Genomic DNA, 113,267 nt, shown 5'->3' on the forward strand with positions numbered 1-113,267 from the left:
AAGCCGATCTTCACTTCTTCGGCGGATGCGAGGCTGCTGAGGCTGCTTAAAGCAACGGCGGCGGCAAGGACGCGTAGGGCTTTTTTCATGAACGACACCTCTTGTTGTTGTTTTTGAGTCTTGGGGTTTAACCGGCAAAGCGATGGCACGGTTTGCCAGGGACATCGACTTCGATAGCCAGCACCGCACCATCCAGAGGGTGATCCAACGGGCTGGCGGCACTGGTGATGTACAGCGTGGTGAGGTTGGGCCCACCGAATACACAACTGGTGGGACGGCTGACGGGCAGTTCGATGATGCGATCCACCTCGCCATCATGCGTCAGGCGCAGCAGGCAACTGCCGTCCCAACGGGCATTCCAGATGTAGCCTTCGGCATCCATCGCCGAGCCATCCGGCCCGCCGCGTGCGTGTGGACCGAACCACACCTGTGCCGGTTCGAGCTGACCGTCGGGCTGGATGACATACCGATAGAGCGTGCCATCCATGCTGTCGCCAAAATGCACCTGGCTGCCGTCCTCACTCCACAGCAACGTGTTGGGAATGCCCAGGCCGCTCAGCAGAGGCGCGACCTGCCCATCGACATCAATGCGAAACAAGCCACCTGAACGCCGCGTAATCGGCAGGTCTTCGCCCTGCTCACCGATGTTGTTCTGCATGGTGCCCAGCCACAGCCGGCCTTGGGCATCGCAGCGCGCTTCATTGCCACGGTTGCCCGGTTGCGGGTCGGCCACGCACAGCAGGGTCAAGGCTTCGGTGACCAGGTCCAGGCGGTAGACACCGCTGCTCAAGGTCACCAATGCATCGCCGCTTTCACACGGGATAAAGGCCGAGACATGCTCGGGCAACTGCCAGATCTGCAATTGCCCGCCCATCAGGCGCAAGGCCTGTTTACCGGCGATATTGACCCAATACAGCGCCTGGGTGGGCGCGTCCCAGAATGGGCCTTCGCCCAATTGCGCACGGTGTGCAGTGACGGCCTTACACGACATGAAACCTCCGGATTCCTTACAGCGAATCGCGCGATGGCGTGCCATCGACCAAGCGCTGGATACGCAACGGGTTAGCGTTTTTCAACGCGTCGGGCAGCAGGCTATCAGGGTAGTTCTGGAAGCACACCGGGCGCAGGAAACGGTCGATGGCCAAGGTGCCGACCGACGTGCCACGGGCATCGGACGTGGCCGGGTACGGGCCGCCATGCACCATCGAGTCGCAGACTTCCACGCCGGTCGGGTAGCCGTTGAGCAGGATGCGCCCAACCTTCTGTTCCAGCAGCGGCGTGAGCTCGGCGAACTGTTGAAAATCCGCCGGCTCGCCAATGATCGTGGCCGTCAGTTGACCGTGCAGGCCGTGCAACGCCGCACTGAGTTGGGCTTGATCAGCCACTTCGATAAACACCGTGGTGGGGCCGAAGACTTCTTCTTGCAGCACTTCATCACCATCGAGCAACATGCGCACGTCGGCCTTGAACAGCTGCGGTTGCGCCTGATTACCAGCCTGGGTGCTGCCGGCCAAATGCTGAATGCCAGGGTGTGACAGGAGTTTTTCCAGGCCCTTGCCATAGCTGCTCAAGGTACCGGCGTTGAGCATGGTTTGCGCCGGTTGTTCGCCGATCAATTGCGCCACCTGTTGGGTGAACGCGGTGAATTCCGGCGATGCAATACCGATCACCAGGCCGGGGTTGGTGCAGAACTGGCCGCAGCCTTGTACGACCGACGCGGTGAGGTCACGGGCGACGGTCTCGGCCCGCGCCTGCAAGGCCTGGGGCAAGACAATCACCGGGTTGATGCTCGACATTTCGGCAAACACCGGGATCGGTTGCGGGCGCGCCGCGGCCATATCGCAGAGGGCACGACCGCCCTTGAGCGAGCCGGTAAAGCCCACCGCCTGGATCGCCGGGTGCTTGACCAGCGCCTCACCGACGCCACCGCCGAAGATCATGTTGAACACGCCAGCTGGCATCTCGGTGGCCTCGGCCGCGCGGATGATTGCATTGGCTACCTGTTCAGCCGTCGCCATGTGGCCGCTGTGGGCTTTGAACACCACCGGGCAACCGGCTGCCAGCGCGGCGGCGGTGTCGCCGCCTGCCGTGGAGAATGCCAGGGGGAAATTGCTCGCACCGAACACCGCCACCGGGCCGAGGCCGATGCGGTATTGACGCAGGTCTGGACGCGGCAGTGGTTGGCGATCCGGCAGGGCTTTGTCGATGCGGGCACCGTAGAAATCACCGCGACGCAACACCGTGGCAAACAGGCGCATCTGCCCGCTGGTACGCCCGCGCTCGCCCTTGATACGGGCGGCAGGCAATGCGGTTTCGCGGCAGACCAACTCAACGAAGTTATCGCTCAGCGCATCCAACTCATCGGCGATCGCATCCAGGAACTGCGCGCGACGTGCGGCGCTCAAGGCCCGGTACGCCGGATAAGCCTGCGCGGCGGCCTGGGCGGCGGCGTCGACTTCCTGCGGCGTGGCCTGGTAGAAATCCTGGGGCAAGGCTTCGCCGGTGGTGGCGTCGACGCTTTGCAGCTTCACACTGCCGTTGGCGCTGCGCTGGCCGCCGATAAAGTTGTGGCCGAGAAACTGGGTCATGTGGGTCTCCTTAAAGGGTGATGACATTGCCGGGTTCGAACGCTGCATCGACGCTGCCGACACTGTTGATCAACGGCGCGCCGAACTCAGCCTGGCTAATCTCGAACACATCCCCCGGTTGGGTACGTATACCGTCGGCGAATGACAAGGTGGCGGTGCCGAAGAAATGAATGTGCACATCGCCCGGCTTGAGGAATTGGCTGTATTTGAAGTGGTGGTATTCGAGGTTTTCCAGGCTGTGGCACATATTGGCCTCGCCACTGAGGAATTCGTTCCGCCAGATTTCCTCGCCGTTACGCAGGATGCGGCTGGTGCCGGCCAGGTGCTGGGGCAATTCGCCGACACGCAGTTCCGGGCCGTAGCTGCAACTGCGCAGCTTGGAATGGGCCAGGTACAGGTAGTTCTTGCGCTCCATCACATGGTCGGAAAACTCGTTGCCCACCGCGAAACCCAGGCGGTAGGGTTTACCGTCGTGGCCGATCACGTAGAGGCCGCCGATCTCCGGTTCTTCACCAGCATCTTCGGCAAACGGTGGCACCGGGAAGGCTTGGCCTGGGCGCACCACAATGCTGCCGTCGCCCTTGTAGAACCACTCCGGCTGCACGCCGGCCTCACCGGCGGCGGGCTTGCCGCCCTCCACGCCCCACTTGAAGATGCGCATGGTGTCGGTCAGGGCGCTGTCGTCACCGCCCTGGTGCATTTTGTCCCGCGCCGAGGCGCTGCCCAAGTGGGTCAGGCCGGTGCCGCTGATCAGCATGTGGGCCGGGTCCGGATGATCCAGAGGCGGCAGGATTTTTTGTTCGGCCAGCAAGGCGGCGTAGTCGTGGCTGTCGCCCAGGCCGAGGCTGTCCACCTGCTGCTGCAACTTGACGCCCGCTTCGATGGCGGCCAAGGCCAGCTCACGCACGCTATGGGCGCTGCGCACTTCACGCAGTTGCTTGCCTTCCACTACGCCAACGCGGCGCTCGCCATTATTGAGTTCGAACTGCACTAAACGCATGAAGGTTCTCCTAGATTAAGTACGTGTGGCGCCACGGGCGCTGGCGGCGAACTGGTCGACGGGCAGCACGTGCTTGCGCTCCAGCAGGCGATAAACCACGCCGGTCAGCACCAGCCCGAACACCATCACACCGGACAGGAAGTACAAGCCCGAGGCCAGGTTGCCGGTGTATTCCTTGAGCGCACCAATCACGAACGGGCCGATATAGCCGCCGAGGTTGCCCACGGAGTTGATCAAGGCAATGCCGGCCGCCGCACTGGCGCCGGCGAAGAAGCGGCCCGGCAAGGTCCAGAACACCGCCGTACAAGAGAACATCGCGAACGCAGCCAGGCACAGCGCCGCCATTTGCAGCACCGGCACACTCAGCCAGGCGCTGAAGAACAGGCCGATCGCACCCAGCACATAGAGCACCGCGAGGTGGCCATAACGGTCATTCAGGCGGTCGGAACTGCGCGGGATAATCAGCAAACCGATGATGCCGAAGATATACGGCACCGCCGATATGAAGCCGGTGGTGAGATCGCTGCCGCCGAACTGCTTGATCAACGTGGGCAGCCACAAGCCCAGGCCGTAGATGCTCAGGGTCACCGGCAGGTAGAACAGCGCCAGCAGCAACACGCGCTTGTCTTTGAGCGCATGCAATGGATTGCCGTGGCGGGTCTGGCCGTAGGCTTGCAGGTCTTTGTTCAGTTCGTCGGTCAACCAGGTTTTTTCGGCGTCGGTCATCCACTTGACCTGCTTGGGACCATCCGGCAGATAACGCAGCACCGGCCAGGTCAGCAGGATCGCCGGGGTGCCGATCACGATAAACAGCCACTGCCAGCCGTGCAGGCCGAGGATGCCGTCCATACCCAGCAGGCCGCCGGACACGGGGCCGGTGATCATCATCGCGATGGGCTGCGAGAGGATAAACAGCCCAAGGATCTTGCCGCGATGGCGAACCGGGAACCATTGGGTGATGTAGTACAGCACGCCCGGGAAGAACCCGGCTTCGGCCGCACCGAGCAGAAAGCGCATCACATAGAAGCTGTGAGGCCCCTGCACGAACGCCATGCCGATGGTGATGGTGCCCCAGGTGATCATGATGCGGGCGAACCAGCGCCGCGCGCCGAAGCGGTCGAGCATCAGGTTGCTGGGAATCTCGAACAGGAAGTAGCCAATGAAGAACAACCCAGCACCCAGGCCATAAGCCGCATCACCGATGCCGACGTCGGCGCCCATGTGCAACTTGGCAAAGCCCACGGCGGAACGGTCCACGTAGGCGATCAGGTACAGCAAGATCAGGAAGGGAATCAGTTTCAGCGTGATGCGCCGGATAAGCCGCAATTCCTCGCTCATGGGGTCGATCTCCGATTGTTGTTCTTATAGGAATCGGGGATGCCTCTCGCAGAAAATCCGCCAGGGTCATACCTCAGTTAAGCCAGACTATATAGTAGGACTATTTGCAAAACAACTCTTCCAAAGCGAACATTTTGCGCTTATGTTTAGCCGCAGAGAGAACATATAGTCATACAATAAGAGAATCGATCATGTCTGATAAAAAGCCCGGCCTACGCTCTGCCCAGTGGTTTGGTACCGCCGACAAAAACGGCTTCATGTACCGCAGCTGGATGAAGAATCAGGGCATTGCCGACCATCAGTTCCATGGCAAGCCGATCATCGGTATCTGCAATACCTGGTCGGAGCTGACCCCGTGCAACGCGCATTTCCGCCAGATCGCCGAGCACGTCAAACGCGGCGTGATCGAGGCCGGTGGCTTCCCGGTGGAATTCCCGGTGTTCTCCAATGGCGAATCCAACCTGCGCCCCACTGCCATGCTGACGCGCAACCTGGCGAGCATGGACGTGGAAGAAGCCATTCGCGGCAACCCGATTGATGGTGTGGTGCTGCTGACCGGCTGCGACAAGACCACCCCGGCCCTGCTGATGGGCGCCGCCAGTTGCGACGTGCCGGCCATCGTGGTCACCGGCGGGCCGATGCTCAACGGCAAGCACAAGGGCCAGGACATCGGCTCGGGCACCGTGGTGTGGCAGCTCAGTGAACAGGTCAAGGCCGGCACCATTACCCTGGACGACTTCCTTGCGGCCGAAGGCGGCATGTCGCGCTCGGCGGGTACCTGCAACACCATGGGCACCGCGTCGACCATGGCGTGCATGGCCGAGGCACTGGGCACTTCCCTGCCCCACAACGCGGCGATTCCGGCAGTGGATGCGCGGCGCTATGTGCTGGCGCACATGTCCGGCATGCGCGCGGTGGAGATGGTGCGCGAAGACTTGAAGCTGTCGAAAATCCTTACCAAGGAGGCGTTTGAAAACGCTATTCGCGTGAACGCGGCCATCGGTGGTTCGACCAACGCGGTGATTCACCTCAAAGCCATCGCCGGGCGCATCGGCGTCGAGTTGGACCTGGACGACTGGACCCGCATGGGTCGTGGCATGCCGACCATCGTCGACTTGCAGCCGTCCGGGCGCTTTCTAATGGAAGAGTTCTACTACGCCGGCGGCCTGCCTGCCGTGTTGCGCCGCCTCGGCGAAGCCAACCTGATCCCGCACCCGAACGCCTTGACCGTGAACGGCAAGTCCCTGGGCGAGAACACCAAGGACTCGCCGATCTACGGCCAGGACGAAGTGATCCGTACCCTGGATAACCCGATCCGCGCCGACGGCGGTATCTGCGTGCTGCGCGGCAACCTCGCCCCGCTCGGCGCAGTGCTCAAGCCGTCAGCCGCCAGCCCGGAGCTGATGCAGCATCGCGGTCGTGCGGTGGTGTTCGAGAATTTCGACATGTACAAGGCGCGCATCAACGATCCGGAGCTGGACGTGGACGCCAACTCGATCCTGGTCATGAAAAACTGCGGGCCTAAGGGTTACCCGGGCATGGCCGAGGTCGGCAACATGGGCTTGCCGGCCAAGCTGCTGGCCCAGGGCGTGACCGATATGGTGCGTATTTCCGATGCGCGCATGAGCGGCACGGCGTACGGCACGGTGGTGTTGCACGTCGCGCCGGAAGCAGCAGCGGGCGGGCCGTTGGCCACGGTGAAGGAAGGCGACTGGATCGAACTGGACTGCGCCAACGGCCGCTTGCACCTGGACATCCCCGATGCAGAGCTGGCGGCGCGCATGGCAGACCTGGCGCCACCGGAAAAACTCATCGTCGGCGGCTACCGCCAGCTGTACATCGACCATGTGTTGCAGGCAGACCAAGGCTGCGACTTTGACTTCCTGGTGGGCTGCCGGGGGGCGGAAGTCCCGCGTCATTCCCACTAATTGGGATGCTATGATGCCGCGTCTTTAAGCCAGAGCCTCCCCGTCGTTATGGATCACCAGCCGCCCAAGCCGCGCAAGAGCATGCATGCCCAGATCGTTCAGGACTTGGGCATGCACATCGTTTCCGGTCGCTTCAAGCCGGAAGAAAGACTGCCCATGGAGGCCACGCTCTGCGAGGAGTACAAAGTCAGCCGCTCGGTGCTGCGCGAGGCGACCCGGGTGCTCAGCGCCAAGGGCCTGGTGTATTCCAAACCACGGGTGGGCGCCGTGGTGCGGCCGCGCTTGAAGTGGCACCTGCTCGACCCGGATGTGTTGTCCTGGCTGATGCAATCCACGCCCCACAGCGAATTCTTCAATACCCTGGCCGGCGTGCGGCGCATCCTCGAACCGGAAATCGCCGCCATGGCCGCCACCACGGCGACCGATGACGACATCGCCACCATCGAAAAAGCCTACCAGGGCATGGAAACCGCGAAGACCCACGAAGACCTGTTGCAGGCCGACCTGGACTTCCACCGCGCCATTGCCGACGCCACGCGCAACGACTTGCTCGCCTATATGTGCAACATGCTGTCGTTGCCGTTGCGCGAGTCGATCAACATTACCAACCGTCGCCCGGACATCCAGGGCCTGAGCCTGCCCCGGCACAAGGCGATTCTCACCGCGATCCAGAACCGCGATGCGCTGGGTGCACGGCATGCCTCACTGGTGCAGTTGGATGACACGCGGGTGGCGTTGGATACGGTGATGAATGTGCTGACGCCGCTGTAATGTAAACGCAATCAAATGTGGGAGGGGGCTTGCCCCCGATGGCGGTGGGTCAGCTGCAAATAAGCCAGCTGTTACACCGCTATCGGGGGCAAGCCCCCTCCCACATTGAAGCTGTGCGGGCCTTTAAAGGGTGTAAGCGATACCGACCTGCACTGTGCGGGGTGCGCCTGGGTAGGCGTAGATATTGCCGAATGCGCCCTCTTCATACTCGCGGTTGAACAGGTTCTTTACATCCAGGTTCAGTCGTACCTTGTCATTGACCTTGTAGTAGCTCAGCAGGTCCACAACGGTGTAGGCGTCCATCGAGAACGCCGTATTGGCGGTCTGGCCGGCACGCTGGTCGACATACTTGCCACCCGCGCCCAGGCCCAGGCCTTTGAGGGCGCCGTCCTGGAATTCGTAGACGTTAAGCAGGCTGAAGCTGTTGCGGGGAATGTTCAGCAGGCGCGTGCCGGAGCGAATGGTGTTGTCCTTGGTGACTTCGGCATCCACGTAGGCGTAACCGCCGATCACGCGCCACTCGGGGGTGATATTGCCCGCCACATTCAGGTCGAAACCACGGCTGCGGACTTGGCCAGCGGCGACGCTGAAGGTTGAGTCGATTGGGTCGGTGGTGAGGACGTTTTTCTTCTCGATCTGGTAGATCGCCGCGTCGACGCTCAGTTGACGGTCCAAGGCTTCCCATTTGACGCCCATCTCATAGGACTTGCCCTTTTCCGGCTCAAACCCGCCACCTTGGCGAGCAGCGCCAGTGTTCGGCTTGAACGAACGTGCGGCGTCAGCGTAGACCGCGACGGTATCGGTAAGGTCGTAGATCACGCCCACACGTGGGGTGACGGCGTTATCAGCGGCTTGCCAAGGTTTAACCCCGGTCACGTAGCTTTCGTAGTCATGCTCAAAACGCTCAAAACGCGCACCGGCCAAGACTTTCAGGCGCTCGGTGAGGGCCACTTGGTCCTGCACAAAGGCTGCGTAGGTCTTGAGGTTTTCTTTGTCGTGGGTCGGTGTTCGCGTCAGCGGTGGGCGTGCCTGGCCGTAGACGGGGTCAAAGATATCGATCGGGTAAGTGCCCTCGGTGGCGCTGGAACGCTGGATGATCGACTTGTAGTCGTAATCCTCATACTCGATGCCGGTCAGCAGGGTGTGCTCGAAACCACCGGTGGTGAAATGCCCGGTGAGGTTGAGTTGGTAGTCCTTGTCGGTCCATTCCAGCTTGCGATAGTTGAAGTTGCGTTGCAGCGTGCGGCCATCGGCGCTCAGGCCGTTGGCTTCAATGGCGTTGCCCTGCAAGGTGCCGTCCAGCCACTGGAAACCGCCGCCCAGGGTCCAGTTTTCGTTGAGCAGGTGTTCGAAGCGCAACTGCGCCATGCTGTTGTCGTTGTGCAATTTGCCGACGTCTTTATCGCCCCAGAAGGTATCGCGCGATGCGTTGCCTTTTTGGGTGGGATAGCGCGTCAGGCCACGGTCCAGCGGGTGGTTGTTACGCATGAAGTCGCCTTCGAAGATCACCTTGGTGTCGTCGGTGGCTTGCCAGGTGATGACAGGCGTCACGCCGTAGCGTTCGGTTTCCACATGGTCCCGGAAGGTGTCGCCGCCCTCGCCCACCACGTTCAGGCGATAAGCGAGGCGACCGTCTTCATCCAACGGGCCGGAGGCATCCAGGGTGCCGCGTTTCATGCCTTGATCATTCAACTGGCTGCCCAGGGTCACGGTACGCTCTGCCAGCGGCTGCTTGGACACCACGTTGAACGTGCCGCCTGGATCGCCACGGCCATACAGCATGGTTGCGGGACCGCGCAGTACTTCGAGGCGTTCGATGGTGTTGGCGTCCGGCATGTTCGGGTAGCCGCGGTTGATCGGGAAACCGTTGCGGTAGAACTCGCCAGTGGTAAAGCCGCGCACGGTGAAGGTGGTCAGGCCCTGGCCGCCGAAGTTGTTGGCGCGGCCGACGCCGCCGGCATAGTCGAGGGCATCCTGCAGGCGGGTGGCGCCAATGTCTTCGACCACATCCTTGGACACCACGCTGATGGACTGCGGTGTTTCATGAATCGACGTGTCGGTGCGCGTCGCGCTGGCTGAGCGTGTGGCGTGGTAGCCCTTGACCGGCCCCTGAGCTGTTTCATAGTCCGCCGTGCCCGTCACAGTGGTCGCTTGCAACTCCAGACTGGTTTGCTCGGTGGGCGCCACTTCTGCCCAGGTGAACGGGGAAAACGCCTGCAACACACAGATGGAAATCAGGGTACGACGCATGGATGTTGGACCTAGTGAATGAGCCAGATGGGACGGCAAACCTGCCAAGAATTCGCGGCGCATGGTATATCAACGCATTCTCGTTTGACATCCATTCTCATTCGTTATTTTTTGCGTATCAGCCTTGTATCAATTCTCAGATAAAAAAAGCCACTCGATTGAGTGGCTCCATAAACCGCTTGGCTCGCCTCAGCGATAGCGTTCCAACCAATGCGCATACGGCGCTGGCAAGGTCCAGGAGGACTTATCCACGCCCAGCTCTTTGGCGGCAAAGTACGCCCAATGCGGGTCTGCCAGGTGCGCGCGGCCCACTGAGACCAGGTCCAGATGCCCCGCCTGCAACGCGCCTTCTGCCAATTGTGGCGTACCAAAACCCCACGCCGAGGTCACCGGGATACCGGCTTCGCGGCGCACGCGTTCGGCAATCGGGCCCATAAAGGCCGGGCCCCACGGGATGTTGGTGTCGGGGATGGTGAAACCGACGCTGACGCTCAGCAGGTCCAAGCCACCGGCTTTGAAATTACGCGCCAGTTCGATGGATTCGGTGAGGGTTTGCTCGTCACGACCGTCGTATTCGATCACACCGAAACGCGCGGTCAGCGGCAGGTTTTCCGGCCAGACTTCACGCACGGCGGCCAGGGTTTCCAGGAGGAAACGGCTGCGGTTGTCGAAGCTGCCACCGTAGGCATCGGTACGTTGGTTGGAATGCTCGGAGAAAAAGCTTTGGGCCAGGTAACCGTGGGCGAAGTGCAGTTCGATCCACTCGAAACCGGCGTCACGGGCACGACGGGCGGCGTCGACGAAATCCTGTTTAACGCGAGCGATGTCGTCTAGGGTCATGGCGCGCGGCACATTGGGCAGGTTGGCACCGAAGGCGATGGCCGACGGCGCAATGGTTTCCCAACTGCGTGCGTCGGAAGCCGGAATATGGTCATCCCCTTCCCATGGACGGTTGGCACTGGCTTTACGCCCGGCGTGGGCAATCTGAATGCCGGGCACTGAACCTGCGGCCTTGATCGCCTTGACCATCGGCACGAACGCCTGAGCATGTGCATCGCTCCAGATGCCGGCACAGCCCGGAGTGATGCGGCCTTCAGGCGCAACGGCAGTGGCCTCGACCACTAACAAACCGGCACCGCCACGGGCCATGCCGGCCAGGTGCACGTGGTGCCAGTCGTTGACGATGCCGTCTTCGGCCATGTATTGGCACATTGGCGGGATGGCGATGCGATTGCGCAGGGTTACGTCTTTGAGTTTGAAGGATTCGAACAGAGCGGACATGGGAACTCCAGCAGCGAGTGAGTGATTCGATAGTTCGATGGTAATCGAACTATGGTATTCGGCGATACCCCCCTGTTATCATCCGATCCATGCGAGCCTTCAAACACCCTACCCCTGAAGATCTGACCCTGGAGCGTCTGTTGTACGCCCTGAGCGACCCGGTGCGCCTGGAAATCGTGCGCTGCCTGGCCGGCGTGCCGGAAGCCACTTGCGGCGAACTGGACGGCGGGCGCCCCAAGTCCAGCATGTCCCACCACTTCCGCGTACTGCGCGATGCCGGCCTGGTGCACACCCGCAGCGTGGGCACGACCCATATGAATTCGTTGCGCGGCGATGTGCTTGAGGAACGGTTTCCAGGGTTGTTGCAGAGCATCCTGGCGCAAGCATAAACCCCGATCAGTCCAGCAGCGTGATCAGTTGCGACTCGATCGTCAGCGCCTGCACCTCCAGCACCGCCAACGTCACCGGCAACTTGAAGCGCCGCCGCCCTGCACTGCCGGGGTTCACATACAGCGTTGCGCCCCGCCATTCGATCAGGGGCTTGTGCGAATGACCGGTGATCACCAGCCGCACATGCGTATCGAGTCGTGCGGGGACGTCGGCGATGTCATGCACCACCAACGTCCGCCATCCGTCCACATCCAGCATCAGATGGTCGGGCACCTGCCGTGCCCACGGCGCGTCCTGGTCATTGTTGCCGCGCACCACGTGCAGGGGTGCGGTCTGCGCCAATTGCTGAAGAATTTCAGGGCTACCGATATCGCCGGCATGGATGATCTGTTCGCATCCCTGCAACGCCGCCACGGCTTCAGGCCGCAGCAGGCCGTGAGTATCGGAAATCACGCCAACTTTCATAGGGCCTCCGGGGTGGACGTCGACCCCTGAAACACCGGCGCGCCATCCAAATACACGCGGTCTTTACCGTTGCCCTTGGCAGCGTAGAGGTTGCGGTCGGCACGCTTGAGGACCGCCGACATTTCGGCCCCGGCCGTAAAGCGCGCCATGCCCGCACTGCAAGTGTAGTCATGGGGCGGCGCGACACTGCTGCGGATCGCTTGCAGCAGGCGCAGCGCGTAATCGGTGGCGAGACCAGGGTCATCGCCCACCAGCAGCACCCCGAATTCTTCGCCGCCAATCCTGCCGAAACTGTGGCTGCCTGGGGTGGATTTAAAGCACGCGGCCATGGCGCAGAGAATCCTGTCGCCGACGTCATGGCCGAACTGGTCATTCTTCAATTTGAAACTGTCGATATCCAGCATCATGAAGTAGCCGGTATCACCGGCCGCAATCAGTTTGGCGAAGCTCTCCATAAAGGCCCGCCGGTTCAGGATGGAGGTCAAATAATCGGTCTCGGCCAACTCCCGAAACTCACTCTCCACCAGTAACACGGAACGCAGGTTCTTCAGGTAGTAGACATTCAAGATAAATCCGATGGCCACCGACGCGGCGCAAAAGATGAACACGTAGGTGTCGACGCCTGCGTAAAGGCTCAGCTGAATCTGGGGCCACGTCAGTAACCACACCAATGCGGCGCAGAACAGAAAATCCTGAACCACGATAAACAGGATTGCGCTGCTCATTACCAAGGTCACGGCCAGCGGCAAGGCGAACACCTGCAGGTCGGGGCGGGTGTGAACCACATAGGCAAAACCCGCGGACAGCAGCACCATATAACCCACGCCCAGCGCCCGCCACAGCACATACTGAGTCACCACCCGGTGAACCCCATACACCACGCACAGCCCCATCGTGACCAGCACGACCGGCCAGCCGAACAACCCCCCGCGATCAACCAGCAACACCGCCAGCCAGGCGAAAATCCCGATCAATTCCGCCTGGGCAATTGCGGGCGACAACAGCCTTTGCATCCGTGGCCTGAGCTTCACATTAGCCGGCATCCCGTCACTCCCTATGCATGAGTGGCCGCTTTGGTATCGACATGACTCAGTTGAAGACTGTGCAGGCAGGTCGCAAACGAATACGCCATGAAGCGCCTTACCAACACGATAAAAGGTGGCAGGACTTCAAGCAATGTCTTGGAATGAATCTTGAAATAGCCCCGGTCAGCCCCCTCTTGCACCAAGCGAATAACATGGGTCTTGGACACCGAGAGTTGCTCAGCGATGGAAAGGTAGGACGAAGACCTGAAACTTGCCCCCTGGTTATCCAACGCACACGCATCGTTATAGATCGCCAGCATCAACATATGCCCGGCATCGCGCTTTACCAGCCAATAACAGTCGGGCATCAGCAGGTCGATGGTCACGTTGTGGGAGAGAAGGACCGAAAAACCTTTGAAATAACGTGCCAGATAAGCGCGATCATCCAGCCCGTTCATTGAGCCGCAAACCGCGGTTTCCGGGCACATCACGCCCAGCGGCTCGACCACGGACGTGAGCATCAGCCTGATCTCCTCGCAGGCTAGGGGTGACGGACTGAATACCCGCAGACGGCTGTCATCCGCATGCCTCGACACCGTCATGAACCCCAACGCCCTGAACAGCAGGAAGATCGACTCCAGGCTGTTTCTGGAACAGAACCCGCGCGCCGTACAAAACTCTTTCACCTCGGACAGTAAAGGCACCTGCTTGGAGAAATAGGTGCTCAATAACGTAAAGGACACCATCAAGCGACTGAACTTCAGTGCGGTCTTGTAGAAAAATGGTCTTTTTGAATAGGACTCCAGCAAGATCGAATAATGGGTACGAATACACGCTTCAAAATCCACATGGCGCTCAAACGCACGCGCCGACTGTTCCACCGCCAACTTCAACGAACCACTGCACATGAGAAAGAGCCCTGATCAAACAACTTGGATTCACTGATCTCAATTGCAGCACAGATAATGGCGTTTTGCCTTGAGCGCAATCTATCGTGATTAGCGCAGGGGACACCGTCGCTACCAAAATTGTTCCAAAAAGACCCCGGCGGCTTAACCGTTTCAGTCACCACAGCGAACCTTCCCCGCAAACCAGCGTCCGAGCTAAGGCACAGTTGCCTACCGCTCGCCACGAGGTTGTCGTTTGAAAGCCGCCATCATCAAAAAGTACCGCCTGATCATCAAGACCATGGGCTATGTGGGCTGGTCGCTGTTCTGGCTGTTGCTGTGGGACGTCGCCGTCACCGTGGACTTCATGCTGTTTCTCACCGCCAAGATCAACTTGCCGCTGATGCCCCTCACTCTGCTGGGCTCGGCACTGATTGTGCTCATCAGCTTTCGCAACAGCAGCGCCTACAACCGCTGGTGGGAGGCGCGCACGCTATGGGGCGCGATGGTCAACAATTCGCGCAGCTTTGCGCGCCAGGTGCTGACGCTACTGGACGACCCCGACGGTGAAGTGAACCCGGTCAAGTCCACCCTGCTGCGCCGCCACGTGGCCTACGTGAATTGCCTGGCCGCCCACCTCAAGGGCGAGCCATGCCCGGATGAAATCCGCGCGTTTATCCCCACTGAGGAATTCGCCCGCAACGGTGCCACCAATAACTTTGCCAACGATATCCTCACCGGCTCGGCGGCCATCCTGGCCCGGGAATACAAAGCCGGGCACCTGGACAGCATTCGCCTGGCTCGGCTGGAATCCACCCTGGTGGACTTGTCCAACGCCCAGGGCGGCATGGAGCGTATCGCCAACACCCCACTGCCCTACCCTTACGTGTATTTCCCGCGGCTGTTTATCTCGCTGTTCTGCCTGATCGTACCGGTGGGCCTTGTGGAGTCCCTGGGCTGGTTCACGCCGCTAGCCTCCACGGTGGTGGGCTTTATGCTGCTGGCCATCGAACGCATCGGCACCGATCTGCAAAGCCCGTTCCGCTCCAGCGAACACCAGATCCAGATGGAAGCCATCTGCGAAACCATCGAAAAAAACCTGCAATCGATGCGCCGCGACGCCCTGGCTGATACCCAAATCGGCTGATCACGACTGCGGCCCTAAAGTGCGTGACTCCTCGGTCGATAAACCGGGGGTACGCATGGGCTACACCTCTTCATAACAACACATGCGACGTTCTGCGCTACCCACTGCCTTGCCAAAACTATAAATACTCCGCAGGTGAAGTCATGAATATCAAGCAGAAGCTGACCTGGGCGTTCGCGGCTATCGCGTGCGTCCCCGTCATCCTGGTCGCCGTGTTGGTAGTGTTGAATCTGCGCGAGGGGGCCCTGGCCAACTTCCTCGACAGCAGCGGCCGCGAAATCCGCCAGATCGACAATGGCATGAAGCAGTTCTTCGACGGCATCAGCCAGAACGTCGAATTTGTGGCCAAGGACCCGCGCGTTGTCGCGGCCAAGGACCTCAAGAGCTACGCCGGCGCCGACGCCGCGCAAATACCCCTTACACCCACCAACAAAGAACTGCTGGATATCTTCGACCAGTTCGCCAAGAGCCATCCGAGCACCGCTTACCTGTCCCTGGGCCTGAGCGACGGCGGTTACGCCAGTTGGCCGGACGACACCAAACTGAACAACTACGACCCACGCGTACGCCCTTGGTACCAAGCGGCCATCGCCGCGCCTGGCGCTACCGTGCGCACCGGCGCCTACTACTGGGCACCGGATGATGTGGTGCTGATCGGCACCGTGCACACCGTCGCCGACGCCAGCGGCAAAATCCTCGGCGTGGTCGGCCTCGACGTGTCGCTCAAGCAGCTCACCGAACTGGTGCGCAACATCAAGCTAGGCGACAGCGGCTACCTGATGCTGGTCGAAGCGAATGGCAACGTGCTGGTGGACCCCAGCGACGCCAAGCACAACTTCAAGCCGATGGCAGACCTCGGCCCCAACTACGCCGAACTGTCCAAGCGTGGCGACGGCGTGACCCAAATCGACATCGACGGCGTGGCCTATATGGCTAACGTGGTCAGTTCAAAAGACTTGGGCTGGCGCTTTATCGGGCTGATCAAGCGGGACGAAGTGATGGCGGGTGCGACCAGCCTCACCTGGCTGATCGCCGCGATCGCTGCCGCGTTGGCCTTAGTGTTCGCGATTGTCGGCGCCAGTTTCGCCAGCGTCATTGTCCGCCCGATCCGTGGCGTGGCCGACGGCCTGCAAGAAACCGCCGAAGGTGAAGGCGCCCTGACCCGCCAGCTCAAGGTGCAAGGCAAGGACGAAACCGCCAGCCTCGCCGGCTGGTTCAACCAGTTCCTGAGCATGATCGCGCAGTTGGTGCAGCGCATCGGTAACGCATCATCCGACCTGCAAACCGCCGCCGCCGACACCAGCGAAGTGGCCAATAACATGAACCAGGCCGCCGGCCGCCAGCGTGAAGCCGTGGAACTGGTCAGCACTGCGTTCAACGAAATGGTCGCCACCGCCAACGAAGTCGCACGCTCCTGCAGCGCCGCGGCCACCAGTGCCGACGAAGGCTATCGCGATGTGCACGCCGGTCAGCAGCACATCGGCGAAGCCACGGGCAGCGTGCTCAAGCTTAGCGAAGACCTGCAGAAATCGACTCAGACCATGCAGTTGCTGGAGCAGGACAGCCAGAACATCAACACCATCCTCGATACCATCCGTTCGATTGCCGAGCAAACCAACCTGCTGGCACTCAACGCGGCAATCGAAGCGGCCCGCGCCGGTGACCAAGGCCGAGGCTTCGCCGTGGTTGCAGACGAAGTCCGCGCCTTGGCGCGTCGCACCGCAGACTCCACCGGCGAAATCGACAGCCTACTGGGCAACCTCGCCCGCCGCACCCAGGAAGTCACGCAGCAGATGCAAGGCAGCCTGCTGGTGTCCCACACCAGCGTGGAACGCATCCAGCAGGCTCGCGACAGCTTCGACAAGATCCTTGGCTCCGTGGACTCGATCCGCGACCAGAACACCCAGATCGCGACCGCCGCTGAGGAACAGCACCAAGTGGCGGAAGAGATCAACCGGCACATCGCGCAGATCCATGCCGACGCGCAGTTGGTGGAAGGTTTTGCCCATTCGGCGCAGACCGGCTCAGGTCGTTTGACGGATATTTCCGGTCAGCTCAAAGGGTTGGTGGGACGCTTCAAGTTTTAGGCATTGTCAGACAGAGGGCGTATGCGGACACACACGTCAGTCGCATCGCCCTCAAGGAAGACGTCAACCCATGCATGGCCAGTGACTTGAGCCACGACGGTACCGGGATCGGGATGACGAGGGTCATCTGATCCGCTCCGATATGCTCGAAGAGTTCGAGCAAAGTTGCCTGTAAAGACGGTGGTCGAACGCTACGCCCCATCCACTCAACCGATGGGGCGTTTCGTTGAGGCTCAAAGTGCGCTCATCCTGATACGGCTATCGACACCCCTGAATACGCGCTCCCCGCACCGCTGCCCATCGAGAAAACCCTCCTATCCAACGCGGCATTTGACCGCACTGCATCATCGCAGCAACTGTAATAGTCTATTGCAGGACTCTAATGTACTAACCAGTTACTTATCTTGCTAAAATCGCGTCTTTGCCCTCTCACATTCGAGTCCTTTCGACATGAAACGAGCATCGCGCGCCACTGGCGTCTCTAGATTCTTACTCCTGGGCCTGGGCGTTATCATCGCCCTGCTCGGCATCGCGCTCGCCGTCGGCGGCGCCAAACTGGTTAGCCTGGGAGGTTCCTGGTACTTCCTGATCGGCGGCGTGGCCATGGCGATTGCCGGCCTGTTGATTGCCCGGCGTAACCCGGCGGGTGCGTGGTTGTTTGCCGCGTTCCTGGTGGGCACAGCCATTTGGGCCGTGGCGGATGTGGGCCTGGTGTTCTGGCCGCTGTTCTCGCGGCTATTCATGTTCGCCGCGATTGGCCTGGTGGTCGCGCTGGTGTACCCACTGCTGGTCGGCAAGCCTGCGCGTGGTGCCTATGGCGTTGCCGCCGTACTGGCGGTGGGCGTAGTGGTTGCGGCGGGCAATATGTTTGTCGCCCACCCAAGCGTCGCCCCGACCGGTGCCGGCCCAGGCGTCACGCCAGTGGTCCCGGCCGATGCGCAGAAAGATTGGGCGCACTACGGCAACACTGAAGGCGGCAGCCGCTTCGCCGCGCTGGACCAGATCAACCGCGACACCGTCAACAAGCTCAAAGTAGCCTGGACCTACCACACCGGCGACGTGGCGATCAGCGACGGCAACGGTGCCGAAGACCAACTGACCCCGCTGCAGATCGGCAACAAAGTGTTCATCTGCACCCCGCACAACAATCTGATCGCCCTCGACGCCGACACCGGCAAAGAACTGTGGAAGAACGAAGTCAACGCCAAATCGGCGGTCTGGCAGCGTTGCCGCGGCATGGCCTATTTCGACGCCACCGCGCCGATTGCCCAGCCGACCCAGCCCAACAGCTCGCCGATCATTGCCGCCAGCGTTCCAGCCGGTGCGCAGTGCCAGCGCCGTCTGCTGACCAACACCATTGATGCCCGCCTGATTGCGGTAGACGCCGACACCGGCAAATTCTGTGAAGACTTCGGCACCCACGGCCAGGTGGATTTGAAAGCCGGCCTGGGCAATGTCCCGGACAGCTACTACCAGCTCTCCTCGGCCCCGTTGATCGCTGGCACCACCGTGGTGGTCGGCGGCCGCGTGGCGGATAACGTGCAGACCGACATGCCAGGCGGCGTGATCCGTGGTTTTGACGTGATCAGCGGGCAAATGCGTTGGGCCTTCGACCCCGGCAACCCGGAAGACAAACAAGCCCCAACCGGCGACAGCACCTACGTGCGCAGCACGCCGAACAGCTGGGCGCCGATGTCCTACGACCCGCTGATGAACACGATTTTCCTGCCGATGGGCAGCTCATCCACCGACATCTACGGCGTGGAACGCACCCAGCTCAACCATAAATACGGCGCTTCGGTATTGGCGCTGGATGCCTCCACCGGTGCTGAAAAGTGGGTGTACCAGACCGTCCACAACGACCTGTGGGACTTCGACCTGCCGATGCAGCCAAGCCTGATCGACTTCACCCCGCCGGGCAGCGACAAAGCCGTGCCTGCGGTAGTGATCGGCACCAAGGCCGGCCAGATCTACGTGCTCGACCGCGCCACTGGCAAACCGCTGACTGACGTAAAAGAAGTACCGGTCAAGGCCGCCAACATCCCCAATGAACCGTACTCGCCAACCCAGCCTAAATCGGTGGGCATGCCGCAGATCGGCGCGCAAACCCTGACTGAATCGGACATGTGGGGCGCCACCCCGTACGACCAGTTGCTGTGCCGCATCGACTTCAAAGGCATGCGCTACGACGGCCTGTACACCGCGCCGGGCACCGATAAATCCCTGAGCTTCCCGGGTTCCCTGGGCGGCATGAACTGGGGCAGCATTTCCACCGACCCGGTGCACGGTTTTATCTTCGTCAACGACATGCGCCTGGGCCTGTGGATCCAGATGGTGCCGTCGCAGAACAAAGCCCAGTCTTCGTCCGGTGGCGAAGCGCTGAACACCGGCATGGGCGCGGTCCCGCTCAAGGGCACGCCGTATGCCGTGAACAAAAACCGCTTCCTGTCGGTGGCCGGCATTCCGTGCCAGGCGCCGCCGTTCGGCACCCTGACCGCCATCGATATGAAGACCCAGAAAGTCGCGTGGCAGGTGCCGGTTGGCACCGTTGAAGACACCGGCCCGCTGGGCATCCGTATGCACCTGCCGATCAAGATCGGTCTGCCGACCCTCGGCGGCACGCTGTCGACCCAGGGCGGCCTGATCTTTATCGCCGGCACCCAGGATTTCTACCTGCGCGCCTTCAACAGCGGCAACGGTGACGAAGTGTGGAAAGCCCGCCTGCCGGTCGGCAGCCAAGGCGGCCCGATGACTTACGTATCGCCGAAAACCGGCAAGCAGTACGTAGTCGTCACCGCCGGCGGTGCACGCCAATCCACTGACCGTGGCGACTACGTGATCGCCTACGCCCTGCCATAACCCCCCCCCAAGCGCGGTGCCCCCCCGGCACCGCGCTTTCTGTCTGGAAGACCCGCATGACACCCACTTCTCATCTCTCTTTTGGGCGCCTGTTGCTCGGCCTGGCCCTGGGCGCCGCCCTGCCCGTCCAAGCCGATGACACCACCCTGACCGGCGACTGGGGCGGCCTGCGCCGTGAACTGGAAGACACCGGTGTGCGCTTCACCGGCGACTACAGCGGCGAAACCGCCTACAACGCCCACGGCGGTCAGCACCGCTCAGCGCGCTACTCGCAAAACCTCAAGCTCGGTGTGCAGTTCGACCTGGGCAAGCTCTACGGTTTCACCAACGGCGACCGCATCCAGGTCACCGTCAATGACCGTCGCGGCAACAGCGCGTCCGAGGACCTGGTGGGCAACCGTCTGCCGATCCAGGAAAACTACGGCGGTCTCTACACCCGCCTCACTGAGCTGAGCTACGAGCGCACGCTCTTCACCCCAGCACTCAACGTCAAGCTCGGCTACATGGCCATGGGCAATGACCTCGGCGGCCTGGACAGCGGCATCCTGTGCAACTTCATGAACGCCGGTTTCTGCGGGCATCCGCTGAACATGTCCGGCGGCAGCGGCTGGACCAACTACCCGAACGCGCGTCTGGGCGCACGGGTGAAATACGACCTCTCGCCGGCCTGGCAAGTGCGGGTGGCGGCGTTCAATGTCGACCCGGAAAGCAACGGCGACTCCAGCCGCGCCTGGAAGTTGAGCCCCAAGCACACCACCGGGACCGTGGTGCCGATTGAGCTGGTGTACAAGCACGCAGGTTCCCTGCCCGGGGAATACAAGGTGGGTTACTACTACGACAGCTCCGATGTGAAACGCATCGGCAGCACTGAAAAAGTCAGCGGTCGCGGCGGTCACTACCTGCTGATCGACCAGGCGGTGTGGGCCTCCGAATCGTCGGCCGGCCGTGTGCTGCACGCCTTCGGCCAATACTCCGCCGCCAGCGAAGCGGCCTCGCCGTTCAGCAAGTGGTATGGCGCAGGCGTAGTGCTCTACAAACCGTTCGAAGGCCGCCCGCGGGACACCCTGTCCCTGGGTTATGGCCGCGCCGTGCCAAACCCGCGCAGCCGCGACGTGCAGGAACTGGCAGCGTTCAACGCCGGGTCCAGCTACCCCAACCTCGACAACGCCGAACAACTGATCGAACTCAGTTACGGCTACCAGGCCACGCCATGGCTGAACCTGCGCCCGGATGTGCAATACATCATCGAGCCAGGCGCGTTTTCGGGTGACAACATCGACAATGCGCTGGTGCTGGGGTTGCAGGTCAAGGCAGTGTTCTAAGCGCCTGAACGCGGTCAAAAAATGTGGGAGGGGGCTTGCTCCCGATGGCGGTGTGTCAGTCAATGAATAGCTTGACTGACAAACCGCCATCGGGAGCAAGCCCCCTCCCACAGTGGGTTCAGCAGTGTATGTAAGGCCTTACTCAGGCACAGATAACGCAAACTCCGCGCCCCGCTGGTACTCCCGGGGCGTACAGCCAAACTCGCGACGAAACACGGTGTGCAGGTACTGCGCCGAGGTGAAGCCGCAGGACGACGCGATGTCGGCAATCGCCAGATCACGGTTTTCCAGGCCTCTGGCGGCAGCCGCGAGTTTGAAGCGCAGGATTTCGTCATGCACGCTGCAATTGCGCACCTTACGAAAGTGCGCTTCCAGGGATGAACGCGACACACCGACATACGCCGCCACTTGAGCAGTCTTGATGCCTTGGCAAGCGTATTGGCGGATAAACAGCAGCGCCTGCATCACGTACGGATTGCCCAAGGGTTGATGAAGGCTGGAGGCCTGGACGTTGATTGCGTCCGGCGGCACGAGGATTTGCGTACCGGTGCAAGGCTTGCCGTGCAACATCTGGTGCAACAGCGCAGCGGCAGTGCGGCCCATGGTTTCGGTGCCCTGGATCACCGAACTCAGCGGCACTCGCGTAAGGGTTCGGGTCAGCGGATCGTTGTCGATGCCGATCAGCGCCACTTGTTCCGGCACGGCGATGCCGGCTGTGAGGCAGGCTTGCAGCAATTGCCGGGCACGGGCATCGGTCACGGCAATAATGCCAATGGGCTTTGGCAAGCTGTGCAGCCAGGCGATCTGCTGCTCCACTGCGCTGTCCCACAACGGCGCGCTGGTGCCGAGGCCGCGATACACCTCCACCTGCAAGCCGTCGCGCAGCATCAGGCGGCGAAAGGCTTTTTCGCGCTCCTGGGCCCAGCGGTTGGCCTGCGCTTCGGGCAGGCTGAAGCAGGCAAAGCGCGTCAGCCCTGCCTCGATCAAATGCGCGTAGGCCAACTTCATCAATGCGTAATTATCGGTGGCCACATAGGGGATGCCCTTGGGGTACGCGCGGCCGTCTTCATAGGAGCCGCCCACCGCTACCACCGGCAACTGACTGTCGGCCAATGCCTCGCCAATCAGCGGGTCGTCGAAGTCGGCAATGATACCGTCGCCCTGAAAACGCTCGATGCCTTTGAGGCGGCATAGAAAGTCCTCTTCCAGGAACAAATCCCAGGACACACGCGTACTGCTCAGGTAATTACCGATGCCGGCGATGATGCCGCGGTCGTAGATTTTGCTGCCGTTGAACAGCAGCGCGATTCGGTGCACGGGCGGTAGGGTTTTCATTGTTTTTGTCCTGGGGCCTGTCGCGACAGACTAGCCCTCGCTGCACAAAATCGCACTACGCCTTGGTGATTTTCATAATCGCCAGCCCCATCGCCGTTGCTAGTATCCAGACACCGCCAAGAACAATAAGGAAAACGCCATGCCGTACTTCCCCGGTGTCGAGAAGGTTCGCTTCGAAGGTCCCAGCAGCGATTCCCCCCTCGCCTTTCGCCATTACGACGCCAACAAGTTGATCCTCGGCAAACCCATGCGCGAGCACCTGCGCATGGCTGCGTGTTACTGGCACACCTTCGTGTGGCCCGGTGCCGATATGTTTGGCATGGGCACCTTCAAGCGCCCGTGGCAGCGCAGTGGCGACCCGATGGAGGTGGCCATCGGCAAGGCGGAGGCGGCCTTTGAGTTTTTCTCCAAACTGGGCATCGACTACTACAGCTTTCACGACACCGACGTGGCGCCCGAAGGCAGCTCGCTCAAGGAGTACCGCGAGCACTTCGCACAGATGGTCGACCATCTGGAGCGTCACCAGGAACAAACCGGGATCAAACTGCTGTGGGGCACCGCGAACTGCTTCAGCAACCCGCGCTTTGCCGCCGGCGCTGCCAGTAACCCGGACCCTGAAGTGTTTGCCTACGCCGCCGCCCAGGTGTTCAGCGCGATGAACGCCACCCTGCGGCTCAAAGGCTCAAACTATGTGCTGTGGGGCGGCCGTGAAGGCTATGAAACCCTGCTCAACACCGACCTCAAGCGCGAGCGCGAACAGCTCGGGCGCTTTATGCGCATGGTGGTGGAACACAAGCACAAGATCGGCTTCAAGGGCGACCTGCTGATCGAGCCCAAGCCCCAGGAGCCGACCAAGCACCAGTACGACTACGACAGCGCCACGGTGTTCGGTTTCCTGCATGAGTACGGTCTGGAACACGAGATCAAGGTGAATATCGAGGCCAACCACGCCACTCTGGCCGGGCACAGCTTCCATCACGAGATCGCCACGGCCGTATCCCTCGGTATCTTCGGCAGCATCGACGCCAACCGTGGCGACCCGCAGAACGGCTGGGACACCGACCAATTCCCTAACAGCGTCGAGGAGATGACCCTCGCCACCTATGAAATCCTCAAGGCTGGCGGGTTCAAGAACGGCGGCTATAACTTTGATTCCAAGGTACGGCGTCAGAGCCTGGATGAGGTGGATCTGTTCCACGGGCATGTGGAGGCCATGGACGTATTGGCGCTGGCCCTGGAGCGTGCGGCGGCCATGGTGCAAAACGACCGATTGCAGCAGTTCAAGGACCAGCGTTATGCCGGTTGGCAACAGCCGCTGGGCCAAGCCGTGCTGGCGGGTGAGTTCAGCCTGGAATCGCTGGCAGAACACGCGTTTGCCCATGAACTGAACCCGCAGGCGGTGAGCGGGCGACAGGAGATGCTGGAGGGGGTAGTCAACCGGTTTATTTATCGGTGACATTTGCGCGACAAATCTGTGCACGGAGCTTCGAAGGACGCTCTACAGTTCTACCCGCATCACGCTGTGTCTTTCCAACAACAATAAAAGGACGCACCAACATGAAGTCATTCAAACGTACCCTGCTCGCCACCGCCATGGCCCTGCTCGCACTGCCGGTGATGGCCGATTCCGCCCACCCGAAAATCGGTTTCTCCATCGACGACCTGCGCCTGGAACGCTGGTCCCGCGACCGCGATTACTTCGTCGCCGCTGCGGAAAAACTCGACGCGAAGGTCTTTGTGCAGTCCGCCGATGCCAACGAGCAGAAGCAGATTTCCCAGATCGAAAACCTGATTTCCCGGGGCGTCGATGTGATCGTTATCGTGCCGTTCAACGCCACGGTGCTGACCAACGCGGTGGCCGAAGCCAAGAAAGCCGGGATCAAGGTGGTGTCCTATGACCGCCTGATTCTCAATGCGGACATCGACGCCTACATCTCCTTTGATAACGAAAAGGTCGGCGAAATGCAGGCCAGCGGTGTGCTGCAAGCGGCGCCCAAGGGCAACTACTTCCTGCTCGGCGGCGCGCCTACCGACAACAACGCCAAGGTGCTGCGCGAAGGCCAGATGAAGGTGCTGCAACCGGCTATCGACAAGGGCGATATCAAGGTAGTCGGCCAGCAGTGGGTCAAGGAGTGGAACCCCACCGAAGCCCTGAGCATCGTCGAAAACGCCCTGACCCGGAACAACAACAAAATCGACGCCATCGTCGCCTCCAACGACGCCACCGCCGGCGGTGCGATCCAGGCCCTGGCCGCGCAGAAACTGGCGGGCAAGGTGCCGATCTCCGGGCAGGACGCCGACCTCGCCGCGATCAAACGCGTGATCGACGGCACCCAGACCATGACCGTGTACAAACCGCTCAAGCTGATTGCCACCGAAGCCGCCAAGCTCTCGGTGCAACTGGCACGTAACGAGAAGCCCACCTACAGCTCGCAGTACGATAACGGCAGCAAGAAAGTCGACACCATCCTGCTCACCCCGACTCCGCTGACCAAGGCCAATATCGATCTGTTGGAGAAGGACGGGTTCTATACCAAAGAGCAGATCGGCGGGCAGTGACCGCCATGGCTGACTATCTGCTGCAAATGAACGGCATCGTCAAAAGCTTTGGCGGTGTCAACGCGCTGAACGGCATCGACATCACTGTGCGGCCGGGGGAATGTGTCGGCCTGTGCGGTGAGAACGGCGCGGGTAAATCCACACTGATGAAGGTGCTGTCGGCGGTCTACCCGTACGGCACCTGGGAGGGTGAAATCCTCTGGGATGGGCAACCGCTCAAGGCTCAGTCCATCAGCGAAACCGAGGCCGCCGGTATCGTGATCATTCACCAGGAACTGACCCTGGTACCCGACCTCTCGGTGGCCGAAAACATCTTTATGGGCCACGAACTGACATTGCCCGGCGGGCGCATGAACTACCCGGCGATGATCCACCGCGCCGAAGCGTTGATGCGTGAACTCAAGGTGCCGGACATGAACGTCGCCTTGCCGGTGTCGCAGTACGGCGGCGGCTACCAGCAACTGGTAGAAATCGCCAAGGCGCTCAATAAAAAAGCGCGCCTGCTGATCCTCGACGAGCCCTCTTCGGCCCTGACCCGCTCGGAAATCGAGGTACTGCTCGACATCATCCGTGACCTCAAAGCCAAGGGTGTGGCCTGCGTGTACATCTCCCACAAGCTCGATGAAGTGGCGGCGGTGTGCGACACCATTGCGGTGATCCGCGACGGCAAACACATCGCGACCACGGCCATGGCCGACATGGACATCCCCCGGATCATCACGCAGATGGTCGGCCGTGAGATGAGCAACCTCTACCCCACCGAGCCCCATGCCATCGGCGAGGTGATTTTCGAGGCGCGCAACGTCACCTGCTATGACGTGGACAACCCCAGGCGCAAGCGTGTCGATGATATTTCCTTCGTGCTCAAGCGCGGCGAGATCCTCGGCATTGCCGGGCTGGTGGGCGCCGGACGCACGGAGTTAGTGTCAGCGCTCTTCGGCGCCTACCCCGGCCGCTACAGCGCCGAGGTGTGGCTCGACGGCCAGGTAATCGACACGCGCACGCCGCTCAAATCGATTCGCGCCGGGCTGTGCATGGTGCCCGAGGATCGCAAGCGCCAAGGCATCATTCCCGACCTGGGCGTGGGTCAGAACATCACCCTGGCGGTCCTCGATACCTATGCGCATATGACCCGCATCGACGCCGAAGCTGAACTGGGCAGCATCGACCAGCAGATCGCACGCATGCACCTCAAGACGGCCAGCCCGTTTTTGCCGATCACCAGCCTGTCCGGCGGCAATCAGCAAAAAGCCGTGCTGGCGAAAATGCTGATGGCCAAGCCCAAAGTGCTGATCCTCGACGAACCCACGCGCGGGGTGGACGTGGGCGCCAAGTATGAGATCTACAAACTGATGGGTGCCCTGGCGGCCGAAGGCGTGTCGATCATCATGGTCTCCTCGGAACTGGCCGAAGTGCTCGGCGTGTCCAACCGCGTGCTGGTGATCGGCGACGGCCAGTTGCGCGGCGATTTCATCAATGAAGGGCTCACCCAGGAACAGGTGCTCGCCGCCGCGCTCAGCCAAAACAACAATAATGATCGGAAGACCGCGTAGATGAATCAGGTCAAACAGCTGTTTACCCGCTACAAAATGCTTGCGCTGGTGATCGCCGTGGCGGTGATCTGGCTGTTTTTCAGTTGGCAGACCGAGGGCGGTTTCCTCACACCGCGCAACCTGTCGAACCTGCTGCGGCAGATGGCAATCACCGGGATTCTGGCGTGCGGCATGGTGCTGGTGATTATTAGCGGCGAGATTGATTTGTCGGTGGGTTCGTTGCTGGGGTTGTTGGGCGGGTTGGCGGCGATCCTGGACGTGGTTTATCACATTCCGCTGCTGGCCAATCTCAGCCTGGTGGCGCTGTGTGGGCTGATGATCGGTTTGGCCAACGGTTACATGACGGCCTACCTGCGCATCCCCTCTTTTATCGTTGGCCTGGGCGGCATGCTGGCGTTTCGCGGGATTCTGCTGGGAATCACCGGCGGCACAACCATTGCGCCGGTATCACCGTCGTTGGTGTACGTAGGCCAGGGGTATTTGCCGCATTCGGTGGGGATTGGCCTTGGGCTCTTGCTGTTTGCGCTGACCCTGTTGTTGACCTGGAAACAACGGCGCAACCGTGCGCTGCATGGCTTGGCGCCGCACGCCCTGGTGCGCGACGTGCTGCGCGTGGCGGTGATCGGCGCGGTACTCGCCGGGTTCGTCACCACCCTCAACAGCTACGACGGCATCCCCGTACCAGTGCTGCTGTTGCTGGTGCTGCTCGGCGTGTTCAGCTACGTCACCAGCCAGACCGTGTTCGGCCGCCGCGTGTATGCGGTGGGCAGCAATATGGAAGCCACGCGCCTGTCGGGCATCAACGTGCAGGCGGTGAAACTGTGGATCTTCGGGATCATGGGCGTGATGTGCGCCCTCGCCGGCCTGGTCAACACCGCGCGGCTCGCGGCGGGCTCACCGTCGGCGGGCAATATGGGCGAGTTGGATGCCATCGCTGCGTGCTTTATTGGTGGTACGTCGATGCGCGGCGGCTCGGGCACGGTGTATGGCGCGTTGCTCGGGGCGTTGGTGATTACCAGCCTGGATAACGGCATGTCGATGCTGGACGTGGACAGTTACTGGCAGATGATTGTGAAAGGCAGCATCCTGGTGTTGGCGGTGTGGGTGGATGTGAGTACGCGCACGGGTCGGCGCTGACGCCACCCTCACAAACACCACAAATCCCGTGTGGGAGGGGCGGTGGTCGTCTCACTTTCCGAGCAACACGGCCCCATCCCCCAACTGCCCCAGGCGATCCCCCGGATTGCGCAGCGGGCAATCATCCAGGGACAGGCAACCACAGCCGATACAGCCATCGAGTTGGTCGCGCAGTTGAGTGAGGCTGTTGATGCGCTCACTCAACAGGTCGCGCCAGCGGGTGGAGAGTTGGGTCCAGTCCTTGGCCGTCAACGGCCGTCCTGAAGGCAGTTCGTCCAACGCGTCCTTGATGGTCGCCAACGGAATGCCCGCGCGCTGCGCGACCTTGATCACCGCGATCCGGCGCAGTACGTCACGCTGATAGCGACGCTGATTGCCCGCGCTGCGTTGTGCGTGGATCAACCCCTTGGTTTCGTAGAAATGCACCGTGGCCACGGTCACGCCGCTGCGGCGGGCCAATTCGCCCACGCCGAGGGGGATGCGCACATCGATTTTCGCTTCCATCCAGCTCTTGACCTCATCTAAACATGAGGTTTTATAAAGGGTGTCGGCTTGCCTTGGCAAGCCTTCAGTCCTTTGAATCGGAGCCTACATGAACACACCTCAACCCTCCCCTTCCAACTGGGCCGCGCTGTTGTCCGGTGCCAACGGCGTACGTTCGCTCGCACTGGCAGGCGGCGTGGTGCTGCATGCGATCAACGTGTACATCGCCACCACGATTCTGCCGTCAGTGGTCCAGGACATCGGCGGCATCGACTACTACGCCTGGAACACCACGTTATTTGTCGCCGCCTCGATCCTCGGTTCGGCGTTGTCGGCGCGCCTGCTCGGCAGCCTCGGGCCGCGTGCGGCGTACCTGGTCGCCAGCCTAGTGTTTGCCGGCGGGGCCTTGGCCTGTGCGTTTGCGCCGTCCATGCCGGTGATGCTCGTTGGGCGGTTGGTGCAGGGGCTGGGCGGTGGGTTCTTGTTCGCGCTGTCCTACGCGATGATTCGGTTGGTGTTCGATGAAAGCCTGTGGCCGCGCGCGATGGCGTTGGTGTCGGGGATGTGGGGCGTGGCGACGCTGGTCGGGCCAGCGGTGGGCGGGGTGTTTGCCGAGCTGGGCATATGGCGCGCGGCGTTCTGGTCGTTGATTCCGGTGGCCGGGTTATTCGCGGTGCTGGCGGCGGCGGTCCTGCCCAAGCGCAGCACCGATAGCGTTGAGCCGACACCGCTGCCACTCGCCCAACTGGTGCTGCTGACGGCTGCGGTACTGGCGGTGTCGGCCGGCAGCGTCTCGTCCACCCTGCCCCTGAACCTGCTGGGGCTGGCCGTGGCAGCGGTGTTCACCGCGCTGCTGATCGTCACGGAAAGCCGCGCCCACCATCGACTGTTGCCCGCCGGAGCGTTTCGGATCACCACTGCACTCGGCGCGCTGTACGCGACGATGTCATTGCTGGCGGTGGCCGTGACCAGTGGCGAAATCTTCGTGCCGCTGTTTCTTCAAGTCCTGCACCACCAGTCGCCGTTGGTGGCCGGTTATCTGGCGGCACTGATGGCGGCCGGCTGGACGCTGGGGTCAATCGCCAGCGCGGGTGTGACGGGCGGCAACATTCGACGAGCGATCCTGGCCGGGCCGATCCTGGGCGTGGTGGGCATGGTGGCGCTGGCCATCTTGATGCCCGTCGAAAGCAACGGCAGCGGGCAGACGCTCACACCGATCTGCCTGGCGCTTATCCTGATTGGGTTGGGCGTGGGGCTGGCGTGGCCGCACTTGCTGACCCGGGTGTTCCAGGTGGCGCCAGCCGGTGAGCAGGACCTTGCCAGCGCGTCGATTACCACCGTGCAACTGTTCGCTACCGCGTTTGGCGCGGCACTGGCGGGCATGGTCGCGAACGTCGCCGGCCTCACTGAACCCGGCGGTGTCGAAGGCACCGCGAGCGCTGCGGTGTGGCTGTTTGGGGTGTTTGCGCTGGCGCCGGTGGTGGGTGTTCTGATTGCCAGGCGGGTGGTTCGCATGATCGGTTAGTGGCCATTTCTGGAGATTGCCAAGACCACCGTGGATTATGAACGGCTCAAAAATCACTGCTTGAACGGGGTCAAAGGTGGGAGGGGGCTTGCCCCGATAGCGGTGGACCAGTCGACACCTTCTTGACTGAGGCACCGCCATCGGGGGCAAGCCCCCTCCCACATTGGATCTCCATTTGTCAGGACCGGCCGAGTATGTGGCTCATGGTGGTCTTGAGCTTCAGCGCCGCCAATCTTCCAGACACAACACCGGTCAAAGGTGGGAGGGGGCTTGCTCCCGATAGCTGTGGACCAGTCGACACCTTCTTGACTGAGGCACCGCCATCGGGGGCAAGCCCCCTCCCACATTGGATCTCCATTTGTCAGGACCGGCCGAGTATGTGGCTCATGGTGGTCTTGAGCTTCAGCGCCGCCAATCTTCCAGACACAACACCGGTCAAAGGTGGGAGGGGGCTTGCTCCCGATAGCTGTGGACCAGTCGACACCTTCTTGACTGAGGCACCGCCATCGGGGGCAAGCCCCCTCCCACATTGGATCTCCATTTGTCAGGACCGGCCGAGTATGTGGCTCATGGTGGTCTTGAGCTTCAGCGCCGCCAATCTTCCAGACACAACACCGGTCAAAGGTGGGAGGGGGCTTGCTCCCGATAGCTGTGGACCAGTCGACACCTTCTTGACTGAGGCACCGCCATCGGGGGCAAGCCTCCTCCCACATTGGATCTCCATTTGTCAGGACCGGCCGAGTATGTGGCTCATGGTGGTCTTGAGCTTCAGCGCCGCCAATCTTCCAGACACAACACCAGTCAAAGATGGGAGGGTTGCCCCCTCCCACACTGGATCTCTGCTTGTCAGGGCCGACTGAGTATGTGGCTCATGACAGCCTTGAGCTTGAGCGCCACCAACCTTCCAGGCACAACACCGGTCAACGGTGGGAGGGGGCTTGCCCCCGATAGCGGTGGACCAGTCGCACCTTCTTGACTGAGACACCGCCATCGGGGGCAAGCCCCCTTCCACATTTGGATCGGTTTACACCTGATGAATCAGGCTGGCTTTTGCACTGCGGTCACTGGCTCAACACCACATCCCGCATCGCCGGAATGTAGCCGTAGTCATAAGCCTCCTGCACAAACGAACGAGCGCCCTTCAACACGATCCTGACCGTCGGCGCCTCGGTGCCGCCGATGCGGTAGTCATCGCCGGTGGTGGGCACGCTGTCGATAAACGACGTCACCAGGCCGTTGGGCATCACGCAGTGAGAGTACGTCTGGAACGGCTGCGAAGGCGGGTTGCCCAGTACCAGCCCCGACGCATTCATCAGCGTATAGGGGCCGAACAGGTGATCGCTGACGAACCCATAGACGCCATCCGGCCCCGTCACGCCATCCGCATAGGTGAACTTGTGGCTGATGGTGAACAGGTAGTACTTGTTGTCCTGGAACACATAGTGCGGCCGTTCGGTCTGGTCGTTCACGCCAACGGCCGTGACCAATGGCGGCAGGATTTCCCACTCGTCACCGTTGAGGTCCTTGGCCACGGCAATGCCGATGCATCCCACCTGATAACGCGCACCACCCACATCTTCATGCCCTGGCGGCACCAGACCTATTTCATTCGGGCCCACTTCGTGAGTCCCGCGCTCGCCGGCCACATTGCCTTCGAACACCATGTACAACTTGCCATCGACGGGATCGATAAAGGGGCTGGGATCGCGAAAGTTCCAGGTCGCATTCTGCGCTTCGGTTTGGTAGTAGGTGCCGTCGGCATCGAACAACGACTTGACCTGATCAAAGCCCTGGAGCGTGACACCGGTGTCCGACGTGACAACCTGGCCCCTGACTTTGGCAATCGTGGCACCCGGCGTGACGCAGGTGTAGTACAGGTCGATGTCACCGTTGTTATTCAACAGAATCGGGGTGCCCGCCCATTCACGGGTGGTCGGCGAAACCCCTTCGGCCATGACACGGCCGCCGAAGATCCAGTCTTTGCCGGTGCGCGAATACCAGTAGCAGATCCGCGCATGACCATGGCGGTCTTCCCAATCGCGCTTGATGTCGTAACGGCCATCGGCATTGATGAATTGTGGATCATGGGGGCGACGGTCGGCGGTCAAGGTGAAGATCACCGACCAGCCATTCACCGATACCACCGTGCCATCCAGTTCACGCAATGGCATGGTGTCCCAAATAAAGACCGTGTCACTCATGACAGGAAAGTCAGGACTCACTAACGGCTGTGTCGTCGTCGGGTCATTCTCATTAACTTTCAGCGCATCGGCCCGTGTCCAGCGAGTGGGTGTGTGATTCGCATGTTTCATGATGATGTCCTTTTGCTAACGCTTAAGTGACAAGCGAAGATTAAATAGCACCTGGCAGCCAGTAACTTAATACTGACTGAAAGAGCAAGAGATAGTTGGCCCTGCAAGTGCGCACCAAGGTTTAACATGGGCACTTGCTTATAGCAACATTAAGAATTATTCATATTACAAAGGCCATCACTGTATTTATATCCTTGATATACATACAGTGGCACTTGCAATAAATGACAGCTCAGTAGAAAGCTAGCTACTCAACTACCGAATACTAGCGTCCCAGCCTGGGCGCCGGCATTCTTCTGTGTGAAGTCCTTGGCTTGCGCCGCCGTCTTCAAGGTATAGGCGTAGTTTGAACTTGCCGTCCATTGTGCTTTGGGTGACTTCTGGTTGGTGATCGGCGGCACACTGTTTGTATCAGTGAACGTCCCGGTACCTTTGTCATCCAACATGCCTTTATTTTGACTGCCTTCGCCAAAATAGTTGCTTTCAGAGAGGATATTGGCGTTCTGCGCGAGGGTAAAACCGAGATGGAAGTTATTGACGTAGTTGTTATACACATGGAAATAACCGTAACGCATCAAGCCGGGCGCGCGTACTTCCATGTTGTCGAAGCGGTTGTGGCACAACGTCAGGCGCGGATAACCGTTGAACTCTGCCTTATTATCATCCGCCGGATGCCCGAAAATCAGCCCGTACTTGTGGCTGCCAAAGAAGCAGTTGCTGATGGTGGCATAATCGGCTTTTTCACCGATATACAGCAGCTTGTCTTCACTGCCGTCAGTGGTGGACCAGGTGTGCCCGACAAAAGAACAATGATCGATCCAGTACTTGCTGCCGTAGTTCAAGTACACCTGAATATCGTCATTGGCCTTAATGCTCGCCGAATGTTTGAAGATAATATTCTGCAGAATAATATTCTGGGACTGCGCGGTTGCACGCAGGTGAATATTCTCCAAAGTACGGTTCTGGAATGAACCGATCAGGGTCTTGTTGGCCCCCATGTTGACCTTGGTCAGGCTCGACGCCGAGATATTGCTGTTGATCACCAACACCCGTGGGGTGGTGTCGCCAATGTTGGCCTTGAGTTGATCCAGCGTGGTGATACTGACCACTTGGCCAGACCAGCCGCCGGTGACTTTTGCCGCAAGGGCGAAACCGGTCAGGCCGGTGAGTTTGCTTTCTGGATACGACATGAGTTCCCTCTCTTTCTATAAAAACGGCTCGATGTAACGAGCCTGTGGGGTAAGTTAATCCATTAACTTTCACACAGTGTTTGGCATGGCTGAGCTTGCCAAGGGTTGGTTGGCCAGCGCTTAAACACTGTGTTTATGTACAGTATTCGTCATTCGCCTGGCCGTCAACCCTCAAGTGAAAAACAACCAAAAGTGGGAGGGGGCTTGCCCCCGATGGCGGTGTATCAGGCACATATACAGTGACTGTCATTCCGCCATCGGGGGCAAGCCCCCTCCCACATTTGCCCTGCGGTGTTCTTCCAAGCGTTATTTGGACACCGGCATCGCAAACTCCGCGCCTTGCTCGATGCTCTCCGACCAGCGCTGCATAATCGATTTCTGCTTGGTATAGAACCGAACACCCTCAGTGCCGTACGCATGCATGTCGCCAAACAAACTCTTCTTCCACCCCCCAAAACCGTGCCACGCCATCGGCACCGGGATCGGTACGTTGATGCCCACCATGCCCACCTGAATACGCCGCGCAAATTCGCGGGCGATGTTGCCGTCGCGGGTGAAACAACTGACGCCGTTGCCGAACTCGTGGTCGTTGACCAGCTTGATCGCCTCGCCAAAGTCGTTCACCCGCACACACGCCAGGACCGGGCCGAAGATTTCTTCGCGGTAGATGCTCATCTCTCGGGTCACATGGTCGAACAGGGTCGCGCCGAGCCAGAAGCCGTTTTCCAGGCCCGCTTCGGTGGGCACGTAATCACGCCCGTCCAGCAGCAGTTGCGCGCCGGCCTGCACGCCTTGTTCGATGTAGCCGCTGATGCGTTCCAGTGCAGCGCGGGACACAATCGGGCCCATCTCGGCCTTGAGGTCGCGGCCGTCGGTGATGCGCAGTTGCTTGGCGCGCTCGGTCAAGGCAGCGATGACTTTGTCACCGACGTCACCAACCAGCACGGCGACGGAGATCGCCATGCAGCGCTCGCCGGCACTGCCATAAGCCGCGCCCATCAGGGCGTCGACGGTTTTTTCGATGTCCGCATCAGGCATCACCACCATGTGGTTTTTAGCACCGCCCAGCCCCTGCACACGCTTGCCGTTACGCGCGCCGGTTTCGTAGATGTATTGGGCAATCGGGGTGGAGCCGACGAAGCTCACGGCCTTGACGTCCGGGTGTTCGATCAATGCATCCACCGATTCCTTGTCGCCCTGCACCACGTTGAACACGCCTTTGGGCAGGCCGGCTTCACGCAGCAGCTCGGCCATGAACAACGAGGCGCTCGGATCGGTCGGGCTTGGCTTGAGGATGAAGGTGTTGCCCGCCGCGATGGCGATCGGGTACATCCACATCGGCACCATCACTGGGAAGTTGAACGGCGTGACGCCGGCCACTACGCCCAACGGTTGGCGCAGGGTCCAGTTGTCCATGCCTCGGGAAACTTGGTCAGAGTGTTCGCCTTTGAGCAGGTTGGGTATGCCGCACGCGAATTCCAGAATATCGATGCCACGGTCCACTTCGCCCTGGGCGTCGGTGAAGACCTTGCCGTGCTCGGCGACGATGATGCGCGCCAGGTCGTCCTTGCGCTCACGCAACAGGTGCAGGTACTGGAACAGCACGCGGGCGCGGCGGATGGGCGGGGTATCGGCCCAGCTGTCGAAAGCGGCTTGGGCAGCAGCAACGGCTTCGGATACGGTCTGGCGGCTGGCCAGCGCGACGCGCCCGGTTTTTTCGCCGGTGGCGGGGTTGTAGACGTCCTGATAGCGATCATCGCGGGACACGCGCTGGTCGTTGATGTAGTGCTCGATTGTGGTTGTCATGGCAGTCGATCCAGGTGGGTAGCGTTGGAACACACGATAGGCTTTCGCTTTGTTCCAAACCAGAGCAGAATCCTGAACTTATTGTCCACATACGCGAACAATCCACCCATGGAAAAATCTGAGATCGAAGGCCTATGGACCCATATACACTGGCTTTCCATATTGGAAGAGCAAGGCACTTACACGGCTGCCGCTGCGCGCCTGGGCGTCAGCAAGTCTGCGGTCAGCCAGCGTATTGCCGACCTGGAAAAGGCCACCGGCACTCAGTTGGTCACGCGCACCACGCGCAGTGTGCGGCTGACCGATGCGGGGCTGTCGCTGACCCGTGAAGTGCGCAGCGCCTATGCGCAGATCGCCCGCAGCTTCTCGTCAGTGCGTGATTCTGTGGGGGAGATTCGCGGGCTGGTGCGCCTTACCGCGCCGGTGGCATTTGCCCGACAGCAACTGGTGCCGCATCTGTCGGAATTCCTGCAGCGTTACCCGCAAGTGCGCATCCAGCTGGATGTGTCCGATGCGCTGAGTTCCCTGGCAGCCGAAGGTTACGACCTGGCCGTGCGCCACGGTTTCCAGGTGCCGGAAACCCACGTCGCCTGGAAGCTCTGCGACACCGGGTCGGTGCTGGTAGCCACCCAGGATTACCTGCAACGCCACGGAGAGCCCCGCGAACCCGGCGAGCTGTCGGCACACAACTGCCTGTTCTACCCACGGGGCACCGACCAGCCCGCTTGGACCTTCGAACGCGGCAGTAAAAACGTTGAACGCCTGACCGTGCCCATCGCCGGCAGCTTCGCCACCAATAACAGTGAGGCGCTGCGCGACTCCGCTCTCAACCACCTGGGCATCGCCCTGCTCCCAGACTTCAGCGCCCATGCCGCGCTGACCAGCGGCAAGCTGGTGCAGGTGCTCAAGGACTGGACGCTCAAGGGCGCATTTGCCAATGAGATCTACTTGATTCGACCGTATTCGCCCCATGTGCCGAAGTCGGTGAGTGTGTTGGTGGGTTATCTGAAGGAGAAGCTGTCGGGGGGCTTTCGTTATCTCGGATAAGGTTTGCCTCTTGCTCGACGGAACTAAAAGTCCATAATGGACAAATAAGTTCAACAAAAGAGGCATTCATGTCCAGCACCCCGCATGTGATCAACCAAACCCAGGCCCGCGAACTGCTGGGCCAAGTCGATGTGCTGCAGATCCTACGCGCACTGTTCCGCGACCTGGCGGCCGGGCATGCGGTGCAGCCGCCCCAGCAATGGGTGGAATTCCCCCAGGGCGCCGGTGACTTCATCAACTACCTGGGCGTGCTGGCGCAGGACGGCGTGTATGGCATGAAAACCTCGCCGTATATCGTGCGTGAGCAAGGGCCATTGGTAACCGCCTGGACGCTCTTGATGTCCACGCACACCGGCCAGCCGCTGCTGTTGTGTGATGCCGCAGAACTGACCACCGCACGCACCGCCGCGACCACTGCGTTGGCGGTGGATGCGCTGGCGCCACAGGCGGCTCGGCGACTGGTGATCATCGGCAGCGGCAAGGTGGCCCAGGCTCACCTGCACTACGTGAAAAACCTGCGGGATTGGCAAAGCATCAACTTCTTCTCGCCCAGCCTGGCCGCTACTGACTCCACGCTTCAACGCCTGGACCCACGCGTGAGCATCGCCCCAACCTGCGAAGCCGCCCTGGAAGACGCCGACGTGATCCTACTGTGCACGTCATCAGCCGGCCCGGTGATTGCCCCTTCGCGCCTGAGCAAACCAGCGCTGATCACCTCCATCAGCACCAACGCACCGCGCGCTCACGAAATCCCCCCCCAATCACTGAACGAAATGGACGTGTTCTGCGACTACCGCCAAACCACGCCAGGCTCGGCGGGCGAGATGCTGATCGCCGCCGAACAACATGGCTGGAACCCAAGCGCAGTCATGGGCGACCTGCCCGAACTGCTCAGCGACCAGGTGCAGCGCCCGTCCTACGACCGTCACGTATTCTTCCGCTCCATCGGCCTGGGCCTGGAAGACATCGCACTGGCCAATGCCCTCTGGAGACTCCTATGAACCACGCAGATTTCATCATCATCGGCGGCGGCATTGCCGGTGCGTCCACGGGTTTCTGGTTGTCGCAACACGGCAAAGTGAGAGTGCTGGAACGTGAATCTCACCCGGCCTATCACTCCACCGGGCGTTCGGCTGCGCTCTACACCGCCGCCTACGGCACTCCGCAGGTGCGGGCGTTGACCCTGGCCAGCCGGGAGTTTTTCGACCACCCGCCGGCAGGGTTCTGCGAGCATCCCTTGCTCACACCGCGCGGCGAGATGACGGTGGACTTCACCGGCGATGCGGCCGAGTTGAACGCGCAATACCTCAGCGCCAAGGCCACCGTGCCCCAGGTCGAGCAGCTGAGTGTCGACGAAGCATGTGCGAAGTTGCCGATCCTGCGTCGGGAAAAGGTCCACGGTGCGATCTATGATCCCACTGCCAGCGACATCGACACCGACGCCCTGCACCAAGGCTATTTACGCGGTATTCGTCGCAAGGGCGGCGACGTGCATACCGACAGCCATGTGCTGGGCTTGAGCCGTGACAGCGGTGGTCTTTGGCACGTCACCACCCAACACGAAACCTTCACCGCGCCGATCATTATCAACGCCGCTGGCGCCTGGGCCGACCACATCGGTGGGCTGGCCGGTGCCGCATCCATTGGCCTGCAACCCAAGCGCCGCTCGGCGTTTATCTTCGCCGGCCCCGAAGGCGTGGACAGCCATGCGTGGCCAATGCTGGTGGCGCTCGACGAAGCGTTCTACATGAAGCCAGACGCCGGCATGTTCCTCGGTTCACCGGCCAACGCAGACCCGGTCGAGCCTCAGGACATCCAGCCCGAAGAATTGGACATCGCCATGGGCATCTACCAGATCGAAGAAGCCACCACCCTGACCATCCGCCGCCCCACGCGAACCTGGGCCGGACTGCGCAGCTTTGTGCACGACGGTGACTTGCTTTCGGGCTTCGACCCGCGAGTGCCAGGGCTGTTCTGGGTAGCGGCGCAAGGCGGTTACGGCATCCAAACCTCACCGGCCATGGGCCAGGCCAGTGCGGCACTGGTGCGCGGCGCACCGCTGCCGGAGGCACTGACCCGGTTCGGCCTCGACGCTGGTATGCTCTCCCCCGCCCGCCTGGAGCCCCATTGATGAACACCGTCGAACCCGACAACGTCTTGCAGAATTTTCGCGCGATCGCCGATGCCATCGCCACGCTGTTCTTCCCCCACGCCGAAGCGGTGCTGCATGACCTGCGCACGCAAAAAGTCGATTACATCGCCAATAACCTGTCGAAACGCGCGATTGGCGACGACTCGGCGCTGGAGGACATGCTCAGCGATGACGTCAGCGAAGTGAATATCGGCCCCTACGAAAAACTCAACTGGGACGGTCAGAAAATTCGCAGCCTGAGCACCGTACTGCGCGACGCCAACGGTCGGCCCCTGGCGGTGCTGTGCATCAACCTGAATATTTCACTGTTCGAAAATGCCAAGGCGGCATTGGACCTGTTCCTGTCGCCAAGCAAGCTGATCCCACAGCCGGACGCGCTGTTTCGCGATGACTGGCAGGAACGCATCAACACCTTCCTGCATGCCTGGATGCGTGAGCGCCAGTTAAGCCTGAACCTGCTGACCCGCGACCACAAACGCGAACTGGTGCTGGCACTGCATGCCGAAGGCGCGTTCAAGGGCAAGAGCGCCTCGAACTATGTGGCCAACGTTCTGGGTATGGGGCGGGCAACGGTTTACAAGCACCTGAAGGAATTAAAGGGCTGAACCTTCAACCCTGGATGAATTTTTTGGTGAGCAGGCTTTTTGTCTTGAGCAGGCCTTATGTGGTGAGCAGGATTTTGTAGTGAGCGGGCTTGCCCCGCGCTGGGTGGCGAAGCCGCCCCAAATTCAGACGCCTCAGTTCCAACTGAAGGTATGCACTGTCAATAATGGGGCGGCTGCGCCACCCAGCGCGGGGCAAGCCCGCTCACCACAACAGCAGAACTGCTTACCACAACAGCAAGCCCGCTCATTACAACAGCAGGACTGCTCATCAAAAAAGCAAGGCTACTCACCACAACAGCAGCCCCGCTGCATCAATCACCGTAAATGTCAGCCTTGAAGTACTGCTGCGAAATCTTCTGGTACTCACCACTGGCACGAATGCCGTCTATGGCCGTGTTCAATTCGCTGACCAGCGTGGTGAGCAGGCTCTTTGTCTTGAGCAGGTCTTATGTGGTGAACAGGATTTTGTGGTGAGCGGGCTTGCCCCGCGCTGGGTGGCGGAGCCGCCCCAAATTCAGACGCCTCAGTTCCAACTGAAGGTATGCACTGTCAGTAATGGGGCGGCTTCGCCACCCAGCGCGGGGCAAGCCCGCTCACCACAAAAGCAGAACTGCTCACCACAAAAGCAAGCCCTCTCATTACAACAGCAGGACTGCTCACCACAAAAGCAAGCCCGCTCATTACAACTGCAGGACTGCTCATCAAAAAAGCAAGGCTACTCACCACAACAGCAGCCCCGCTGCATCAATCACCGTAAATGTCAGCCTTGAAGTACTGCTGCGAAATCTTCTGGTACTCACCACTGGCACGAATGGCGTCGATGGCCGTGTTCAATTCGCTGACCAGCGCCTCGTTGCCCTTGCGCACAGCAATCCCCGCGCCTTCGCCGACGTATTTCGGGTCCTTGAGCTCCGGCCCGACAAAAGCGTAGCCCTTGCCCCGTGGCATTTGCAGGAAGTCATTCAAGGGGATGGTGTCGGCAAAAATCGCATCCAGCCGCCCTGCCGCCAGGTCCATGTAGATCTCTTCGTTATTGCTGTAGCGCTTGACGTTAATGCCCTTGGGCTCAAATACCTCGGTGGCGTAACGGTCGGTGGTGGTTGCACGCTGCACACCGACGGTCTTGCCCTTCAGGCTGGCGTACTGGTCATCCACCACCGCGCCGTCTTTCATCACAAGACGCGATGAGGTGAAGTAGTACTTGTGGGTGAAATCTACTGACTTCTTGCGGTCTTCGTTGATGGTCATGGACGACAGGGCCATGTCGATTTTCTTCACCTTGAGGGAAGGAATCAGACCATCGAACTCACCTTCAACCCACACGCACTTGACCTTCATCTGCGCGCACAGCGCGTTGCCGATGTCGTAGTCGAAGCCGACGATGGTGCCTTCCTGGGTCTTGGAGGCAAACGGCGGGTAGGCCGCCTCGATGCCGATGCGCAGTGTTTTCTCGGCGGCCCACACGTGGCTGGAAGCGATCAAGGCCAGGGCGGTGATAAGCAAGCGTTTCTTCATGGGGGATCTCGCAAGTTGTTGTTGGTTTGGCAAGAGAGAAGAAAAAATCCAGCAAGAGCTTTTGTACTTATAATTCCATACTGGACTTTTATGTATTGATCGTCAATCCAGCCCCTGCACCCATGACTTTTTTGCACAACACACCGGTGTTTTTGAGCGTTCATCTCTGGATTTATGCGTGCCTATACTCGGTTCAGCCTCTCGGTTGAACCGTGGGTCACCGCAGCACAGAAATGTCCCTACAACAATAATCAAGGACACCGACCATGACGCATCCCTTCCTGGCCGCGCGGGATTTTCTGCTCGCCCATCGCACCGATTACGCCACCGCCGTTCGCGACTTCCGCTGGCCGCAGCTGGATGCGTTCAACTGGGCCTTGGACTACTTCGATGCCATGGCCGAGGGCAATGCGGCCAACGCGCTGTGGATCGTCGAAGAAGACGGCAGCGAGCAGCGCTACAGCTTCCAGCAACTGGCGACGCGCTCAAACCAGGTGGCCAACCATCTGCGTGCCCTCGGCGTGCGACGCGGCGACCGAGTGCTGTTGATGCTCGGCAACGACGTGGCGTTGTGGGACACCATGCTCGCCGCCTTCAAACTCGGCGCAGTGGTGATCCCGGCCACCGCCCTGCTCAACCCGGATGATCTGCGCGACCGTATCGAGCGTGGCCAGGTTCGCCATCTGGTTGTCGGCGAGGCGCATGTCGGCAAGTTCGACGGCCTGGGCGATGGCTGTAGCCGCATCTGCGTGGGAGCTGCGCCCAGCGGCTGGGTCGCGCACAACGCCGCATTTGAATACCCCGAGCAGTTCGAAGCCGAAGGCCGCACCCTGGCCACCGACCCCATGCTGCTGTACTTCACTTCCGGCACCACCTCCAAACCCAAGATGGTGCTGCACAGCCACCAAAGCTACCCGGTGGGCCACCTGTCGACGATGTACTGGATCGGCCTGCAACCCGGCGACCTGCACCTGAATATCTCGTCTCCAGGCTGGGCCAAGCACGCCTGGAGCTGCCTGTTCGCGCCGTGGAATGCCGGCGCGTGCATCTTCATCCATAACGTCGCGCGGTTCAGCGCGCCGGCCTTGCTGACAGCGCTGGAACAATACCGCGTGACCAGCCTGTGCGCCCCGCCGACCGTGTGGCGCATGCTGATCCAGGAAGACCTGGCCAGTCACAAGGCGCGCCTGAATCTGCGTGAATTGGTGGGTGCGGGCGAACCCCTGAACCCGGAAATTATCGAGCAAATCCAGCAGGCCTGGGGCTTGCCGCTGCGCGATGGTTTCGGCCAATCGGAGACCACCGCCCTGGTCGGCAACACCCCCGGCCAGGTGCTCAAGCCAGGGTCCATGGGCCGTCCACTGCCGGGCTATCGTGTCGTGCTGTTGGACGCCGACGGCCTACCGGGCAACGAAGGGGAAGTCGCGCTGCCGCTGGATGTACGCCCTCTCGGTTTAATGGTGTGCTACGAGGACAGCCCGGAAAAAACCGCCGAAGTGATGCGCGACGGTTACTACCGCACCGGCGATACCGCGCAGATCGACAGCGACGGCTACATCACCTTCGTCGGTCGCGCCGATGACGTGTTCAAGGCCTCCGACTACCGCATCAGCCCGTTCGAACTGGAAAGTGCGCTGATCGAACACCCGGCGGTGATGGAAGTGGCCGTAGTGCCCAGCCCAGACCCACTGCGCCTGGCGGTGCCCAAAGCCTTCCTGATCCTGGCCCACGACGCCCCCGGCAGCGCCGAGCTGGCACGCCACATCCTCGCCTTCGCCCGCGAACACCTCGCCCCGTACAAACGGGTGCGGCGCATCGAATTTGTCAGCGAACTGCCCAAAACCATTTCCGGCAAGATCCGGCGGGTAGAGCTGCGGCAGATGGAGGTGGTGCGTCGCCAAGGGGATGCGCGGGGTGAGCACGAGCATTTCGAGGAGGATTTTTCCTGAACGCAGAACCCGGCGCCGCAGCGCCGGGGCACGCAGGAATACAGCTTACAGGTCGTAACGCAGCGCCATGCCAAAGGTGCGCGGCGCGCCGGCGTCGATGATTTCGTCATCGCGGTTGTTGGTGACGTAGCGCTTGTCGAAGGCGTTTTTCACGAAGCCCGAGACAGCCACGTTCTTGGTGACTTTGAATTCGCTGCTGAAGTTGGCCAACACGTAGTTGTCGCTCCTGCGCTCGCCGTTGACCTTGCCCGCTGAATCGAACTCGTACGCCGAAGGCGCGCTGCTCTGGTACGTCACGTCGGTGTTGAAGGTCAGGCGCTCGTTGAAGCGATAGATGCCGCCCACTGAAGCCTTGTACTTGGGCGAGTAGTAGAACGCTTCGCCGCTGCGGTCCTGGCCGTTGCCGACGATGAAGTCCTTGTACTTGCCATCGGTGATCGCGCCACCAAGGGTCAGGGTCAGTTGCTCGCTCAGGTCTTTCTCGATGAACACTTCCAGGCCCTTGATATCGCTGCGACCGGCGTTGTACACGTTGATGACATTGCTGTTGGCTTGCCGCACGCTGACCTGCTGGTCTTTCCAGTCGGTGTAATACAAGTTGGCGCGTGCACGCAGGGTGTCTTCGAGAAATGAACCGCGGTACGACAGCTCATAGTTGGTGGTGTATTCCGGGTCATATGCCTCGTGACCGCTGCCGGAGCGCACGTTCACGCCACCGCCGCGATAACCTTTCTGCACCATGAAACCCAGGTACTGGCCGGTGGCGAGTTCGTAGTTGATGCCCAGTTTTGGCAGCACGGCCGCGAACGACTTTTTGACCTTCGCCGCGTCGGACAGGTCGTCCTGCTTGATGTCGGTGTCGTTGGTTTCGTGGTCGTAGCGCAGGCCGGTGACCAGAGTCCAGCGCGGTGCGAAGGTCCAGTCGACTTCACCAAACAGCGCCTTGTTTTCGATGACTGTGTCGCCTTTCACCGTGACCGCCAATACGTCATCGAACAGCAGTCGGTCGTGGAAATTGTTGGAGTTGTGGCCGTAATAGGCGCCGACGAAACTTTTCACCGTGTCCGAGCTGTAGTTGAGGCGCAGCTCCTGGCCGAACAGGTTGCCATCCTGCTTGCGTCGGATGACTTCATTGGCGTCGGCAGTCTGGTCGAAGTCCAGGCGGTTGGTGTAGTCGGACCGGGTGTTGGTGGTCAGGCTAGTCAGCGACCATTGGTCATCGAGGCGGTAGTCGACCTTGGCGCTGACGGTGTCCTGGTTGAGGTTGTCGAACGCTTGGGTATCGGAGGACACCTTGTAATAGCGCACCTTGTCCGGGGTGCGGATGACCGAGTTGTCACCCTGGCGGTGCTCGTTGTGGGCGTAGGTCAGCAAGACGTCGAGATCGTCGTTGGGCAGGATCAACAGCTTGCCGCGCGCGTTGCTCGTGCGGTGCGGGTTGGCATCCTTGCCGAGGGCGATGTTGTCGATGTAACCATCGCCATCTTGATAATCCAAGGCGATGCGACCTGCGATCTTGTCATCGACAATGCTGCCGCCACCGGCCACCGCTGCGCCTTTTTCTCCGTAGTTGCCCACGTTGGTTTGCGCCGAAAAAGTCGGTTGGAACGTCGGGTTGCGGGTCTGGATTACTACGGCGCCGGCCAGGGAGTTACGTCCCTGGGTGGTGGATTGCGGGCCGAGGAAGACTTCTACCTGTTCCACATCCCACAAGCCGGTAGGGCTCAGGGTCAGGGTGCGATTGGGTTGCACGGCACCATCGACATACACCGAAACGGCGCCATTGAGGGTCGCGGGGCCCTGGTCATCGAATCCGGACACCGGCACACCGCGAATGCCCCAGTTTTCGTTACCGGCCTGGCTGTACACACCCGGCGTGCGCGCGAACACATCGACCAGGCTGTGATCGGCCTTGTCCCGCAGTTGTTGTTCGGTCACGACCACAACACTGGATTGGGTCTGCTCAAGGGAGCGGTTGATTTTCTCGCCACTCACCGTAATCGGCGCGATTTCCATCGTGTTGGGTTCGGCAGCCCAAGCCCCTGAAGCCAGGCAAACCGACCCGACCGCCAACGCAATTGTGTTCTTTTTGAAATTCACGCCCAGCTCCCCTAGCACCCTTCGTTATTGTTTTTTGTGGCGGGCTGAAGGCAGCCAAACGCCAGCGGGGCTGAGTCTAAGGGATAAAAAAACCAAAGTGAATTTAATTGATAAGAAATCTCATTTGAGATAACTACGCATTCACGTATCAGCTTGAATACATAGCGCGGCACGGCGTCCCGCAAAAAAAAGGCCCGGTGGCGCACCACCGGGCAAAACGAAGCGACCAGCTTCAATAACGCGGTTTGACGGTTTTCCACTCCGGTTGATAGCGCTGCATCTGTTTCACGTCGTCGCGCTGGCGGATGCCACAGGTAAGGTATTGATCATGCAGCTTGCCCAATTGGTCATGGTCCAGCTCCAGGCCCAGCCCCGGTGCGCGGGTGATTTTTACGCAGCCGTCGACAATCGGCAGCTTGCCGCCCTTGATCACCTCCTCATCCGGCTCTTGCCACGGGTAATGGGTGTCGCAGGCGTAGTCGAGGTTGGGCACCGACGCGGCCACGTGGGCCATGGCCATCAGGCTGATGCCCAAGTGCGAATTGGAGTGCATCGACACGCCCAGGCCGAAGGTCTGGCACATCTTCGCCAGCGCCTGGGTGTCGCGCAGGCCGCCCCAGTAATGGTGGTCGGCAAGTATGATCTGCACACTGTTAAGCGCCACGCTGCGGCGAAACTCGTCAAAGTCGGTGACCACCATATTGGTCGCCAGGGGCAAGCCGGTGCGTTTGTGCAGCTCGGCCATGCCGTCCAGGCCGGGGGTCGGGTCTTCGTAATATTGCAGGTCATCGCCGAGCAACTCGGCCATGCGGATCGAGGTTTCCAGGGACCAGTTGCCGTTCGGGTCAATGCGCAGCGGCACGCCGGGGAAGGCCCTTTTCAGGGCCTTGATGCATGACACCTCGTGCTCGGGTTGCAGCGCACCGGCCTTGAGCTTGATGCTTTTGAAGCCGTAGGTGTCGATCATGCGCCGGGCCTGGGCGACGATCTGTTCCTCGTTCAGCGCTTCGCCCCAGCTGTCGGGTTTATACGGCGAATCAATGTGCTTGGCGTATTTGAAAAACAGGTACGCGCTGAACGGGATCTGGTCACGGATCGCGCCGCCGAGCAGGTCCACCAATGGCACGTTCAGTGAGTGCGCCTGCAAATCAAGAAACGCCACTTCGAATGCCGAATAGGCATTGCTCACCGCCTTGCTGGCGTGGGAGCCCGGTGCCAGTTCGGCGCCGGCCAGGCTCGCCGGTTTATGGGCGGCGACGGTGGCCTGCACGATGGCGCGCAATTGGTTGAGGTTGAAGGGGTCGAGCCCGATCAACTGTGACTGTACCTGCTGCTGGATCGCCAACGCCGGGGCATCGCCGTAGCTCTCGCCCAGGCCGATGTAGCCGGTGTCGCTCTCGATCTCGATGATCGAGCGCAGCGCGAAGGGTTCGTGAATACCACTGGCGTTGAGTAATGGCGGGTCACGGAAGGCAATCGGGGTGACGGTAACGCGGACAATTTTCAAGAGGCAGCTCCCTGTGGACCGGAACGCAAGGCGTGAGGATGAGTGGACGATTTGGACGCAGGCGGCACAGTGCCCCGAGGCGCGGTGCGGGCAAAAAACACCACCACCGCCGCCACCAGCGAGGTGGCCGCCAAGCCATACAGGCCGCCCTCGATGGAGCCGGTGGTCTGCTCCAGCAAGCCGAAAGTGGTGGGCGCAACAAAGCCGCCCAGGTTGCCGACCGAATTGATCAAGGCGATCACCGCCGCGGCGATGCGCGCATCCAGGTAACCCTGGGGAATCGGCCAGAACAACGCCGAGGCGGCCTTGAAGCCGATCGCGGCAAAACAGATGGCGACAAAGGCAAACACCGGCCCGCCGGTGGTGGACATGAACATGCCGAATGCGGCGATCACCAGCATCAGTGACACCCACGCCTGTTGGTGCTTCCACTTGCTGGCCAACGACGCAAAACCGTACATCGCGACGATGGAAATCAACCAGGGAATGGAGTTGAACAGACCAACCTGGAAGTCTCCCAGGTTGCCCATTTTCTTGATCATGCTCGGCAGCCAGAACGTGGCGCCGTAGATGGTCAGGGCGATGGAGAAGTAGATGAAACAGAACAGTGCGATCTGTTTGTCGGCAAGCAATTTGAACATCGACGGCCGCACGCTCTGGCTCGCCTCACGGGCTTGCTGCTCCAGCGCACTGGCAGCGGCCAACGCGTGTTTTTCGTCGTCGCTGAGCCACTTGGCCTGATGGGGATGGGACTGCAACCAGAACCACACGAACCCGCAGAGCACGATGGAGGCAAAGCCTTCGATCAGGAACATCCACTGCCAACCATGCAGGCTCAGGCCGCTGACGTTGAGCAGTGCCCCCGACACCGGCCCGGAGATGACCGAGGCGATCGCCGAGCCACTGAGGAAAATCGCCATCGCCTTGCCACGCTCGGCGGCCGGCAGCCATTGAGTGAAGTAGTAGATGATCCCCGGGAAAAACCCGGCTTCGGCGGCGCCGAGGATAAAGCGCAGGATGTAGAAACTGGTTTCGCCCTGAACAAAGGCCATGGCCATCGCCGCCGCGCCCCAGGTGAACATGATGCGCGTCAACCAGGCCCGCGCGCCGTAGCGCTGCAAGAGCAGGTTGGACGGCACCTCGAAGATCGCGTAACCGATGAAAAACAACCCGGCGCCCAAACCATAGGCCGCCGCACCAATGCCCAGGTCGGTCTCCATATGGCTGCGCACAAAGCCGATATTGACCCGGTCGATGTAATTGACGATGAACATCACCACGAACAGCGGCAGTACATGACGCTTGACCTTGGCGGCCGCGCGGGCAAGCACGGTCGGGTCTGGCGGATTCTGGAGGGTTTCCACGGGCAACTCCCATTCATTGTTTTTTTAGGGGCAGAACAATAATGGACGCCGTGAATTGTTCCCGTCTAATCTAACTTGGCATCCGATTGATACCGGGATTAGATCAATGTTCGAGCTGACGCAACTGCGCTGCTTCACCACCGTAGCCACTGAGCTGAATTTCCGCCGCGCTGCGGAACGGCTGAACATGACCCAGCCGCCGCTGAGCCGGCAGATCCAATTGCTCGAACACCACTTGGGCGTAGAGCTGTTTACCCGCACCACTCGCAGCGTCGCGCTCACCGCTGCTGGCCGCGCGTTTTTCATCGAAGCCCAGAACCTGCTGGAGCTTGCCCAGCAAGCGGCCGTGACCGCGCGACGGTTTGCAGAAGGCGATATCGGCACGGTCAATATCAGCTTCGTCGGCAGCGCGGTGTATGAGTTTCTGCCCAAGGTGATCGCCGAGGCGCGTCTCAAGCAGCCTCACGTCAAGATCGACCTGGCCGAGATGAACACCTACCAACAATACGAAGCCCTGCGCGCCCGACGCATCGACCTGGGCATCGTCCGCGCGCCCCTGCTGGAACCGGGCTACGCCACCGAATGCCTGGTGCGCGAGCCCTTCGTGCTGGCGGTGCCGAGCAGCCATCGCCTGGCCAACGCCGAGACGGTCAGCGTGCACGACCTCGACGCCCAACCCTTCCTCATGTACGCCCACGCCGCCTACCCGCCCTTCAACGAACTGCTCACCGGCCTGCTGCGCTCGGCCCGCGTCGCGCCAGATTATGTGCAGTGGCTCGGCTCGTCCCTGACCATCCTCGCGCTGGTCAACGCCGGCATGGGCCTGGCCCTGGTACCTCGTTGCGCCAGCAGCGTAGTGTTCAAGAACGTGGTGTTCCGCGACATCGACCTGGGCGAAGGCGCGCAGAGCGAATTGCACCTGATCTGGCGTGAAAACAACGACAACCCGGCGTTTGCCATGTTGCTGGAAGGGATTCGCAATGCGGTGCGTGAGGGGTGGGCCTGAATAGCGATAGATATGGGGTGCTCTTGCTGTTGGGGTGAGCGGTTTTTTTGTGGTGAGTGGATGTTATGGGGTGAATGGATTTGTTGTGGTGAACGGATGTCCCGTGGTTGGTGGATTGTTGTGGTGAACGGATGTCCTGTGGTGAGTGGATTTGTTGTGGTGAACGGATGTCCTGTGGTGAGCGGGCTTGCCCCGCGCTGGGCTGCGAAGCGGCCCCATCAAGAACACCGCATTTCTTCCGGTAAATCTCAGCGGCAGTTTTGGGGCTGCTCCGCAGCCCAGCGCGGGGCAAGCCCGCTCACCACAAAAAAGACCGTGCACCACAGAAACCCTAACGACCATAAAAAGACCGTGCACCACAGAAAACCTGATCATCACAGAGGTCCTGCCAACCACGGTAAATATGGGTTGTTATAGCGGGTGAACAGGCTGTCCATGGTGAGTGGATTTGTTGTGGTGAACGAGTGTCCTGTGGTGAGCGGGCTTGCCCCGCGCTGGGCTGCGAAGCGGCCCCATCAAGAACACCGCATTTCTTCCGATAAATCTCGGTGGCAGTTTTGGGGCTGCTCCGCAGCCCAGCGCGGGGCAAGCCCGCTCACCACAAAAAGACCGCGCACCACAGAAAACCTCACAACCACAAAAAGACCGCGCACCACAGAAACCCTAACGACCACAAAAAGACTGTGCATCACAGAAACCTGTTCATGACAGAAAGCCTGATCACCACGCAAAGGCCAGACTCCACCACCGGGCTTCACCGCTGTCAGTCACCCAATCCTGTTGAATCCTTGCCTGATCCTCTGAATATGGCGGCCAGCAGATAGATACCCCTTGCGCGGTGGTCTAGAGTTCGACGATGGGCGACTTCTCGTCGCACCACTCCTATAAGAAATCAGCACCACCAACCGATGATCAGCAGGTGAGCCAGCCATGGAATTACGTATCAACCAAAAGGCCTATCAGGTCGAGGCCGAAGCCGACACGCCATTGCTGTGGGTAATCCGCGACAATCTGGGCATGACCGGTACCAAATACGGCTGCGGCCTGGCCCAATGCGGCGCCTGCTCGGTGCTGGTGGACGGCAATGTAGTGCGTTCGTGCGTCACCCCGGTAGCCGGGGTCGTTGGCCGCGAGATCACCACCATCGAAGCCATCGAAGCCGATGACGTGGGCAAACGTGTCGTGAGTGCCTGGGTCGAGCACCAGGTAGCGCAGTGCGGTTACTGCCAGTCCGGACAAGTGATGGCAGCCACCGCGCTGCTCAAGCACACCCCCGCTCCCACCAAAGAGCAGATCGACGCAGCGATGGTCAACCTGTGCCGCTGCGGTACCTACAACGCCATCCATACCGCCATGTACGACCTGGCCGCCGGGAAGGAGACTGCCTGATGAATATGCCAGGACTCATCCCCGGCCTCTCCCTGGACGAGCCGGTCAACCTGTCCCGCCGACGCTTCCTGGCCAGTACGGCCGTGGGGGCGCTGGTCATCGGTTTCGGCCTGCCGCTCGGCTCGGGCCGGGTGCAGGCTGCCACCGGCGCGACGACAGAACGTGGCACCCAAGTGCCGGCCTTTCTGGAGATTCGCCCGGACGGCACTGTTCGCCTGCTCAGCCCCTTTATGGAAGGCGGTCAGGGCACCCACACCGCCATGGCGCAGATTGTCGGCGAAGAACTCGACGCCGACCCGGCCACGTTCATCGTTGAAGCTGCGCCGCCCGGTGAGGCTTATGTGGTGATGGACAACGGTATGCGCATCACCGGCGGCAGCATGTCGGTGCGCATGAGCTATCCGACCATGCGTCGCCTGGGCGCCCTCGCCCGCGCCATGCTGCTGCAGGCCGGCGCCGAGCAGCTCGGTGTGCCAGTGGCCCAATTGACCACTCAACCCGGCCGCGTGGTTCACGCTGCGTCCGGTCGTTCCCTGGGCTATGGCGAGTTGGCCAGCCGCGCCCTGGACATGCCGGTGCCTGATGCCGCGAGCATTACCCTGCGCGACCCGAGTCAATTCCGCTGGATCGGTAAACCGGTCAAGCGTGTGGACGCCTACGACAAATCCACTGGCAAGGCGCTGTACAGCATCGACCTGAAAGTCGACGACATGCTCCACGCCGCCGTGCAACATGCGCCGCGCCTGGGCATGACCGTGGGCAGCCTGCGTAACCAGGCGCAGGTCGAAGCCATGCCAGGCGTGCACTCGGTGCATCAACTGCCTGGCGCAGTGGCGGTCGTCGCCGAACGCTGGTGGCATGCCAAGCGCGCGGTTGAAGCCATCCAGGTCGACTGGTTGGAAGCGGCCGCTGACGCCAAAGTCCGTGCGATGCCCGCCGACTTTTCCAGCGATGGCTTCCGCGATTTCCTCGCCACCCAGCAAGGCCCGGCCCGTGACGATGAAAACGAAGGCGATGTGGCCGGCGCACTGAAAAACGCCAAGACCCAGATCGAGGCCACCTACCACAACCAGTACGTCAATCACGCCCAGTTGGAGCCGCCTTCAGCCCTGGCGCGTTTCAACCCCGACGGTTCCCTGGACATCTGGCTGCCCAACCAGGCGCCGGACATGTTCCGCGCTGACATCGCCAAGCGCACCGGCCTGGCGCCTGAACAAATCAATCTGCACTCACCGCTACTGGGCGGTTTTTTTGGCCGGCATTTCCTCTATGACTCGGCCAGCCCTTACCCGCAGGCCATTGCGCTGGCCAAGGCGGTGGGCCGTCCGGTCAAGCTGATCTGGAGCCGTGAAGAAGAGTTCCTGCGCGATGTACTGCGCCCGGTTGCGGTGGTCAAGTTCCGCGCCGCGCTGGATGCCGACGGCCTGCCCGTTGCCATCGAAGCCGTCAGTGCCACCGAAGGCCCCAGCGAAGCCATCGCCGGCAAACAGGGCGAAAAACTCGACCCCACGGCCCTCGAAGGCCTGACCGGCAAGAGCTACGCCATCCCCAACAAACGCATCGCGCAGATCTATGTCAAAGGCCCGGCCATGCTCGGCTACTGGCGGTCGGTGGGTAACTCGCTCAATGACTTCTTCTACGAAGCGTTCCTCGATGAACTGGCCGACCAAGGCAAACGCGACCCGTATGAGTTGCGCCTGCATTTGCTGCGGGACAACCCTCGGTTGACGACTTTACTCAAAGCGGTGGCCGAGTTGTCCGGCGGCTGGAAGCGTGGCCCTTACACCGCCGAAGACGGCACGCGACGAGCGCGTGGCGTGGCCATGGCCTCGCCGTTTGGTTCTCACGCAGCGGTGATCGCCGAGGTGTCGATTGAACACGGCCAGGTCAAGGTGCACCACATCTGGGAAGCCATCGACCCTGGCAGCATCGTCAACCCGGCGATTGTCGAAGCACAGGTCAACGGCGCGGTAGCCCTGGGCTTATCGCAGACTTTGCTGGAGGAAGCGGTGTACGTGGACGGCAAGCCACGGGCGCGCAATTACGACCTTTACCCGATCCTGCCGCCGTCACGCATGGCGCAGGTGCACGTAAAGATCATCGAGAGTGGTGAAAAGATGGGCGGCATCGGTGAGCCTCCGCTCCCCGCTGTGGCGCCGGCCGTGGTCAACGCGGTGGCGCAATTGACCGGCCAGCGTGTTCGCAGCCTGCCATTAAGCCGACACACCTTCAGCTAACCGAGCGAGACCGCCCATGAACAACCGTCGATTCGCAAGAACCGTAGGCTGGCTCGCGCTGCCCTGCGTCATCGCCGCCGGCCTGATGGCCTGGTATGTCACCCGCCAACCGGCCACACCGTTTGAACCGGCACAGGCCGCCAGTTTCGACCCGGCCCTGGTCAGTCGCGGCGAGTACGTCGCCCGCCTCAGCGACTGCGTGGCCTGCCACAGCCTGCCCGACAAGGCACCGTTCGCCGGTGGCCTGGAAATGGCCACGCCGCTGGGTGCAATTCACGCCACCAACATCACCCCGGACCGTACCCACGGGATCGGCACTTACAGCCTCGCCGACTTCGACCGAGCGGTACGCCACGGTGTGGCACCGGGCGGCCGACGGTTGTACCCGGCCATGCCCTACCCGTCGTATGCCAAGCTCAGCGACGACGATATACAGGCGATGTACGCGTTTTTCATGAAAGGCGTGCAACCGGCCAACCAGCCGAATATCCCCAGCGATATTCCCTGGCCGCTGAATATGCGCTGGCCCATCGCACTGTGGAACGGCCTGTTCGCACCCACGGCCACCTACGCCGCCAACCCCAACCAGGACGCGCTGTGGAATCGCGGCGCCTACATCGTCCAAGGGCCTGGCCACTGCGGCAGTTGTCACACGCCGCGCGGTCTGGCCTTCAACGAAAAAGCCCTGGATGACTCCGGCAAGCCGTTCCTCGCCGGCGCCCTGCTCGATGGCTGGTACGCACCCAGCTTGCGCCAGGACCCCAACAGCGGCTTGGGCCGCTGGAGCGAGCCTGAGATCGTGCAGTTCCTCAAGACCGGCCGCAACCAGCACGCGGTGGTCTACGGCTCGATGACCGAAGCGTTCAACAACTCCACCCAGTTCATGGCCGACGACGACCTGGCGGCCATCGCCCGCTACCTCAAGTCGCTGCCCGGCGACCCGCAGCGCGACGGCACGCCCTGGCAGTACGTGACCGCCGACGCGCGCCCGGACGCACCCGGCGCCCACACCTACGCAACCCGCTGCGCCTCGTGCCACGGCGCTGATGGCAAAGGCCAGCCCGAGTGGATGCCGCCCCTGGCCGGCGCCACCTCGGCGCTGGTCAAGGAGACGGCGTCAGCGATCAACATCACCCTCAATGGCGCACAACGCGTGGTCGCCGCTGGCGTGCCGGATGCGTATCGCATGCCGGCGTTTCGTGAACAGTTGTCTGATCAGGAAATCGCCGACGTGCTGACGTATGTGCGCGGTACTTGGGGTAATCAGGGTGGCGCGGTGGACGCCAAGGCGGTGGGTAAACTGCGTGGGCATACGGACCCTGCGAGCAGCAGTCCGATTATTTTCCATATGCGTTGAGGCGGGCCAACCCTCGGATTTTCAGAGCGCCTCAGGCAGAAAAAACCTGCGCGCGCTCTGTGTTGTTGGTGCGTGCCTGAGGGGTTGCTGACGGGCAAGCTGCGCCTGAACCTGCGCGACGGCCTCCAACACCCGCTGCGCCCAGTGCTCGTCCTGAGGGTCCACCACCACCACGCGAAAACCGTGGTCATGGCCTTCACTGCGCACACCTTCGGAGTCATCCACATGCAGGTCGATGTCGAAGGCCGGTGGGAATTTCGATGGTGAATTCGACAGCCCGTGCGCCGTCAGTGCCTGGTTATGCAGCACGCTGTTGACCACGCCGTCGACGCGGATGCCGTACAGCATCAGCCACCGTCGGATATAGGACGGCGTGCGACCGGACGAGGTATAGACCCAGATGCTGCAGCCCTGGCGGCGTAGTTCGCGGGTCAGGGAGCGCGTGCCGATTCGCAGCGGTTCACCCAGCCAACGGTGCACGCAGGCCGGCAGCCGGCTCGGCTCGACGTCGCAGTGGTGGAGCTGGCAGGCCAGGGTGTCGTCTATGTCGAACGAAATGCGGATGCGCGGGCGCTTAAGCAGTTGCATCGGGAGAAGGCGCTGGAGGGCCTGCCCTGCCCTGGCGAACAGGAGAGAACCGCTCATCAATGGCCCCCTTGATAGACGGGCACGGGCTGGTCCTTAAGAAAAAACTTCATTGGATCCGGTGCCTGTTCTTCGAGGAAGGCTGCGTATTTTTTCTTGATCTTGGGCAATTCGTACAACGCCTTGACGCCATGTTTGGCTGAGTTACGGATGACTGATGAGGGGTTGAAGTAGCCTTCGGCGTTCTCCAGCGACAGCACGAACGGCGGCAACCCTGCACGCATCAGCAAATAGCTGACAATCAGCGAACCGCTGCGGTTGTTGCCTTCGATGAACAACTGCGGCTTGCTGAGGATGCGTACGTACACCCCGGCCGCACGCTTCCAGACCGATTCACTGCGGTACGCGCAGTACCAGTTGTACAAGTCCTTGATGCCGCCCTCGACGTTGTTGAAGAAGTGTTCTTCGGTCGCCGCCAGGTGCTGGGCGTATTCCAGTCGGCGAGTCGGGTCGCTGCCACAGAGTACGGTGGCGTTGATCTCCAGCATCAGGTTCAGTTGCTGAAGGTCAAACAGGTCGACGCCCCGCGCCACGTAGTCGTCAATCAGCGCATAGCCTTCAAGCACGTTATGCAGCACTTCGTCAGTCAACGGATCGCGCGGCTCGGTAAAGTCCCGACTGAGCTCGGCAAAGCGCTGCTGTACCTCACGCAGTGCACGTTCAATCGCGGGCAAATCAAGGCGTCGTGTTGCTGGCATTGGCATTCCTATAAACAGGTGAAAATGCGCGAGCGTCCGAGCTCGCGCAGGGTTCAGCTGAACTTACCGGTGATGTAGTCACCGGTCATTTGCTCGCGCGGGTTCTGGAAAATCTGCTCCGTAGGGCCCATCTCAACCAGATAGCCGGTACGCGTGCCTTGGGAAATATCCACCGAGAAAAACGCCGTGGTGTCAGCCACACGAATGGCTTGCTGCATGTTGTGGGTCACCAGGGCAATGGTGTAGTCCTTCTTCAGCTCAACCATCAACTCCTCGACACGGCGCGTAGCAATCGGGTCGAGTGCCGAGCAGGGCTCATCGAGCAACAGCACTTCTGGCTCGGTGGCGATGGCACGGGCGATACACAGGCGTTGCTGCTGACCACCGGACAGCGACAGGCCGCTGACCTTGAGTTTGTCCTTGACCTCATCCCACAACGCCGCACCTTGCAGGGCGTGTTTGACGCGGTCACCCAGGTCGCCTTTGTAGCGGTTCAGGCGCAGGCCGAAAGCGACGTTGTCGAAGATGCTCATCGAGAACGGGTTCGGCTGCTGGAACACCATGCCGATATAGCGGCGCACGACCACTGGATCCACGCCCTTGCCGTAGACGTCCTGCCCGAGGAAGTGCACGTGGCCCTCAAAGCGGAAACCTTTGACCAGGTCGTTCATGCGGTTGAGGCTACGCAACACGGTACTTTTGCCGCAGCCGGAAGGACCGATGAAGCCAGTGATCTTGTTCTTTTCGATCGGCACATGGCTGTCACGTACGGCCAGGAAGTTGCCGTAGAAGATCTTATCCAGCTTGCAGTCCATGACCACAGGCGCCTGGGTGACAAACGGAGCGGCTATTTGCGCAGTTGAGACGTTCAAGATTCAGATGCTCCCGTTTTCAATACTTTGGCTTGCCGAAAATACGGCTCACGATATTCACGACCAGCACGATCATTACCAGTACCAGCGACGCCGCCCAGGCGAGTTCAAGCTGGTTGTCGAAGGGCATGCCGGAGAAGTTGTAAATCAGCACGGCCAGCGAGGCTGTCGGGTTCATCACCGCCAGGCTGCCGTCGTGGTAAATCCAGTAGTTGCTGAACAGTGCGGTAAACAACAGCGGCGCGGTTTCGCCTGCGGCGCGAGCCACGGCAAGCATCACGCCGGTGAGGATTGCCGGCAGGCCGGTGGGCAAGACGATTTTCCAAATCACCTGGGAGCGGGTGCAGCCCATGCCGTAGGCGGCGTCCTTCATGATCTTGGGCACCATGCGCATCGATTCTTCAGCGGTCAGGACCACGATCGGCAGCATCAGTACCGCCAGTGCCACACCACCGGCCGGAGCCGAGTAGGTGCCGGTGGTCATGACCACCAGGGCGTAGGCGAATACACCGGCCAGGATGGAAGGCAGGCCGGTGAGCATCTTCGCGGCAAAACGCGCGGCGTTCGCCAGCTTGCTGTCTGGGCCCAGTTCGGCGAGGAAGATCGCCGCCATGATGCCGACCGGCACGGCGATGGCAGCGGCGATGCCGACCATCACGAAGGTACCGGCCATCGCGTTGCCGAAACCACCGCCGGTCTCGAAACCAGTCGGCGGCAGCTCAGTGAACACTTCAAGGCTCAGGCGCGCGCCGCCGCGCATGATCAGCATGTACAGCACGGAAATCAGCGGCACGCTGGCCAGTAGCGCGCCGGTCCAGACCAGGGTGGTCAATACCAGGCTGCGCAGGGCGCGGCCTTCAAACCGGCGCTGCAGGCTGGGCATTGCACCGGCGGGGGACGTCAGGTCGGTTGCAGCAGTGAGATCAGTCATCACTTATTACCCCGTTGGGCGTACATCATGATCATGGAGCCGAAGATATTGACGATCAGCGTGATCAACATCAGCACCAGTGCGGCGTACATCAGCACCTCGATCTCGTTCGGCCCGGCTTCCGGGAAGTTCAGCGCCAGCAAGGCCGCCAGGGTATTGGCCGGTGCGAACAGCGACAGAGAGATGTTGTTGGCATTGCCCACCAGCATGGCCAGGGCCATGGTTTCACCGAGTGCGCGGCCCAGGCCCAGCACCAGGGAACCGAAGATGCCGGTAGCGGCGGACGGCACCATCACCTTGAGAATCGCTTCCCAGTGAGTGGTGCCCATACCGTAGGCCGCTTGCTTGGTTTTCATCGGCACGGCGGTGAGGGCGTCCTGGGACACGGCAGCGATGGTCGGCAGAATCATGATCGCCAACACCAGCGCGGCCGGGAGCAGCCCCGGACCGCTCAAGGAGGTGCCGAAAAAAGGGATCCAGCCGAGTTCGGTGTTCAACCAAGCGGTCAAAGGCCGGATCGCCGGAATCACCACGTAAATGCCCCACAGGCCATAAACGACGCTGGGAATGGCCGCGAGCAGTTCGACGATGGTGCGAAACACCGCCGCCAGCTTCGCCGGCAAAAAATCTTGGGTAAGGAAAATCGCCATGCTGACGCCGAAAACACCTGCGATCAGTAACGCGATGAAGGCACTGTAAAGCGTGCCCCAGATGGCCGGCAGAATGCCGTACTTGCCTTGGTTAACGTCCCAGACGCTTCCGAAAATCACGTCAAAACCGTGCTTTTCCATGCCTGGAAGGGCCTTGCGCCCGACTTCAAACACCAGGGCAAACACCAACGCCAGCACCAGAACCACACCTATCCGCGCAAGCGCACGGAAGGTGCGATCAACCAGGAAGTCCTTCGTAGAAGGTGGCTGGCAGGCAGAGTCCGGGTTACCCGGTACGACAAAAGGTGTGTTCATTGGCTAATTCCGGAACAGGGGGGTAACTCTCCCGGCAAGGCTGACAGCACCCGCCGAGAGAGGCCTCACGGGCGTTACTGGATGTTGGCGGATGCTTTGCGAACCTGATCGACTACCGATGGCGGCAGTGGGATATAGCCCATCGAGTCAGCGATTTTCTGGCCTTCGGTCAGGCTGTATTCGACCATTTCACGCATAGCCTTGGCCTTGGCCGGGTTGCCGTTGTCTTTGCGGAAGATCATCCAGGTGTAGGAGGTGATCGGGTAGGACTTGGCACCGTCCGGGTCCGGCAGCCAGGCCACCAGGCTTTCCGGCATCTTCACCGCAGCCAGTGCTTCGGCACCGCTTTCGGCGTTAGGAACCACGTACTTGCCGGCCTTGTTTTGCAGCTGGGCAAAGTCAACCTTGGCCAATTTGGCGAAGCCGTATTCGATGTAGCCAATCGCGCCTGGGGTCTGGCGTACGGTGGCGGTCACGCCATCGTTCTTCGGCGATTTGATGAATTTGTCGCTGGAAGGCCAGTTGACGGTGTTGCCTTCACCCAAGTCCTTCTGGAACTGTGGGTTGATGGCCGCCAAGTGCTTGGTGAAGACGGCAGTGGTACCGCTGGAGTCTGCACGCACGACCACGGTGATCGGCATATCCGGCAGTTTCAAGCCAGGGTTGGCAGCGACGATCTGCGGATCGTTCCACTTGGTGATCTTGCCCAGGAAGATGTTGGAGTACACATCGCGTGGCAACTTCAGCTCTTTAGGATTTCCTGGCAGGTTGAACGCCAGCACGATTTCGCCCGCGGTCATCGGCAGCAACTGCACGCCTTCGGCGACCTTGGCAATGTCTTCATCTTTCATGGCCGAGTCACTGGCGGCGAAGTCCACAGTTTTGTTCAGGAAGTCCTGAACACCCGCCCCGCTCCCCTTGGATTGGTAGTCAACCGTGACGCCATCGGTCTTCTTGCTGAAATCCTTGAACCAGGTGAGATAGATCGGCGCTGGGAAACTGGCGCCAGAACCTGTCAGACGGACGTTTTCGGCGGCAAATACCGAGGTGGCACTTAGAGAAACCGCAACGGCGAGTGCAGCAGACTTCATCAGACGTTTCATTCAGGGAAATCCTTGTGATTACGGGCTCCCGGAACTCTGCATCAGCATTGTTACGCTTTTATGAAAATTGAATGGCAAACCGCTATTTTGTCCCCCTTTTGCGCCACAGCTACGCATTTCGCTGTTGTTTAGTGGCGCCGGTAACTTTTCTGCCCGGAAGGCGTAAGGCAAAACACCCCGCCCCGTGGCCCGGTACAGTACGCACCGCTACCGCAGCTGCAACTCTGCGAGCGACCTTGCAGCGGCTGCACGGCGGGGCGTGCCAGGCGGTTGCCCGTATAGGCGGTGCAACTTTTTTTAGAAGCGCTTATGGAGCCGTCGTTGCACAGGAATACGTCCCCATCACAACCGGCGATACCTCCTTTACGACCTGAACACGGGGTATTGGCCGCCAGGGCGGACAGGCTCGACAGCATCAAAATAAAGCCCAGGACAAGTACGCGGATAAGGCCAGGAGACATTAGGAATACTCGAAATAAGTGGCCCAATGCTATCAATCTTTGAGCACAGCCGCTGGCGATTAACGCAGCTTTCTCATGCATGCAGCCGAGCTTCGTTCTTCGTCTCCCGCGCGCCAAAGCCTGAGCAAAGCGAGGTCTATCTGATCTACGGAAATCAAAATGTGGGAGGGGGCTTGCCCCCGATGAGTGAGTGTCAGCTAATCATCGGTGACTGACACACTGCCATCGGGGGCAAGCCCCCTCCCACATTTGGACGGAGTTCAGTTTAAGAACCCGGTCGGCGCCAAGGCCGCCGAGCTCTTGCTTTTGATCTGGAGTCGCCCCGTTAACCACGTTGCTACGTACGCTTAGGGCGTCGGCTCCACGTCCTTGAACACCAGTCCCTGGCTACCACTCACCTGCCACGGATTGCCACCACCGGTCTGACTGAACACCACACGCTCGAAGCGTGAATCTTTCAGCCCATCAATACGCGCCTTGGCCGCGCCGCTGAAGCGCACACGCTCGAACACCAACCCCTGATGATAGGCATTGTGCGCGGCATCGCCCTTGACCTCGATCGCCGCGCCCTGGGCATTTTCCACGCTGACGTCACTCACACGGATGTCCCTGAACTGCCCGGCAATCGTGGAGCGCTGATAATCGAGTTTGGCGTTCGGGTCGTTGTAGTCGAGGGTGAAGATGAACGCCTGCTTGACCGTGTTGCGAATCGCCGAATCCCGGAAGATAACGTTGCGCGCGCCGCCGCCCATGAAGTTGGTGCTCTTCATACGCAACCCGGCATCAGTGCCGTCGGAGACGTTGTCTTCAGCCAGGATGTTCTGGATCCACGCACCGATATGACTGCCGGCCACCACCATGCCGTGGCCCTTGCGGAAGTAGTTGTTGAAAATCCACGCGTCTTCCTGGGGCGGCTGGTGCACGGCATTCGCACCGGTGCCGGCGGCGAAGTTGACGCAGTCGTCGCCGGTGTCGAAGAAGTTGTTGAAGACCATCGCGCCCTTGCTGTTGGCAAACTCGATGCCGTCGCCGTTGTTGGCGTCGTAGGTCTTGTGGGTGGTGTTGGCCAGCACCACGTTTTCGGTCTCTAGGTTCATGATGCCGTGGAACGCCGGGTTCACCACGGTGAAGCCGCCGTAGAACACGTTCTTGACGTTACGCAGGGTGATCAGCGAGGAGCGCATTTGCCCATACGCGTCCTTCACATTCATGCCGCGAGCGACGGCTTGCTCCACCTGGGCCTTGGCAAGCAGGCCGTCCTGGGCATAGCGGGTGTTGTCGCTGGGCAGGTAAAACGGCAGTGCCTGGCCACGCTCATCGACGACATCGGCGTTGCGCTTCCAGCCATTGCCGTCGAGGGTGCCCTTGCCGACGATGCGGATGTTTTCAAATGACTGATGCTGGCGCGGATCGCGGGGCAACGCGTTGATCAGCGAGGCCGGGCGTACGGTGGTGGAATACGGGTATTGGATGTAACCAGCCAACGGGTAATCTTCGGCGCGCTCTGAGCCGAGCAGGGTCGCCCCTTCGGCGATCTCCAGGGTCATGTTGCTCTTGAGGTAGAGCGCACCGCTTTTGTAGGTGCCTTTGGGCAGCAGGACTTTGCAGCCCGGGGTGCAGGCATCAATGGCGCTCTGGATTGCCAGGGTATCGAGTTGATTGCCATCGCCCTTGGCGCCGTACTTTTTCACGTCAAACAGGGCCGCGACCTTGGTGGTGCGTTGCTGCACGGAGGCACTGTCTGCCGACTCCTTGCCGTTGCCATCCACCGAACGCACGGTGAAACGGTAGGCCGTGTCGGGCTTCAGGCCTTGGGCGGTGTAGCTGTGAATGCCGATGCGATGGTGGAAATTGGCCGTGTCCTGGCGGTAGAACTGGTCGATGTAGGGCTTGGCCGGCGACACCTGATCGTTGTTGGCGTTGGCACTGCCCAGCAAGGTGCCGTTGGCGTACACCCGGTAATCCTTGATGCCGGCATGATCAGCGGGTTTTTCCCAGACCAGAATGATGTGCTGGTCGTCATAGGCCAGGGTCGGTACTTGCACTTTCGACGGTGCCTGCAGCGCCCAGGACAGCGGGCTGCAACCCAGGGCGATGAAGGCCAGTGCGCAACGCGCTGAGGATGTTTGCGAGGGTTGATACGGCATGTTGTTCTCCTTGTTTTTGCCGGTATTAACGTTGAGGGCTACATCGGTCGCCCGGACTCTTCGAGGTATTGGCTGCGGTTGATGAAGGTTTCGCGGGGCATTTCGCGCACGTCCATGGACAGTGCTTCGACCTGTGGCAGCAATTCAATCAGGGCGGCGAGTGTCGCCGAGGCGAGGCTGCGTTGTTGTTCGGCCGTGCGCCCGGCGAACAGATACAGGGCCACGTGCACGAAGTCGTCTTGAGTGGTGCCGCAGCGATAATGGGTGAAGCCGTTGAGGCGCACTTTAATGTCGCCGGGTTTGAACACGCCGAACCCGTCGAGGGCGTCATGCACGGTGGCGAGCAGACGTTGTTCGCCGACGCGCTGGGCCAGGGTCGCGGGGCAGTCGATGATGCAATGGGGCATGGTGGACTCCTTGCAGGCAGACCGGACAGCGGCGCCATCAGGGCGCCGCCGACCAACGTTTTATTGAGCGCCGAGGGACTTGATCAGCACCGCCAGTTGCTCCACTTCATCGGGCAGCAGATCGGTCAGTGGCGCGCGTACCGGGCCGGCGTCGTGGCCAACCAGGCGAGCACCGGCCTTGACGATGCTCACGCCATAGCCTTCACAGCGGTTACGAATCGCCAGGTACGGCAGGAAGAAATCATCGATCAAACGGCCTACGGTGGCGTGGTCGTCGGCGGCCACGGCGCGGTAGAAGTCCATCGCGGTTTTCGGGATGAAGTTGAACACCGCCGAGGAGTACACCGGCACGCCGAGGGCTTTGTAGGCGGCGGCATAGACTTCGGCAGTCGGCAGACCACCGAGGTAGGTCAGGCGGTCGCCCAGGCGACGGCGGATGCTGACCATGGATTCGACTTCACCAATGCCGTCCTTGAAACCAATCAGGTTCGGGCAGCGCTCGGCCAATTGTTCCAGGCTGTCGGCGTTGAGGCGGCACAGGTTGCGGTTGTACACCACCACACCGAAATCCACCGAGTTGCACACCTGCTCAACATGGGCCACCAACCCTTTCTGGCTGGCTTCGGTGAGGTAATGAGGCATCAGCAAGATGCCGGCAGCGCCCAGGCGCTCAGCTTCTTGGGCGTAGGCAATCGCTTGGCGCGTAGGGCCACCGGCACCGGCGAGGATCGGTACCTGGCCTTTGCAGGTGTCCACGGCGGTCTTGATGATCTGCGTGTATTCCTTGGGCTCCAGAGAGAAGAACTCCCCGGTACCCCCTGCCGCGAACAGCGCACTGGCGCCGTAAGGTGCCAGCCATTCCAGGCGGCGTGCGTAGGTGTCGGCGCGGAAGTCGCCAGCGGCATCAAAGTCGGTAACCGGGAAGGAGAGCAAGCCGGAAGACAGGACTGTTTTTAGTTCTTGTGGCGTCATGTTCACAAACCTTTGTTCGAAATTTGGATGGAATACCTTAAGAGGTAAGTCATCGTACAACTACAAAAATAGTAAAGCTACCCTATAAGTGCCTATCTTGAGAAAATTGCCATTTAACCCAATGAAATAGACACTTATCTGAAAAATCACATCAATCGAGAAAAGCCATGTTGTACGACAACTAAGCGTTTATCCCACACGCCGCCGCTCAGACTCCTGACTGAAGTCGCGGCTGGCCTGCACCAGCATGCGCGTGTAATCGTGCGCCGCTTGATCCTGACTCAGGGCCTGGCAGTCGAGCAATTCCACGATCTTGCCGTGCTGCATCACCGCCACCCGATCGCACAAGTGAGTGACTACACCCAGGTCATGGGTGACCAGTAGGTAGGTGAGTTTCTCGCGCTGGCGCAGGTCCGCCAGCAGGTTGAGGATCTCGGCCTGGACCGAGACATCCAGCGCCGAGGTCGGCTCATCCAGCAGCAGTACCCGCGGCTCCAGAATCAAAGCGCGCGCGATCGCCACACGCTGGCGCTGGCCGCCGGAGAGCTGGTGCGGATAGCGAAAGCGAAAACTGTCGTTCAGACCGACCTTGAGCAGGATCTCGTTGATACGGTCGTCCTTGTCCCCTACCCCATGGATAATCAGCGGCTCGCGCAACGCCGTGTCGATGGTGTGCCGGGGATGCAGGGAGCCGTAGGGGTCCTGGAAGACCATCTGCACTTTGCGAAAATGCTCCTTGGGAATCTTGTGCTGCAGCGGCGCGCCGGCAATGCTCAGCTCGCCGCTCCAATGCCGGTATTGCCCGGCCAGGCAGCGCAGCACGGTGGTCTTGCCCGAGCCGGACTCCCCCACCAGACCGAACGATTCACCGTCGGCGACACTCAGGCTCACATCGTGCAGCACTTGGTTGATGGCAGCGCCTGTGCCGAAGCTCAGGTTCAAGGCGTGCGCTTGGATCATGGGCATGGTCAGGTTCCTTATTGAGTCAGCCAGAGAGGATCGCGCTTGAGCACCGGCAGGTGCACGCGGCGGTTGTCCATGCTCGGCAGCGCGGCCAGCAAGCCACGGGTATAGGGATGTTCGGCGTACTGCAGGTCGCAGGCGGCCAGGGATTCGACGACGCGCCCGGCGTACATCACTAGCACGCGGTCGCAGTAGTTGCGCACCAGGTTGAGGTCGTGACTGACGAAGATCAGCCCCATCTGCTGCTGGTCCACCAACTCTTCCAGCACGTTGAGCACTTGCTGGCGCACCGAGACATCCAGCGCCGAGGTGGGCTCGTCGGCGATGATCACTTCCGGACGGGTGATCACCATCATCGCGATCATGATGCGCTGCCCCATGCCGCCGGAGACTTCATGGGGATACAGGTTATAGACGCGCTGCGGATCGCGGATATGCACCTGCTCCAGCATTTGCAACACGCGCTCTCGCGCATCGCTGCGGCTGGCCTTGTGGTGGGCCAGGTAGGCTTCGGCGATCTGATCGCCGACCTTGACCACCGGGTTCAGCGAGTACTTGGGGTCTTGCATGATCATCGAGATGCGCTGGCCGCGGATCTTCTGCATGGCTTTTTCACTGGCCGACAACAGGTCGACCTCGCCAAACGCCATGGCCTTGGCGGTGATTTTGGCGCTGGGCGGATGCAGCTTCAGCAGGCTGCGACCCACGGTGGATTTGCCGGAGCCGGACTCACCGACAATCGCGAGTTTTTCCCGGCCCAAGGTAAAGGACACATCGCGCACGGCGTGGGTTTCTTTCTGGCCACTGACGAAGCGCACGTTAAGCCCTTCGACATTCAGTTTGATGGCGGACATCAGGTGTTCCTCCGATTATTCGCTGCGCGGATCAAGGATGTCCCGCAGGCCATCGCCCAACAGGTTGAAGGCCAGGCTGACCAGCATGATCGCTGCCCCTGGAACCGCCACCAGCCACCAGCATTCGAGCATGTAGCGGCGGCCGGTCGAAATCATGGCGCCCCACTCCGGCAGCGGCGCCTGGGCACCCAGGCCGAGAAAGCCCAAAGCGGCAGCGGTGAGGATGATCCCGGCCATGTTCATGGTCAGGCGGATGATCACCGAGGACAGGCACATCGGCACGATATGGCGCAGGATAATCCGCGCCGGCGACGCACCTTGCAGCTCCACTGCGACGACGAAATCAGCGTTGCGCAGGGACAAGGTTTCGGCCCGCGCCAGCCGCGCAATCGGCGGCCAGGAGGTCAATGCAATCGCCACCACCGCGTGCTCCAGGCCAGGGCCGAGGGCCGCGATAAACGCCAGTGCCAGGACCAGGCTCGGGAAGGAGATGAAGATATCGGTCAGGCGCATGAACACGGTATCGACCGCACCGCCGAAGTAGCCCGACACGGTGCCGATAAACAGCCCGATAGGCCCGACGATCACTGTGACCAGGGCGATGATGTACAGCGTGATCCGCGAGCCGTAGACCAGCCGGCTGAAAATATCCCGGCCATATTCATCGGTGCCGAACCAATGCGCCGAACCCGGTGCCTGCAACGCGCCGGCGAGGTTCTGCACCACCGGATCATGGGTAGCGATCCACGGTGCAAAGGCCGCGACCACCACCAACAGCAGCGCCACCAGCAGGCCCGCCAGGGTCATAGGGTTACGCAGCAGGTGACGCAGCACCCGCAGGCCACTCTTGTAAAAGGCATCAAAGCTGGAGCCTGGCGAGCGGTCCACCGGGCGCTTCGTCGCCGATTCGATGGAAGACAGATTGGCATTCATAAGCATCTTCTCTGTGTGAATTCTGGAAGCACTCAACGCTGCTTGTAGACACCCAGGTAACGGGTGGCCTCGGCATCGTCACCGGTGAAGCCCTTGACGTCGGCAGCGCTGACCACGGTGTCGGTCATCTGCGAAATCATCAGGATCGGCCCCACTTGCTGGTCGTAGAGGGTTTGCGCCTGGTGATACAGGCTGACCCGCTGCGCCGAATCACGCGTCACGCCGGCCTGGTCGATCAGGGTGTTGATCTGCGGGCTGAAGAACGAAGCGCGCCAGCCCTGGAAGTTCGGTAGGCCGGCGTCGTCGCTGTTGTTGGGGTTGTAGGCAAAGGTGCGCAGGCTGAAATACGGGTGCGGGTAACGCTCGGCGCCCCTGGCCACGATGATCTCGAAATTGCGCGCGCGCATCGCGCCGTACACCTGGTTACCCGTGCCGGTGACGATGCTGGCCTTGATCCCGCCTTCGGCCAGGGTCGCTTGCAGGCGCGCAGCGATATCAATGAACGGCGGTTCCGACAGCGTGCGGATGGTGGTGTTGAACCCCTCGGGGTAACCCGCCTCAGTCAGCAGGGCTTTCGCCTTGACCACGTCCATGTGATAGCCCGGATCCGGCAGGCGTGCTTCCAGACCCAGTTGCATCGGCTGCTGGTTGAGCGTTCCGTAATACGGCATCACTTGTTGGTCCAGGCCCTTGTAGTCGATCAGGTTGCGCACGGCTTCACGCACCTTGGGCTTGGCGAATTCCGGTTGTTTCATGCTCATGGCGACGTAGTACATGGTGCCGCGCGGCAGCGACTGCACTTGGATCTTGTCCGAGCCGTCGATGGCGCGAATGTCCGGCGCGGCCATGCCGTAGGCCAGGTCGAGGTCACCGCGTTCTAGCATCAGGCGCAGGGACTGGGATTCGGTCATGTGCCGCACCACCACGCGCTTGAGCTTCGCCGCGCCGCCCCAGTAGCCGTCGAAACGGGTCAGCAACAGGGAATCGTTGGCGCTCCATTTGGTCAGCACGAAGGGGCCACTGCCCGCCTCGTTCGTCACCAACCAACCGGCGCCGAGGTCGCCGTTTTTTTCATGGGCCAGGGCGGTCTTGCGGTCCACTACCACAGCGCTCGGGGAGATCGCCAGAGAGTCCACCAGCAGCAGCGGGTCCATGGTCTGCGGCAGGTCGATGACCAGGGTGTGGGCGTCCGTGGCGCGGATCAGCGATTGGATATTCTCAACGCTGTAGCCATAGGCCTTCCAGGTGGTGGCCAGGCCGAAGTTGAGCTTCATCACGCGGTACAGCGACCACGCCACGTCTTCGGCGGTCAGCGGGTTACCCGAATGGAATTTCACGTCCTGGCGCAGATGAAACGTTACCTGCTTGCCGTCCTCGCTGATGTCCCAACGTTCGGCCAACTGTGGCAGGTGTTTTTCCGGATTGCCCTGGTCACGTTTGATCAGCGCGTCGTAAAGATTGGCGTTGACGCCGGACGCATCCAGGCCGGGCGCGTTGGCCGGGTCGATGGAAAACAGGTTGACCATGCTCATGCCGACGATCAGTTGATCGGCCGGGGTCTTGGCGTTGGCCAGGGTCATCGGGCCAAGCGCGAGCGCAGCGGTCAGCAGGCCAAGGTGCAGTTTCGAAAATGTCATGAAAAATTCCTTCTTCTTATAGTTTTATCGGTACTGCGCGACGCATTAACGGGTGCGCGGATCAAACACCTTGTACAAGGCATCGCTGATCAGGTTGAGCGCGACAAAAATCAAGCCGATCACCAGCACGCAGCCCATCACCGCATTCATGTCGCCAAGCATCAGGCTGCTGGTGAGGTATTGGCCGAATCCCGGCCAGGCGAATACGGTTTCGATCAGCACTGCGCCTTCCAGCAGCGAGCCATAGGCCAGTGCAACCACGGTGAGCAACTGCACGAGGATGTTGCGAAACGCATGCCCCCACACCACTTGGCGACGGGACAAACCCTTGACCCGCGCGGTGATGATGTACTCCTGGGACAACTGCTCAAGCATGAAGCTGCGGGTCATGCGGCTGATGTACGCCACCGAGTTCAGGCCCAAAATCAGCGCCGGCAACACGATATGCCGCAGGGCGCTGGCGAAGGCTTCCCAGTCGCGGGCGAGCGATGTGTCGATCAGCAACAGGCCGGTGACTTCGGGCACCATGCCGTCGTAGGCCAGGTCGATGCGCCCCGCGCCGCCCGCCCAGCCGAGCCAGGCGTAGAACACGAGCAGGCCCATCATGCCCAGCCAGAAAATCGGCGTGGAGTAACCGAACAAGGTGATTACCCGCGCCACATGATCGCCGAGCCGCCCTTGGTTGCTCGCCGCACACACGCCCAGCGGCAAGCCGATCAACACGCCGAACAGAATCGCCAGAGTGGCCAGTTCGATGGTCGCCGGGAACACGCGCAGGATGTCATCCAGCACCGGGTGACCCGTCAGCAACGCGTTGCCGAAATCACCGTGGAGCAGGTCATTGAGGTAAAGGCCGAATTGGGTCCAGATCGGCTTGTCCAGGCCCATCGACCGGTACACCTGGTCGTAGGTGGAGCTGTCGGCATCCGGCCCGACTACCGCCAGCACGGGGTCAAGCGGCATGACCCGGCCGATGATAAAGGTCAGCGCCAACAGGCCGAGCAACGTCACCAACACGGTGCTGGCGCGCCGCAGGGTATTGGAAGCGCGAGCGCCCATGACAGAGGCAGTCATAACAAACATAGTGAGCTCCTGGTAAATCGATCAGCGCTTTTTGTAGACGTCTTTGTAGCGCGTGGTCGCAGCGGTATGGCCCTGGAAGTCGGCCACGTCGGTGTACACCACCACGGTGTCGGTCATCTGCGAGACCGGCAAAATGGCTCCGACCTGTTGATCGACCTGCTCCTGAATCTCGCGGTACTGAGTCAGTTGCTTACCGGCATCCGGCTCGACTTCCGCGCTCTCAATCAACTGGTTCAACTCAGGGCTGTAGAACGATGTGCGCCAGCCCTGGAAGTTGGTGAGCTTGGCTTCATCGCGGTTATCCGGGTTGTACACCAGGGTGCGCAGGCTGGAATGGGGATGCCGCTCCGCCCCGCCACCGCCGCGACCGACGATGATGTCGAACGTGCGCTCGCGCATGGCGCCGTAGATCTGGTTACCGGTGCCGGTGATGATGCTGGCTTCGATGCCGGCCTGGGCCAGGGTCGATTGCAGGTTGGAGGCGATGTTGATAAACGGCGGTTCGGCCAGCACGCGGATGGTGGTCTTGAAGCCGTTCGGGTAACCGGCTTCAGCCAGTAAGGCTTTGGCCTGCTCGACGTTGAGCTTGTAGCCCGGGTCCGGCAGGCGCGCGGCCAGGCCCAATGGCAGCGGCCGCTGGTTGATCACGCCGTAATGGGGCATGACCGTCTGGTTGATGCCCTGGTAATCGATCAGCGAGCGCACGGCCTTGCGCACACGGGCGTCGGCGAACATTGGCTGCTTCACACTCAGGGCCACGTAATACAAGGTGCCGCGTTGCAGGGTCTGGGTGCGTACTTTGTCGCTTTTCTGCAGGGCTTCGATGTCCGGCGCGGACATGCCTTTGGCGATATCCAGGTCACCGCGCTCGATCATCAGTCGCAATGACTGCGACTCGGTCATGTTGCGCATCACGATGCGCTTGAGCTTGGCCGGGCCGCCCCAGTAACCGTCGAAGCGCGTCATCAGGATCACGTCGTTGGCACGCCAGTCATTGAGCACGAATGCGCCACTGCCGGCCGCGTGAGTCACCAGCCAGGCGGCGCCCATGTCGCTGCCCTTCTGGTGTTCAAGGACTTTTTTGCGGTCGAGGATGAACGCACTGGGCGAGGTCGCCAGGGTGTTGAGCACCAGCAGCGGGTCGGTCGGCCGTGGCAGTTCGATCACGAAGGTGGTGGGGTCCGTGGCGCGCATGTAGCGCTCGACGTTTTCGGCGGTGAAGCCGTAGGCCTTCCAGGTGGAAGCGAGTGCGAGGTTGAGCTTGAGCACCCGGTGCAGCGACCAGGCAACGTCTTCGGCGCTCAAGTCATTGCCGGACTGGAACTTCACCCCGGTGCGCAGGTTAAAGGTCAGGGTCTTGCGGTCCTCACTGACCTGCCAGCGCTCGGCCAGCGCTGGCACCAGTCGGTCTGGTTGGGCGACGTCCTGCACCAGCAACATGTCATACAGGTTGGCGTTGATTTCCGACACATCCAGACCCGTGGCGGCAGCTGGGTCGAGGGACAACAGGTTGATCATGCTCATGCCGACGATCAGTTGATCGGCCGGCGTTTTGGCAAAGCTTGCCGGTACGGCGGTAACGGCCAGCGCGGCGACGAACACCCGCGCCCACAGCGAAGGGAAAATGCTCATAACAAGAGTGCCTTTTTTATATTTATAGGGCTCTTGATCAGCCCGACGCATGCCGGACTGACCGTGTAAACGTCAGAAGCTTTTAAGCGTATTGGTCTCGATGTAGTTGAAATCGATGTCTTCGCCCAGGCCCGGCAAGTCGGACAGGTGCACAAAACCGTCGCTGTCCATCGGGTCCACCAAGCGATTGAGGTAGGCCGGTACTTCGTCGTAATCCAGGTACGGGTGGAGCAGGCCACGCTCGTACCAGGTGCAGTTCTTGATCGCACCGACCACCGCCAGGTTGGCGGCGCCGTTGCCGTGAATTTCGCAGTCCATGCCAAACGATTCGGCCAGGTGCGCGACCTTCAGGCACGGCGCAATACCACCGACGCCCGCGACACCGGCACGCAAGATATCGCACACATCGTGCTTGACCCAACTGGCGCGGGCGAGGTGTTTGCCGGACAGGGTTTCCGGGCCGAGCACCGGAATATCCAGTTGCCCCGCGAGCCAGGCATAGGACTCGGCTGACTCTTCCATCATCGGTTCTTCGAACCAGGCGAAGTCGAGTTTCTCCAGCTCGCGACCGATGTACAGCGCCTCGGTGCGGCTGTACCAGTGGTAACCGTCGAGCATCAACGCGATGTCCGGGCCCACCGCCTCACGCACAGCAGCGCAAGCCTTGACGTCGATGCGCGGGCTTGGCGCGAAGGACACCGGCGGCATCCAGGTGTGCAGCTTGATTGCCTTGTAGCCACGCTGCACCAGGGTCTCGGCAAAGCGGCCGTAGTCTTCGGGGGTTGCGAGGCCGCCGGGCAGTTCGTCGCCACACATGGTCGAGCCGTAGGCCGGCACCTTGTCGCGGAAACCACCGATCAACTTGTGCACTGGCACGCCGAGTTTGCGTCCTGCCCAATCCCACAGAGCCTGCTCAACCAGGGCCAAGGCGCGGTCGGTCAGTTGGCTGGCGCTGCCACGCTGCCAATGGGCGAGGTCTTGCCAGATCTTTTCGCGATCAAAGGCGTTCTGCCCCACCAGCACTTTGCGCACAAACCCATCCAACACATAAGGGCGGATCAATTCAGGGGCGCCGAATGCAAAACCCTCCTGGCCGTCTTCAGTCTGGATGCGCAGCAAAGCCATCTGCGCCTGGGTGACATCACCGGGGTGAGCATGGCCGGCGCTGTCCACTGCGCGGCGGGTCGGGTAGGAAAATACCTGGACGTTGACTGCTGTGATTCTCATGGACGTCTTAAGCCTTCTTATTGGATTTGAGACAGGAATGTCGTCTGTTGCGACCGATCATAGGTCATCGTACAACACTTGAAAAGACCCAATAACCTGCCCCGCCATCCACTGCTTTTCACGTGAAACGCCGTAAAACCCCTATTTTTAAAGACAACTAAGGAATAACGAAGATTGCTGTAAAGCCTTATTCGCCGGGGACATATGTTTCAAAGTGTTTCAAAACGATCGATGGGCGGTAGACGAGTCATCTTGTCGTACGATAACGTATATCTGAACCTTAGATGAGAGCCACACGCAACAACGTATTGCCGTAGCAACCGTCAAACGACCCTAACAAAAACAAAAAAGAAGACCGTATGAACACCACCCTACGCACGCTCGTTACTGCCCTGACCTTCAGCCTGCCGCTCTACGTCAGCGCTGACTCTGCCAGCATCAACTACCGCCACCAGTTCACCGAGGAAGACAGCGCCCACGCTGATCGAATCAAGCTCAACTACCGTCTGGACAGTGGCCTGGGATTTGAAGCGGAGATGAAATACCGCACAGCCGGGGACCGTGAAGATGTCGCGTACGACAACATGGTCAACAACGGGCATGAGTTCACCGTCAGCTACAACTACAAGCTCAGCCCGCAATCGACGTTGACCCCCGCGTTCCAGATGGACAGCTCGAAGGACTCGACCACCTACAAGCTGGGCCTCAAGTACAACTACAAGATCAACGACGCCTTCTACGCCGCCACGCGCTATCGCCTGGACACCAAGAAGCTGGACCGCGATCAGGTCAACGAGGATTTGCCCGATCACATCAAGGATGACCAGACCACCCATCGTTTCGAGGGCTGGCTCGGCTACACACCGGCCAGTAAGTGGGCGTACGAATATCAGTTCATCTATTTCAAGACTGACTACATCCGCTACGACAACAAGAAGAGCGATTACGAACAGAACCTGATCGTCAAATACAAGCTCACCAAGGAATGGGCCCCGTTCATGGAGATTGGTGATGTGAAGGTCAACTCCACCTCAGAAGACCGTCAGGCGCGGTGGCGCTTGGGCGTTCAATACAACTTTATGTAAAGCCCCCTCCCCGCGACTTGCCTGGCGAACGCGCATCGCTCGCCAGGCAATCGCTTTGCATTCAGCGCTCAATGGAAGACCTGACCATGACCACACAACCCAAACCCTTCACCCGCATTTTGCTCACCGGCGCCGCCGGCGGCCTGGGGCAGATCCTGCGGGAAACCTTGCAGGCCCATGCCCACATCGTGCGCGCCTCGGACATCAGCGCGATGGCGCCCAGCGCGGGTGAACACGACGAAGTGATCCAGTGCAACCTGGCCGACAAGGCTGCCGTGGCGGCGCTGGTCGATGGCGTTGACGCGATCGTGCATTTGGGCGGGATTTCAGTGGAGCGGCCGTTCGAAGAAATTCTCGACGCCAATATTCGCGGCACCTTCCACATTTACGAGGCGGCGCGACAACAGGGCGTCAAACGGGTTGTGTTCGCCAGCTCCAATCACGTCACCGGTTTTTACCCTCAAGACGTTGAACTGGATGTGCACGCACAGCGCCGCCCGGATGGTTACTACGCGCTTTCCAAGGCGTACGGCGAAGACCTGGCGGCGTTCTACTTTCATCGATACGGGATTGAAACCGTGAGCTTGCGCATCGGCTCGTCGTTCCCCGAACCGCGCAACCGGCGGATGCTGCACACCTGGCTGAGTTACGCGGACCTCGATCACCTGGTGGCCCGCGCCCTGCTGGCCAAGGATGTGGGGCACAGTGTGGTGTATGGCGTTTCGGACAATAAGGAGTGCTGGTGGAGCAATCGGCACGCCGAGCACCTGGGCTTTGCGCCGCAGGACAGCTCGGAACCCTTTCGCGCCAAGGTCGAGCAGCAACCGCAACCGTCGGCGGATGAGCCCGGTGGCCGACTTCAGGGCGGCGCGTTCACCGCAGCGGGGCCGTTCGACAATTCAGCGGCGGCGGCTTCATAGGCCCGGCGCATACGCTCGCGACTGTTGGACAAGTGCAGGCGCATCGCGGCGCGAGCGGCGTCTGCGTCACGGCGCAGGATGGCTTTGTAGATATCCTCGTGCTCGCGGCTCAGGCGCTCCAGGTAAGGTTCCTTGTTGGCGTTGGCCAAGCGTTTTGAGTGCAGGCGCGTACGCGGCAGGATGTTGACCCCCAGGTGCAACATGATGTCGGTGAAGTAGCGATTGCCGGTGGCCAGCGCGATCTGCTGGTGAAACTGGAAGTCCGCCGATACCGCGTAGTCGGCACTCACCGCCCGCGAATTCAGCGCGTCCAGCGAGTCGCGCATCACCTGCAATTGCTGGTCGGTGCGACCCAGGCAGGCCAGACCGGCAGCTTCTACTTCCAGGCAGATGCGCAGCTCCAGCACTGCCAGCACGTCCTGCAAGGTGACGATGGTGTCGGGGTCAATCCGAAATCCGCTGGGGCTGGGAATATCCTTCACAAACGTGCCGACGCCGTGCCGCGTTTCCACCAGGCCAGACGCTTGCAGACGCGAAATGGCCTCGCGCACCACGGTGCGACTCACACCGTGCTCGGCCATCACTTCAGATTCGGTAGGCAGCTTGGTTGCTCGCGGGAGCTCCCCGCTGCAAATGCGCCGGGAAAGCTCGGTGACCAATTCTTCAGCCAGACTGCGGTGCCGGCGGCGAACGGTGGGCTGGACGTTCGGGTTGTCCATCAAGAACAGGTATCTCGGTTGGCGAATGAATGCCCATCATAGCGCATTCAGTTGTACGACAACCTTCCCTTTAGCCCGCCCCGCGTCCCCATAGGCCAAAGCCTGCGCCGTGGACTCAAACACGCACCCGTTACTGTGGGCGATAGCGCTCAGCAGCGCGAGCCTGACGCAGCTCCGACAACAAGCCCTGACGCGCGGACTGAAGACCGTCCCAGCGCGCGGCGTCATGCAGTGGCGGGATGGTTACGAGTTCACGCCGGTCAAAACCGACCAGTGCGGCATCCACCAGTTCACCCACATCCATGACCTCTGGCAGCGTGTTGATGTCGATGCCCGAGCGCTCCCAGATTTCCGTACGGGTGGCTGCCGGCAACACCGCTTGCACATAAACGCCTTTGCCAGAGAGCTCAATGCTCATGCCCTGGGAAAGGAATTGCACGAACGCTTTGGTCGCGCCATACAGCGTCATTCCCAACTCCGGCGCCAGACCAACCACCGAGCCAATATTCACGATTGCCCCCTCGCCGGCCTGCACCAACCTCGGTGCGACTGCGCGGGCGAGTCGCGTCAGCGAGGTGACGTTCAGCGCGATCAGTTGCTCAATGCTCTCGCCCGTCTGCGCCAGGAAGTCTCCCGTCTGGGCCGCGCCGGCGTTGTTGATCAGCACACCGATGCGCGTGTCATCGCGCAGGCGCGCTTCGACCACAGCCAAGTCCGCCTGCTGGGTAAGGTCGGCCTGTAGCACGTCGACATCCACACCGTGTTCCTGGCGCAAGCGCGCCGCCAGCGTTTCCAGCCGCGCCTTGTCGCGGGCGACCAGTACCAGGTTGTGGCCGCGCTGGGCGAAGCGCTCGGCATAGGTGGCGCCAATGCCGCTGGACGCGCCGGTAATCAGGATAGAAGAAGCGTTCGTCATGACTGTGCTCTCTGGATTAACGATGATTGAGTGTGGCGGGGCTTATGATGTCGATCATAATCTTATCCGTCAATGGTTTTGATGTTGATTGACATCAATGTATAGTGAGCACCGAAAACAGTCGTCACCAGCGAGGGTAAAGGTATGAGGGTCAGCAAGGCACAAGTGCAGTTAAACCGCGCGCACATCGTCGAAACGGCCTCAAGATTGTTCCGTGAGCGCGGCTATGACGGTGTCGGCGTGGCAGACCTGATGGCAGAAGCCGGGTTCACCCATGGCGGGTTCTACAAGCATTTCGGGTCCAAAGCCGACTTAATGGCTGAAGCCGCCGCAAACGGGCTGTCCCAATCGCTGACCAACAGCGCCGGGCTGGGCGCCGATGAGTTCTTCAATCGCTACGTATCCAGAGAGCACCGTGATGCCCCCGGCCAGGGTTGCACGATGTCGGCCCTGTGCGGGGACGCGGCGCGTCAATCGCAAACGGTAAAGGCAACGTTCGCCGAAGGCATCGAAAACGCATTGGCCGCCCTTCAGCAGGACGCTGCCGAGCTGGATAAGGACGCTCGGGAACAGATGATCAACCGATTCGCCCATGCGGTCGGCGCCGTGGTGTTATCCCGGGCCTGTCCCGATGACTCGCCATTGGCGGATGAAATTTTGGATGTGTGCCGCAAGGCAATGACCGTGTGAGATGAAAAGCCGCAGAGGGCACTGAAAATTAGCAGAATTGCTCGCCGCCGCCCTTCATGATCGGGCTATGATCGGCAGATATGAACCGGATACCCGATGCATCATGCCCGTAGACCTGCAAGCTCTCTATCCCAAACTTATCCACCTGATGCTGGATACGGTGTTTGTCGTCGACAGTGAAAACCAGATTGTGTTTGTGAGCGATGCCTGCGAGGCATTGCTCGGCTACCGTGCAGAAGAACTGACCGGCACTCTGATCACCCATTACATGCACCCTGAAGACCTGCCACGCACGCGGGCCTCGATTGTCCGGGTGATGAATGGCAAACCCCATGTCGACTTCCGCAACCGCTATATCCGCAAGGACGGCAGTATCGTGCACATCCTGTGGGCAGCTTTCTGGTCCAAGGAGGTGGGCGCACGGATCGGGGTCGCCAGGGACGTGACAGCCCTTACCAAAGCCGAAGAGGAACTACGCTTCCTCGCCCATCATGACCCACTGACAGCGCTGACCAACCGGTCGTTGTTCAATGATCAACTGAACCAGGCCCTGCACGCCGCACAGACTCACAACAGCACCCTGGCGCTGCTGTTTCTGGATATCAATGACTTCAAGGGCATCAACGATGTGCATGGCCATGCCATGGGCGATCGCGTGCTGTGTGTGATTGCTCGACGGTTGGAACGTTGCGTACGCGAGAGTGACTTGGTGGCACGGATGGGCGGTGATGAATTCACCGTACTGCTGACCGATGTGCCGTCGAAGGACGCTATCGCGGAGAGGGTGGCGCAAATCCTCGCGGTCATGGCCGAGCCGTTGAGCGCTGAATTTGACGGGGTACAAATGCCGTCCTGCAGTGTCGGCGTGGCGTGCTATCCGGCGGACGGAGAGGACGCCGATACGCTGCTCAGCCATGCAGACGGTGATATGTACCGGATAAAAAGGCAGCGGTTTGCCACTGAGTGACATCGGTAGTTATGGTCGTTGTCGCACGCCCTGGCGTGCCCCCGTCGAGTAAATCAGTCCGCGGGTATCGTTATCCGCGCTTATTGGCTCACCTCACGCGCAGCTTTGACCCACCCATGCGACCTGTCCTGGTGCCCATCAACCGGAAGGACGAATTCGTTGCACTGAGCCTCAACCGGGAAACCAGGGTTTCAAAGTAGAAGCGCATACCCTCTTTGAATGCCTCCAAGCGCACATTCGCCGAGTTGGCGCAGTCGCTCGGCCATTGCAACGCATTGCTCAACAGCGGCGGCTCCATACAAGCGTCGACGCTGGTATGACAGAGACGGGATGAAGCTGCGGGTACTCAGCACGTCGCTAACATTGACCCCACATAAAAAAGACACCGAAGCGTCCACTCCCTAAATCACAGGCAAAAAAAGCCACTCACTTGAGTGGCTTTTTAATGCTTGGAGCGGGAAGCGAGATCTGCACTTTGTGATTTAGCCACTGGTTTATAAGTATTTTTTATTACACCAGTGAAAGAGCACTTGGTGTATCGACTTGTTTTTTGTCGATTTAAAACGCGAACGGACGAGCGGTTAAACCGCACCAGAGCAAGGGTTTTTCTCCTACCTAACCGGGCAATCAGGCTGAATCGGCAGGATCAGTTGCAGCGCAATATTATTGACTCACCAACACCGAAAGTAATGTCTTGACACTAACTGTAGTGGTCACTATAGAATGCACGCAATATGTAGCGATCGCTAATTAAATGGCTTTCAGTGATGCGCTGGACGGGAAGCATTCCCACAAACTGAATGAGTCGGATAGGCAACGTGATAGACCTGGCCGTACACAGCGTCGCGCAGTGGACCGAGATTATTCGCTCGCTCGGAGTCGTCGGGACTGCGCTGTATGCCGCGATATTTGTGGTGGGCACTGTCGCCTTCGTACCCGCCTCGATGCTCACGGCGCTCGCAGGTTTTTTGTACGGCCCGATGGGCGGAACGCTGCTCATCTCGCCCGCTGGCTTGCTGTCTGCAGCGGTCGCGTTTGCCTTGGGCAGATCGCTTCTGCGCCCTTGGGTCAAACGACGCCTGGCGAACAGCCCCACATCAGCGGCGGTCGACCACGCAATCGAGTCAGGAGGTTTTCGAATTGTTTTCCTCTTGCGCCTGGCGTCCATCGTGCCGTTCGCTCCGCTGAGCTACGGACTCGGAGCCAGCCGAATCGCCCGTCGAGATTTCCTGCTGGCGACTTGGATCGGCCTGCTTCCTGGAACATTTCTGTATGCGTACCTGGGCTCTCTGGCGGCTGATGTCGCACAGATAATCAGTGGCGAGGTAACGACCAATCGATCGACTCAAATGATGACTTGGACGGGTCTGGTCGTTGCATTGATCGCCTTACTGACCATCGCTGGATATGCACGCAAAGCGATCAACCAAGCCCTTCTTCCACCCTCTTCAAACTAGGAGTTAAACCATGAGCAACCCAACTTACGTCGAAGACTACAACGCCATCGTCACGGTGCTGAACCACTACAACGAAGGTGGCAAGCAAGCCAAAAGCAGCCTCATGAAACCTGCCTTCAGCGAGCAGGCCACCATCTTTGGTGTAGATGGCGAAGGCAAGCTGACCGGAGGCCCGATCCAGGGTCTGTTCGACATCATCGACAGCGCCTTCCGTCCCTCACCGGAAGCTGAAGGCGCCATCGTCAACGTCGATATCGTAGGCACCGCTGCCAGCGCACGTATCGATACCAATGACATCTCCGGCTTCTGCTTCACCGATTTCTTCAACCTGCTGAAGGTTGACGGAAAGTGGACCGTCATCAGCAAGATCTACCACACCCACGTTGCTCCTTAACCCAGCCGTTTGAACCGCGCCCTATTGGCGCCAAAACCATGCGAAGGCGTTTGACCATGAGCAAAAACATCAAAGCTGTACCCACCCAGGACTACAACGCCGTTGTCGCCGTGGCCCAGCAATACGCTGACGGCCTGCGTGCCGGCAGCCCGGAAGTGCTGGAGCAGGCCTTCCACAAGGAAGCAGTGATGTACGGCTTCACCAACGGCAAACTGTTGGGCGGCCCGATCAGCAACCTGTTCGACTTCGTCCGTACCAATGGCACGGCCCCGGATATCAGTACCCGCCTGGACGTGCTGGCGATCACCCCAACCACCGCCGTGGTAAGGGTGGATATGGAAAAGGACGCGATCGGTGCCGACTACAACGATTACCTGACACTGATCAAAATCGACGGCACCTGGAAGGTGATCGCCAAGGTTTATCACCAGTTCGAAGGCTGACCCGAGCGGCCTGAACGCAATGCTGTTTCTTAAGGTGATGAATCATGGCAAAAGTTGAATACAACGCCGTTGTAGACGGCGGCGCCGAGCGCGTTTGGGATGTACTCAAGCGCTTCGGCAAGATCAGCCAGTGGCACCCGGCGATCCCGCAGAGCGTCATCGAAGACGGTCAGCCTGACGGACTGGTTGGCTGCATCCGTCGGCTGACGTTGCAGGACGGCGCCATTCTGCGCGAGCAGTTGTTGTCGGTAGACGCGGTGAATCTGCAGTTCTCCTACCGCTTCGTTGAAGCACCACTGCCCGTCGACAACTACGTGTTGACCGTGCGACTGATTCCGCTGACCGGCGAACAGAAAACCGTGATTCTGTGGTGTGCGACCTTCGACACGCGAGAGCCTGATCCCCAGGGGCAATGGACTTCGACCATCGAGTCGCTCATTGTCGGCGGTCATGAAAGCCTCCAGGTATACCTGAACCAAACCGCCACAGCGTGAATGTGCCCTACCCCGCTCCAGCAATGGATGCGGGGTTTCATTTTTCTGGAGTGACGATGCACGACCACATTGCCGAAGTGCCGCTTGAAAAGGCCTACCGGCTGATCAACCACGGCCCCACCGTGCTGGTATCTGCTCAACACGAGGAGACTCGAAATGTGATGGCCGCGGCATGGGCCTGTGCATTGGATTTCTCACCCCCCAAAGTCACTGTGGTGCTGGACAAGATCGCCCAAACCCGCGAACTCGTAGAGCTTAGCGGCGTGTTTGTGATTCAGGTTCCGACGGTGGCACAGCTGCAATTGACCTGCGATGTGGGCAGCGTCAGCCTCCAGGAAGATCCACAGAAGCTGGCTCATAGCGGCGTCGAGCTGTTCAGTATCAGCGGCCATGACGTGCCATTCGTGGCCGGCTGCTCGGCCTGGCTTGCGTGCAAACTATTGCCCGAACCTCACAACCAGTCGACCTACGACCTGTTTATCGGTGAAGTCGTCGCTGCCTGGGCCGACACACGGGTATTCAGCGACGGCCATTGGCACTTTGAGCGTGCGCACCCGGACTTTCGTAGCCTGCACTACATCGCAGGCGGCCACTTTTATGCGATCGGAGAAGCGCTAACCCCATCAGTGATCTAGTGCAGTTTCAACCGAGGCACGGTGCCTGGCCCCAACAAGTGGTTACCCAACATCAGTAATCCCGAGGGTACCAGGCCATAGCGCGCGACTTGGGGCATGCGGTACAGCGATGCATAGAACGCCCGCGCCAACCATCCTTCCAGCGTCACACTGCCCGTGAGTTTACCCATCAGGTAACCCACCGCCGAATAGCGTGACAGCGAGACCAGCAAGCCATAGTCCCTGTAGACATAGGTCGGCAGGGCTTTGCCTTCAAACCGGGCTCGCAGGCTCTTCGCCAGCGCCACCGTCAACAATCAAAATGCGAGTGTTATTGAAGGGACTCATTGCTTTTACTTGGGCGGACAGGACGGATCCTGTAGCGCCCAGGCACACGGCGTTGCGGCGGTGCCTGGGCTGGGTGATTTCAACGCTTATGACTTACCAATCCTGGCGGGTCGGCGAAATGATCAGGTCGTTGACGGTGACGTTTTCAGGCTGATTCAGTGCATACACCACTGCGCGCCCAATATCGTCCGGCGAGATAGCGATTTTATTCAGCTCTTGCGCCGCTTTACGGCCTGCCGGGTCGGTGACTTTATCGGCCCAACCGGTGTTGATCACACCCGGGCTGACCGTGTTGACACGGATGCCGTGCTGAACGCCCAGCTCTTTGCGCATCGACTCAGTCATGGCCTGCACGAAGAACTTGGTGGCGCTGTAGATACCCGCAGCAGGCCCGACCTGGTGACCGGCGACCGAATCCATATTCAGGATCTGGCCCGACTTCTGTTTCAGCATGAACGGCAACACCGCTGCGATAGCATGCAGGTAGCCTTTGATGTTCACGTTGATCATCTTTTCCCAATCATCGGTGGCCAGGTCGACCCAGTTGGAAAACAGCATCAAGCCTGCGTTGTTGATCAGGATATCCACCGAACCGAAAGAGTCCTGGGCGAATTGCGCGAGCGCTTTCATATCCTCAGGGTTGGTAACGTCGCTGACGCGACCTACCGCGTCCCCGCCCTTGCCTTTCAACTCGCTGACGATGGCGTCCAGGCCTTGCTGGTCCAGGGCTGCTGCGACAATTCGAACGCCTTTCTCGGACAAGGCACGTGCCGATGCAGCACCCAGGCCGGACGATGCGCCAGTGATGATCGCGGTTTTATTCTGCAGATAGTTCATGGACGTTCCTCTCGTTGGTGACTGCCCGTCTGTGCGGGCAGTTTTTAGGGTTATCGCGGATATAAGCGGATCAGTAGTTGCCGACAGGCCAGTCGGTGTAGCCCTTCGCGCCGCCGCCGTAGTACGACTCGCGCGGTGCGATGGTCAGTTCGGCCCCACGACGCAAGCGCTCAACCAGATCCGGGTTGGAGATAAACAGGCGGCCAAACGCTACGGCGTCGATCTTGCCTTGGGCGCGGCGCTCGATAGCCATGTCCAGGTCGTAGTTGTTGTTGCCGATGAATGGCCCGTTGAACTGCGCGCTCAATGCGTCCATGTCCACGCCTTCCGGTACATCACGCGAGGTGGCGGTAGCGCCTTCAACGAAGTGCAGGTAAGCCAGGTCGAATGCGTTCAGTTGCTGGATCAGGTAGCCATACATCGCCATCACGTTGCTGTCGGGCGGCGTGTTGCCGGCGTCAGGCGTGACCGGCGACAGGCGGATGCCAACCCGGTCGTTCCCCCAGATCTTGACGATTGCTTCGGTCACTTCCAGGGTCAGGCGCGCACGGTTCTCGATGGAGCCGCCGTACTGGTCGGTGCGATGGTTGGTCGAGTCCCGCAGGAACTGGTCCAGCAGGTAGCTGTTGGCCGAATGAACCTCTACACCATCAAAACCAGCGCGCTTGGCATTCTCGGCAGCGCGTTTGTACTGCTCGATGATCCCCGGGATCTCATCGGTTTCAAGCGCCCGTGGCATCGACACCGGGACGAAGCCATTGGTGGTGTAGGTGTCGCCTTCAGCCTTGATCGCGGAAGGCGCGACCGGTGCGGCACCGTCAGGTTGCAGTTCGACACTGGAGAATCGCCCCACATGCCACAGTTGGCTGACGATCTTGCCGCCGGCGGCATGCACGGCGTCCGTGACTTTCTTCCAACCCGCAACCTGCTCCTCGCTCCAGATGCCGGGGGTGGCCGCATAACCGCGACCTTGCGCCGAGATGTTGGTGGCCTCGGCGACGATCAAGCCCGCCGTGGCGCGTTGAGCGTAATACTCCGCGTGCAGCTCGTTAGGGATACCATCTTCGGCATAGCGGCTACGGGTTACAGGTGCCATCAAAATACGGTTGGCAAGTTTCATCGCGCCCAGGTTGATGGGGGTGAATAAGTCGGTACGAGTGGTGTTGTCTGTCATGATGGACCTCAGCTAAATAGACCGGTCGTCTAGTAAATTGATAAAAAAATAGCTACGACAAAAGTCGCTTTGCCAGAGTCAGGGACGTTCCAAAGGCGTCATCGCGCTTGCCGATCTTCATCATCAACGAAGCACCGAGCCAAACTTGATAGAGCGATTGCGCAAGCGTCGCGCTTGGCGCTGTGGACGTGATCGAACCATCTACAAGCCCCTGCTCAATACAGCGCTCAAGCTTTGCGTGGATGGCCTGCGTACCTCGGTCGAGCACCAGGCGCATGCCCTCCGAGAGGTCACAGACCTCGGCGCCCAATTTGACCACCAGGCACTTGTCGGTAGGCAAATCAGAACACTGGGTTTTCGCCCAATACTGGAAGTAACTCAGCAACCTTTGCGCGGCGGGTGCAGAACCCATCAACAGCGTGTCGACAGTTGCGAGGTAGTCGGAAAAATACTGTTCAAGCAATGCCTGACCAAATTCTTCCTTGGATTTGAAGTAGTGGTAGAACGAACCTTTAGGCACGCTCGCAGCCGCTACCACCTCAGCCAACCCTACGCTGGTGTAGCCTTTGTGAGTCATCAACGTCCTGGCGACATCCAGGATGTGTTGGCGTGTTTCAGAATGATGCTTTTTCATAAGGCAGCCACTCTATTTAAAACTAGACCGGTCGTCTAGTAGATTTTAGAATAGCTGCACGTTCTACGACCAACGGCGAACGAAGACAAATGACAGGGTAAAGCTCATGAACACACCTCCCCCCACGTCAACGTTCAATACCGAGTGCCTTGCGCAATTCAACCTCAATTGCCTGGTGATCTTCGCTGCGCTGTATCAGGAAAAGAGTGTCACCAGGGCGTCCGAGCGCTTGAACATCGGACAGCCCGCGGTCAGCAACAGCCTGTCCAAGCTCAGGCTGATTTTTCAGGATCCACTGTTTTTTCGCCGAAACGCAGAGATGGTGCCCACCGCAGTCGCCGTTGATATTGCGAAGCATGTGATACCGCTATTGAGCGGTATTGGCCACGTGCTTGAGCGATACAACGTACCGGCCCTTGGGCACGCGTCACGGCCGACCTGAAAGCTCAGAGTTACGCTGCGCAACCGAAAATTTCATTTTGTGTATCATTGGGCAGAACTTTCTTCCAGGCATGCTCGTCTGGCGATACGCCCCCAAGGTGCTGCACTCAATGACCAACTCCACCCCAATCTCTGTTCCACGCGCAAAAGGACGCCCGCGCGCGTTTGATCGAGACGAGGCTCTGCTGCAGGCGCTGGCAGTGTTTTGGAGGCGTGGCTACGAGCCGGCTTCTGTGGCGGAATTGTGTTCAGCCATGAGCATCAGCCCTCCCAGCCTGTATGCGGCGTTCGGCAACAAAGCCAAGTTATTTCTCGAAGCGGTTGCCTACTACGAAGCGACGTTCTGGGATGCCACGTGGGAGCGCATGGACACCGAGCCGGACATCGTGCGCGCCATCAGCGAGTTCTTCCACACCTCAGCGTCGATCCTGACCGAACCCGAGGCGCCCTGTGGCTGCATGGTCGTCCTCGCGGCAGTCAATGTCTCCGACGATGCCGGTGAAGTCACCGCGACCCTCAAGGCCTTGCGCCAGGAAGGCCGTGACTACTTACAGCAGCGCTTGGATCGCGCAGTGGAACAAGGTCAGCTCAAACCGGAAACCAACACTCGCCTGCTCGCCGCGGCCTTGAATACATTGCTCGAAGGCATGTCCCTGCAGGCACATGACGCTGCCAGCAGGGAAGATCTGCAAGGCATCGGCGCAACAGCCGTAGCGATGCTGAGCCCTTCCCTGTCAGCTTGACTGGAACCAACTCTGCCAAACCAAACGCTGCACTCAAGCAAGCTGTTCACACGCAGCCTTGATGCGCGCGCATGCCTGCTCCAGCAGCACCGTGGAGGTCGCAAAGGAGATGCGGAAATAACCCTCCAACCCAAACGCACTCCCCGGTACCACCGCCACCTGTGCGGCTTCGAGCAGGTACTGGCAGACATCCACGTCATTGGTCAGCACTACACCTGCAGGCGTTTTGCGCCCGAACAGCCCCGAGCATGAAGGGAAGAGATAAAAAGCGCCCTCCGGACGGCGACACACCAGGCCGGGAGTGGTGTTAAAAGCGTCCAGGCAAAGATCCCTGCGCTGACGAAACACTTCATTGCGCTCTGCCAGAAAATCGATAGGCCCGTCCAGCGCTGCCACGGCAGCCGCCTGGGATATTGCGCAGGGGCTGCTCGTGGTCTGCGATTGAATGGTGGCCATGGCAGCAATTAGAGGTTTAGGGCCGCCCGCATAACCAATGCGCCAGCCCGTCATAGAATAGGCCTTTGAAACGCCATTCACGGTCAACACGCGACCATGTAACGCCGGCACCTGCGAAGCCAGCGTGGAAAACACCCAACCGTCGTAACTCAGGTGCTCGTACATATCATCCGTCAACACGTAGACCTGCGGATGCTCCAACAATACGGCGCCCAACCGATCAAGCTCTGCCGCGCTATAACCTGCACCCGTCGGGTTGCTCGGCGAATTCAAAATCAGCCACTTGGTACGCGGCGTGATGGCTTGCTGGAGTTGCTCGGCGGTGATCTTGAAATGCTGATGGACCGCGCAGGGGATTTCCACGGGCGTGCCCCCCGCCAGGCGCACCATGTCCGGATAGGACACCCAGTAAGGCGCAGGAATGATGACTTCATCTCCGGGGTTAAGGGTGGCCTGCAGCGCGTTGATCAGCACTTGCTTACCGCCGGTGCCGACGCTGATTTCGTCTATCGCGTAGGTGATGCCGTTTTCACGCTGAAACTTTCGAACGATCGCCGCTTTGAGTTCTGGAGTGCCGTCGACATCGGTGTAGCGGGTCTGGCCTGCATCAATCGCCGCCTTGGCAGCCGCATTGATGTGATCGGGGGTTGGAAAGTCCGGCTCGCCGGTTGACAGGCTGATGATATCGGCCCCATTGCGGCGTAACTCTGCTGCCTTGCGCGTGATTGCCAGCGTTGGCGAGGGTTTAACCGCTTTCAGCAAATTTCCGAGCAATTGCATGGGGCCACTCTTTGAGCTTTTGTTGATAGTGCATCAATGCTAGCGGTCTCCAGCAGACAATTAAAACAATATATATGGATGCGAAAAATCAATTTTATTTGTTTATTCCGGGCTGATTTTTTTGGCCTCTGGCGCCGTTTGAACACAAGGCGCGTGCCCGGGGCCAAATCTCCCAGGCGCTTGACAATTTCTGTAGTGACCAATATAGAATAACCTTCAGCGTGCATTCGCCGAGCGCGTTTGCAGGTTCGCTTGAGCGGGAAATTTTTGAAACATCGCCTGATCTGGAGGAACTATGCACTCAGTTTTTATCGTCGGTGGTTCGGGTAAAGTGGCCCGAAGCCTTGCTCGACAACTGGCAGACCGAGGCCATCAACCACATTCGTTATACCGTCATGCGGAACAGGCCGAGGGACTCGAAGCACTCGGCGCCATCCCCGTTGCCGGTAACTTGCTTGACCTCGACACAGAGGCTCTGGCCAAGCTGATGGCGGGGAGTGATACCGTGGTATTCGCCGCGGGTGCCGGAGGCAAAGGCGGCGCGCAGATGACGGATGCCATCGACGGTCACGGCCTTGAGCTGTCCGTAGCCGCGGCTGAGTTGGCGGGCATCCAGCGCTTTATTCTTGTGTCGGCGTTTCCAGAGGCATCGCGTGGCAAATCGGTTTCCGAGACCTTCGAAAACTACATGGCCGTGAAAAAACGCGCCGACGTGCACTTAGCGGCGAGCGATCTAGACTGGGTCATTCTGCGCCCCGGCACCTTGCTGGACTCAGCCGGCAGTGGCAAGGTCCACGCTGGCCTGGCTATCCCCTATGGCGACGTGCCGCGTGACGATGTCGCCGCAGCCTTGTTGCAGATCATCGAACAGCCCGGCGTCAGTCGCGTCATCATCGAACTGACCCAAGGCAGCACACCGGTCAACGAGGCTATCCAGCGTTTTGTGCGGGATAGCACTCAAGCATGAACGAACCCACAACATTCAAGCTGCTACTGGTCGGCGCAAGCGGGCTGGTTGGCAGCCATGTATTGGATCTGGCCCTGTCGGATCCGCGCGTCGGCAAGGTATACGCGCCAACACGCAAGACTTTGGCGGCGCACCCTAAACTCATCGCCACGCCCATCCATTTTGATCACTTGGACGAACAGGCTGATCGCTGGCAAGTAGATGCAGTGATCTGCACGCTGGGTACCACGCTTAAAACAGCCGGCTCCAGAGCAGCCTTCGAGCGAGTTGACCGCACCTATCCATTGGCAGTGGCCAGGCTCGCACGCGCGCATGGAACGCCGACCTACGTGCTCAATTCGGCTATCGGCGCAGATGCGGGATCTGCGTTTTTCTATAACCAGGTCAAAGGCCGCTTGGAACAGGATCTGGCGAGGGTGGGGTTTAAATCGCTGACGTATGTGCGGCCGGGTGTCATCGGAGGCAAGCGTGAGGAAGTGCGCCATGCCGAGCGTGCACTGATCCGGATGCTCAAGCTTGCATCGCCGTTGTTACCTGAACGCTGGCGTCTCAACCCCCCGGCGCTGATTGCGCGGGCATTGCTTGAGGCCGCGATCAGTCAGGAGCCTGGCATTCATGTGGTGCCATCGAGCAGCATGACCAAGCCTGCCGATCGGCACTAAGCCAACAAGCGTCGGCTCATATCAAGCGCAGCATCAAAAGGCTCGCGTGTTCTGTTGACCTTGACCAACAGCGAGGCGCCCAACCACATCTGGTAGAGCGCTTCAGCCAATATTGCTGAGTCAACCGACGCACTTATGGAACCATCCGCTTTACCCTGCTCAACACAACGAACCATCCGCTCGATGATCAGGGCAGTCCCCTTCTCAAGTACGCCGCGCATGTTTTCGGACAGATCACACACTTCCGCACCCAATTTGACCACCAGGCATTTTTGATCGGTGTGATCAAACGCCTGTGTCTCGGCCCAATAGCGTAGATAGCTCAGCAGACGTTCGGCGCCGCTGCCCTCACTGGCCAACTGCACATCGACACGCGCGAGGTATTCTTCAAAGTACTCTTCGAGCAACGCTTGGCCGAACTCGTCCTTTGATCGAAAGTAGTGATAGAACGACCCTTTAGGTACACCCGCGGCCGCGAGCAGCTCGGTAAGGCCAACGGCGGTGTAACCTTTCTGGGTCATCAGCGACCTGGCGACATCGATGATGTGCTGGCGCATGTCATGGGCGGGTTTCTTCATAATGCGGCGCATGCTATCAAAAAAAACGATCCAGCGGCAGGCGCCCGGTGGAGCACCTGCCGTTTGTTCACCTATATCGGAAGCAATTTTACGCAGCGCTTCAGCGACAAAAATATAAATACATTTCGAAGCAAAACATAATTATTATTTGAGCATGATCAAAGAACTGAAAACACTTATCGCTGTGGCAAGAGAAGGCACATTTGCGGCTGCCGGCAGCAAAATCGGCCTCACCCAAGCCGCCGTCAGCGCCCAGATGCAACGCCTTGAGGCGGAGCTAGGGGTACAGCTATTCGACCGTAAGGGACGCTCGGCTCAGCTCAATCGAATGGGTCACCAGGTTTTGGCGCAGGGTCAGGAACTGGTACGCCAATTTAAAGACCTGGGCTCGACATCGGTGGGTCTTCCTGCGAATGTTTTGATCACCATTGGAGCGATTGCCTCGGTTCAGCGCTCCTTCTTGCCAGAAGCCCTGGCTGAATTTCATCAACGATCTGCGCAATGCAGAACGCGAGTGCTCCCCGGCTTGTCGATGGAGTTGGTGAACCAAGTCGATTCAGGCGAAATCGATATGGCCGCGATAATCCGCCCGCCCTTCTCGCTTCACAGTGATCTGCGCTGGACAACCTTGGCGCGAGAACCTTACCGGCTGATCGTCCCCGCCGATATGCCGGGAGACGATTGGGCTGAATTGATATCGAGCCAACCCTTTATCCGCTATGACCGATCATCCTTCGGCGGACGCCAAGTTGATAGGTTTCTGCGACAAACCCATTTTTCATTACACGAAGTCTGCGAACTCGACGAACTGGATGCAATCGTCAAACTGGTTGCAAACGGCGTTGGAGTCGCCTTGGTGCCAGAAACGGCCACCCGTAAAGAATGGCCTGCCGAGGTACGTGCAATCGACCTGAAACAACGTACATTCCATCGCGATATTGGTTTGGTGCACCGTGCACGCCGCAGTCTAACTGAGCCAGTAAAACTACTGGCTCAACTGATTACCGAGCATGCAGTGAAGAAGAATTAGATAAGTGCTGACGAGTACTTCGTGAAACTCATCTTCAATTTCGAACTCAATTTTCAGCGCTGCTTTGACTAGTTAAGGCGCGTCATGGGTTTGGAAAATCTTGCTAACAACCGTCCACTTGCCTTCTACTTTCAGCAACTGGAAGAAGTCGGTGAAAGAGAGGCCGGACATGCCGTTGGCATCGATACGAGCACTCGCGGCATTACCGACGATTTCAATACGAGTAATCGCGGCTTGCGCGTCGGGAGAGGGACGGAAATCCTTGTCAATTCCCTCGAACAAGATTGGAATCGCGCCGCCTTCCAACTTGCCCTCGGCGCTGACGCTGTACATCGTCGCATGTTCATTGAAAGCGGGTTTCATGATACTGCTCTTGGCCTGCTTGCAACCCTCAATATACGCGTTAAGCACCTCTGTAATAGCTTGATAGTCTTCTACATACGTAGCTTTTCTGACTGTTTTACTACTGATAACTTGTGGGCCACCTGGTGCGTTTTCTGCTTGAGCCATCGCGCCAAAGCTCGAAATCAAGGCCACAAAAAACAACTGCTTAATAGATATAAATTTCATTTAGTCGCTCTTCATAAAGGAGTGCAATTATCGAAATATGCTCAACCGCACAAACGCAGCAGACGCTCCGAAAGTCTGCTGTGCGCAGGCAGCCTCGCAATGAGATGAGGATATGTTTTCAATGACGAAGCCCGCAGTTTCAACGTGACTGCGGATTCTTTGTTTTTGAAATTACTTGCTCAGGTTGATCTTGAGTTCATGAGATGCCTGCGCAATCGCGCTGCGCGGCGTCGGCAGACGGCTGAAGCCGTTCGACAGACCGAAATCGTGAATCATGCCGTTGTAGCGAACCGTCTTCACAGGCACACCCGCCGCGTCGAGCTTGCGGCCGTACGCTTCAGCTTCATCGCGCAGGACATCGAATTCGGCAGTCTGGATCAGCGTCGGCGGCAAGCCCTTCAACTGTTCGGTCGTGGCCTGCAGTGGAGAGGCGTAAATCTGTTTGCGTACCTCGGCGTCGGGTACGTAATTGTCCCAAAACCACGCCATCATGTCCTTCGTCAGGAAATAGCCGTTGGCAAAGGCCTTGTACGACAGCGTGTCAAAGTTGGAGTCTGTCACTGGGCACAGCAACACTTGCGAGCGCAGTGCGGGTTCACCCTTCTCGTTCGCCATCAGGGCAACTACGGCGGCAATGTTGCCGCCAGCACTGTTGCCGGCTACGGCGAGGCGAGTGCCGTCTACCTTGATCTCTTGCCCGTGTTCGGCGACCCATTTTGTCGCGGCATAGGCTTGCTCCGTAGCGACGCCATATGCCGCCTCTGGCGAGAGGCTGTAGTTGACGAAGACCGCCACCGCACCCGAGCCTACCACCAGGTCACGCACCAGTCGTTCGTGGGTCGGGAAGTCGCCCAACACCCAGCCGCCGCCGTGGAAATACATGAACGCGGGCAGAGTCTTCTGTTGGCTACCGACCGGGCGCACGATGGTCAATTTCAGATCGCTGCCGTTCACGCGTAGCGTCTTCTCGCTGACATCAGCTGCCGGCAAGACTACTTGGGGGGCAGCCTGGGCACCCGCCAGCGCCGCACGGGCATCGACCGGCGCCATGGAGTCGAGCGTCGGGACACCTTCAAGCGATTGCAAGAGTTTCGCCGTGTTGTGCTCAACTCCCGGGTACGTGGCGGCGGAGGCAGTACCGGGCGCAAGCGTAACGACCGTAAGAGCGAGAGCAGAGGTAAGGGTTTTCATGACGTTTCCATTTTTATACCTGAGTGCAGGGAAGCCTCAACTTCCGCAGACTCAAGGGCGACAGAGGTTCAAGGCGCGACATGGGTGTGAAAGATCTTGCTGACGACCGTCCACTTGCCTTCAACTTTCAACAGATGGAAAAAGTCGGTAAACGAAATGCCGGACATGTCGTTTGCGTCGATTCGCGCACTCGCCGCCGTACCGAAAATCTCAATGCGGACGATAGCTGCCGGTGCATCAGGAGAGGGACGAAACCCTTCATCGATCCCCTTGAACAGGATAGGAATTGCGCCGCCGGCCAGCTTACCGTCGCCATCGACGCTAAACATGGTCGCTTGCTCATTGAAAGCAGGCTTCATGAGGCTGCTTTTTGCTTGCTTGCAGCCCTCGATGTACTTGTTCAGCACCTCGGTGATGGCTTGGTATTCGTATACGTAAGTAGGTTTACTCATGGTTTCACGCCTGCTTCATTGGATTGGATTGAGAATTAGGACTGTCCAGCCGCCCGCTTATGACGCGGGCTGATTCACGCTTTGGTATCAAGCCATACAGAGCCGTAACGCGTGTAGGCAGCAGGTATCTCAATGATTTCCTTCAAATCATCTGCTGCAGTGCGCACCCAGAACGGATCACGCAGCATTTGCCGCCCGACAAACACCAGGTCAGCTCGGCCGTTTTGCAGGATTTTTTCGGCTTGACGACCACTCTGGATGACACCCACCGCACCCGTCGCAATATGCAGTTCCTTACGCAGCAACTCAGCGGCCGGTACTTGGTAACCGGGATAGGTCTGCACCTTGATCATCTTGATTCCGCCGGAGCTGCAGTCGATCAGGTCGACACCCTGTTCCTTCATCCAGCGACCGTATTCAAGGAATGACTCGGGTGTGTTTCCGCCTTCGGCGTAATCAGAGCTGGAGATACGAACAAACAGAGGACGATTGCCCCAATGGGTTTTGACTTCCTCCAGCACTTCGCGCAGGAAGCGATAGCGACGCTTGGCATCACCGCCATATTCGTCGTCGCGGGTGTTGGCGAGTGGGGAGAGGAACTCACTCAGCAAATAACCATGCGCGGCATGGATCTCAAGTACATCAAAGCCCGCTTCACTGGCACGTCGTGCAGCATCGCCGTAGAGCTTTACCAAACCCGGAATTTCGTCAGCCGCGAGTGCGCGAGGCACAGGGCTGGTTTCGGTGAACGGAATAGCCGATGGCGCAATGTGAATAAGATTGGGCAAGTCAGCATTGCGTCCTGCATGACCGATCTGAGCACCGACTTTCGCGCCAAAGCTGTGAAGCAATTCAGTGAGCGCCTTCAAGCCAGCGACATGTGCATCGCTCCAGATACCGAGGTCACCGGCACCAATACGGCCATCGGCGTGAACTGCCAGCGTTTCTGGGAAAATCAATGCCGCCTGGCCCAAGGCGCGGGCACCGTAATGCACTCGATGCCATTCAGTAACGAAGCCGTCATCTGCCGCCATGTGCATGCACATGGGCGACATGACGACGCGGTTTTTCAGTTTCATGCCTTTTATTTCATGGGGGGAAAGCAACAAGCTCATCCGGATCATTCCGTAGTGATTGATACGGAATGATGTTAGCGTGCGCACACCATATTCGTAAGTACGCACATTTATGTGCTGTAGGCACATTTTTTATACCAAGGAGATGCCCTGTGAAAAAATGCATTCCCCGGGATGAAGTTGAAGCATTCGCTTGCCCTGTCTCCTTTACGGTCGATGTCATTGGTGGGAAATGGAAATCGCTCATCCTGTTCCACCTGATGTCAGGAACAAAGCGCTTCAACGAGTTGCGCCGACTAATCCCTGATGTGACGCAGCGGATGCTCACCTTGCAACTCAGAGAGCTGGAGACAGATAAGGTTATCCATCGCGAAATCTATCGAGAGGTCCCGCCCAAGGTCGAGTATTCCCTAACAGAATTAGGCAACACGCTTGCCCCACTGATCAGCGCAATGCGGGAGTGGGGAGCGGTGCATGAGAGTGCAATCCTGGCATTCAGGCGGGCTGAGATTGATGCAAATTCAGGTGAATCGCTCGCCTAACTTTAGATTTTTGTCAGGCCGGCGAACGCCCCAGCGCAGGATAAATAACTAGCACTGGGGCGTGGGCTCTAGTGGATCTCGATCCACCTTGATGCCCCTCTTACCGAGCGCGTCTGGCCAAATGCTCGTAAGCCAGACGAGCGGATTGACCCACTACTTGGCAATGGACGTCACCCCCCTCCCCCTGGGATCAGATACGGGTTCAGGCACGCCGTGTTCCACCCTGATTGCCTGGATATCACCATTGAAGCCCTGGTTTGCAAGGTTATAGCCTGCGCCTTCAACTTCCGTCGCCAGTTGCCCCGAGATCGGTGCATAGGGTTCCCAGAAAATCGTGTTGGCAGGCAGCAACTGGTGGTGAAAACGCATCGCGCCCACCGAATCTTTCAGCCCAAGGTGGAAGTCATACAGGTTACTGACGACCTGGAAGATGGAGGTAAAAATCCGCGAGCCACCGGGTGTACCGATCACCAAGGCGACCTTGCCGTCCTTCAGGAAAATCGTCGGCGTCATCGAAGACAAGGGCCGCTTTCCGGGTTCGATGGCATTAGTGTCGGTGCCCACGACGCCCATCTGATTGGGCACTCCTGCCAGTGCCGAGAAGTCATCCATCTCATCATTGAGCAAAATTCCGGTTTTTTCCGCGACGACGCCGGAGCCGAAAAAGCCATTGAGCGTGTACGTGTTGGAAACGGCATTGCCCCATTTATCGACGATTGAGAAGTGCGTGGTCTGGGGCTTCTCCGGCGATTCAATATTCAGGCCGGCGACGACCTTATTGGTGTCCGAAGGGATCGATAGATTGACCTGAGACGCTCGGCCCGCCAGGTAGTGTTCGTCGATCAATTCATGCACCGGCACCGTGTAAAAATCCGGATCACCCAGGTACTGCGCCCTATCAGCAAATACCCGCTTTTCGATCTCCGCCACTAAATGCATATAGCGCACGGAGTTAAGCGGCACGCCCTGGAAATCCTCGCGGCGCATCTCTTTCATCTTCAACAGTTGCACGAGCGCGACCCCGCCGGAGCTGGGCGGTGGCGCGGTGACAACCTGGAAGCCATTCCAGTTGGCTTGTATTGGGGTACGCCACACGGATTTGTAATCGGCCAGGTCCTGCGCGCTGATTAAGCCACCATTGGCACTCATATCGGTCACGATCAGCTCTGCGGTTTTACCAGCGTAAAAGCCTTTCGGCCCCTGCGCGGCGATGCGCTTGAGAACCGCCTCAAGTTCAGGTTGCTTGAAGGTAGTGCCTGCCTGCAGCCTGCCGAAATGTTCAGCGAAGTTGGTTTTACCGGCGAAGCGTTTGGCGTTTTCACTTGCAGCAACACTGGCCAGTGCTTCATCGACGACGAAACCATGGTGTGCGTAGCCAATGGCGGGCTCGATCAGGTCCGCCCATTTGAGTTTGCCAAAGCGCTTGTGAGCCTCCCACATACCCGCGACAGTGCCGGGTACACCTACCGAGCGGTGTCCGATCACACTGCCTTGCGGCTGGTCGGCAGCAATCACTTTTTTACCCGAGCTGTCGACGAACATATCCCGCGTTGCTTTCAGCGGCGCACGCTCGCGGTAATCGAGAAAATAGGGTTTGCCCTTGTAATAGACGGTCATGAAACCGCCGCCGCCGATATTTCCAGCTTCGGGGTAGGTCACCGCCAGGGAAAAGGCAACGGCAACGGCCGCATCCACGGCATTCCCGCCTTTGGCAAAGATTGCGTTGGCGGTGTCCGCAGCAAATTGGTCAGGTACGGCCACGGCAGAATGCGTCAACGCCGTGCGTGGGCTGGCAACCGCGAGTTGGTAAGTTCCCATAAATAGCAACACTATCCATACTGCGACGCAGCGACGCGTCCGATAGAACACTGATTTCTTGCACATAGCCCACCTGTTTTTTTTATAAATAATGGCAGCACAGTGGCAACTAACAGGGCACGATTCTTTATCTGAACCGAGCACCCCGGCGCCTGAAAAGAATGAACACGCAATAACTTCTTATAGGTTTATCAGCCCAAAAAAGAGCCCTCGACGCGATTAACGTGGAAGGCTCTTGTGTGTCGCTGATTAAGCGTTCTGCTCGACCCTTATTGAGCTTTTTCGCTCCAGGGGCGCTTTCTCCCACTTGGCAATGACCAGGGGTGCAATTGCATTACCCAGCACGTTCAAGGTAGTGGTACCGCTGTCGATGATCCGGAAGATCCCGGCAATCAACGCGACCCCCTCCAGCGGCAGCCCGGCAGACGCCAAGGTGGCCGACAGAATGATGATGGCAAACCCAGGCACACCGGCGGCGCCCTTCGACGTCAGCACCATTGTGACCACCAGCAAAATCTGCTGAGTCAACGACAGATCAATGCCATAGAGTTGGGCAATGAAGATTGTCGCCACACCAAGGAAGATCGAAGCACCGTCCAGGTTAAACGCATAACCCACAGGCACTACGAAGCTGACGATGCGCCGAGGCACGCCATAGGCTTCCAGCTTGGTCATCAACTGTGGCATGACCGCCGCAGAGGCTGCGCTGGAGAAGGCCAAAATCAGCTCATCACGGAAGTACTTGATCAACTTGAAGACGTTTTCGCCGATCAGGTAGCAAATGCCTCCGAGCATCAACAGAGCAAAGGTAATCAGCGCCAGGTACACCACGCCGATCAACTTGAGCAACGGCAGCAACGAGGCAAATCCGAAGGTCGCCACCGTGGCGCCGATCATGCCGAATACACCGATCGGTGCGTAGGCCATGACAAACGACACGACTTTGAACATCGCATCGGAGAAGCCCTGCACCACTGCAATAACCGGTGCGCTTTTCTCTTTAGGCAAAGTGTTCAACGCCATACCCAGCAGCACGGCAAAGAACAGCACCGACAGCAACTTCGCTTCCGACATCGCGACAATCACGTTATCGGGCACGATGTTTTGCAGGATGATCAGCGCGCCTTTCGACGGCTCCATATGCACGGCTGCCGCGTTATGGGCGATCCCTGCAATGTCGGTACCCTTACCCGGCTCAAACAGGTTGGCAAAGCACAAGCCAAGCACGATGGCGAGGCTGGTGATTGCAAAGAAGTAGATCAACGACTTTGCGCCCATGCGCCCAAACGATTTGTTATCACCGCCCCCGGCAATGCCGAGGATCATGCAGCAGAAAACAATCGGCACGACGACCATCTTCATCATCTTGATGAAGATGTCTCCGAGTGGTTTAAGGATTTCGGTACTAACCCATACTTGATTTTCCGGATGGGTATTGAAATACCAACCCACGAGCACGCCAAGCAAAAGCCCGGCAACGATTTGCCAAACTAAGGGGATACGTTTCATGTCTAGCCTTTTTGTTGGAATGAAAGGACTGCTTTAGGCAGTAGCTAGATTCATGAGCTTCCAGCTCATTTATGTTTTCCTGGCGCACTCTTTAGCGTGCGCCAGGTTTTTATTATTTAGCGAACAGCTGGCTCATATCCTTGAACGCCTTGAACTCCAGCGCGTTGCCGCACGGGTCGAACAGGAACATGGTGGCTTGCTCGCCGACCTGGCCTTTAAAGCGAATGTAGGGTTCGATCACAAACTTGGTTGCGCGCGCTTTCAAGCGCTCGGCCAGGGCTTCCCATTGTGCCCACTCCAGGATGATGCCGAAGTGCGGAACCGGTACATCGTGGCCGTCTACCGGGTTGCTGTGCACGCTTTCCTGCGACGCAGTTTTAGGGTGCTCATGGATGACCAGTTGATGGCCGTAGAAATCGAAGTCTACCCACTGGTCGCTTGAACGACCTTCGGAAAGACCGAACACCTCACCGTAGAAGTGACGAGTGGCGGCCAAGTCATACACAGGGATTGCGAGATGGAAAGGAGAAAGACTCATCAGGACTCCGATAACAATTTTTATTGGTTTGTGGTGCCGGGCACCGTGGTCGCTGCCCGACGGCTTTTTTGAAGGTGGATTTATGCTAAAGCGCTACCAACCTAAAAAAAATCAATATAAATTTTTCACAAACACAATTTTATTTTGTTAATCGGATGTCTCTTTTTACTGCTGCCAGCCTGCCTGAATCGCACGGGTTATTTGATCGACAAAGACTCTTGTCTTCGTCGGAACCAGCCGCCCCGGCGGCATCACTGCATAGATTCCGCCCACCTCCGCGCCTTCCCATTGCGCGAGTATTTGCACAAGCGTGCCGTCGCGCACCGCCGCGCCAGCCAGCCAGTCAGGCGTCAGAATGATCCCAACGCCCTCCACCGCCGCCTGTAAAAGCGACTCCGAGCTGTCGGATATCAGCGGGCCCGTCGGCCAAAAAGTTTTTTGCTGGCTGCCATTTTTAAGTACCCAGTCCGGCCAACTGGAATGGCTGCAGAATCCAAGGCACGCATGCTCGGCCAACGCTTCAAGGGATTGGGGCTGGCCATGGGACGCGATATAGCTGGGAGCGGCGTAAAGGCGGTTGCGGAAAGGGGCAATCTGCTTGGCCACCAGCGTGCTGTCGCGCAGCACTCCAACGCGAATCGCGACATCGAAGCTTCCGCCACACCATCCACGTACCTGTCGGCAAACCGCGCATCCACACGTATTTTGGGATGCTGGGCGATAAATGCGGGCAACAGCGGCGCAACCCATCGGCGGCCAAATGTGATGGGCAGTAACACCCTGAGCAAACCCTGGGGGCTGGTGGCTTCTTCGGCATCGAACCGAATGCAGATTATATTTCGTTGAGTCTGGGTAAGGCCGGTATTCGTGCATTGACGACAGGCCTCTTCGAGTCGGCCAAAACCCACAACGTGCATGTGGCCACGGTCACTGTGGCCGCGTTCGTCGAACCGGAATCCGAGGAGGCGGTTGGCATTGCAAAGGCGTTCTGGGACCTGCGCAACCAGAAAACGTCAAACTGGACCGCAGAAGTCACCTACTCGCGTTAATTCCTGGCGTAGCACCGCACAGCCTTCCAGTGAGCACCGCCAAAAGCCGTGCTCACTCTGCGTTTCAACGCCTGTGTTCTCAACGCTGAAGCCTCGCAGCGACCCACGGTGATGTTAAATATTGTTAAATCAAAAAATAACTTCACATAATCTGATCATTGGTGGATTATCTATTCAACCCGCATGACACCCTGACAAAAAAACAAAACAGGATGGCAACGATGTTCGACACCTCCCCGAATAAGCTTCCCGCCCCTCACCTGTATGTGGACGATCGCCTGCACCTCTGCGGCGCCCACGTACCCACAGCCTTGCTACGGAGCCTCCATGAATAACAAGAATGTTGGTGTTATCGGCTTAGGCGCGATGGGGCTGGGCATTGCCCGCTCGTTGTTGCGCAGCGGCTTCAACGTGCATGCCTGTGATGTGCGAGAAACCGTCACGCAGCAGTTCGCCAGTGAAGGGGGCGTTGCCTGCAGCTCGCCTGTCCAGATGGCCGCCGCGTGCGATGTGATCATCACCGTCGTGGTCAATGCCGAACAAACCGAGACGGTCCTGTTTGGTGAACATGGCGCCGTCGCCGCCTTACGCCCTGGCAGCCTGGTGATTGGTTGCGCCACGGTGGCCCCTACCTACGCGGTAGACCTGGGCCAGCGCTTGATAAACGCAGGGTTGCTGTACCTGGATGCACCGATCTCCGGTGGTGCAGCCAAAGCGGCGGCCGGTGAGATGACCATGATGACTTCCGGCCCAGCCGAGGCTTATGCAAAAGCCGATGACGTGCTCACGGGCATGGCCGGCAAGGTCTATCGTCTGGGCGATGCCCATGGCCTGGGCTCAAAGGTAAAGATCATCAACCAACTGCTGGCCGGCGTGCATATCGCCGCTGCCGCGGAAGCCATGGCACTGGGGCTGCGTGAAGGCGTCGAGGCCGATGCACTGTATGAAGTGATCACCCACAGCGCGGGCAATTCCTGGATGTTCGAGAACCGCGTGCCACACATTCTCAAGGCTGATTACACGCCGCTCTCGGCCGTCGATATTTTCGTCAAGGACCTGGGCCTGGTGCTGGATACCGCACGGGCCAGCAAGTTTCCGCTGCCATTGTCAGCCACCGCTCACCAGATGTTCATGCAGGCCTCCAGTGCCGGGTTCGGGCGTGAGGACGATTCGGCGGTGATCAAGATTTTCCCTGGCATTGAGCTCCCGACTGCCAAGACCGAAACCGAATAAGGATTGCCCATGAACCTACCTAGCGCACGCCCGTTGCTGGGCTGCATCGCCGACGACTTCACCGGGGCCACAGACCTGGCCAATATGCTGGTGCGCGGCGGCATGCGTACTGTGCAGAGCATCGGTATCCCCAGCGATGAAGTCGCTGCGACACTGGATGCCGATGCGATCGTGATTGCGCTGAAGTCGCGTACTGTCCCGGCGGCGCAGGCGGTAGCCGACTCCCTGGCAGCCCTTGAATGGCTGCGCGCACAAGGGTGCGAGCAGATTTTCTTCAAGTATTGCTCCACCTTCGACTCGACGGCCGCCGGCAATATCGGCCAGGTCAGCGAGGCCCTGCTCAAGGCGCTGGACAGTGATTTCACCCTGGCCTGCCCGGCGTTTCCGGAAAATGGCCGGACCATTTTCCGCGGTCATTTGTTTGTGCAGGATCAACTGCTCAATGAGTCAGGCATGCAGCACCACCCGCTGACCGCGATGACCGACGCCAACCTGGTCCGCGTACTGCAATCACAAACCACACAAAAGGTTGGCCTGCTGCGCTACGACACCATCGCCCAAGGTGTATCACACGTGCGCGAACGGATTGCAGAGCTGCGCGCCCAAGGCATAGGCATGGCCATCGCGGATGCCCTCAGCGATCAAGACCTGCACACCCTCGGCAGCGCTTGCAGTGATCTGCCGCTGTTAACCGGCGGTTCCGGCCTGGCCTTGGGCCTTCCCGACAACTTCCGCCGGGCCGGCAAACTTCGTGACTTCGATCCAGCCTCCTTACCTACCGTACCCGGTGGCGAGGTGGTGCTGGCAGGGAGCGCGTCGATTGCCACCAACGGCCAAGTCGCCGCGTGGATCGAAGCCGGACGACCGGCGCTGCGCATCGACCCGCTAGCCCTGGCGGCGGGTGAGTCGGTAGTGGCGGATGCCGTGGCGTTTGCCCTGAGCAACCCACACACCGTACTGATCTATGCCACCAGCCCTGCGGATGAACTCAAGGCGGTGCAACAGCAACTGGGCGCCGAACGCGCAGGCGAATTGGTAGAGAACGCCCTGGGAGAAATTGCCCAAGCCCTACGTCAGGCCGGCGTAAGACGCTTCGTTGTCGCTGGCGGTGAAACCTCTGGCGCCGTAGTCACCGCCCTGGGCGTGCGCCTACTGCAGATTGGCACGCAGATTGACCCCGGTGTTCCCGCGACCCTCAGCAACACTGCCGAACCGCTGGCGCTGGCCCTAAAGTCGGGCAATTTCGGCGGTAGAGACTTTTTCGACAAAGCACTTAAGCAACTGGCAGGAGGTGCGCAATGAGCAACGAAAACGCCTTGCGCGAAGAGATCTGCATCGTCGGTCACAGTCTTTATCAGCGAGGGTACACAGTCGGCAGCGCTGGCAACATCAGCGCGCGCCTGGATGACGGCTGGCTGATCACGCCAACCGATGCGTGCCTGGGCCGCCTTGACCCTGCGTTGATCGCCAAGGTCGACCTTACGGGCAAATGGGTCTCTGGCGACAAACCGTCAAAAACCCTGGCCTTGCATCGCCAGGTTTACGATCGCAACCCTGGCGTCGGTGGTGTGGTGCATACCCATTCCACACATTTGGTGGCCCTGACGCTTGCCGGTGTTTGGCGCCAGGATGACATCCTGCCCCCGCTGACGCCGTATCAGGTGATGAAGGTCGGGCATATCCCGCTGATCAACTATCAACGCCCCGGCGCGCCCGATGTGGCGGACCAGGTCGCGCGCCTCGCCAACAGTGTGCGTGGCGTAATGCTCGAGCGCTTGGGCCCGGTGGTCTGGGAAAGCTCAGTTTCCAAGGCCAGTTACGCCCTCGAAGAACTCGAAGAAACCGCACGCCTGTGGCTGATGAGCAACCCGCGTCCGGCGCCGCTGGATGCTGCAGCGCTGGCCGAGCTTAAAAGCGTTTTCGGCGCGCACTGGTAGGCGCCGCTCCCACCCGCAACACCCTTAACAATAAAAACAACAGGACCTTCCAGCATGACCACTATCAAGTTTCGTGTTGATGTTTGCAGCGACAAAAAACCATCCTGCGTTTTCCATGAAGGGCCGCGCTCATGAGCCCGCTTATCCTGATGGCGACCGCAGGCCTAGGCATCGCATTGCTGCTGTTCCTAGTGCTCAAATACAAATTCCAGCCGTTCGTGGCGCTGATGTTGGTCAGCATTATGGTGGCCTTGGTGGCGGGAGTTAAACCTGCCGATCTGGTCGCCACCATTGAAGGCGGGATGGGCAAGACCCTCGGCCACATTGCGATCATCATTGCCTTGGGCGCGATGATCGGCCGCATCATTGAGTTGTCGGGTGGTGCCGAGGCGCTGGCCAAGACCCTGATTGAACGCTTCGGTAATCGACGCACACCCCTTGCCTTGACGATTGCCGGTTTCATTATCGGCGTGCCGGTGTTCTTCGAGGTGGGGGTGATCATCCTCATGCCGCTGGCCTACGGTGTGGCTCGTCGCGCTCGCAAGCCGTTGCTGATGTTCGCGTTGCCGATGTGCGCAGCGCTGCTTACGGTGCATGCATTTCTGCCACCGCACCCAGGTGCGGTCGCCGCCGCCAGCCAACTGGGTGCGGACCTGGGCCGGGTGCTGATGTTCGGGCTGCCGCTGACGGCGTTCCTGTGCTACGTCGGCTATCGCGTGGCGGGGCGCATGACGCGCCGCTTCTACCCGATGTCCGATGATATCCGCGCCGAAGTCTACGGCCCGCACGTCACCAACGACGACCTGCGCGCCTGGCAAGACGGCAAAACCCAAGAGGCGCAACAAGGTGCAGAGACCGTCTCGCACATGGGCCTGGAGGAATCCACCAGCAGTATCGTGGCCAAGCTGCCACCCGCCCCTGCGCCGGGTTTCGGCTTGATCGTCAGTTTGATCCTGTTGCCGATCGTGTTGATTTTGCTGGGTACGCTGGCGACGTCACTGCTGCCTGTCGAATCAACCCTGCGCGGCATCATGACCGTGCTCGGTGCGCCCCTGGTGGCGCTGCTGCTCGACACCTTGCTGTGTGCCTGGCTGCTCGGTTCCCGTCGCGGCTGGAGCCGTACCCAGGTCTCCGATGTTATTGGCTCGGCGCTGCCGGGTGTGGCCATGGTGATTTTGATTGCGGGTGCCGGTGGCGTATTCGGCAAGGTACTGGTGGATACCGGCATCGGCGCGGTGGTCTCCGACCTGCTGCGTACCACCGGGCTGCCGGTGCTGGCCCTGGGCTTTTTGCTGACCATGTTGCTGCGCGCCGTGCAAGGCTCCACCACCGTGGCGCTGGTAACCACCGCAGGTATCATCAGTCCGTTGATCGCCACGCTTAACCTGACGCCCAACCACATGGCCCTGCTGTGCCTGGCTATGGGCGGTGGCGGGCTGGCGATGTCGCACATCAACGACGCCGGCTACTGGATTTTCACCAAGCTGGCCGGCCTCAACGTGGCAGACGGCCTGCGGACCTGGACGGTGATCACCACCCTCCTCGGCACGCTCGGCTTCCTTATCACCCTGTTGATCTGGCCTTTTGTCTGATCGTTTTTCATCAGGAGTTCACATGCCTCGCTTTGCTGCCAACCTAAGCATGCTTTACCCCGAACACGCTTTTCTGGAGCGCTTCGCAGCGGCTGCGGCCGATGGTTTTGATGCCGTGGAGTATCTGTTCCCCTACGAATACAGCGCCCAGGTACTCAAACAGCACCTGAGCGACAACGGCCTGGTCCAAGCCCTGTTCAACGCGCCGCCCGGCGACTGGGCGGCGGGCGAACGCGGCATCGCCACCCTACCGGGCCGCGAAAGCGAATTTCGAGCAGGCTTCGACCGTGCCCTGGAATACGCCGCCGTGCTAGGCAATACCCGCATCCACGTGATGGCCGGCCTGCTGCCCTCGGAGCAGCAACGTGAGCGCCATCACGCGGTGTACCTCGAGAACCTGGCTTACGCCACCGCCCAAGCACGTCAGGCTGGCGTGACGGTGTTGCTGGAACCGATCAACACTCGCGACATGCCGGGGTTTTTCCTCAACCGACAGGACCAGGCACACGCAATCTGCAAGGAGGTCGGCGCAAACAATTTGAAGGTGCAGTTTGACTGCTATCACTGCCAGATCGTCGAAGGTGATTTGGCGGTCAAACTGCTTCGCGACATCAACGGCATTGGCCATATTCAGATTGCCGGCGTACCCGACCGACACGAACCGAACCTGGGTGAATTGAACTACCCCTACCTGTTCGAGCTGATTGACGAGTTGGGCTACGACGGCTGGGTCGGTTGCGAATACCGCCCCAAGAGCGACACCTCGGCAGGGCTGCAATGGTTGCGGGACTGGAAAGCGCGCTAAGTGATCAAGCCCCTGCATACCTTGGTGCGCACGGGCTCCTAAAACAAAAACAATAGGAAATACCCATGCACAGATTCAGTCCACGCCCCGCGGTCGGGCTGTTGTTGTCCCTGGCGTTGATCAGTTCCGCCGTCGGCGCCGCGTCGTTACCGGCCGCGACCGAGGGCGATTGGATCGCCCCGCAGTTCACCTTTCACACCGGTGAAAAACTCGCCAACCTCAAACTGCACTACATCACCCTCGGCAACCCCAAGAACCCCGCCATCCTCTACCTGCATGGCACCTACCGGCCCGGCAGCGATGTGCTGAGCAAGGATTTTGGCGGCGAACTGTTCGGCCCCGGGCAGCCGCTGGACGCCAGCAAGTACTACATCATCTCCACCGACGGCATCGGCGTGGGCCAGTCCAGCAAACCCTCCGACGGCCTGCGCGCAAAGTTTCCCGAGTACAACTACACCGACCTGGTTCAAGCCCAGTATCGATTGGTTACCGAAGGCCTGGGGATCAAGCACCTGCGGCTGATCATCGGCAACTCCATGGGCGGCATGCAAACCTGGATGTGGGGCCAGACCTGGCCGCAGATGATGGACGCCCTGGTGCCCATGGCGTCCCAACCCACCGAGATGTCATCGCGCAACTGGATGATGCGCCGTTTGCTGGTGGAGTCGATCAAGCAAGACCCGGCCTGGAACAACGGTAACTACAGCGCGCAACCGCCGTCCTTGCGCCTGGCAAACGCGATGTTCAGCGTTGGCACCAGCGGCGGCACCCTCGCCTATCAGGCGGCGGCACCGACCCGAGCGCTGGCCGACAAGTTGGTGGATGAGCGCTTGAATGCCGCGCAAACCGCAGACGCCAATGACTTCATCTACCAATGGCAATCCTCCGCCGACTACAACGCAGCCCTCGGTCTGAACAAGATCCAGGCGCCGGTGCTGGTCATCAACTCGGCGGACGATGAGCGCAACCCTCCGGAAACCGGACGGCTGGAAGCGTCGATGAAAGAGCTCAAGCATGCACGGCTGCTGCTCATCCCCGCCAGTGCCGACACCCGTGGCCATGGCACCACGAGCATGGCGAAGTTTTACAGCAAGGAGCTGGGGCAATTCATGCAAGAGACTGAAAAGGCGCGTTAGGCTGGCTGGGGGTCGGACGGCAACATCAATTCGACCCCTTGCTTGCGAATCCCATCCGCGGCCGCAGGCGCCAGTGCGTCATCACTGATGATCACATCGAACTGCTCCAACCCGGCAATTTTGTACATGCTGAACGTGCCGTACTTGGAGCTGCTGGCCACCAGCACCACTTGGGACGCCGATTGCATGGCCACCTGCTTGACCTCCACCTTCAGCGCCGACGGTGTGGTGATGCCGCGTCGCAGGTCCCAGGAGCTGGTCGAGATAAACGCGATATCCGTCACCACCTGACGCAGTGTCGCCACCGCCAGGCCGCCGACACAGGAATGATTGGAATGGTCCAACTGCCCACCGGTATGAATCACCGTCACGTGGGGTGCATCCATCAACGCCTGAACCACGCCGAAGTCATTGGTCACCACCGTCATGCCACTGAGCAGTTTGATATAGGGCACGATCTCCAGGGTGCTGGTGCCGGCATCCAAATAAATAGTCATGTCCGCCAACAGGAGACGGGCCGCGAGTTTGGCCATCGCTTGCTTCTGCGGCAACTCAACCACGGCCTTGACCTGGTGGCTGGGCTCACTGTGAAGCTGGCTGGCAATGCGCACGCCGCCCGTCACCGAATACGCCAGGCCTTCCTGCTCAAGCAACGCGATATCGCGGCGCACCGTCATGTGTGAGCAGTCGAACATCTCCATCAACTGGTGAACACTCAGCACATGCTGTTTGCGCAACTGACGCAAGATCAACTCGCGACGCTGTTCAGGAATCATCGGCGCGCCGCTTTCGGCGGCCACGTCCTTCTGGCTTGGCATTCGGTGCTCCAAAGGCTTGGATCGGGTGGCGGTGATTGGCGTACATAGTAGCGAATCCACCCGCCGATCTGTAACTCACTGCACCTAATTCAGCTCGCTGTCCTTGATGTGGGCAATCGGCGCAAGCAACGACGGATCGAAGGGTTCCGGCGCGCGTCCCTCCAGCAACCGTTGTACAAGGTCCGGATTGGCCAAGGCAGCCTTGCCGAAAGCGACAATATCTGCGCCAGCCTGCAGGGTTTGTTCAACGCTGCTCAAGTCCTGCACTCCGCCATTCGCAATCAACGCGACACCAGGCGCATAACGGCGAGCCAGCGTTACCAGGCTTGCCTCGTTACCGCTGAAGGCCGGCTGCCAGGCTTGATGCTCCGTCACATGGATGAAGTCGACCCCAGCGTCAGCCAAGCTGCCGAAGATCGTCTGTGCGTCATGTTCCCCACCCGCCCATTTGTGCTGAAAGTCATTGACCTTGCCCTGGGATATACGCACACCGACCGGCGAGTGCCCGACCACCTTCTTCACCGCTGCAATGACCTCAAGCGTCAGGCTCAAGCGCTGGCGAACATCACCGCCCCATCGATCTTCGCGTTGATTGGAGTAGCCTGTCATGAACTGATCCAGCAAGTAGCCGTTGGCACCATGGATCTCAACGCCGTCAAAGCCCGCGATTCCAACAGCCCGTTTAGCCGCCTGGGCAAACCCCTCAATGGCATCCGCGATAGCTTCATCGCTCATGGCCTGGGGCACTCGATACGCCCCCTCGCCGTAATAGAACTTCATCTGTTCGCCTTTCGGGCGAATGGCCGAAGGGCCAGCAGATTGCTCAACAAAACGGTTCGCCTGGCTCAATGCACCGGCGTGCATGATCTGCGCGATTGCTGCGCTCTCATGGCGATGAATCGCCTCGACTACCTCGCGCCAGGCAAGCGCCTGTTCGCTGTCCGTGATACCGGGCTGGTTCAGGTAGCCCTGGGCATATTGCCGATCGGTGTAGATCCCCTCCGTGATGACCAAGCCAAAACCGCCACGGGCAAAACGCTCGTAGTATCGCGCCATCGCAGGTGTGGCATTGCCGCTCTCGCTCGCACTGACGCGTGTCATGGGAGCAAGCGCCATGCGATTGTTCAGCTTAAAAGCGCCCATATCGAATGGCGTTACAATGCGCGAGTTTAGTGCTGTCATGATTTGCCCTCAATTATTCGCCAGCCACGACGATAAGCGTGGCAATCGCCCATTAGAAGCGCACGCTTGCAATAAGGCGCCTTAACGCAAACGGTTATAACCATGCAGATTCCCGAGATAGAGGTGTTCGCTAACGTCGCCATCAGCAGCAGTTTGTCCGAGGCTGCGCGGCGGCTTGGGCTGTCGGCGATGACCGTCTCACGGCGTCTGGCGGCCCTGGAAAAAGAGCTGGGTGTGCGCCTGGTACACCGCACCACACGCTCCGTCGCACTCACGCCGGAAGGCGAAATGTACCTGCCTTACGCAAAGACCATGCTTGAGGCCAACGAAGCTGCGCGGGCCACGTTGAAAACCAGTGCGGGCAGTGCCAGCGGCACATTGAGGGTCACCGCGCCTAGCGTCTTTGGCCAAACCGTCATCATGCCGCTGCTGCCAGCCCTGCTGGCTGACCACCCAACCCTCAAGGTCGACCTGACGCTATCGGATAGCATCATCGACATCGCCGGGCTCGGCATTGATGTGGCCATTCGCATCGCCACGCTGCGCGACTCGACATTGGTGGCTACCAACCTTGCGCCCAATCCGCGTGTCGTGTGCGCAAGCCCGGCCTACCTGGCGCAATGGGGCACACCGACGGTGCTGGAAGACCTCAATCATCATCGATGCATCGCGTTGCACGGAATGCCCTATTGGCCGTTCACCAACGGCGAGAACGCCGTGGCCATTCGAGCTCAGGGCGCGTTTTCCGCCAACAGTGTCGAGGCGGTGCGCACTGCAAGCAAACAAGGTCTGGGCCTGGCCATGCTGACCTATTGGGATATCCGCAACGAACTTGCTGAAGGCTCACTCGTAAAGGTGAACCTTGAGGATGTGCTGCCCGAGCAACTGTCGATCACGGCAGTGCTACCGACACGTCAACATGTGCCGCACAGAGTGCGCGTGTTCGTTGAGCACCTGGAAAAAGTACTCAACAATACACACAGCGAACCAGACGACCTTCTGCGCCAACACCCCATCACGAATCCAGGTGCACCATGATCAGAGAGTTGAAGACATTTATATGTGTTACGCAGCGGGGCACGTTCGCAGCGGCTGGCCAGCAGGTTGGGCTGACGCAGTCTGCCGTCAGCGCTCAGATCAAAAGCCTTGAGGACAGCTTGGGCGTCAAATTGTTTGACCGTACCGGACGCTCAGCCACGCTCAATTCAGCAGGCCAACGTGCCATTCCCCTGGCCGAGGAAATCCTGCGGCTTTTCGGTCGAATGGGTGCCGCAGACAGCGGCAATGACTTCCACGGCGCACTGCGAATCGGCGCGATCGGCACGGTTCAGACCGGGATCCTGCCGCAGGCGCTGGTGGCTTTGAAGTCACAGGCGCCTTTCATCGAAACCAACCTTGTGCCGGGTGTGTCGTTGAACCTGCTCAGCCAGGTGGACGCTGGCGAGCTGGACCTGGCCATCATGATCAGACCGCCTTTTTCCCTACCCAAGGATCTGCATGCCGAAGTCATCGCGCGCGAGGCTTTCGTACTGATCACGTCCAAAGATGTAGTGGGCGACGACCCGCTGGCGATTCTGGCGGAACAACCCTTTGTGCGGTATGACCGAGGCTCGTTTGGCGGGCGGCTGGTCACCCAGTTTCTCAAGCAGCAAAAAATCCATGTGCATCAGGCACTGGAGCTGGATGAACTGGATGCCATTGTCAAAATGGTACGCAGTGGGCTCGGCGTTTCGCTGGTACCCAAGGCGGGTCTATGGCTCGAACATGCGGATGATGTCAGGGTGCTGGAGTTGCGCCAGCTCACGTTTTTCAGGGAGATCGTACTGGTCTCAAAGTATCGGCAAAAACATTCACCGCTGTTCAACATCTTCCGGACCTGCGTCCTTGATGCGGTGTGATGTCTTCCGAATTCATATGAGCAATAGAAAATCAACCGCGGCACCGCAAGCTGTTGAGCGTTTGTACGACCTATCGTGGTGCAGCATGAACAACAATGGTGCAAAAGCCTGCGCTACCGATTTACTCATCGAAATAATTCGTGCTCAGGACTCAGAATTTGCGCTTTTCCCCACTGTGTTTCCGGATAAGAATTGATTCAGATCAAAACAAATCAATAGGAAATCACCGTGAGCCTCTCCCCTTTCCATCTGGCAATTCCCGTCTACGATCTGGCCGCCACACGTCACTTCTACGGTGAGGTGTTCGGTCTTTCCGAAGGTCGCTCCAGCGACCAATGGGTAGACTTCGATTTCTACGGCCATCAACTGGTCATCCACGAGCACCCAAAGACAACGTCGCAGGAAAGCGTGCACAGCAACCCGGTAGACGGCCACGACGTACCGGTTCCGCACTTCGGCATCATCCTGGAGTGGGCGCAATGGGAAGCGCTGGCAGAGCGCTTGAAAGCGCGCGCAACCAAGTTCGTGATCGAACCCTACATCCGCTTCCAGGGCCAAGTCGGCGAGCAGGCCACCATGTTCCTGTTCGACCCATGCGGCAATGCGCTGGAGTTCAAGGCTTTCAAGGATATGAGCCAGCTGTTCGCCAAGTAAGACGTTGTTCAAGCGACCGTCGCCATTAGAGCGACGGCGCACTCTCAAGCCGTGAAGCCTTGCTGTGTTGCGCCGGATACCTGTGAAAGCTCGTGCTTTCTCTGTCTCGCTGCACGCGCGTGGCCGATGCTTAGCCTGCCGCATGAGGATAGAGAACACTATGTCCGACCTCAGTTGCATTTTGGATGAGTCGCCGAGAGCGCCGCTCTCCACCGTGAAATGGCACTTTGAGCCGTGCGGTGATCGCTGCGTAATCCTTATATTTGGCAGCGTATTTTCCATTGACCTCAACCGCCAGGCCGCCTCGGTCGGCAGCCAATTACGCACTCTGGGCGCACACGGTCAACTGCCGGGCGTCACGGATGTTGTCTCTGCGATGGTGACCGTCGGCGTTCATTACTCTCCTGAGTCAATTGCCAGTCTTTTCCCCGGCGTATCGCCTTACGAATCGATCTGCAAACTTGTGACCGAGCGTCTCAAAGACTCGCACAGTGCTGCCGCAACGACAGTCACCCGCCTCGATATCCCCGTGTGCTACGACCCGGAATATGCCCCGGATCTTGAAGACATTGCACAGGCCTGCGGCCTGACCACCAACGAGGTCATCGCCGCTCACTCGGCCGACTGGCTGGATGTGCTGATGGTCGGTTTCGCGCCAGGCCATCCTTACATCGGCATGCACGACAGCGCCCTGTCGCTGCCGCGTCGCGCAACACCGCGCACGCTTGTAAAGCAAGGCAGCATCGGCATCGCTAACCGACAAAGTGTGATTTACCCGGCTGATCTCCCCGGCGGCTGGAACCTCATAGGGCGTACACCGCTGCCCATGTTTTCTCCCTTGAGTCAGCCGCCGTGTCTTTTACAGGGCGGCGACCAGATTCGATTTGTACCCATTACCCGCCATGAATTTGATCTGTTGGCTCGGGAGAACACGAAGTGACCATCAAGGTAATCAAACCCGGCATGCTCTCAACCTTCCAGGACACCGGTCGCCATGGGTTCCAGCATTGGGGCGTACCCGTGACCGGCGTGATGGATGAAGATGCGCATGCCCTGTGCAACTTGCTGGTCGGCAACCCTCGCACCTTCAGCACGTTGGAAATGACCCTGCAGGGCCCGACGCTGCATTTTCAGGCCAAAGCCGTGATTGCACTCGCTGGCGCAGACCTTGGCGCCGAGTTGGATGCGATCCCGCTCAAGCCCGGCGTGGCTGCCCTGGTGTCTCCCGGCAGCACCTTGAGTTTCGGCAAACGGCGACAGGGCGCCCGCAGTTACCTCGCGGTAGGGGGCGGCTTTTTGCTGCACCCGCTGATGAACAGCACCAGCACTTACTCCCGGGGCGGGTTCGGCGGGCTGCGCGGCCGCGCACTTCAAGCCGGGGATTTGATCCCCATCTGCTCATCGTTTGCCAACCCGCCACGCCTCAGCCCCCGCTCCCACTTTGGGCTGTACGAAGCGGTTGCCTGCGAACAGATAAGAGTGATCGCCGGAAGAGAATGGAAAGACTTTTCCGCCGAGTCCCAAGCGCACTTCTTGAACCATGACTACACCTTGAGCGGTGACTCTGACCGCATGGGCTACCGACTCGATGGCACACCGCTGGCGTTGTCTTCGCCCAAAGAACTGCTATCGGAAAGTGTCACGTTCGGCACCGTCCAGGTGCCCCCTAGCGGCAAGCCGCTGATCTTGATGGCCGACCGACAAACGACCGGCGGATATCCACGTATCGCCCAAGTAGCCAGCGTCGATCTGCCAAGGCTCGCGCAGTTACTGCCGGGCGATAAGTTGCGATTCTCTCTTATAGATTTGAGCGCCGCCGAAACCTTGCTGCTCACCCGCGCTCGCACGCTCAAAGCGATGGAGGCCTTCAATGCCTGAAATAGATTTCAACAGCGACCTTGGCGAAGGCTTCGGCATTTATCGCGCAGGCGACGATGCAGCGATTCTGCCCCACCTCACCTCAGCCAATATCGCCTGCGGGTTTCACGCTGGGGATTCGCGCTCGATGCGCTCAACGGTGGCGCTGGCCGCACAGCTGGGTGTGGCAATCGGCGCCCATCCAGGCTTTGACGACCTGCAAGGTTTCGGTCGCCGGATGATGACGCTGTCCGAGGATGAAGTGTACGAACTCATCGTTTACCAAGTCGGTGCGTTGCTGGGCTTTACCAAAGCGGCCAAGGTCGAACTGCGCCACGTCAAACCCCATGGTGCGCTTTACAACTTCGCCGCGGTGCACCGCCCCACTGCCGATGCGATCTGCCGGGCAGTAAAAGACATTGATCCGAGCCTGATTCTTTTCGGATTGTCGGGTAGCTCCTTGGTCACCGCCGCCCAAGCCTGTGGTTTAACCGTGGCACAGGAAGTGTTTGCCGATCGCAGCTACCAGGAGGACGGCACACTGACGCCCCGCAGCCAGTCTGGCGCAATGATCGAAAACCTCCACGATGCCATCGATCAAGTCATGAACATGCTGCATTTAGGCGAAGTGCGCACCACCCAAGGGACCTGGGTACCGGTGACGGCACACACGCTTTGCCTACACGGCGACCAGCATGGCGCTGCAGCGTTTGCCAGTGCGATCAGGCAAGCCCTGCTCAAAGAAGGCATCACCATTCAAAAACCCGCGCGTGCGCGTATTTGAGTGACACCCACAACGTTTACCCATAATAAAAAGGAAACAACCATGCCTCGTGAATCAACCCCCTCGTTTTAACTGCCGAGCTTAAAACCTCGTCTGAGAGCTGAATAGTCAATGACGGATGCGTCTGGGCGCCTGCATGCCCGGATGAACTGTGCACTGTCGGTTTTCAGTACGTCACTTTCAAGGCAGGAACCTCTGCCACTTAACTCTTTTGGCCAATGGCCAGAGTGGAAGGTATTTATGTCTCGTGTTCTCTCTGAAAATACGCACTCGTCGCACCTCGACGTCGAGGCACACGCCACCAGCGGTACAACGCAGTCAGCCGTCATTGCCAAGCGCGCAGCCATGGCCTCGGCCACCGGCACCGCCGTTGAATACTATGAGTTCAGTATCTACGGCTATATGGCGACCATCATCGCACCTCTGTTCTTTCCGGGTGACAACCCTGCCGCTGCCCTCCTCGCCACACTGGCGGTGTTCGGCATTGCCTTTGTCATCCGCCCGATCGGCGGCGTGCTGCTCGGTCGCCTTGCCGATCGTATCGGTAGACGTCGAGTGCTGCTCAGCACCGTGATCGGGATGGGCACCGCAACTGCACTCATTGGGGTTTTGCCCACCACCGCACAGATCGGACTGGCCGCCCCTATCCTGCTGGTGCTGTTGCGACTGTCCCAAGGTTTCTTCGCCGGTGGCGAAGTGGTAGGCGCCGCGGCGTTTGTAGCGGAATCTTCTCCTAACGGCAGACGCGGGTTCTTCGGTTCATTCACACCGCTGGGGGTTGCCGTGGGTGGCGCAACCGGGGCGATTGTCTGCGGTATCACCACCGGGCTGCTCAGTGCCGAGCAATTGCAGGCATGGGGCTGGCGTATCCCGTTTTTCTTGTCCATCCCGCTGGTTATGTTCTCGTTTTATATGCGGCACAACGTTGAAGAAACGCCGGAATTCAAAGCTTTCCTTGAGAAGGAAAAGCCACCGGTAGCGCCGGTCAAAGAGGTATTCAGCAAAAACCTGCCGGCATTGCTGCGGGTCATCGTATTTGCCTCTGCACAGAATGCGGGTTACTTCATCGGGATGGTGTTCATGAACATCTACCTCACGACCTACCTGCACTTCGACAAATCCAAAGTCTACTGGGTGATTGCAGTGATCAGCCTGTGCATGGCAGCGATGATGCCGTTCTGGGGAGGTTTGTCAGACCGTATCGGTCGTAGGAAGGCGCTGAGTATCGGCTTTCTGGGCTACGCGATTCTGGTGATTCCCATGATGATCCTGATGGACAGCGGCAGCCTCTGGATCGCCGCACTGGCCATGTTCGTCGCGACCCTGCCTATGCCGATCGTTCAATCGGTTGGCTACCCGACTTACGCAGAACAATTCCCGACACGTGTGCGCTACACGGCCATGGCGATCAGCATCAACCTGGGCGCCATCCTGGGCGGCGGCATCACCCCCTACGTGGTCACCTCGATTATCACCAAGACCGGCAATTTACTGGTACCGGGCTATTTCATGGCAGGCGCGGCAGTGTGTGCCTTATTAGCGATTCTCACCTTGCGTGAAACCTCCAAGGGCAACCTCCTTAGATAGTTCGACGCCACGTTACGCCCCCAACCCAAGCATAAGGTTGCAGCAGCATGGACATTGAAAAAGTAAAAGAACTGGTCAAATTGATCGAAGGATCAGGCTTGGCGGAGATTGATTTCAAAGAAGGCAGCAATCGGGTCCGTCTTCGTCGAGACCGTAAACCGGCCGCCGCTCCCCAGACGGTCGCTCCCTCGCCACTATCCGAGTCGCAGACGGTACAGGTCGAGCCAAAACCCGCCGGCACGTTCATCACGGCGCCGATGGTGGGCGTGTTCTACCGCAAGGCCTCGGCGACTTCGGCAGCGTTTGTTGAGATTGGCCAATCCGTGGCAAAAGGCGATGTGCTGTGCATTGTGGAAGCCATGAAAATGATGAACACGGTGGAGGCAACCTGCAGTGGGGTCATTGAGGCAATCATGGTCGAAGACGGTCAGCCCGTTGAATACGACCAGCCCATGTTCAACATTGTTTGAGCGACGCGGAGGTCAGAATGAGTGAAGTCGCAAAACTGCAAAAAGTAGTCATCGCCAACCGTGGTGAAATTGCTTTGCGTATCGTGCGTGCCTGTAAAGAACTGGACATCAAGACCGTCGCTGTTTACTCGACGGCCGATACCGAACTGATGCACGTGAAACTGGCGGACGAAAGCATCTGCATCGGCCCGCCACTGGCCACGAACTCGTACCTGAAAGTCTCG

Annotated in this window: 102 protein-coding genes and 5 pseudogenes; 53 read left to right on the plus strand and 54 right to left on the minus strand. The window is 59.7% G+C overall.

The annotated features are described in order from the left end of the window. Positions 1-127: 127 nt before the first annotated feature. Genes BW43_RS20485 through BW43_RS20470 form a run of 4 tightly spaced genes read right to left on the minus strand, consistent with a single transcriptional unit; the run spans position 128 to position 4,926 of the window. Positions 128-991 carry an SMP-30/gluconolactonase/LRE family protein gene (locus BW43_RS20485; protein ID WP_032885420.1) on the minus strand — a complete coding sequence of 288 codons (864 nt, stop codon included), beginning with the start codon at positions 989-991 and terminating at the stop codon, positions 128-130. Between the two features lie 16 nt (positions 992-1,007). Next, on the minus strand, positions 1,008-2,588 hold the full coding sequence (locus BW43_RS20480) for an aldehyde dehydrogenase (NADP(+)) (RefSeq protein WP_032885421.1): 1,581 nt from the start codon (positions 2,586-2,588) through the stop codon (positions 1,008-1,010). A gap of 10 nt (positions 2,589-2,598) precedes the next feature. Beyond that, a complete protein-coding gene (araD1, locus tag BW43_RS20475) occupies positions 2,599-3,588 on the minus strand; it encodes an AraD1 family protein (protein WP_032885422.1) in 990 nt (329 codons plus the stop codon). 15 nt (positions 3,589-3,603) lie between these two features. Then, positions 3,604-4,926, minus strand: coding sequence for an MFS transporter (locus BW43_RS20470; protein WP_032885423.1), 1,323 nt, complete (start codon positions 4,924-4,926; stop codon positions 3,604-3,606). Positions 4,927-5,117: 191 nt separating this feature from the next. Here BW43_RS20470 and BW43_RS20465 point away from each other — a divergent pair, with 191 nt between their 5' ends. Together BW43_RS20465 and BW43_RS20460 are read left to right on the plus strand one after the other, a co-directional pair. Continuing rightward, positions 5,118-6,854: an IlvD/Edd family dehydratase gene (locus BW43_RS20465; RefSeq protein WP_032885424.1), complete on the plus strand. Its 1,737-nt coding sequence runs from the start codon at positions 5,118-5,120 to the stop codon at positions 6,852-6,854. 48 nt (positions 6,855-6,902) lie between these two features. Further along, positions 6,903-7,625: a FadR/GntR family transcriptional regulator gene (locus tag BW43_RS20460; protein WP_032885425.1), complete on the plus strand. Its 723-nt coding sequence runs from the start codon at positions 6,903-6,905 to the stop codon at positions 7,623-7,625. A 123-nt stretch (positions 7,626-7,748) separates the two neighbouring features. Here the strand turns inward: BW43_RS20460 and BW43_RS20455 are convergent, their stop codons facing one another. Together BW43_RS20455 and BW43_RS20450 are read right to left on the minus strand one after the other, a co-directional pair. Beyond that, positions 7,749-9,875, minus strand: a complete 2,127-nt coding sequence (locus BW43_RS20455; RefSeq protein ID WP_032885426.1) for a TonB-dependent siderophore receptor — start codon at positions 9,873-9,875, stop codon at positions 7,749-7,751. A 189-nt stretch (positions 9,876-10,064) separates the two neighbouring features. Then, entirely contained in the window at positions 10,065-11,156 is a 1,092-nt protein-coding gene (locus BW43_RS20450) for an NADH:flavin oxidoreductase/NADH oxidase (protein ID WP_032885427.1), read from the minus strand. 89 nt (positions 11,157-11,245) lie between these two features. Between BW43_RS20450 and BW43_RS20445 the strand changes: the two genes are divergently transcribed. Further along, positions 11,246-11,545 carry a helix-turn-helix transcriptional regulator gene (locus BW43_RS20445; RefSeq protein WP_032885428.1) on the plus strand — a complete coding sequence of 100 codons (300 nt, stop codon included), beginning with the start codon at positions 11,246-11,248 and terminating at the stop codon, positions 11,543-11,545. Between the two features lie 7 nt (positions 11,546-11,552). On the opposite strand, the gene BW43_RS20440 is transcribed toward BW43_RS20445, so the two are convergent. From BW43_RS20440 to BW43_RS20430, 3 genes are read right to left on the minus strand one after another with little or no spacing between them, the layout of a single operon-like run. After that, positions 11,553-12,011 (minus strand): metallophosphoesterase family protein, encoded by a 459-nt coding sequence (locus tag BW43_RS20440; protein ID WP_032885429.1) that lies wholly within the window; start codon positions 12,009-12,011, stop codon positions 11,553-11,555. Further along, positions 12,008-13,054, minus strand: a complete 1,047-nt coding sequence (locus tag BW43_RS20435; RefSeq protein ID WP_032885430.1) for a GGDEF domain-containing protein — start codon at positions 13,052-13,054, stop codon at positions 12,008-12,010. The genes BW43_RS20440 and BW43_RS20435 overlap by 4 nt, the downstream gene beginning before the upstream one ends. An 11-nt stretch (positions 13,055-13,065) precedes the next feature. Then, positions 13,066-13,917 (minus strand): hypothetical protein, encoded by an 852-nt coding sequence (locus BW43_RS20430; RefSeq protein WP_233897064.1) that lies wholly within the window; start codon positions 13,915-13,917, stop codon positions 13,066-13,068. 262 nt (positions 13,918-14,179) lie between these two features. Here BW43_RS20430 and BW43_RS20425 point away from each other — a divergent pair, with 262 nt between their 5' ends. The 5 genes and pseudogenes from BW43_RS20425 (at position 14,180) to BW43_RS20410 (ending at position 21,338) form a co-directional block, all read left to right on the plus strand. Next, on the plus strand, positions 14,180-15,070 hold the full coding sequence (locus BW43_RS20425) for a bestrophin family protein (RefSeq protein WP_032885432.1): 891 nt from the start codon (positions 14,180-14,182) through the stop codon (positions 15,068-15,070). Positions 15,071-15,213: 143 nt separating this feature from the next. Continuing rightward, positions 15,214-16,293 (plus strand): annotated as a pseudogene (locus BW43_RS29515) (cache domain-containing protein); the annotation flags it as partial. A gap of 348 nt (positions 16,294-16,641) precedes the next feature. Continuing rightward, positions 16,642-17,157 (plus strand): annotated as a pseudogene (locus BW43_RS29520) (methyl-accepting chemotaxis protein); the annotation flags it as partial. Positions 17,158-17,607: 450 nt separating this feature from the next. Then, positions 17,608-20,016, plus strand: coding sequence for a glucose/quinate/shikimate family membrane-bound PQQ-dependent dehydrogenase (locus tag BW43_RS20415; RefSeq protein ID WP_032885435.1), 2,409 nt, complete (start codon positions 17,608-17,610; stop codon positions 20,014-20,016). 56 nt (positions 20,017-20,072) lie between these two features. Beyond that, the gene (locus BW43_RS20410) at positions 20,073-21,338 is read left to right on the plus strand and encodes a carbohydrate porin (protein ID WP_032885436.1); all 1,266 of its coding nucleotides are present in this window, start codon (positions 20,073-20,075) and stop codon (positions 21,336-21,338) included. 138 nt (positions 21,339-21,476) lie between these two features. On the opposite strand, the gene BW43_RS20405 is transcribed toward BW43_RS20410, so the two are convergent. Then, on the minus strand, positions 21,477-22,673 hold the full coding sequence (locus tag BW43_RS20405; RefSeq protein ID WP_032885437.1) for a XylR family transcriptional regulator: 1,197 nt from the start codon (positions 22,671-22,673) through the stop codon (positions 21,477-21,479). 139 nt (positions 22,674-22,812) lie between these two features. On the opposite strand from BW43_RS20405, the gene xylA reads away from it, so the two are divergent. From xylA to BW43_RS20385, 4 genes are all read left to right on the plus strand, one after another. Beyond that, positions 22,813-24,129, plus strand: a complete 1,317-nt coding sequence (gene xylA / locus BW43_RS20400; protein ID WP_032885439.1) for a xylose isomerase — start codon at positions 22,813-22,815, stop codon at positions 24,127-24,129. Positions 24,130-24,230: 101 nt separating this feature from the next. Further along, the gene (gene xylF / locus BW43_RS20395; protein WP_032885440.1) at positions 24,231-25,232 is read left to right on the plus strand and encodes a D-xylose ABC transporter substrate-binding protein; all 1,002 of its coding nucleotides are present in this window, start codon (positions 24,231-24,233) and stop codon (positions 25,230-25,232) included. Positions 25,233-25,237: 5 nt separating this feature from the next. After that, a complete protein-coding gene (xylG, locus tag BW43_RS20390; protein ID WP_177326417.1) occupies positions 25,238-26,785 on the plus strand; it encodes a D-xylose ABC transporter ATP-binding protein in 1,548 nt (515 codons plus the stop codon). Continuing rightward, the gene (locus tag BW43_RS20385; RefSeq protein WP_032885442.1) at positions 26,786-27,922 is read left to right on the plus strand and encodes a sugar ABC transporter permease; all 1,137 of its coding nucleotides are present in this window, start codon (positions 26,786-26,788) and stop codon (positions 27,920-27,922) included. It begins immediately after the preceding gene. A 51-nt stretch (positions 27,923-27,973) separates the two neighbouring features. Here the strand turns inward: BW43_RS20385 and soxR are convergent, their stop codons facing one another. Then, positions 27,974-28,426, minus strand: a complete 453-nt coding sequence (gene soxR / locus BW43_RS20380; protein WP_032885443.1) for a redox-sensitive transcriptional activator SoxR — start codon at positions 28,424-28,426, stop codon at positions 27,974-27,976. Between the two features lie 88 nt (positions 28,427-28,514). Here soxR and BW43_RS20375 point away from each other — a divergent pair, with 88 nt between their 5' ends. Continuing rightward, positions 28,515-29,930: an MFS transporter gene (locus BW43_RS20375; protein ID WP_032885444.1), complete on the plus strand. Its 1,416-nt coding sequence runs from the start codon at positions 28,515-28,517 to the stop codon at positions 29,928-29,930. Between the two features lie 1,061 nt (positions 29,931-30,991). On the opposite strand, the gene BW43_RS20370 is transcribed toward BW43_RS20375, so the two are convergent. The 3 genes from BW43_RS20370 to BW43_RS20360 all read right to left on the minus strand — a co-directional run bounded on the left by BW43_RS20370 (position 30,992) and on the right by BW43_RS20360 (position 35,238). Further along, on the minus strand, positions 30,992-32,242 hold the full coding sequence (locus BW43_RS20370; RefSeq protein ID WP_032885445.1) for a glycoside hydrolase family 68 protein: 1,251 nt from the start codon (positions 32,240-32,242) through the stop codon (positions 30,992-30,994). Between the two features lie 251 nt (positions 32,243-32,493). Then, positions 32,494-33,432, minus strand: a complete 939-nt coding sequence (locus tag BW43_RS20365; protein WP_032885448.1) for a pectate lyase — start codon at positions 33,430-33,432, stop codon at positions 32,494-32,496. Between the two features lie 306 nt (positions 33,433-33,738). Continuing rightward, positions 33,739-35,238, minus strand: coding sequence for a CoA-acylating methylmalonate-semialdehyde dehydrogenase (locus tag BW43_RS20360; protein WP_032885450.1), 1,500 nt, complete (start codon positions 35,236-35,238; stop codon positions 33,739-33,741). Positions 35,239-35,346: 108 nt separating this feature from the next. On the opposite strand from BW43_RS20360, the gene BW43_RS20355 reads away from it, so the two are divergent. From BW43_RS20355 to BW43_RS20340, 4 genes are all read left to right on the plus strand, one after another. Then, positions 35,347-36,285 (plus strand): LysR family transcriptional regulator, encoded by a 939-nt coding sequence (locus BW43_RS20355; protein WP_032885451.1) that lies wholly within the window; start codon positions 35,347-35,349, stop codon positions 36,283-36,285. Positions 36,286-36,353: 68 nt separating this feature from the next. Then, complete coding sequence (locus tag BW43_RS20350) at positions 36,354-37,286, plus strand: ornithine cyclodeaminase family protein (RefSeq protein WP_032885452.1); 933 nt, start codon at positions 36,354-36,356, stop codon at positions 37,284-37,286. After that, positions 37,283-38,416: an FAD-binding oxidoreductase gene (locus BW43_RS20345; RefSeq protein ID WP_032885453.1), complete on the plus strand. Its 1,134-nt coding sequence runs from the start codon at positions 37,283-37,285 to the stop codon at positions 38,414-38,416. Before BW43_RS20350 ends, BW43_RS20345 begins: the two co-directional genes overlap by 4 nt. Further along, complete coding sequence (locus tag BW43_RS20340; RefSeq protein WP_032885454.1) at positions 38,416-39,042, plus strand: transcriptional regulator; 627 nt, start codon at positions 38,416-38,418, stop codon at positions 39,040-39,042. Before BW43_RS20345 ends, BW43_RS20340 begins: the two co-directional genes overlap by 1 nt. Positions 39,043-39,353: 311 nt before the next feature. Here the strand turns inward: BW43_RS20340 and BW43_RS28735 are convergent. Together BW43_RS28735 and BW43_RS20335 are read right to left on the minus strand one after the other, a co-directional pair. Then, positions 39,354-39,455: pseudogene (locus BW43_RS28735) on the minus strand (ABC transporter substrate-binding protein); the annotation flags it as partial. Between the two features lie 331 nt (positions 39,456-39,786). Beyond that, positions 39,787-40,557, minus strand: coding sequence for an ABC transporter substrate-binding protein (locus BW43_RS20335; protein ID WP_032885455.1), 771 nt, complete (start codon positions 40,555-40,557; stop codon positions 39,787-39,789). A 266-nt stretch (positions 40,558-40,823) separates the two neighbouring features. Here BW43_RS20335 and BW43_RS20330 point away from each other — a divergent pair, with 266 nt between their 5' ends. After that, the gene (locus BW43_RS20330) at positions 40,824-42,506 is read left to right on the plus strand and encodes an AMP-binding protein (protein ID WP_032885456.1); all 1,683 of its coding nucleotides are present in this window, start codon (positions 40,824-40,826) and stop codon (positions 42,504-42,506) included. Between the two features lie 45 nt (positions 42,507-42,551). Here the strand turns inward: BW43_RS20330 and BW43_RS20325 are convergent, their stop codons facing one another. From BW43_RS20325 to BW43_RS20315, 3 genes are all read right to left on the minus strand, one after another. Continuing rightward, on the minus strand, positions 42,552-44,606 hold the full coding sequence (locus BW43_RS20325; RefSeq protein ID WP_032885458.1) for a TonB-dependent receptor: 2,055 nt from the start codon (positions 44,604-44,606) through the stop codon (positions 42,552-42,554). A 232-nt stretch (positions 44,607-44,838) separates the two neighbouring features. After that, positions 44,839-46,113, minus strand: a complete 1,275-nt coding sequence (locus BW43_RS20320; protein WP_032885459.1) for a glucarate dehydratase family protein — start codon at positions 46,111-46,113, stop codon at positions 44,839-44,841. Beyond that, entirely contained in the window at positions 46,110-47,477 is a 1,368-nt protein-coding gene (locus BW43_RS20315; RefSeq protein ID WP_032885548.1) for an MFS transporter, read from the minus strand. Before BW43_RS20315 ends, BW43_RS20320 begins: the two co-directional genes overlap by 4 nt. A gap of 106 nt (positions 47,478-47,583) precedes the next feature. On the opposite strand from BW43_RS20315, the gene BW43_RS20310 reads away from it, so the two are divergent. From BW43_RS20310 to BW43_RS20295, 4 genes are all read left to right on the plus strand, one after another. Continuing rightward, positions 47,584-48,483 (plus strand): LysR family transcriptional regulator, encoded by a 900-nt coding sequence (locus BW43_RS20310; RefSeq protein WP_032885460.1) that lies wholly within the window; start codon positions 47,584-47,586, stop codon positions 48,481-48,483. 930 nt (positions 48,484-49,413) lie between these two features. Further along, positions 49,414-49,872 (plus strand): (2Fe-2S)-binding protein, encoded by a 459-nt coding sequence (locus tag BW43_RS20305; RefSeq protein ID WP_032885461.1) that lies wholly within the window; start codon positions 49,414-49,416, stop codon positions 49,870-49,872. Further along, positions 49,872-52,109: a molybdopterin cofactor-binding domain-containing protein gene (locus tag BW43_RS20300; protein ID WP_032885463.1), complete on the plus strand. Its 2,238-nt coding sequence runs from the start codon at positions 49,872-49,874 to the stop codon at positions 52,107-52,109. Before BW43_RS20305 ends, BW43_RS20300 begins: the two co-directional genes overlap by 1 nt. Positions 52,110-52,125: 16 nt before the next feature. Further along, a complete protein-coding gene (locus BW43_RS20295; RefSeq protein WP_032885464.1) occupies positions 52,126-53,466 on the plus strand; it encodes a cytochrome c in 1,341 nt (446 codons plus the stop codon). A gap of 21 nt (positions 53,467-53,487) precedes the next feature. On the opposite strand, the gene BW43_RS20290 is transcribed toward BW43_RS20295, so the two are convergent. From BW43_RS20290 to BW43_RS20215, 17 genes are all read right to left on the minus strand, one after another. Beyond that, entirely contained in the window at positions 53,488-54,111 is a 624-nt protein-coding gene (locus BW43_RS20290) for a hypothetical protein (protein ID WP_032885465.1), read from the minus strand. Then, positions 54,111-54,809 (minus strand): hypothetical protein, encoded by a 699-nt coding sequence (locus BW43_RS20285; RefSeq protein ID WP_032885466.1) that lies wholly within the window; start codon positions 54,807-54,809, stop codon positions 54,111-54,113. The genes BW43_RS20290 and BW43_RS20285 overlap by 1 nt, the downstream gene beginning before the upstream one ends. 53 nt (positions 54,810-54,862) lie before the next feature. Further along, entirely contained in the window at positions 54,863-55,624 is a 762-nt protein-coding gene (pstB, locus tag BW43_RS20280; RefSeq protein WP_050442813.1) for a phosphate ABC transporter ATP-binding protein PstB, read from the minus strand. Positions 55,625-55,700: 76 nt separating this feature from the next. Then, the gene (gene pstA / locus BW43_RS20275) at positions 55,701-56,612 is read right to left on the minus strand and encodes a phosphate ABC transporter permease PstA (protein ID WP_032885467.1); all 912 of its coding nucleotides are present in this window, start codon (positions 56,610-56,612) and stop codon (positions 55,701-55,703) included. Further along, on the minus strand, positions 56,612-57,577 hold the full coding sequence (gene pstC, locus BW43_RS20270) for a phosphate ABC transporter permease subunit PstC (protein ID WP_032885468.1): 966 nt from the start codon (positions 57,575-57,577) through the stop codon (positions 56,612-56,614). The genes pstA and pstC overlap by 1 nt, the downstream gene beginning before the upstream one ends. Before the next feature lie 74 nt (positions 57,578-57,651). After that, entirely contained in the window at positions 57,652-58,680 is a 1,029-nt protein-coding gene (gene pstS, locus BW43_RS20265) for a phosphate ABC transporter substrate-binding protein PstS (protein ID WP_032885469.1), read from the minus strand. Positions 58,681-58,808: 128 nt separating this feature from the next. Continuing rightward, positions 58,809-59,096, minus strand: coding sequence for a hypothetical protein (locus BW43_RS29225; RefSeq protein ID WP_371260687.1), 288 nt, complete (start codon positions 59,094-59,096; stop codon positions 58,809-58,811). 392 nt (positions 59,097-59,488) lie between these two features. Further along, complete coding sequence (locus BW43_RS20260; protein WP_032885470.1) at positions 59,489-61,288, minus strand: glycosyl hydrolase family 28 protein; 1,800 nt, start codon at positions 61,286-61,288, stop codon at positions 59,489-59,491. Positions 61,289-61,326: 38 nt separating this feature from the next. Further along, positions 61,327-61,695, minus strand: a complete 369-nt coding sequence (locus BW43_RS20255; protein WP_032885471.1) for a 5-carboxymethyl-2-hydroxymuconate Delta-isomerase — start codon at positions 61,693-61,695, stop codon at positions 61,327-61,329. 60 nt (positions 61,696-61,755) lie between these two features. Further along, positions 61,756-62,667 (minus strand): 5-dehydro-4-deoxyglucarate dehydratase, encoded by a 912-nt coding sequence (kdgD, locus tag BW43_RS20250; RefSeq protein WP_032885472.1) that lies wholly within the window; start codon positions 62,665-62,667, stop codon positions 61,756-61,758. Between the two features lie 189 nt (positions 62,668-62,856). Continuing rightward, positions 62,857-63,633 (minus strand): ABC transporter ATP-binding protein, encoded by a 777-nt coding sequence (locus tag BW43_RS20245; RefSeq protein ID WP_032885473.1) that lies wholly within the window; start codon positions 63,631-63,633, stop codon positions 62,857-62,859. Between the two features lie 11 nt (positions 63,634-63,644). Next, positions 63,645-64,484, minus strand: coding sequence for an ABC transporter ATP-binding protein (locus BW43_RS20240; protein WP_032885474.1), 840 nt, complete (start codon positions 64,482-64,484; stop codon positions 63,645-63,647). 15 nt (positions 64,485-64,499) lie between these two features. Further along, the gene (locus BW43_RS20235; RefSeq protein WP_032885475.1) at positions 64,500-65,417 is read right to left on the minus strand and encodes an ABC transporter permease; all 918 of its coding nucleotides are present in this window, start codon (positions 65,415-65,417) and stop codon (positions 64,500-64,502) included. Positions 65,418-65,449: 32 nt separating this feature from the next. Beyond that, positions 65,450-67,054 (minus strand): ABC transporter substrate-binding protein, encoded by a 1,605-nt coding sequence (locus tag BW43_RS20230; protein WP_032885477.1) that lies wholly within the window; start codon positions 67,052-67,054, stop codon positions 65,450-65,452. Positions 67,055-67,099: 45 nt separating this feature from the next. Further along, positions 67,100-68,113 carry an ABC transporter permease gene (locus BW43_RS20225; protein WP_371260689.1) on the minus strand — a complete coding sequence of 338 codons (1,014 nt, stop codon included), beginning with the start codon at positions 68,111-68,113 and terminating at the stop codon, positions 67,100-67,102. A 45-nt stretch (positions 68,114-68,158) separates the two neighbouring features. After that, positions 68,159-69,769, minus strand: coding sequence for an ABC transporter substrate-binding protein (locus tag BW43_RS20220; RefSeq protein ID WP_032885480.1), 1,611 nt, complete (start codon positions 69,767-69,769; stop codon positions 68,159-68,161). 72 nt (positions 69,770-69,841) lie between these two features. After that, a complete protein-coding gene (locus tag BW43_RS20215) occupies positions 69,842-70,996 on the minus strand; it encodes a mandelate racemase family protein (protein ID WP_032885481.1) in 1,155 nt (384 codons plus the stop codon). 359 nt (positions 70,997-71,355) lie between these two features. Between BW43_RS20215 and BW43_RS20210 the strand changes: the two genes are divergently transcribed. Both BW43_RS20210 and BW43_RS20205 read left to right on the plus strand, forming a co-directional pair. Then, a complete protein-coding gene (locus BW43_RS20210) occupies positions 71,356-72,081 on the plus strand; it encodes an oligogalacturonate-specific porin KdgM family protein (protein ID WP_032885482.1) in 726 nt (241 codons plus the stop codon). Between the two features lie 86 nt (positions 72,082-72,167). Next, on the plus strand, positions 72,168-73,001 hold the full coding sequence (locus BW43_RS20205; protein ID WP_032885552.1) for an NAD(P)-dependent oxidoreductase: 834 nt from the start codon (positions 72,168-72,170) through the stop codon (positions 72,999-73,001). On the opposite strand, the gene BW43_RS20200 is transcribed toward BW43_RS20205, so the two are convergent. Both BW43_RS20200 and BW43_RS20195 read right to left on the minus strand, forming a co-directional pair. Continuing rightward, positions 72,941-73,720, minus strand: coding sequence for a FadR/GntR family transcriptional regulator (locus tag BW43_RS20200; RefSeq protein ID WP_032885483.1), 780 nt, complete (start codon positions 73,718-73,720; stop codon positions 72,941-72,943). The genes BW43_RS20205 and BW43_RS20200 overlap by 61 nt on opposite strands. A 130-nt stretch (positions 73,721-73,850) precedes the next feature. Then, positions 73,851-74,636 (minus strand): SDR family oxidoreductase, encoded by a 786-nt coding sequence (locus tag BW43_RS20195; RefSeq protein ID WP_032885484.1) that lies wholly within the window; start codon positions 74,634-74,636, stop codon positions 73,851-73,853. Positions 74,637-74,780: 144 nt separating this feature from the next. Here BW43_RS20195 and BW43_RS20190 point away from each other — a divergent pair, with 144 nt between their 5' ends. From BW43_RS20190 to BW43_RS20160, 7 genes are all read left to right on the plus strand, one after another. Then, positions 74,781-75,326 carry a TetR/AcrR family transcriptional regulator gene (locus BW43_RS20190; RefSeq protein ID WP_032885485.1) on the plus strand — a complete coding sequence of 182 codons (546 nt, stop codon included), beginning with the start codon at positions 74,781-74,783 and terminating at the stop codon, positions 75,324-75,326. 103 nt (positions 75,327-75,429) lie between these two features. After that, entirely contained in the window at positions 75,430-76,293 is an 864-nt protein-coding gene (locus BW43_RS20185) for a sensor domain-containing diguanylate cyclase (protein ID WP_032885553.1), read from the plus strand. An 818-nt stretch (positions 76,294-77,111) separates the two neighbouring features. Next, positions 77,112-77,750 carry a TVP38/TMEM64 family protein gene (locus BW43_RS20180; protein ID WP_032885554.1) on the plus strand — a complete coding sequence of 213 codons (639 nt, stop codon included), beginning with the start codon at positions 77,112-77,114 and terminating at the stop codon, positions 77,748-77,750. A 10-nt stretch (positions 77,751-77,760) separates the two neighbouring features. After that, positions 77,761-78,144, plus strand: coding sequence for a nuclear transport factor 2 family protein (locus tag BW43_RS20175; protein ID WP_032885486.1), 384 nt, complete (start codon positions 77,761-77,763; stop codon positions 78,142-78,144). 56 nt (positions 78,145-78,200) lie between these two features. Beyond that, entirely contained in the window at positions 78,201-78,587 is a 387-nt protein-coding gene (locus BW43_RS20170; protein WP_032885487.1) for a nuclear transport factor 2 family protein, read from the plus strand. Positions 78,588-78,631: 44 nt separating this feature from the next. Next, positions 78,632-79,081: an SRPBCC family protein gene (locus BW43_RS20165; RefSeq protein ID WP_032885488.1), complete on the plus strand. Its 450-nt coding sequence runs from the start codon at positions 78,632-78,634 to the stop codon at positions 79,079-79,081. A gap of 56 nt (positions 79,082-79,137) precedes the next feature. Further along, a complete protein-coding gene (locus BW43_RS20160; protein WP_032885489.1) occupies positions 79,138-79,716 on the plus strand; it encodes a flavin reductase family protein in 579 nt (192 codons plus the stop codon). Here BW43_RS20160 and BW43_RS20155 read toward each other — a convergent pair. The 4 genes and pseudogenes from BW43_RS20155 to BW43_RS20140 all read right to left on the minus strand — a co-directional run. Beyond that, positions 79,713-79,997, minus strand: a pseudogene (locus BW43_RS20155) (FAD-dependent oxidoreductase); the annotation flags it as partial. The gene BW43_RS20160 and the pseudogene BW43_RS20155 sit on opposite strands and share 4 nt — an antisense overlap. A 139-nt stretch (positions 79,998-80,136) precedes the next feature. After that, complete coding sequence (locus BW43_RS20150) at positions 80,137-80,880, minus strand: SDR family oxidoreductase (RefSeq protein ID WP_032885491.1); 744 nt, start codon at positions 80,878-80,880, stop codon at positions 80,137-80,139. A 70-nt stretch (positions 80,881-80,950) separates the two neighbouring features. Then, positions 80,951-82,054, minus strand: coding sequence for an alkene reductase (locus BW43_RS20145; RefSeq protein ID WP_032885492.1), 1,104 nt, complete (start codon positions 82,052-82,054; stop codon positions 80,951-80,953). A 52-nt stretch (positions 82,055-82,106) separates the two neighbouring features. Next, positions 82,107-82,688: a TetR/AcrR family transcriptional regulator gene (locus BW43_RS20140; protein ID WP_032885493.1), complete on the minus strand. Its 582-nt coding sequence runs from the start codon at positions 82,686-82,688 to the stop codon at positions 82,107-82,109. 106 nt (positions 82,689-82,794) lie between these two features. Here BW43_RS20140 and BW43_RS20135 point away from each other — a divergent pair, with 106 nt between their 5' ends. Together BW43_RS20135 and BW43_RS20130 are read left to right on the plus strand one after the other, a co-directional pair. Continuing rightward, entirely contained in the window at positions 82,795-83,130 is a 336-nt protein-coding gene (locus tag BW43_RS20135) for a LysR family transcriptional regulator (protein WP_032885494.1), read from the plus strand. Between the two features lie 109 nt (positions 83,131-83,239). Further along, positions 83,240-83,872, plus strand: coding sequence for a TetR/AcrR family transcriptional regulator (locus tag BW43_RS20130; protein ID WP_032885495.1), 633 nt, complete (start codon positions 83,240-83,242; stop codon positions 83,870-83,872). A gap of 33 nt (positions 83,873-83,905) precedes the next feature. Here BW43_RS20130 and BW43_RS20125 read toward each other — a convergent pair whose 3' ends face one another. Beyond that, a complete protein-coding gene (locus BW43_RS20125) occupies positions 83,906-85,108 on the minus strand; it encodes a pyridoxal phosphate-dependent aminotransferase (RefSeq protein WP_032885496.1) in 1,203 nt (400 codons plus the stop codon). Positions 85,109-85,403: 295 nt separating this feature from the next. Between BW43_RS20125 and BW43_RS20120 the strand changes: the two genes are divergently transcribed. Then, positions 85,404-86,075 (plus strand): NAD(P)-binding oxidoreductase, encoded by a 672-nt coding sequence (locus BW43_RS20120; RefSeq protein ID WP_032885498.1) that lies wholly within the window; start codon positions 85,404-85,406, stop codon positions 86,073-86,075. Then, complete coding sequence (locus BW43_RS20115) at positions 86,072-86,737, plus strand: NAD-dependent epimerase/dehydratase family protein (protein WP_032885499.1); 666 nt, start codon at positions 86,072-86,074, stop codon at positions 86,735-86,737. Before BW43_RS20120 ends, BW43_RS20115 begins: the two co-directional genes overlap by 4 nt. Here BW43_RS20115 and BW43_RS20110 read toward each other — a convergent pair. After that, a complete protein-coding gene (locus BW43_RS20110) occupies positions 86,734-87,315 on the minus strand; it encodes a TetR/AcrR family transcriptional regulator (protein ID WP_032885500.1) in 582 nt (193 codons plus the stop codon). The two genes, BW43_RS20115 and BW43_RS20110, sit on opposite strands and share 4 nt — an antisense overlap. 154 nt (positions 87,316-87,469) lie before the next feature. On the opposite strand from BW43_RS20110, the gene BW43_RS20105 reads away from it, so the two are divergent. Then, entirely contained in the window at positions 87,470-88,345 is an 876-nt protein-coding gene (locus BW43_RS20105) for a LysR family transcriptional regulator (RefSeq protein WP_032885502.1), read from the plus strand. Positions 88,346-88,417: 72 nt separating this feature from the next. Here BW43_RS20105 and BW43_RS20100 read toward each other — a convergent pair whose 3' ends face one another. From BW43_RS20100 to namA, 4 genes are all read right to left on the minus strand, one after another. Next, entirely contained in the window at positions 88,418-88,855 is a 438-nt protein-coding gene (locus BW43_RS20100) for a nuclear transport factor 2 family protein (protein ID WP_050442815.1), read from the minus strand. Positions 88,856-89,086: 231 nt separating this feature from the next. Beyond that, entirely contained in the window at positions 89,087-90,106 is a 1,020-nt protein-coding gene (locus tag BW43_RS20095) for an alpha/beta hydrolase (RefSeq protein ID WP_032885505.1), read from the minus strand. Positions 90,107-90,174: 68 nt separating this feature from the next. Further along, complete coding sequence (locus tag BW43_RS20090) at positions 90,175-90,558, minus strand: nuclear transport factor 2 family protein (RefSeq protein ID WP_032885506.1); 384 nt, start codon at positions 90,556-90,558, stop codon at positions 90,175-90,177. 74 nt (positions 90,559-90,632) lie between these two features. Continuing rightward, positions 90,633-91,673, minus strand: coding sequence for an NADPH dehydrogenase NamA (gene namA, locus BW43_RS20085; RefSeq protein WP_032885507.1), 1,041 nt, complete (start codon positions 91,671-91,673; stop codon positions 90,633-90,635). Positions 91,674-91,786: 113 nt separating this feature from the next. Between namA and BW43_RS20080 the strand changes: the two genes are divergently transcribed. Further along, positions 91,787-92,176 carry a helix-turn-helix domain-containing protein gene (locus tag BW43_RS20080; RefSeq protein ID WP_032885508.1) on the plus strand — a complete coding sequence of 130 codons (390 nt, stop codon included), beginning with the start codon at positions 91,787-91,789 and terminating at the stop codon, positions 92,174-92,176. Positions 92,177-92,329: 153 nt separating this feature from the next. On the opposite strand, the gene ggt is transcribed toward BW43_RS20080, so the two are convergent. The 4 genes and pseudogenes from ggt to BW43_RS29525 all read right to left on the minus strand — a co-directional run bounded on the left by ggt (position 92,330) and on the right by BW43_RS29525 (position 96,958). After that, positions 92,330-93,994, minus strand: a complete 1,665-nt coding sequence (ggt, locus tag BW43_RS20075) for a gamma-glutamyltransferase (RefSeq protein ID WP_256226108.1) — start codon at positions 93,992-93,994, stop codon at positions 92,330-92,332. Between the two features lie 249 nt (positions 93,995-94,243). Then, positions 94,244-95,503: a cation:dicarboxylate symporter family transporter gene (locus BW43_RS20070; protein WP_032885511.1), complete on the minus strand. Its 1,260-nt coding sequence runs from the start codon at positions 95,501-95,503 to the stop codon at positions 94,244-94,246. Positions 95,504-95,615: 112 nt separating this feature from the next. Then, positions 95,616-96,041: a VOC family protein gene (locus tag BW43_RS20065; RefSeq protein ID WP_032885513.1), complete on the minus strand. Its 426-nt coding sequence runs from the start codon at positions 96,039-96,041 to the stop codon at positions 95,616-95,618. 165 nt (positions 96,042-96,206) lie between these two features. Further along, positions 96,207-96,958: pseudogene (locus BW43_RS29525) on the minus strand (substrate binding domain-containing protein). Between BW43_RS29525 and BW43_RS28740 the strand changes: the two are divergent. The 7 genes from BW43_RS28740 to BW43_RS20030 all read left to right on the plus strand — a co-directional run bounded on the left by BW43_RS28740 (position 96,884) and on the right by BW43_RS20030 (position 103,793). Next, on the plus strand, positions 96,884-97,090 hold the full coding sequence (locus BW43_RS28740) for a hypothetical protein (protein ID WP_177326416.1): 207 nt from the start codon (positions 96,884-96,886) through the stop codon (positions 97,088-97,090). The pseudogene BW43_RS29525 and the gene BW43_RS28740 sit on opposite strands and share 75 nt — an antisense overlap. A 264-nt stretch (positions 97,091-97,354) precedes the next feature. Next, entirely contained in the window at positions 97,355-98,323 is a 969-nt protein-coding gene (ltnD, locus tag BW43_RS20055) for an L-threonate dehydrogenase (protein ID WP_256226112.1), read from the plus strand. A 9-nt stretch (positions 98,324-98,332) separates the two neighbouring features. Continuing rightward, the gene (gene otnK, locus BW43_RS20050) at positions 98,333-99,625 is read left to right on the plus strand and encodes a 3-oxo-tetronate kinase (protein WP_032885516.1); all 1,293 of its coding nucleotides are present in this window, start codon (positions 98,333-98,335) and stop codon (positions 99,623-99,625) included. Continuing rightward, positions 99,622-100,260 carry an aldolase gene (locus BW43_RS20045; protein ID WP_032885517.1) on the plus strand — a complete coding sequence of 213 codons (639 nt, stop codon included), beginning with the start codon at positions 99,622-99,624 and terminating at the stop codon, positions 100,258-100,260. The genes otnK and BW43_RS20045 overlap by 4 nt, the downstream gene beginning before the upstream one ends. A 131-nt stretch (positions 100,261-100,391) precedes the next feature. Beyond that, positions 100,392-101,852: an SLC13 family permease gene (locus BW43_RS20040; protein ID WP_032885519.1), complete on the plus strand. Its 1,461-nt coding sequence runs from the start codon at positions 100,392-100,394 to the stop codon at positions 101,850-101,852. A 22-nt stretch (positions 101,853-101,874) separates the two neighbouring features. Continuing rightward, the gene (gene otnI / locus BW43_RS20035) at positions 101,875-102,657 is read left to right on the plus strand and encodes a 2-oxo-tetronate isomerase (protein ID WP_032885521.1); all 783 of its coding nucleotides are present in this window, start codon (positions 101,875-101,877) and stop codon (positions 102,655-102,657) included. A gap of 65 nt (positions 102,658-102,722) precedes the next feature. Further along, positions 102,723-103,793 carry an alpha/beta fold hydrolase gene (locus tag BW43_RS20030; RefSeq protein ID WP_032885523.1) on the plus strand — a complete coding sequence of 357 codons (1,071 nt, stop codon included), beginning with the start codon at positions 102,723-102,725 and terminating at the stop codon, positions 103,791-103,793. On the opposite strand, the gene BW43_RS20025 is transcribed toward BW43_RS20030, so the two are convergent. Both BW43_RS20025 and BW43_RS20020 read right to left on the minus strand, forming a co-directional pair. Beyond that, positions 103,790-104,611: a DeoR/GlpR family DNA-binding transcription regulator gene (locus BW43_RS20025; protein ID WP_032885529.1), complete on the minus strand. Its 822-nt coding sequence runs from the start codon at positions 104,609-104,611 to the stop codon at positions 103,790-103,792. The two genes, BW43_RS20030 and BW43_RS20025, sit on opposite strands and share 4 nt — an antisense overlap. Before the next feature lie 84 nt (positions 104,612-104,695). Next, positions 104,696-105,793, minus strand: a complete 1,098-nt coding sequence (locus BW43_RS20020; protein WP_032885531.1) for a tRNA-dihydrouridine synthase — start codon at positions 105,791-105,793, stop codon at positions 104,696-104,698. A 102-nt stretch (positions 105,794-105,895) separates the two neighbouring features. Between BW43_RS20020 and BW43_RS20015 the strand changes: the two genes are divergently transcribed. The 9 genes from BW43_RS20015 to BW43_RS0127335 all read left to right on the plus strand — a co-directional run. Continuing rightward, positions 105,896-106,831, plus strand: coding sequence for a LysR family transcriptional regulator (locus BW43_RS20015; RefSeq protein WP_050442814.1), 936 nt, complete (start codon positions 105,896-105,898; stop codon positions 106,829-106,831). Then, complete coding sequence (locus BW43_RS20010; RefSeq protein ID WP_032885533.1) at positions 106,828-107,691, plus strand: LysR family transcriptional regulator; 864 nt, start codon at positions 106,828-106,830, stop codon at positions 107,689-107,691. Before BW43_RS20015 ends, BW43_RS20010 begins: the two co-directional genes overlap by 4 nt. 228 nt (positions 107,692-107,919) lie before the next feature. Further along, positions 107,920-108,345: a VOC family protein gene (locus BW43_RS20005; protein WP_032885534.1), complete on the plus strand. Its 426-nt coding sequence runs from the start codon at positions 107,920-107,922 to the stop codon at positions 108,343-108,345. Positions 108,346-108,505: 160 nt separating this feature from the next. Continuing rightward, a complete protein-coding gene (locus BW43_RS20000; RefSeq protein ID WP_032885536.1) occupies positions 108,506-109,285 on the plus strand; it encodes an allophanate hydrolase subunit 1 in 780 nt (259 codons plus the stop codon). Next, complete coding sequence (locus BW43_RS19995) at positions 109,282-110,223, plus strand: biotin-dependent carboxyltransferase family protein (protein WP_032885538.1); 942 nt, start codon at positions 109,282-109,284, stop codon at positions 110,221-110,223. The genes BW43_RS20000 and BW43_RS19995 overlap by 4 nt, the downstream gene beginning before the upstream one ends. Further along, positions 110,216-110,986 (plus strand): LamB/YcsF family protein, encoded by a 771-nt coding sequence (locus BW43_RS19990; protein ID WP_032885541.1) that lies wholly within the window; start codon positions 110,216-110,218, stop codon positions 110,984-110,986. Before BW43_RS19995 ends, BW43_RS19990 begins: the two co-directional genes overlap by 8 nt. Positions 110,987-111,226: 240 nt before the next feature. Further along, positions 111,227-112,573 (plus strand): MFS transporter, encoded by a 1,347-nt coding sequence (locus tag BW43_RS19985; RefSeq protein ID WP_032885542.1) that lies wholly within the window; start codon positions 111,227-111,229, stop codon positions 112,571-112,573. Between the two features lie 47 nt (positions 112,574-112,620). Next, a complete protein-coding gene (gene accB, locus BW43_RS19980) occupies positions 112,621-113,043 on the plus strand; it encodes an acetyl-CoA carboxylase biotin carboxyl carrier protein (RefSeq protein ID WP_032885544.1) in 423 nt (140 codons plus the stop codon). Between the two features lie 17 nt (positions 113,044-113,060). Then, positions 113,061-113,267 (plus strand): biotin carboxylase N-terminal domain-containing protein (locus tag BW43_RS0127335; RefSeq protein ID WP_032885546.1); only part of this gene is annotated, 207 nt, incomplete at its 3' end.

Source organism: Pseudomonas sp. RIT357 (genome assembly GCF_000632245.1).
Classification (GTDB): Bacteria; Pseudomonadota; Gammaproteobacteria; order Pseudomonadales; family Pseudomonadaceae; genus Aquipseudomonas; species Aquipseudomonas sivasensis.

Bases quoted from the DNA above. Each gene is read 5' to 3' on its own strand.
- BW43_RS20170 (WP_032885487.1), top strand. From the start codon at position 78,201: ATGAGCAAAAACATCAAAGCTGTACCCACCCAGGACTACAACGCCGTT.
- BW43_RS20345 (WP_032885453.1), top strand. From the start codon at position 37,283: ATGAACCACGCAGATTTCATCATCATCGGCGGCGGCATTGCCGGTGCG.
- BW43_RS20140 (WP_032885493.1), bottom strand. From the start codon at position 82,688: ATGAAAAAGCATCATTCTGAAACACGCCAACACATCCTGGATGTCGCC.
- BW43_RS20145 (WP_032885492.1), bottom strand. From the start codon at position 82,054: ATGACAGACAACACCACTCGTACCGACTTATTCACCCCCATCAACCTG.
- BW43_RS20095 (WP_032885505.1), bottom strand. From the start codon at position 90,106: ATGAAAACCCTTACCTCTGCTCTCGCTCTTACGGTCGTTACGCTTGCG.
- BW43_RS20030 (WP_032885523.1), top strand. From the start codon at position 102,723: ATGCACAGATTCAGTCCACGCCCCGCGGTCGGGCTGTTGTTGTCCCTG.
- kdgD (WP_032885472.1), bottom strand. From the start codon at position 62,667: ATGACGCCACAAGAACTAAAAACAGTCCTGTCTTCCGGCTTGCTCTCC.
- BW43_RS20360 (WP_032885450.1), bottom strand. From the start codon at position 35,238: ATGACAACCACAATCGAGCACTACATCAACGACCAGCGCGTGTCCCGC.
- BW43_RS20115 (WP_032885499.1), top strand. From the start codon at position 86,072: ATGAACGAACCCACAACATTCAAGCTGCTACTGGTCGGCGCAAGCGGG.
- BW43_RS20185 (WP_032885553.1), top strand. From the start codon at position 75,430: ATGCCCGTAGACCTGCAAGCTCTCTATCCCAAACTTATCCACCTGATG.
- otnK (WP_032885516.1), top strand. From the start codon at position 98,333: ATGAACCTACCTAGCGCACGCCCGTTGCTGGGCTGCATCGCCGACGAC.
- ltnD (WP_256226112.1), top strand. From the start codon at position 97,355: ATGTGGACGATCGCCTGCACCTCTGCGGCGCCCACGTACCCACAGCCT.
- BW43_RS20065 (WP_032885513.1), bottom strand. From the start codon at position 96,041: ATGAGTCTTTCTCCTTTCCATCTCGCAATCCCTGTGTATGACTTGGCC.
- BW43_RS20070 (WP_032885511.1), bottom strand. From the start codon at position 95,503: ATGAAACGTATCCCCTTAGTTTGGCAAATCGTTGCCGGGCTTTTGCTT.
- BW43_RS20210 (WP_032885482.1), top strand. From the start codon at position 71,356: ATGAACACCACCCTACGCACGCTCGTTACTGCCCTGACCTTCAGCCTG.
- ggt (WP_256226108.1), bottom strand. From the start codon at position 93,994: ATGGGAACTTACCAACTCGCGGTTGCCAGCCCACGCACGGCGTTGACG.
- BW43_RS20375 (WP_032885444.1), top strand. From the start codon at position 28,515: ATGAACACACCTCAACCCTCCCCTTCCAACTGGGCCGCGCTGTTGTCC.
- BW43_RS20355 (WP_032885451.1), top strand. From the start codon at position 35,347: ATGGAAAAATCTGAGATCGAAGGCCTATGGACCCATATACACTGGCTT.
- BW43_RS20465 (WP_032885424.1), top strand. From the start codon at position 5,118: ATGTCTGATAAAAAGCCCGGCCTACGCTCTGCCCAGTGGTTTGGTACC.
- xylA (WP_032885439.1), top strand. From the start codon at position 22,813: ATGCCGTACTTCCCCGGTGTCGAGAAGGTTCGCTTCGAAGGTCCCAGC.
- BW43_RS20435 (WP_032885430.1), bottom strand. From the start codon at position 13,054: ATGCCGGCTAATGTGAAGCTCAGGCCACGGATGCAAAGGCTGTTGTCG.
- accB (WP_032885544.1), top strand. From the start codon at position 112,621: ATGGACATTGAAAAAGTAAAAGAACTGGTCAAATTGATCGAAGGATCA.
- BW43_RS20440 (WP_032885429.1), bottom strand. From the start codon at position 12,011: ATGAAAGTTGGCGTGATTTCCGATACTCACGGCCTGCTGCGGCCTGAA.
- BW43_RS20295 (WP_032885464.1), top strand. From the start codon at position 52,126: ATGAACAACCGTCGATTCGCAAGAACCGTAGGCTGGCTCGCGCTGCCC.
- pstC (WP_032885468.1), bottom strand. From the start codon at position 57,577: ATGAACACACCTTTTGTCGTACCGGGTAACCCGGACTCTGCCTGCCAG.
- xylF (WP_032885440.1), top strand. From the start codon at position 24,231: ATGAAGTCATTCAAACGTACCCTGCTCGCCACCGCCATGGCCCTGCTC.
- BW43_RS29225 (WP_371260687.1), bottom strand. From the start codon at position 59,096: ATGCTGTCGAGCCTGTCCGCCCTGGCGGCCAATACCCCGTGTTCAGGT.
- BW43_RS20015 (WP_050442814.1), top strand. From the start codon at position 105,896: ATGCAGATTCCCGAGATAGAGGTGTTCGCTAACGTCGCCATCAGCAGC.
- BW43_RS20130 (WP_032885495.1), top strand. From the start codon at position 83,240: ATGACCAACTCCACCCCAATCTCTGTTCCACGCGCAAAAGGACGCCCG.
- BW43_RS20105 (WP_032885502.1), top strand. From the start codon at position 87,470: ATGATCAAAGAACTGAAAACACTTATCGCTGTGGCAAGAGAAGGCACA.
- BW43_RS20150 (WP_032885491.1), bottom strand. From the start codon at position 80,880: ATGAACTATCTGCAGAATAAAACCGCGATCATCACTGGCGCATCGTCC.
- soxR (WP_032885443.1), bottom strand. From the start codon at position 28,426: ATGGAAGCGAAAATCGATGTGCGCATCCCCCTCGGCGTGGGCGAATTG.
- BW43_RS20365 (WP_032885448.1), bottom strand. From the start codon at position 33,432: ATGTCGTATCCAGAAAGCAAACTCACCGGCCTGACCGGTTTCGCCCTT.
- BW43_RS20200 (WP_032885483.1), bottom strand. From the start codon at position 73,720: ATGGACAACCCGAACGTCCAGCCCACCGTTCGCCGCCGGCACCGCAGT.
- BW43_RS20190 (WP_032885485.1), top strand. From the start codon at position 74,781: ATGAGGGTCAGCAAGGCACAAGTGCAGTTAAACCGCGCGCACATCGTC.
- pstS (WP_032885469.1), bottom strand. From the start codon at position 58,680: ATGAAACGTCTGATGAAGTCTGCTGCACTCGCCGTTGCGGTTTCTCTA.
- pstB (WP_050442813.1), bottom strand. From the start codon at position 55,624: ATGGACTGCAAGCTGGATAAGATCTTCTACGGCAACTTCCTGGCCGTA.
- BW43_RS20235 (WP_032885475.1), bottom strand. From the start codon at position 65,417: ATGAATGCCAATCTGTCTTCCATCGAATCGGCGACGAAGCGCCCGGTG.
- BW43_RS19990 (WP_032885541.1), top strand. From the start codon at position 110,216: ATGCCTGAAATAGATTTCAACAGCGACCTTGGCGAAGGCTTCGGCATT.
- BW43_RS20255 (WP_032885471.1), bottom strand. From the start codon at position 61,695: ATGCCCCATTGCATCATCGACTGCCCCGCGACCCTGGCCCAGCGCGTC.
- BW43_RS20220 (WP_032885480.1), bottom strand. From the start codon at position 69,769: ATGAGCATTTTCCCTTCGCTGTGGGCGCGGGTGTTCGTCGCCGCGCTG.
- BW43_RS20135 (WP_032885494.1), top strand. From the start codon at position 82,795: ATGAACACACCTCCCCCCACGTCAACGTTCAATACCGAGTGCCTTGCG.
- BW43_RS20290 (WP_032885465.1), bottom strand. From the start codon at position 54,111: ATGAGCGGTTCTCTCCTGTTCGCCAGGGCAGGGCAGGCCCTCCAGCGC.
- BW43_RS20260 (WP_032885470.1), bottom strand. From the start codon at position 61,288: ATGCCGTATCAACCCTCGCAAACATCCTCAGCGCGTTGCGCACTGGCC.
- BW43_RS20230 (WP_032885477.1), bottom strand. From the start codon at position 67,054: ATGACATTTTCGAAACTGCACCTTGGCCTGCTGACCGCTGCGCTCGCG.
- BW43_RS20215 (WP_032885481.1), bottom strand. From the start codon at position 70,996: ATGAGAATCACAGCAGTCAACGTCCAGGTATTTTCCTACCCGACCCGC.
- pstA (WP_032885467.1), bottom strand. From the start codon at position 56,612: ATGACTGATCTCACTGCTGCAACCGACCTGACGTCCCCCGCCGGTGCA.
- BW43_RS20090 (WP_032885506.1), bottom strand. From the start codon at position 90,558: ATGAGTAAACCTACTTACGTATACGAATACCAAGCCATCACCGAGGTG.
- BW43_RS20450 (WP_032885427.1), bottom strand. From the start codon at position 11,156: ATGTCCGCTCTGTTCGAATCCTTCAAACTCAAAGACGTAACCCTGCGC.
- BW43_RS20385 (WP_032885442.1), top strand. From the start codon at position 26,786: ATGAATCAGGTCAAACAGCTGTTTACCCGCTACAAAATGCTTGCGCTG.
- otnI (WP_032885521.1), top strand. From the start codon at position 101,875: ATGCCTCGCTTTGCTGCCAACCTAAGCATGCTTTACCCCGAACACGCT.
- BW43_RS20285 (WP_032885466.1), bottom strand. From the start codon at position 54,809: ATGCCAGCAACACGACGCCTTGATTTGCCCGCGATTGAACGTGCACTG.
- BW43_RS20045 (WP_032885517.1), top strand. From the start codon at position 99,622: ATGAGCAACGAAAACGCCTTGCGCGAAGAGATCTGCATCGTCGGTCAC.
- BW43_RS20120 (WP_032885498.1), top strand. From the start codon at position 85,404: ATGCACTCAGTTTTTATCGTCGGTGGTTCGGGTAAAGTGGCCCGAAGC.
- BW43_RS20455 (WP_032885426.1), bottom strand. From the start codon at position 9,875: ATGCGTCGTACCCTGATTTCCATCTGTGTGTTGCAGGCGTTTTCCCCG.
- xylG (WP_177326417.1), top strand. From the start codon at position 25,238: ATGGCTGACTATCTGCTGCAAATGAACGGCATCGTCAAAAGCTTTGGC.
- BW43_RS19985 (WP_032885542.1), top strand. From the start codon at position 111,227: ATGTCTCGTGTTCTCTCTGAAAATACGCACTCGTCGCACCTCGACGTC.
- BW43_RS20225 (WP_371260689.1), bottom strand. From the start codon at position 68,113: ATGGGCGCTCGCGCTTCCAATACCCTGCGGCGCGCCAGCACCGTGTTG.
- BW43_RS20040 (WP_032885519.1), top strand. From the start codon at position 100,392: ATGAGCCCGCTTATCCTGATGGCGACCGCAGGCCTAGGCATCGCATTG.
- BW43_RS20340 (WP_032885454.1), top strand. From the start codon at position 38,416: ATGAACACCGTCGAACCCGACAACGTCTTGCAGAATTTTCGCGCGATC.
- araD1 (WP_032885422.1), bottom strand. From the start codon at position 3,588: ATGCGTTTAGTGCAGTTCGAACTCAATAATGGCGAGCGCCGCGTTGGC.
- BW43_RS20010 (WP_032885533.1), top strand. From the start codon at position 106,828: ATGATCAGAGAGTTGAAGACATTTATATGTGTTACGCAGCGGGGCACG.
- BW43_RS20025 (WP_032885529.1), bottom strand. From the start codon at position 104,611: ATGCCAAGCCAGAAGGACGTGGCCGCCGAAAGCGGCGCGCCGATGATT.
- BW43_RS20000 (WP_032885536.1), top strand. From the start codon at position 108,506: ATGTCCGACCTCAGTTGCATTTTGGATGAGTCGCCGAGAGCGCCGCTC.
- BW43_RS20330 (WP_032885456.1), top strand. From the start codon at position 40,824: ATGACGCATCCCTTCCTGGCCGCGCGGGATTTTCTGCTCGCCCATCGC.
- BW43_RS20020 (WP_032885531.1), bottom strand. From the start codon at position 105,793: ATGACAGCACTAAACTCGCGCATTGTAACGCCATTCGATATGGGCGCT.
- BW43_RS20405 (WP_032885437.1), bottom strand. From the start codon at position 22,673: ATGAAAACCCTACCGCCCGTGCACCGAATCGCGCTGCTGTTCAACGGC.
- BW43_RS20125 (WP_032885496.1), bottom strand. From the start codon at position 85,108: ATGCAATTGCTCGGAAATTTGCTGAAAGCGGTTAAACCCTCGCCAACG.
- BW43_RS20370 (WP_032885445.1), bottom strand. From the start codon at position 32,242: ATGAAACATGCGAATCACACACCCACTCGCTGGACACGGGCCGATGCG.
- BW43_RS20195 (WP_032885484.1), bottom strand. From the start codon at position 74,636: ATGACGAACGCTTCTTCTATCCTGATTACCGGCGCGTCCAGCGGCATT.
- BW43_RS20485 (WP_032885420.1), bottom strand. From the start codon at position 991: ATGTCGTGTAAGGCCGTCACTGCACACCGTGCGCAATTGGGCGAAGGC.
- BW43_RS20160 (WP_032885489.1), top strand. From the start codon at position 79,138: ATGCACGACCACATTGCCGAAGTGCCGCTTGAAAAGGCCTACCGGCTG.
- BW43_RS20100 (WP_050442815.1), bottom strand. From the start codon at position 88,855: ATGGCTCAAGCAGAAAACGCACCAGGTGGCCCACAAGTTATCAGTAGT.
- BW43_RS20470 (WP_032885423.1), bottom strand. From the start codon at position 4,926: ATGAGCGAGGAATTGCGGCTTATCCGGCGCATCACGCTGAAACTGATT.
- BW43_RS20205 (WP_032885552.1), top strand. From the start codon at position 72,168: ATGACCACACAACCCAAACCCTTCACCCGCATTTTGCTCACCGGCGCC.
- BW43_RS20335 (WP_032885455.1), bottom strand. From the start codon at position 40,557: ATGAAGAAACGCTTGCTTATCACCGCCCTGGCCTTGATCGCTTCCAGC.
- BW43_RS20460 (WP_032885425.1), top strand. From the start codon at position 6,903: ATGGATCACCAGCCGCCCAAGCCGCGCAAGAGCATGCATGCCCAGATC.
- namA (WP_032885507.1), bottom strand. From the start codon at position 91,673: ATGAGCTTGTTGCTTTCCCCCCATGAAATAAAAGGCATGAAACTGAAA.
- BW43_RS20165 (WP_032885488.1), top strand. From the start codon at position 78,632: ATGGCAAAAGTTGAATACAACGCCGTTGTAGACGGCGGCGCCGAGCGC.
- BW43_RS20415 (WP_032885435.1), top strand. From the start codon at position 17,608: ATGAAACGAGCATCGCGCGCCACTGGCGTCTCTAGATTCTTACTCCTG.
- BW43_RS20310 (WP_032885460.1), top strand. From the start codon at position 47,584: ATGTTCGAGCTGACGCAACTGCGCTGCTTCACCACCGTAGCCACTGAG.
- BW43_RS20110 (WP_032885500.1), bottom strand. From the start codon at position 87,315: ATGAAGAAACCCGCCCATGACATGCGCCAGCACATCATCGATGTCGCC.
- BW43_RS20410 (WP_032885436.1), top strand. From the start codon at position 20,073: ATGACACCCACTTCTCATCTCTCTTTTGGGCGCCTGTTGCTCGGCCTG.
- BW43_RS20175 (WP_032885486.1), top strand. From the start codon at position 77,761: ATGAGCAACCCAACTTACGTCGAAGACTACAACGCCATCGTCACGGTG.
- BW43_RS20480 (WP_032885421.1), bottom strand. From the start codon at position 2,588: ATGACCCAGTTTCTCGGCCACAACTTTATCGGCGGCCAGCGCAGCGCC.
- BW43_RS20350 (WP_032885452.1), top strand. From the start codon at position 36,354: ATGTCCAGCACCCCGCATGTGATCAACCAAACCCAGGCCCGCGAACTG.
- BW43_RS20305 (WP_032885461.1), top strand. From the start codon at position 49,414: ATGGAATTACGTATCAACCAAAAGGCCTATCAGGTCGAGGCCGAAGCC.
- BW43_RS20300 (WP_032885463.1), top strand. From the start codon at position 49,872: ATGAATATGCCAGGACTCATCCCCGGCCTCTCCCTGGACGAGCCGGTC.
- BW43_RS20445 (WP_032885428.1), top strand. From the start codon at position 11,246: ATGCGAGCCTTCAAACACCCTACCCCTGAAGATCTGACCCTGGAGCGT.
- BW43_RS20240 (WP_032885474.1), bottom strand. From the start codon at position 64,484: ATGTCCGCCATCAAACTGAATGTCGAAGGGCTTAACGTGCGCTTCGTC.
- BW43_RS20245 (WP_032885473.1), bottom strand. From the start codon at position 63,633: ATGCCCATGATCCAAGCGCACGCCTTGAACCTGAGCTTCGGCACAGGC.